The following is a 115,343-nucleotide window of genomic DNA, read 5'->3' as shown; positions in this document are numbered from 1 at the left end:
TAAGTTCTTTTAAAAGATCTGGCACATTTCCATTTACATATTCTACCTTAAAATTAAGTTTTTTAGCTAAATTTTCAGTTATATCCTTATAATATCCACAAACATTTGCTTTATTATTAATATAAAAATGAGGATAGTCATCATAAAATCCAATTTTTAATAAGGTTTTTCTTTTTTCTTTATTTATAATTGATCCATAGCATAAACATAACATTATAAATACAAGAAAAAAGAGGATAATCATTATAAACCTCTTACTTTTTTTCATAAATTAACTCTCCACTATATTATTTAAATTTATCCATTATTCTACAGATTATAACATATTTAATAATTTTTTTAAAACAACTTTTAACATTTTTAATACTTTATTTTAGAGTATAAAATCCAAAAATATCATAAGATAACATTTTCATCGTTAAAACAAACGATTACACTTAAAAATAAGAATAAATTTAAAATTAAATATAATTAAAATTTATTTTGAAAATTTTTAGTTCATATTTGAGTATAACTTTAAATATATAAACTTTAATAATACTATTGGATTAAAAATTTAACATTTATTGTAAGCTATTTATTTTTATTCTCCTTAATAATACCAAGAATTATATAATTTTATATTAAAATCAGGAGTTGAATTAAAGCGATTTCCTTCATAAATCATTCTTAGATTATCATTTAAATCTATACCTACCAAAAACATCCCTGATTTTGTTGAGAGTCTTTCATTACAATAATAATAAACAGGTATTTCATTTGGCATATAAGGTCCAAGTACACAACTTCTCCCTAAACACACATTATAAATACTTAGATATATAAAAATTCATTTATATACTATCAATCTAAAACTTTTATTACAATTTAAAATTGTACTGTTTTATAATTTAAGTAAGGAATTGAAAAATAATTAGTCTTATTAAATACATATAAGGAGTTAATTTAATTATGAATAGACATTTTACTGTTTCAGTATTTATTGTATGTAAAGATAAGGTATTATTACATTTACATAAGAAAGCTAAAAAAATGCTCCCTTTAGGTGGACATATTGAAGTAAATGAATTGCCTGAAGAAGCATGTATTCGTGAAGCAAAAGAAGAAGCTGGATTAAATGTAACTTTATATAATCCCATAGACATAAATCTAAAAAAATCATGTGATTTATCTGGTGAAAAACTACTCATAAATCCTATACACACAATTTTGGGCGATGTAAGTCCTAATCATTCACATATAGACTTTGTTTATTATGCAACAACTACTTCCTTTGAGACCTCACCTGAAATTGGTGAATCTAAAATTCTTAAGTGGTATAGTAAAGAAGATTTAAAAAACGCACATAATATTCAAGAAAATATTTTAGTTATGGCTACTGAAGCATTAGACTTATTATGAAAAATTTGATTTACCATTGTTTATATCTTTAATTTAATTAATAGGCATAATATAAATCTGACAAGGATTCCATTGATCCCAAAGTGTAGGGAAGCATTCAAACTCTTTAAATCCAAGCTTTTTATAAAATGAATTTGTTATATCGTAAATATCATAACATCTTTCTTTTACTGTTTTGACTTGCATATATAAATATCCCTGTTCTTTGGCATAATCATAATAAGCTTTAAATAACTTAGTACCTATTTTATATCTATGAAATTCTTTTAATACTCCCATAACATAAATCTCTAAAGTATATGGACTTGTTTCTTTTAGTGCAATAAAGCCTCTTACTTGTCTATTTTCTATATCAGCCCAAAAAGACATTTCCTTACTACAATTAATATATTCAGCTGTACTCTCTGGCAACCCAAACCACTCCGGAAGTCCACATAGTATTTCTCGTGCTATTTTTTCTTTTCTATCTCTATCCTCAATTTTAAATATCATAGTTATTCCCCTTCGTAATCATTAAGTTTATATTTAAATACTAAAAATTTTAATTTCTTTTTATATTGTTTAACCAAATATCTTTTTAATAATATCAAAAGACCTTATTGAAAATAATTAACATAAAGTAAAACTTATCTAAGAACATACCTTTAATAAATTTTACATTCAGTTTAATTTTTTAAACTTACTTTATGATAAAATCTTATTATATTTCCAATTTTAGTATGAATTTATTTTGAAATAAAACTTTTTAAATTTCAATATAGACATGCATAATAATTTAGAAAAATACATAATTATTGGAGGTGAACTATGAAGTTTCAAAAGATTTTTGTGGTAATTTATGCTTTACTCTTAGCCTTTCTCATATTTTCACCAATTAAATTAATAGGAAGATCTACTATTGAAAATGGTGATATAAAGCTAAAGGTTTATTATCAAGCAGTTACTGGAGCAACTCACTATCTTAAAGAAGATTCAAAAAAGTTAAAAAAACTTTTAAAAGATACTTATCCAGAAGCAAATACTTCTCTTATAAAACTTGTAGGCAATACACCCTATGACCTCGTTTCTGATCCAGCTGAAATTGGTTCCCTTACTGTTTATGGGAAAGTAACAGATATAACTTATGAATTCTCTGGTGATGGTGCAGTACCTATCTTTGAAGTATCCTATTGGGATGTGCCTTTTAAAAGACTATTTTTAATACAGTATCACTGGTTTTTCATAGGAATGTTTGTACTATTCCCTATTTTCATAATAAATGCTTTACTATTACTTAAATCTTATAGAAAAAATAAATAATTATTTAAGCTCTAAAAAATATTTATATTAACATTAATTTAAAATCATACTAAGCTAATAAAATATTAAAAAGAAAATTCTATTTTCTAACTTTAAATTATATAAAATGGAGGCTTTCTATGGGAATTGAGAATAATAATATTATTAAAAGTATAAATTTGAAAGATAGTAAAAACTTAATATTGAGAAAACCACTAGAATATGATGCCGAAAACATAATTAAGTACCTTAATACTGTAGGTAGTGAAAGTAATAATTTACTTTTTGGTAAAGGAGAATTTCCACTTACAGTAGAACAGGAAAAAGCTTATATTAGTAGAATAAATCAAAGTTCCAATTCATTTATGGTTCTAGGAACTATTAATAATGAAATTGTAAGTGTTGCGCAACTAAGTTCACCTAATATGAAAAGAATATCCCACAATAGCGAAATGGCAATCTCTGTAAAAAAAGATTATTGGAACATTGGAATTGGAAGTGCTGTCATGGAGGCACTTATAAAATTTGCTAAAGATAAAGGATCAATCAAAACTATCAGTCTTGGAGTTAGAGAATATAATATTAATGCTATTAAACTGTATGAAAAATATGGATTTAAGAAAATAGGAACTCATAAAAATTACTTTAACATTGAAGAGACTTATTATGATGAAATCTTAATGGATTTATATATATAATATAAAGACTATTCTTAAGCTAAATAAATCCTGAATAATAAAAGTTTTGAAAAATATCATTAGTATTAAAAGTTTGAAAATACTTATTGGCTTTCAAAATATAAACTTAAAATAAAAAAGGTGCTATTAAAATTCATTATAAAACTCATAAATATTTTTAACTCTCTTAAACTATATTTATAAGTCTTATTAATTAAGTATTTTAATAAGCACCCTTTTTCTTATAATTTTTGAATAAGCAGATAAAAACTTTATCTCCTGATTATAATAATAAAGTTCTAAAATATTTATCCCTATTTTATTATATGGTCAACAATTTCATGAACATAGTCTACATGATTATTGGCATGTGCCTTTACACCCTCTTCTGCTCTGTTGAAGGTATAGCTATTATCTGTTATTTCAAACATAGATATATCATTAAAAGAATCACCTATGGTGTATATATCATTAAGATTTTTGTTTTCTAGTTTTAAAACTTCCTTTAGGCCCTCCCCTTTTGATGAACCTTTTGAGGATATGTCCACAAAAAACTGATTTCTGAATATGGAAAGTTCATCACCAAAGATTTCTATTAATCTTTTCTTTATTTCTTCTCCTCTTTCTACAGAGGCATCTGAGGTGCATATACTTAAGATTACCGCTCCACTTTTTAAATCTAATATCTCTTCTTTTTTTACTAAATCAAAGTCAATTTCTTCAGAAAAATATAGATTTTTCATATCAACGCTTTTATTTTCTATTAGTTTCATTCCATTTCCATCATCAAAATAAATCATTATTTTATCTTGATCTGCAAACTCTTCTACAATCTTTTTAACTGCCTCAAAATCAACAAGGTTATTTTTTATTACATTTTTATTCTTATCAAGTATTACAGCTCCATTGCAAAGAACCAAATAATCAAACTCTAAGTCATACTTTTCAATTACTCCCTCCATAGTTAAAAGTGTTCTACCTGTAGATATAATGAATTTATGACCTTTCTTACGTAAAGCTTTAATTCCTTCAATATCTCTCTTATTAATTTTTTTATCTACTAATAATGTTCCATCAAAATCACTTGCTAATAACTTCATATTCTCTCCTTAAATTTCATTATATAATATATGCTAATTTTATTATTAATTTTTACAATCACAACCATGGTGTAGCTATCCCCTATAAAGACACCATTTTCATTCTATTAAATCCAATTTAGAACTATATTTGCTACTTAATATTTTGTGGTAAGTAAACAGTTATTCTTGTTCCTATTCCTTTTCTACTTAAAACACTAAAGTACCCTTTGTGGTTATCAATTATCCACTTTGCTATAGAAAGCCCAAGCCCTGTTCCACCATTTTTTCTAACTCTTGCTGTATCAGCCCTAAAAAAACGTTCAAATATATGAGGCACATCATTCTCATCCATGCCAATTCCATTGTCTTGAATTGAAAAATAAGCTTCTCCTTTAGAATTCTCACCTACTTTAAGCGTTATTATTTCTCCCTCTTCTGTATATTTAGTTGCATTTTCAACTAGTATTCTAGCTGTTTGTTTAAGCAAAGCCATATCACCCTGAACAGTTATATGTTCTGATTCAATGTAGTTATATACATGATTCTTATCTATCATCTTAGACTCTTCAAAAACTTCATCTATCATATTATTTAAAGAAAATTCCTTTATTGTAAGCTTAGTCTTTCCATTAATACCTCTAGCTAAGAATAATAGCTGCTCAACTAGATTTTTCATATTTTCAGATTCACTCTTTATTGCTATAATAGACTCTTCTAATACGCTCTCATCATTTTTCCCCCATCGATCTAGCATATTAGCATATCCTTGAATTACAGAAATAGGAGTTCTAAGTTCATGAGATGCATCTGATACAAACCTTGCTTGTTGCCTATAAGAATCCCTCATCCTGTCTAAAAGCTTGTTTATTGCATCCTCTAATCCTTTAAGTTCGCTATCACCTATATGTATTCTTTCGTCAGATGTTACAGGACTTATTTTGGAAATAGCATCTTCAAGACTTTGAAATTTTTCCTCATCAAAGTCCATATTACTAAGCCTACTTGCTGTTTCTGCTATTTCATTAAGTGGTTTTAAGGTCTTTCTAATTTTAGCTGTACCAAATATTATTTCTTCTAATAAAAATACTCCTTCTACTATTCCTAAAATTATAACTATTTTTCTAACATAATATAAAAAAGCACCAGCTTCTTTAACCATGGTCTTTCCATTACTCCAAACAACTGTATAGGTTGAATTTTCTATAGGGAAAAAGTTAAATGACCTTTGTGCATTTTTTACTAATTCTCCATAGAAATCTTTTTCAGCTTGAATACACCAAAGAATAATTAAAATAATTATTAAACATATGTCAATTGCTAAAAATCTAAAAAATAAATCTCTAACAGAAATAGCATTAATCTTTATTGCAATAGAGGTAACATTTTTAGGTTTATTCTTTTTACTCATCTTTTATTACGTATCCTACACCACGTACTGTACTTATTATTTTAACCTTAAAAACATCGTCAATCTTTGTTCTTAAATATCTTACGTAAACATCTATTACATTTGTTTCTCCAACATAGTTATAACCACATACCTTTTCTATAAGTACATCTCTAGTTAATACTATATTTTTGTTTTCCATTAATATTTGCAACAAAGTAAATTCTCTATTAGTTAATTCTATTTCTGTATCACCATACATTACTTTATGTCTCATCTTGTCTAAGGTTAATAATCCACATCTTATTACATCTTCATCTTTTTTCACTGTAAATACTCTCTTTTTAAGAGCTGTTCTTATTCTTGCAAGCAATTCCTCTATAGCAAAAGGCTTTGTTATATAATCATCAGCTCCAGCATCTAGACCTGAAACCTTATCCATTACAGCATCTCTTGCTGTAAGCATTATAATAGGAACTTCTGATACCTTTCTGATTCTTCTTAATACTTCAAGACCATTAATTTCTGGAAGCATAACATCTAGAATAATTAAGTCAACTTCTCCTCTCTCTGCAATTTCAAGACCTGTTCTCCCATTATCTGCTTTTATTACTTTATATCCTTCATGAATTAACTCTAATTCTATGAATCTTGCTATTTTTTCTTCATCTTCAACAATCAAAATCTTAACCATTCATTAACCCCCTTAAGTAAGAATTCTTTTTAGTGCATATGGTTAGTAAACTTATCTTTTACGTCTTTAACTACTTTTGATGTTTCCTTAAATACTTTGTTTATTTTATCTACATCAATCTTTTTAGAAGATACTAAAAATTCCATATTAAAAAATAGTCCAATTATCATTAAAGGTATAACTATCCAAAATGCAAAAAACAAAAGTACAATTAGTACAGTAAAAGGAATTTTTAAAATCACTCTACTATTTCTTATTATTTCAATAAATATATTATTGCAAGTATCTATAGCTTTGCATATAGCTTCAAAAACTCCTTCAAAACTATTTTTATTTTCAAAATTATTTTCATTTGTATCTTTTTTAAGATTAACTTCTTCTCCATTTTCATTGTAACTTTCTTTGGATTCATTTGTATAAAATATACTAAGGGAAGGCTTTTGCACCTTTCCATGTGCTTCTAAATATAGCATAGCCTCTAGCATATCCCAGTTGCTCTTTTCCAAAGCATCTTTAGCTTCTTCATAGCTTATATTAGCTTTATTCTTTAACTTATCTACAAGTTTAAGCTTTTCCATAAATAATCCTCCATATTTACTGAAGCTCACTACTCCTACATTAGTATTAAAATTTTTAATCCCCCACTTTAATTCTCTTTATAATAATTAAATTATACCATCCCCCTGATATTTCCACACCACAAAAATAAAGGAGCTATATCAAAATAACTTGTTAATAAAACTTTATAAATAATATAAAGAAAATATCTGAATGAACTTTAGAATTTAAGCTATTACGTAGAATAATTTGCGTTAATAAGCTAAGCATCGTATTAATAGGAATACAATGTCACTTATGTTCCATTGCATAAGTTCAAATTGCCAAATTAAAATTTAGATTTTCACTTAAGTTCTGAGCTTTAGCAAATTATTTAGAAGTAATTGCTATAATTAATGACTACAATATAACTAAAGTTCCATTGTATAAGTTCAAGAATCTAAATTAAAATTTAGACTTTCACTTAAAATTCAGTAATTCTCGGAATATATTTATAAAATTTTATATAAGAGTTTTGATGTAGCTCCTTTAATAGTACTATCTAAAAACTATTTTTCATATCCTTCTTTAAAATCTTTTTTAATATGATTTGCTGACTTTGATACTTCTTCAAAAATATTGTTTACTCCATCATAATTAAAGTCAGGTCCTGAAATTGAATATTTATATCCACAGAATAATCCTACGATTAATAAAACTATAGTTGGTACTGATAAAAATATTAAGAAGAGAATTGATATTGTTAAAGATATTCTTATTGGTTTTTCCTTATCTTTTCTAATCTCAAGGAAATTTTTAGTTCCTTTTCTTATAATCTTACCTATAAATTTAAATATTCTTCCAACAATTTCTCCAATACCACCATATTTCTCATCCTGCTTTTTCTTATCTTCTTTTTCTTCCTTTACTTCAACTACAGTAAGTGCTGTAACTTCTTTGTTTTCTACTTTTCCTCTTCTCTCTAAGTAAACAATAGCATCTAAAAGGTCCCAATTACATTTTTCTAGCACTTCTTGTGCCTCTTCCGTACTTATATTAGCCTTTCTAACTAAAGTATTAATCATTTCATTTCTTTCCATTTATATTACCTCCACGAATTAATTTTCTTATTCATCTTGGTTATATAATACTTTTAGAAAATTAATCTAAAATATAAGAAAGATTAAAATTAGATTAAAATTTAACCTATTTTATTAATTTCATCTGTTATTAATGATTTTTGGTTTAATATATGGCAATTCTTTAATTTCCCTTAAATAATAATTTTTATATCTAAAGTTTTATTATATAGATGTATTTAATAAATTATTAAATTCCTCATTATCCTTTAAAAAATCTAATTCACCATCGCTATCATTTTTTAGAATGTTTACAAAGTTAGAAAGAAGTTGCTCATTAAATCCCTCTTCGTCTCCTTTACTTTTTATATGCTTATATAATTTAGATTTTGATGGCTCCCACTTTTTGCCCATTACATCTAATATTTTCTTTAATACAAGTAAAAAGTTTTCTACATCTTTTTCTGCTTTGTACACTTCGAAATACCCACTATATGAATTATACTCACATAAATCATATAATTTTGTTGTCTTATCTATAAATTCTGCAAAATACTTAGCATCCTCATTGCGCCCTTCTTTTAAGGCTATTTCAATCATAGAAATTAAACTTATATATATATCAGTTGTGGCTGAAAGTAACTTCTGTTCAAAAATTTCAGCAGCCTTTTGAAATTCACCAGATTTATTATAAATATTTCCTTGTAATACTTTTTTATCGTAAGTAATATTAGGTAATTTATTCACACACCCTTGTGCTTTCTCATACTCTTTTCTTCCTAAATATATGTTTATAAGCATAGAAAGTGCCTGATTTCTAATCTCTATATCATCACTTCTTATTAATTTAATATAAAACTCTTCTATCTGCTTTTCATACTTCTCCTTATCATCAGCTCCAAACATATAAATGCTTCCTTGCATCACTGTAGAAACTGTTAAAATTAATTTATCACAGGTAGGATACTCATAGATTTTGTCCATGGCTTTTTCAAAAGCTACATGAAATCCATCATTATTAGCTATCTTTACTAAATCATTAACAAAAACTCCTATTTCTTGTTCTGATAAATCTTCCTTAAATGAAAGTAAGGTATTTAAATCAACTTTTAAAAGCCTTGCTAAAGCTGGTAGTAATGTAATATCTGGATAGCAAGTTCCCTTTTCCCATTTATTCACTGCTGGTGTTGATACTCCAAGATACATGGCAACTTGTTCCTGAGTTAACCCTTGTGAATTTCTTTTCTCTTTTATAATCTCATTTATTCTCATATAATCTCTACTCCTTGCTAAAATAATAATAACAAAAGCTTTTGATAGTATTATTTTATCAAGTGATATACTAAGCTACAATTGAATAGTAGTTAATTTAAAATTAAATAATTTAACTATAGGTTAAACTGTTAAAAGTTAGAATTAATTCTTTCTTAAATTCAATTAATTTTTAATAACAAAAATATCCTTAGGCAACTTATCTAAATGCCTAAGGATATAAAATTTATTAAAACGAACTTTTTTACATAAATATTTAAAGTTATCTTTTTAAATAAACTATACTTTATACACCTTTAAAAATTTATGCTACTTTTTTCTTTCTAAAACATAATGAATAAATAAGAACAACTGCAAAACAAACTACAGGTATAAAGAATGCTGAACGAACTGCAGCTTCTGCACCTTGATATGAAGTAACTAAACTTGATAATTTTCCACTATCAATAAATAATCCCATTATAGGTGTTATAACTGCACCACCTAATATTGCCATTATAAGACCTGCTGCACCAACCTTTACTTCTTTTCCTAACCCTTCAAGTGCTATACCATAAATTGTTGGGAACATTAATGACATACATGATGAAATTAAAACTAAAGACCAAACTGATAAATTTGTAGGTAAATAAATTGCTCCTAAGCTACATAATATTCCAAGTACTGCAAACACTGCCATCATAATACCTGGTTCTATATATTTCATAAGTGCTGTACAAATCCAACGACATGCTATAAATCCAAACATAGCTATAAGATAATATTTAGCAGCAGATGCTTCATCTATCCCCACAGTAACCATTACATATTTTATAGTCCAAGTCCAAACAGCTATTTGAACTCCAACATAGAAAAACTGTGTGATTACTCCAAAGGCATAACGTGGAATTTTTACTAACTTCTTTATTGATTCAATTATATTAAGTTCTCCTGAATTATCTTTTTCTGAACCTTTACTTCTCTTAAAGAAGCACCAAATTATTATAGCTATAACTACTAAACTAACATATGGTACACATACCCATATTAATTCATTGTTTTGTATTTTACTTAAAGCCTCTGATCCCATAGCAACTCTCTCTTCATAAGTTGCTGGATGTAAATTCCCTAATATTATATATTTAGCCATTATAATACCAGCTAATGAGCCAATAGGGTTAAAGGCTTGTGCTAAATTTAAACGACGAACACTAGTCTCTTCACTCCCTAAAGAAATTACATATGGATTACAAGTAGTTTCTAGTATTGAAAGTCCCCCTGCTAAAACAAAAACTGATACTAAGAATAAATTAAAATTTTGTAGCATGGCAGCTGGGATATATCCCATTGCTCCAATTATATATAATCCAAGACCTACTAATACTCCATTTCTATAGGAATATTTTTTAATAAGTATTGCTGCCGGTAAGGCAAGTACTGCATACGATCCATAGAAAGCTACTTGTACTAAAGACGAGTCAGCAGCTTCTAACATAAATATCTTTCCAAAGGCAGGAACAAGATTATCAGTCATATTATTTAAAAGACCCCAAAGTACAAAACATGATATAAGCATTATAAAATGCATTCTATACTTTTTAGGTACAATAGCTGTTTCTTCCTTAGTTTTTGTTTTTTCAATAGCACCAATTTTCTCCATAATAAATACTCCCCCTAATATTTAAAATTAATACTTATTCCTCTGTTCTATAACGCTTAAACCCTGGATGTTTTCCACTTACTCCATAATCTTTTCTCATATTTATTAATCTATCAATATTTTTTCTTTCTATTTCCTTTTCTCCACCTAAAAGATGAGCTGTTAAACTTATTTTTGCATATAATTCTAATGTTTCCATTCTATAGTAAGCAGTTATTAAATCTGCTCCAACTGTTAATGCTCCATGATTTTCTAATAATATAACATCATGTTCTTGAAGATATGGCGCTATTGAATCTGGAACTTCATAAGTTGAAGGAGTTCCATAAGGAGCTATTGGAATTGATCCAATTGCAATTACAGTTTCTATCATTGTATATCTATCTAAAGCAAGATGAGCAACTGCAAATCCTGTAGCAGTTGGTGGATGTGCATGAACAACTGCTCCAACATCTTCTCTTTCCTTATAGCATCTTAAATGCATTTTTATTTCTGATGAAGGCTTTGCTCCTTCTGGTCCATCAAGTACTTCTCCATTTTCATCAATATGAACTAATTTTTCTGGTGTTATAAAGCTTTTACTAATTCCAGTTGGTGTAGCTAAAAATGTACCATCCTCTAATTTCACTGATACATTTCCATCATTTGCTGCCACCCATCCTAATTGCCACATTTTATGGCACACATCACATATCTGTTCTCTTATTTCCATGTATTTTAATTTATTTGTATTCTCCATAATAATTCCCTCCATTCTATATCTTTTACTAAATTACTACACCTTTTTGTAATATAACGTTTGCATATAATGCTTTTTCTCCTGTTGCAATTATTGCATAAGCCTTTTTTGCTTCTTCATAAAACTTAAATCTTTCTATAGTTGAAATAACATTACTTCCACGATCATCATGCTTTCCTATAATATTTTTATACTCATCCCAAATAGGTGTCTTAACATTATCACCTTTCATAACTTCCATTAAATTCACTGGATTTTCAACGTAAGTATCAAGTGGAAATACTTCTAGTATTGCATCTAATAACTCTGGTATTCCATGGCCATCACACCTAACCACTATACATTCCTTTCCCATACTTTCTGTAGGAAAATTACCGTCTGCAATTACTATTTTGTCACTATGTCCCATCTCACATAATACTTTAAGTAATTCTGGTGATAATATTTGTGGTACTCCTTTTAACATTTAATTACCTCCTTAGATTTAATTACATTTTTAAATCTTTCATATTCCTTATCCCATAATTCATAATTTTGAGGCTCATAATAACTCATATCATTAGAGTTCCTTATGATTTCACGTGCTTTATATAAATTCTCTATTTTATTTGTTGCCATAAGCTGTATTGCTATATTCCCATAAACTGTAGCTTCAATAGGTCCTGCTGAAACTTTAATATTACATGCGTTTGCAGTCATCTGGCATAATAATTTACTTTGAGTTCCTCCACCAACCATGTAGATAACATCATAATTTTTATTAGTACAATCCTTTATTTCTTCTAAAGAATATCTATACTTCATAGCTAAGCTTTCATTTATACATCTAACAATTTCTCCACAATTTTCTGGCACTTCTTGATTAGTTTTTAAACAATACTCTCTTATTCTACTAGGAATATCTCCAGCTTGTACAAATATAGGATCATCTGGATCTATAAAGCATTTAAAAGGCTTCGCCTCTCTTGCCAATTCTTCTAAAGTTGAAAAATCATACTCTTTTCCTTCTCTTTCCCATTGCCTTTTACTTTCTTGAATTAACCATAACCCAATAATATTTTTAAGGAATGATGCTTTATTTTCATATCCACCTTCATTTGTAATATTATACTTACTTGATTTTTCGTTAATAATTGGTTCATCAATCTCTGTCCCAAGTAAAGACCATGTTCCACAACTTAAAAATACAAAATCTTTTTCTGTAGTTGGAACAGATACTAATGCACTTTGAGTATCATGTCCTGCAACTGCAATCACTTTACACTTTTCTATTTTAAGTTCATCACATATTTTTTCTGATATATCTCCTATTATTGTTCCACTTGGAACTATTTTAGTAAATATCTTTCTTGGAAGACCTAAAGCATTTATTACTCTATCTGACCAAGTTCTCTCTTTGGCGTCAAATAGCTGTGTTGTTGATGCTATAGAATTTTCGGTAACCATTTTTCCTGTTAGTAAATAATTAAATAAATCTGGCATTAGGAGCATCACATCTGCTCTTTCAAGCAGATGTGATCTCTTTTCTTTTAATGCTAATAGTTGAAATACAGTATTTATTTCCATAAATTGATTACCGGTTATACTATAAAATTCATTCTTTGATATTTTTTCAAAACTCTTTTCTACCATTCCAAGAGTTCTTTCATCCCTATAATGAACTGGATTTTCAATTAACTGTCCATCCTTATCTAAAAGGGCAAAATCAACTCCCCAGGTATCTATTCCAATACTATCTATTTCACCAAATTGTTTTGCTTTTATAAGACTTTGCTTTATTTCAAAAAACAATCTTAAAACATCCCAATACATGGTTCCATTTATAAATACAGGATCATTAGAAAACCTATGAATTTCTTTTATATTAATTTTTTCTCCATCAAAACTCCCAAGAATGGCTCTACCACTTGATCCACCAAAATCAAAAGCTAATACTTTACTTTTTAAATTTATATCTTTCATAGTATCACCTACTAAGTTTTTTATTTATACATTGGTCCATAAGCCTTACAAGCTCTATAATCTTGTCCCTCTTTATCCATTCCAAAGGCATTCCAAGCTGCTGGTCTAAATATTTTTTCCTCTGGAACATTATGCATACTTACAGGTATTCTTAAGATAGAACATAAAGTAATTATATCTGCCCCTATATGTCCATGACTTATAGCTCCATGGTTAGCACCCCAATTATTCATTACATCATAAGCAGATTTAAATGCTCCTTTTCCTGTAAGTCTTGGTGCAAACCAAGTACAAGGCCAAGTATAATCTGTTCTTTTCCATAATTTATCTGATACTTCATCTGGAAGTTTTACTGAATATCCTTCAACTAATTGAACAACTGGACCAAGGCCTTTCACAAGATTTAAACGTATCATTGTTACTGGCATTTCAGCTTCTGTTAAGAATCTTGATGAATATCCACCACCTCTAAAGTATCCATTATCGGCAGCATTCCATGTAGTTGCAGCAAGGATTGCTTCTTGGTCTTCTTCTGTAACATCATACCAAGCCTTCATTGTTCCATTTCCATTTTCATCTTTAGCTTGTCCACATGCATCAAGACAAGCTGCGCCTGAATTTATTAAATGTATAAATCCATCTGATTCCTTTGCAACCCCTTCTAATTCATATCCTGTAGCTTTCTTAACGGCATCAGGACTCCAATAAGTTCTAACATCTGCAAATATTTGTGCTTTATTTGTAAGTAGCTTTCCAAAAAGCATACCTAATCCATTTAAAACATCATTTTCAGTAGCTAATATATAAGGCTCCCTAGCTCCATTCCAGTCAAATGAAGTATTAAGTAGTGCTTCTGGGAAATCACAATTTGGATAAAAATCAGTCCATTGTCTTTGTCCTTGGAAACCTGCCGCTATTGCATTATGTCCTAATTTTTCTTCTTCAAATCCATCTGGTAAATTTTCATTTCCATTCATTAAATCCTTTATAATGCACATCATTTTAACTACAAATTCCCAATCCTTATCCTTTTCTTCTCTTGTTTTTTGAACATTCTCAGGATTTTTATCAAAACCTTCCTTACATTTTTCCTTAGTCCATTTTAAAGCTCTTTCAAATTCATCTTTATCATATATTTCTTCTGTCATTCTTCTTATAATTTCTACTTCATCAACAGATTCTACTCTCATACCTAAATATTCTTCTATAAAGTTTGGATCTATAATAGATCCACCTATTCCCATACATATTGAACCAATTTGAAGATAAGATTTTCCCCTCATAGATGCTGCTGCAATTGCACTTCTTCCAAATCTTAATATCTTTTCTTTTACGTCTTCTGGTATTTCAGTATCATCTGCATTTTGAACATCATGTCCATATATTCCAAAGGCAGGAAGTCCCTTTTGAGCATGAGTTGCTAAAACTGATGCTAAATAAACAGCTCCTGGTCTTTCAGTTCCATTAAATCCCCATACCCCTTTTATAGTCATTGGATCCATATCCATTGTTTCTGCACCATAGCACCAACATGGAGTAACTGTAAGTGTTATATCTACACCTTCTCTTCTAAATTTATCTGCACAAGCTGCAGCTTCTGGAACTCTTCCAATTGTAGTGTCAGCTATTATAACCTTTACTTTTTCTCCATTTGAATATTTTAAATTTTCCTCTAAAAGCTTTGCTGCTGACTTTGCCATATTCATTGTTTGTTCTTCAAGAGAACCTCTTACATCTATTATTCCTCTTCTTCCATCAATAGTTGGTCTTATTCCTATTACAGGATACTTTCCTACTAATCTACTTTTTGCCATAATGATTACCTCCCAAACCAAATTCAAATTTATAACTTTTTTGTTTGATTGTTACTATATTTTGATTATATATATTTATATAAACGTTTTCTTGTGTTATAATAGTCAAAAAATATAATAATATTCACTTTTTTATATAGGAGGGAGTTTATGAAATATTTTGATTATAAAGAGAATAAACAACATGGAACTTTCGATTTTCCAATAGAGTTTTATCACGTTACTCCTAATCATTCTAGATACAACATGCCTTATCATTGGCATACTGAATGTGAAATAATTAGAATTTTAGAAGGAGAATTTATACTATTTATAGATAAAGAAAAGATACTAGCCAAAAAGAATGATATTATTTTTGTTCATAGTGGAATATTTCATGGTGGGTTACCTAATGATTGTATTTATGAATGTATAGTTTTTGATATGAAATTACTTTTAAAGGACAATAATGCTTGTACAAAGCAAATATATGATATTGTAAATCATAATAAAGTTATAGCCCATAAACTTCCTTCTAATGTACAAGCTTTAAATAATTGTTGTACATCATTGTTCGAAGCAATGAGAGTTAAAAGTACAGGCTATGAGTTTATAGCTCAAGGGGCTTTATATTATTTAATAGGAACTATATTAGAGAATCAATTATATGTAAAAAATAATAAATATACTAAAAAGACTAAAGAAAGGTTTCTTCAATTAAAAAATGTTATAACCTTAATAGAAAATGAATATCAAAACCCTTTAACTCTTGAGGATTTATCCAAAGCTTCTGGTATGTCTCCAAAATATTTTTGTAGATTTTTTCATGAAATGATTAATAAAACTCCCATAGAATATTTAAATTACTACCGTATTGAAATTTCTTGTGAAAAACTTCTTGCAACAGAGCTTTCCATTACTGAGATTGCTTTAAATTGTGGATTTAACGATGTAAGTTACTTTATTAAAACCTTTAAAAAGCATAAAGGAGTAACACCAAAACAATATTTAAAATCCTTAAAAGCTTAGTAAATAAAAAATACCCTCTTAAGTGAAATTGATTCACTAAGAGGGTATTTTTATTTTTACATTAAAGATTCATATAAAGTTATTATATCTTCAACAGATGTTTCCTTTGGATTACCTGGTCTACAAGCATCATTATAAGCAGACTCAGCTAGAAATCTTATATCTTCTTTTTTAACTATGTCTTTAAGATTAGCTGGTATTCCCACATCTTCTGAAAGCTTTTTAACTGCATCTACTGCTGCTTTTCTATATTCTTCAACTGTCATATTTTCTGTGTTTTCAACGCCCATGGCAGCTGCAATATATTTATATTTATCTCCAGTTTCCTCTGCATTATATTCCATAACAGTTGGAAGAATAATTGCATTTGCAACCCCATGAGGTGTGTCATAAACAGCCCCTAAAGAATGTGCCATAGAGTGAACTATACCAAGTCCTACATTTGAGAATCCCATTCCTGCAATGTATTGTCCTAATGCCATTCCTTCTCTTCCTTCTGGTGTATTTTCTACTGCTCCTCTTAAATGTTTTGAAATTAATTCAATAGCTTTTAAGTGGAACATATCTGTCATTTCCCATGCAGCCCCTGTTATATAACCTTCTATGGCATGAGTTAATGCATCCATACCAGTTGCGGCAGTAAGTCCCTTTGGCATACTTTGCATCATTTCAGGATCTATAATTGCTACTACTGGAATGTCATGAGTATCTACACATACAAATTTTCTATTCTTTTCAACATCAGTGATAACATAATTTATAGTTACCTCTGCTGCCGTACCAGCTGTTGTTGGAACAGCAATAATAGGAACAGATTTGTTCTTAGTTGGTGCAACCCCTTCTAAGCTTACTACATCTTCAAATTCTTTATTATTTATTATAATTCCTATGGCTTTTGCAGTATCCATTGATGATCCACCACCAACTGCAATGATATAATCTGCACCTGATTTTTTATAAGCCTCTACACCACTTTTTACATTCTCTATAGTTGGATTTGCTTTAATATTTGTATATAATTCATAACTAAGATTAGCCTCATCTAATATAGAAGTAACCTTTCCTGTAACTCCAAACTTAACTAAATCTGGATCAGAGCATAAGAAGGCTTTCTTAAAACCTCTTCCTTTTACTTCTGTAACAATTTCTTTAATAGCGCCTGCTCCATGATAAGAAGTTTCATTTAATACAATCCTATTGACCATGCTTGTACTCCCCCTTTTATTAATAAATAAATATATTTATCTATATATTTATTTTAAGTTTATAAAACATACTATTCTATAAATATAATGTCTTAAAATATAATAATATTCACATTTATAAGGATTGTATTTAATAAATATTTTTAATATCACACAAATAAAATAATTAACTATTCAATCTTCATTGTTTCCATCTGTGATTTTGTAATACCATTTCTTTTTCCATAGTTAATCCAATAATTTGTAGAGGCCTTAAGATACATGTTTTTTGATATAGGCATGGTAACCCTTAAGTTTTCAGGAGTGTTATTATAAATAGACTTTGCTAACTTTTTTATTTTCCATTTTACAAAGATTTTAAAAGGTGTTCCTAAAATAGCTTCACCACCACCAATTGATAGTACTGAATTAAATTCATATGTATTTTGCTTGCAAAATAATTTAACCATATCAATACAAACATTGTTTTGCTCTGGCTCTATGAATCCACAATTTACTATTACATTTACTTTAGGTTTATTTTTTGGTGGATTTTCTTCAAGCACCTTTAAAAAGTTAAGCATTGTAACAGGAAGTCCATCTGCATAAAGTGGAAAAACAAGAAGTATATCTGTATAGTCCTCAATCTTACTACAAATCTCTTTATGATTATTCTTTGTAATATTAAAAGTATCAGCTTTTCCTTTGTAATAACTTCTAAAGATTTCTCCATACTTTTTAGAGTTAGATCTTGGTGCCCTTGGACTCCCATTTATAATAATTACTTTTCCCATTTTCTAACCTCCTTAGCTACTACCTCTTCTAAATTCTCTTCATCTACAAAAATAACATTAAAACTTTTGAAATTCATATTGTGAGAGTTACGCTCTACTAACCTTTTAAATATTTCTTTTTCCTCATCTTCTATATTTCCATATGCAATAATAATAGCATCCTTCATAGCAACATCACGCTGAACATGATGAGCCTCCCCATTTAAAAGACGAATAAAGGCTTGTTGAATTGGAATAGCTCTCTCAAGCATAGTTTTCATCACTGTATCATAAGAACCATATTTAACTTTGCTTACATAAATAACCTTATCACTCTTTGCAATAATAGGATAAACCTTTACTGCATCATCACGGATAACACACTTTCCAGGAGTTTTAGTCCAACAACCAAAACATCCTATACAATTTGAAATTCTAAGCTTAGATAAATCAATATATTTATTTTCATCACTCTCTAAAAAATTAATATTTAACTCTTTATCACTTAGTAATAATCTCATTTTCTATTCCTCCTATAACACCTAAATAAACTGCTTCAAAGATTTAATTAACTTCTGCTTAATCTTTTTCTACAGTTTCTATAGCAATCATAGTTAAAATACTATGAAAATAATCTCTATTAAATTAATTACTCTTGTAACTTCACAGTTATCTTATAAACTTTGGTACAAGTATTTATATTTTTATTATATATCCTTCATGGATTATAAATTGAATAAAATGTAAAAAATACTAGAAATATTTTTTTATAAGGAATAAAATTAATCTTAAAGTATAATTTTGAGAGGTTTAATATTATGGAATATGATTGTGGTTTTGTAAAGGAAAGTAACTGGTTTCGTTATCGTGCTGGTGCAATTATTATTGAAGATGGAGCTGTTCTTTTCGCTAGTAATGAAAGGGAAGATTACTACTATTCTATTGGTGGTGGAGTACATATGGGAGAATCAGCTGAAGAAGCTGTAAAGCGTGAAGTCTTTGAAGAAACAGGAGTTGAATATGAAGTTGATAGATTGGTATTTATACATGAAAACTTCTTTAAAGGTGATGGAAGTTTGGAAGGTAAAAACTGTCATGAAATATGTTTTTATTTTTTAATGAAACCTAGAGGAACACGTAATTTAAATAGTAATAGCTATACTAGTGAAGTTAAGGAAATAATGTATTGGATTCCAATAGAAGAACTAAGTAATTATCGCGCTTATCCTACATTCTTTAGAGAAAAGTTAACTAATCTTAAGAATGAGATTGAACACATAGTAACTTATGAATATTAAGATAAAAAATAAAACTGATAAAATACTATTTTTATATTTTATCAGTTTATTTTTATATTATAAACTTTTGATTTTAAGATTATATTTTTTAAATTATATTGGTTTACTTTTGATTATATTACTAGCTTTTAACTCTATCATAATTCTTCAGTATATAAACAACTAATATAATAATAGAGAAAAATACTGAAATATTTTGAAATATGTAAAATGTACTTCCTTTTACCTTGTCCTTTTCATCAAATAAATATGAAACTGGCCAAAAAGACATGAAGCATAGAACTCCATAAATACTTATAAATAATCTTAATATAATATTCCAATTTTCTCCATACATCCATACTAAAAGACAAAAACTTAAAAATAAAGCCATTCCAAGATTCATAAGCCTTATAAAAATATTAGACTTTTCTATATCTTGCCAATACCAGAATTTCAAAATATTTTTTATAATAAAAGCTAGTTTTTTCATATTATACCCCTACTTAATTATAAAACTTTATATAGAAAGACATTAAGTAATTATATTATACTGAAAAATAATATAAATTAGATACTTAATTTTTAGTGAATTCAGTATTAATATTTAAATACATATCATGTTAAGTTTTAATGCTTGTAAAATAGCTATTTCTTCATAATTAATGAAAATTAATCTAAAATATAAAAAAGATTTAAATTTAACCTTTTTTATTAATTTCATCTGTTATTAATTATTTTGGATTAATATATGGAAATTTTTTAAATTCCCTTGAATAATAGTTAATTTAAAATTAAATAAATTAACTATTAGTTGAATTATATACTATATAAATAGTATATAAAAAAAATTCTCAATTATCAGCTTAATGTAATTGAGAAATTTTTAATTTTATATATTATTTTTTATTTAATTATATATATTAGTTAATACTATTTTAGTAATATATTGCTTCTAAAAATGAATAATAAAATTAAGTTTATGTTAAAAGTTATCTAGTTTTAAATATTTATTATTAGCTATAAATAAATTCTTTAATGCACTTATATTACTACAAAATAAGTATCAACATATGCCGTCATTTGGTCTCCTAAAGTAATATAATGATATATAGGTATTAAATAACTTGAATAAACCAGTTTTTTTGCATCTACTTTTTTTTCTTGTAATGCAATTATTAAGTTTTGTTGTTGTCTTAAACTAACAATATAACTTTCAGCTATAAATAAAACTTGCTCAGAAAAAAATTTATCTGAAAATGAATTTGTATATGTCTTTATATTATTATCTAAATTTTTTTTAATCTCAATGAACTCTTGAATATAAAAGTCTAAACGATTATATACATCTTTTAACTCATTAGGTGTAGAACTTTCACTTATATTAACAGCAGTTAAATTTCCTCTTATTCTCTTTATTTCCTGTAAGTTATTTATAATAACATCCTTACTTTTTAAATCTTCTATTTTAGGGCCATAAGGTTCTACAATATTTGTTTTTTCTTGTTCATATCTCATATTAGTTTTTGCATATGCTATATTGGGAATAGTTATAGTTATAAGCATACAAAAAATTATTAAGCGTTCTATTCTCTTTTTCATTATTCCAACTCCTCTATAATAACTTTTAACACTATATCTATTCTTAGTAATTCTTAATATTTTATTCTTGTAAAAATTAATATAACCTTTTATATTTGAAATTTTTCATATAGGGTTTTTAATTGTAATTGAAATATGTATAATAATTCAGTTAATTTGATTTAGCCCTTATACTATGCTAAAATTAACTTATAATTTTGAATTTGTTAATTAAAGTTTAATAATATAAAGTTTTCTAGGGTTCCGTAGCTTTTTAGTTAGTCTGGTCCAAGAGAAAACGCACAGAAAAACTGTGAACACGGAAGGATAAAAGCCTGGGAGATATTTTTATAATATTTCTCTGGCTTTTTTATTTTAAAGGAGGTATATTGTTATGAAAAAGTTTATTATTGAGGATGATTTTTGGGAGCTATTCCCTAATGCAAAGATAGGTATTATCACTTGCAATGGCATAGATAATACTATAAAAGATGAGAACCAATACAAGGACATGATTTCTCAAGGAGAAAAGGAAGCTTTAACTCACTTGCCTAATGAAGAATTTAGCAGCAATGAAGTTATTAAGGTATGGAGAGATGCATTTAAGAAGTTTAAGACTAAAAAAGGAGCAAGGTCATCAATTGAAGCTTTATTAAAGAGAGTTTCTACTGGTAAAGGATTAGGAACAATTAACCCACTAGTTGATATTTATAACTCTATATCATTAAAGTATGCCATGCCTTGTGGTGGAGAGAATATGGATAAGTTTATTGGAGATATAAGATTAACTAAGGCAACAGGAGATGAAAGTTTTATTACCTTAGGATCAGATAAAAGTGAGCCACCCTATGAGGGAGAATTAGTTTATAAAGATGATGAAGGAGCTATTTGCAGATGCTGGAATTGGCGTGAATCAGTAAGAACTATGTTAACAGAAGATACAAAAAATGCTTTCTTATGCATTGAGTTAGTTGATGAAAATAGAGAAAAAGATTTTGAAAATGCCTTAAAAGAGTTATCTCAATTAGTAGAGGAAAACTTAGGTGGAAAATCTGAGATTTCAATACTTCATATTAATAATAAGGAAGCTATAATTTAAGTATTTACGGAGGATAAGTTTATGAATAATTTTACCTATAAAGAGGTTTATATTGAGGATGGAAAGAGAGTTTTAGAGATTAATGTGCTTCCAGAAAAGTACTGTAATTTTGATTGTATATTTTGTCCTATAGGAAGATCAAAGAATAAAATAGATACTCAAAAATCCTTTCATAATGTGGATGAGGCATTAATTGAACTAGAAAATATGATTAATGATACAAAACCTGATCTAATCTTTATTAATTCAAAGGGAGAAGCCTTAATAAATGATAAAATTGAGAATATTATAGATTTTATAAAATCAAAGGGAGTTCCTGTAAGACTACTTTCTAATGGGTATATTCTAGGAAAGGATGATTATATAAAGATTGCTAATAAATGTGATGAAGTTATTGGAGAAATAAAGGTAATAACAGAGGAAGATTTTAAGAAGGTTCAAAGACCAATTGAAGGCTATACCCTTCATGAATACATATCAAATATGGCCTCCTTTAATAAACAATATAATGGAAAATTCATATTTGAAATAACCATAGTTAAGGGATATAATGATGACTCTGAATCAGTTAATAAACTTAAGGAAGTTATAAAAGCAATCTCACCTAATGAGGTTATTGTTGCTAGAATTGATGATGATATATTTAAGAAAAAACTTGGTATATCTGATGAAAGATTTGAGGAAATTTCAAGGGAGCTATTAGATGTAAACTGCTAAATGCATAGATTATTAAATTTAAAGTTCTAAATTTAATTTAATAAGTATCTATTAATAATTAAGTAAAAATGGACAGATATCATGTCCATTTTAATTTTTAATTTTTATTATACATAATTAACAAAGCTATCCTCCTTTTATTTACTATTTGTTTAAATTTCAGTAAAATATACATATAAATTACGGTAATAAAAGGTGGGATATTTATGATAATAATACATAGAGATAACTTACTTGATGTGATGAGATCTTATAAAATAATTATAGATGATACCTATTATGGAAAGATAAAATGTGGGGAAACAAAACAAATAAATTTAGAGAAAGGGAATCACACAATTTATCTAAAAATAGATTGGTGTAGAAGCCCTAAATTGAATTTTTCTAATTCAGATAATGAAACCATATTTTTTGATTGTGGTAATTATATGAATGGTTGGAAACAACTTTTATTCCCACTTTATATAACTTTCCTTAAGAATAAATATTTATTTTTAGAGGAAACTAATAAAAAATTCTCCTAGTGTGAAGTTAATTTATAAAATAAAAAAATGATACCTATGTTGGTATCATTTTTATTATCTTTGTGCATTGATATTTTTAGAACTCTTATAACTTTATATTTAATTATTACCCTTAAATCTACTTTAGCTTTAATAAGTTTACTATTTATAAGTGTATCCTTATATTATTTACCTTAATCCACATCTAAAATTTTAGAAAAATACTTCTTGCTTCTCTTTGCTGCAATGGTTATTTTAAAGGGGATTTTATCGTAGCCTTCTACAATGATGTTTCCTGATTTATCTTTGTAAGCTACTTGTATATTTTTAAAGTAAAAAATATAGTAGCCAAGTATAATTCCATCCTTAAAGGAGCCTGTTGCTCTATTTAGTGCTTCATTTCCAAGGGCTACATTGTTTTCACTAAGGTCAAAGAATTTTCTTCCTTTGTTAGTGGATTCTGTTACAATTGCTCCTGATAAATTGGTTATAAATGCCCAAAGACAAATTATTAAAAGTATTATAGATATGAGTGTATTGTTAGCTTGTCCACCCTCTCTAATGGTTTTAGATATATCTATGATTCCAATGGAATCTAAAAATAGGCTTGTATATGTAACTATTGAAAATAAAATCCCTAAGAGAACCATTGAGATATCCTTAAATTTTGGAAAATCCACATCTTCTAGTTTCCTTAGTTTTCTTAAAAGGTCTAAGGAATATTTTGCTCTATTTAAAAGGGCAATATTTAAAGCTCCTATTAAAATTAAATTCAAGAAAAATATTATACTAATTCTATGCATTAAGATGCTGATTACTAAAATAATTCCTGTGATTATTAGATTTACCACAATATATGAATTTAACTTCTTTGAACTATGCATTTAAGCACTCTCCCTCACATACTGAACTATTTCCTTAGCCAGATCATCATTTAAACCATTGCTACAGTTTAGTCCTACTTTGTGTTTTTTCTTGGCCATTGTAATGTGGTAAACATCCTTATTTTTTGTTTTATTAATGCTAAAATCATCTAAATCCTCAAAGCCTATTTCACTTAAGGTTTCAATGTGTTCACCCTTCTCAAAATCATTTATCTTTGCTTTTAAGTAAATCTTTCTATTTTCTATTTCAAAAATAACCTTGCCAGCAGGTATCCCACAGACAGGTAAAGTGTAATATGTAAATGGAGCAATGTTTGTATAGAAAAATTGCTTTACTAACTCCTTGTTGTCTAAATACACTATAAACTTAAATTTTTTATTGTTATTCATAATAGTTACCTCTTTAATGTAATTAATTTTATTATTTATTAGTATTATTACTAAGCTTTGGGAACTGTTTAGTTGGTACAAAACTCTTCTTTGACTCTTCAATTATCTTATTAAACACATCTTTATATTTAACTGGATATTTATAAATAAATGTATTTACATCATCCCCCTTAACACTAATATACCCATAATGATATTCCATAAAACCATCTTTCTCTACAGTAAATGAAAATGTATTTCCCTCTTGATTCTTATTTATAACTTTACCTTCTTTTTTAAAAGTCTCAATTAAGTTTTCAAATTCTTCTTTAGCATCATTCTCCATATTATTCATATATGAACCTAGTGAAAACTCCATTTGCTTGTCTTTACTTTTAAGTGTTATTCCAAATTCCAATTCAGGCATTTCTTTATCTTGAACTTCAAAAAAATTAGGATATTTTATTGTATCGAATTTTGTAACTAAAGTGTTATATTCCCACTGTCCATTAATACTTCCAAGTTTTAAAGGATTGTCTCCTATAATAACTCCATAAAGCATTTCATTATTCTCAACTTCTCTATAATCCTTTATTTCATTAACTTCTAATGGGTCTCCATCATTATAATTAAGCATGATTTTAGCCATTTTAAGATTTTTAGGTATAATTATAATTCCATTATTTACAATAACGCTCTCATCTAATTTAGGATCTCTTTCTTCTTTCATATTTTCCTTATTTAAATCTTCTTTATCTCTTTGTTCATTTTTATCCTTATTATCCTTTGTATCATTTTCTGAATCCTTTGATTCCTTTTTATCATTATTATCATTTTTAACTTCTTTATTATTCTTTTCCTCATTAGAAATATTAGAGCTATTTTCATTGTCACTTACTTCTTTTTGATTATTTCTGCCACAACCAATAAATGCACCACTTAATATTCCTATTGAAAGTAACAGACTTACTAATTTTCTCATAATATCCTCCTATATTTAACAACTTATTAACATTATATAACAGTTTTGTTAATAAGTTAAGTTTATTACTCTTTGTAACTAAATAAATATCCCCTTAAACCTTATAATATTAATTTGTTTTTTAATTATATTATGAGAATCATAAAGTCCATTATCTGTTAAAACTTATACTGTTAATTTATTCTTAAGGTTAAGTAATCCTAAGAATTTTGATCTTGGCTATTAAAATTTACTCTTTAAATGTCTTTTTAGATGCCTTTTTAGATGCCTTATTTAAATCCTTTCCTTAAAAGCAAAAAAATGTCATATGAAAATAGTTATAAAACCTTTCATATGACCTAAAATTTTTTTAAACTCAATATATATTTAATGAATTTATATTATTGTAATAAAAAAACAAGAATAACCAATAAATTAGCTCTTCTTGCTTTTACTTAATAAATCTAATTGATATTCTAGCCTCTACTTATTTTTTCATTGATGTCTTCTAGGGAATCTTCCTCATATTCTCCAAACCAGTCTTTTAGTTTCTTTTTGGCTTGTTCTTTTACTTCATCATCTATGTAAAAGGCTACTGCTCCAAGGGCAGGTATTAGAAGTCCTAAGTCATCTGTGTATCCAACAATTGGTGCAATATCTGGAAGGAAATCTATAGGAAAGATAAAGTATCCTAAGGCACCTATGATTATGCTTTTAGCCCACTTAGGGGTTGTATCCTTTTTTAAAGTGTAATATAGCAATAGGCATGTATAAACTACCTTAATACCAGCCTTTTTAGCAAATTTTCTTAATTTCTCAAAGAAGTCCTTATCAGAAAAGAATTTTGCGTATTTTTCTAAATTTATTTTACGCTTTTTACCCTTTATCTCAACTTCTTCAATGATTAGTTCCTTGTTCTCTTCACTCATACAAAACCCCTCCTTTGCAATATATAATACTCCTAATGTTATGTTTATTTCAATATATAATAGATAATATTTTCTTAGCTACTATTTCTTATATTTTTTCAAGAAACTTAGTAAATATAAGATTAAAATTTACGTATTAGTCAACTGCTATTTCTTATATTTTTGCAAGCAGCCTAGCAAATAGGAGGCTAAATTTAAAATGCTATTTCTTCTTAAAGTAAAGCTATTTTACAATATAATATTGAGATCTAAAATTATAATCCTTGTTTATTTATCCTAACTTTATTCTTCTATATAATATATTTCTAGTTCTTATAATATAATTCTACTTCTTCCTCCTAGACTCCTGTAACTTTCTTTAAAACCTTATTCCTTTATATAATATAATTCCCAAGTTAAATAAATCTTATTAGACTTACTTTAGTTAGCAAGCTTCTAAATTTACACTACTTTCTTTATCTTTGATTTTGAAATAGCATAACATAATAGTCCAAATAGAGTTCCACCAATTGTCCAAGCAATTACTTGTCTTAATCCTACATTAATTGGATCCCCTAAAATCCATGGCCAAAGATATGTCATTACAAAAAACATAAATATTCCCCACTGTATTGCTGATATTATACATTGTTTTTTTAATTTTTTAATTTCTATATTGTAAGTATAATCATCATAAACCTCTGTTTCATAAGCTCCACTTTTTTTCAGCTTATTTAAAATATAACATGAGTTCCCAAATTGAAGGGCAGCTAAGGCAAATGTTCCAAAGGTTAGACTATGATTAATTCCATCAAAAATAAGACTAATTACCATACAAATTATAAGTAAGTATGATAAGTATAAATTAGCCGTTGCAAGGGTTTCATAAATTACTCCTTGCTGATATTCATCTCTCTCATCTAAGTAACCTATATTGTGTTTTAGAAGTGTTTTTTCAAACTTATTCATCCTCTCGTTCCTCCTCATTAACCCAAAATAATGTGTTTAAATCAGTTCCTAAGGCCTTGGCAATCCTAATACATAAATCTAGGGATGGATTATATTTTTGATTTTCAATTAAATTTATGGTTTGTCTTGCAACTCCAACCTTTTTTGAAAGCTCTAACTGTGACATATTAGCTAGAGATCTATATTCCTTTATTTTATTCATCCCTTCACCTCAATTCTGTGTCATATATATATGACTTTAGTAAAATAATACCATTAAAAATTTTATATGTCAAATATATGTGACACTTTAAGTTTAATGATATAATAAGATTGTATAAAAAATATTATGGTATAAATTTAATTTTTAAGAGGTGTATTATGGACAAGCGTTTTACCTTTAATGAGGATGCTATGAATTATGAGAAATGGAGGCCTAACTATTGTGATGAATTGTTTCATGTGATAATGGTGTCATAGATAATCTAATATTACATTTCTTATCTAAATATAACCAGTAATTATTTATAAGTTAATCTAAAGTTTGATCTCAATTGTAATTATGATAAAATAATCTTCGAGGTGAGAAAAACATTATGAAAAAAACAGTAAAAGTAGTTGGTGCTATAATTGAAAATGAAAAGAAAGAAATTCTTTGTGCCTTAAGATCAAAAGATATGACTCTTCCTAAGCAATGGGAATTCCCAGGTGGAAAGATTGAGGAAGGGGAAACTGTAGGACAAGCAATAGTTAGGGAAATTAAAGAAGAATTAGATTGTGATATAGAATACATATCTACATTTAATGATAATACTCATGAATATGAGAAAGTTATAGTTAACTTAATAACATTAAGATGTAAACTTGTTAATGGAACTCCAAAGGCTAGTGAACATGCAAAACTTATATGGCTTCCAGTAGATTACCTTGAAACTCTTTCATGGGCTCCTGCTGATGTTCCAGCTGTAAAGCAATTAGTAAGTGAAAAGTAAAAAAACAGGAGAAATCTCCTGTTTTTTTATATCTATAATATGGACTCATCTATTATTCCTCCAAAATAACTAAACTGCTCGTCTAATTTTAAGTTTCTATTAAGTCTTTCATTAATTCTTATATATTTTAAAACGTTATGATTGAAATCGTACCATTTTTCTTCATTTAATATGTATTTCTTTTCGCTGTCTATTGCTATTTTTGCAAACTTATTATGAAAATCCTTAAATAAAAGGAAAGTTAAATGTATATTAGGATATTTATAAAATTCTCTTGCAATTTCTAAAACATCATCTTCAATTTCTAAGGTATCCATAAAAGTTACATTTGGTGCTGTAATTACTAATAAATCAATATCGCTTCTATCTTTAATCCATGCTTCTGTTCTAAAACTTCCAAATTCAACTACACAAATTATACTTTTTAACTTTTTTAGTTTTTCTAAGAAATCAGCTTCTGTCATATTAATCACCTCATTTTATTCCTAATCTTATTATATCCTAATACTTTCACTTTTAAAACTTATTAAAAGTCTGCTAAATTTAAATCCTGTAGTATAAAATTTAATGAAAGTTAAATGTATATTAAGATATTTAAGAAATTTCAAAAGAATTTCTTAAGTGTTCCATAAAACCCTTAAGTGTTTCATTAAATTCCTGAGCTTATCCTTTGGTATTGTTGAAAGAGAAACAAAAGTTTAATATAATGTTCTTAATGAACCAAGGGATGGGAGGAAGGACCATGAACAAAGAGGAACAGGTTATAAGTGGTTTTAGAGACTTGTTTAACAAGCTGGCTTGGCTTAATAAGTCTAAGATGGAAAAGTGTCTTAAGGGGTATAAGCCTTCTGAAATACATTTTATTGAATATATTGCTAAGAATGTAGATTGTAATGTAACAAAACTTGCAGAGTCCTTTTATATGACTAGGGGTGCAATAAGCAAGTTAAGTAAGAAACTTATGGAAAAGGGCCTTATTGAAAGTTACCAAAAGCAAGACAACAAAAAGGAAATCTATTTTAAACTTACTGAAAAAGGAAAGGCAATTAATAAGATTCATGATGATCTCCATAAAGAGTTTCAAGAGCGTGATAAAGCTGTCTTTGATAAGATAACTGAGGAACAATTTGATTATATGATTAACTTTGCAAAAAAATATAGTGATCATTTAGATGAAGAAATAAAGAAGATTGAGGTAAATATTAAGTCAGAATAATTTAAAATGGTTCATATCTAACGTATAATTCTGTGATAACATGGGTAAATATTAAGTCAGAATAATTTAAAATGAGTTTTACCTAAGGCAAATAAAAAATATATAATAAATTTAAACACTAAAAATACAAGCAGTCCAACTCTATGGAGAAGGAACTGCTTTTTTGTTTTTCGAAATTTTGTTGACAAAGAAACAAAATTAATTTATTATTGTTGACAAGGAAACAATAATAAATTTTGAAAGGAGATTTTAAATGACTAAATTTAAATCATATAATAAAGAAAAAAATGAAGAAACATTGGATAAGAAGGCTTTCATCTTTGGTCTTATGTCTGTATTTCTTTGTGGAATGGGCTTTAGTATTATATCCCCTGTTGTTCCATTTTTAGTGGAGCCTTATGTAAGCAATACTAGTGAACAAGCTTTCTTCGTTACTCTACTAACCTCAGTTTATGCAGTTTGTGTATTTTTTGTAGCTCCTGGACTTGGTGCTTTAAGTGATAGATATGGACGTCGCCCCATACTTTTAATATGCCTTTTAGGTTCCTCAATTGGATACTTAATCTTTGGTATAGGTGGCTCTATATGGGTACTATTTCTTGGACGTATAATAGATGGTGTAACAGGTGGGAGCATAAGCACAATTTTTGCATATTTTGCAGATATAACTCCTAAGGAAGAAAGGACTAAATACTTTGGATGGATAAGTGCAAGTGCAGGTATAGGTGCTGCCATTGGCCCTACTCTAGGTGGAGCGCTTGCCAAATTTGGCTATGCTGTGCCAATGTATTTTGGAGCAATAATAACCTTATTAAACTTTATTTATGGAATCTTATATATGCCTGAAAGTCTTCATGAAAATAATAAGCTTAAGAAAATCACCCTTGTAAGACTTAATCCATTTACACAGCTTATGAGTGTACTTTCTATGAAAAACTTAAAAAGACTACTTATTTCAGCCTTCTTAATTTGGATACCTAATGGATCTTTACAATCAATTTTTTCACTATTTACAATGGATACTTTCAATTGGACACCTACATTAATAGGACTTATGTTTTCAATTATGGGTATTCAAGATATTATTTCACAGGGCTTAATAATGCCAAAGCTTTTAATGAAACTTAGTGATGTAAAGATAGCAATCCTTGGAATGGTCTCTGAGATTATAGGATATGCTCTTATTGCAGCATCAGCTATTTTCACATTCTATCCTTTTTTCATAGTTGGCATGTTTATATTTGGTTTTGGAGATTCAATTTTTGGTCCCTCATTTAATGGAATGCTCTCTAAGTCTGCTAATTCTAGTGAACAAGGAAGGATTCAAGGAGGTAGCCAAGCTCTTCAATCTCTAGCAAGAATAATTGGCCCTATTTTAGGAGGACAAATCTATGTATCTCTAGGTCATTCCTCCCCTGCTTTTACGGGTATGATTCTAATAATATTGGCCATACCAATTTTGTATAAGAGTATTAGATAGATATTGTAGCATATTAATACTGGTTCAGAACTAAAGGACAAGTTCTGAACCACTATTTTTATAGCCTAAGCCAATTCTATCTTTTTTTATGCAAAAGACTTTAATATTTTCTAAATTTTTGATTATTATTCTTCAACTTTATGCCAAAAGTTTTTTTAATATTACTCATAACAAAAATATCTTTTATGGGAATTCTAATAACCTTAATTATATTTAAGTTATCTCCCTTATAATCTGTTCTCTCAGTTTCTCCACTCTCTATCTTTAACATGTTAAACTGTGTAGAATCATCATAATAAACAGAATATTGTCTTTTTACTGTGGTTGATTTAGGAAATATTCTAGTAAAATTATCTGGCTCATTAAGCTCCCCATTTATTAGTATAGCCTTGTCTGTCATTATAATCTCACCATTAGAATTTATATTAGTGAAGTAGAAAAACATTGTTTTTATAAAGTTGTAAATCAATACTACTATAGTTACTAAAAAACCTACTGCTATAAGCTTAATTATAACTGGCTTGGCAGTGTCAATAACTATATTTCCTTCTATAGCATCTAGTATTATTGGCTCTAAAATAATTAGAGAGTACACTATATACATTATATAAACATACTTCAATCCATTACCTAAGCATTTTAATCTTTCCTTTGTTTCATTATTTATATATCTTCTCCACTCTTCATTAGAAAAAGACCATCTTATTATTTTTTCATTTTTCAGATTCTTTCTCACTCTAATAAACTTTAAAATATTTATACATATAATAATAAAGGTAAAGATAATTATGCCTGAAAATAGCATTGTAACAAATATATTTCCTAACGCCCCATCTATTTGGGATATACTTTTCATTACTCCCATTGCTACAGCGAAAATTGCAATTGAAGTTATAATATATCTATAATATTTCATTTTACTTCTCCTTAATAAAATACCAGTAAATTACTTTTTAATATTATAGCATGGAAAGTAAATGAAATATGTAAATCTTCTATTACTAAATCTTAGTTTAAATACAAATTAAGTTATAAAAATAGAAATGGTAACCGTCTTTCTAATAACGCCAATGCCAAGTTTAGATGTAAATCAATTTATAAAAATATAGAGCTAAATTTATATAGTATTGGAAAATAATTGAAAAATAATGTTTCATTCGTTACAATAAAGATATATAGAACATTTTGATAAGTATAATTTTTTAAGAAGGTGATTTTATGTTTGAGTTTATTATTATAGGAGCTGTAGGAATACTTTTCTCTGTTTTTGGGTATTTAATAATGGTTAAGAAAAAAACAAGCTTAATACACGATTATCACCTAAAGGGAGTAAAGGACATTAAAAATTATTGTAGCTTTATGGGAGGATGTTTATTCTTTTTAGGCATAATATTTGTAGGCTTTTCTATTTTAGGATTTACTGAAATTTTAACTTTTGCACAAATGCAACTTAGTATATTTATTCTTTGTATTTTAGATGTTGTAGCACTTTTTGTTATACAGAAAAAATTTGCAGGGCATATACTTTAGGAAGTATAAAATTACTTTCTCTAAAGTTATTGAAATTCTCACATTGTTATATGAGATAATAACCCCTTATTATATAATGTAGGAAAATCAAAAATAAAAATATTCATGAAAAGTATAATAAAGCTTCTTATGCTTGTTTAAGATAAAAGAACCTTATGATTTTAGCATAAATGATAAAGTTCTTTACTAAATGAATATATTAAAATAATAAAAAACCTTATCATTTGTAAGTAAATGATAAGGTTTTTTATTATTTTCTATTAATATTATTTTATGATTATATTAAAATTTCTTTGCTCTATCTAAGAACTCTTGTTAAATTATTTTGAAAACTTGTAAAAAAGTTATAAATTATGTAGATTTCCTATAAGAACTCCTGTGAGGCTATTTTTTGATATAATAAACTATTTATTAGCTCTTTTCATAATAAGCTTAGTGAAATGGTTATTCACTATTTAAATGTTTATTATCTCTTCCTAATTTATTACACACAATCTAAATTGTCTATGTATAATGGAAGTGGTAGCCAGCTATTTAAAAAACTTGGAGTATCTTTATTGAAATTAAAGTAGGATTTTATTGGTGAAAATAAAAATTCCATTGCTTCTAGCTCATTTAATTCAATATGAAATTCCTCTTCACTGCTATTTAAAGCTTCCTTATCTTTATAGATTTCTTCTCCACTACTATGGAAATATTCCTTTTCTTCATAAATTACATCTTCACTATTGTTGAAATTTCCTTTAGCTTTATAGGTTTTCTCTTCAACTTTTTTCACTTCCACATTGTTTTTATGAACTTTAATCTTTAAAACTCCATAGTTTATTATTTTTATGTTATACTCCCCATCTTCTAGATTTGAGTAAGTGGATTTTAGTTTTAGCATTATTCTCACTATCTTTTCATAGTTAAATATTCTAAAATTATTATTTTTAGTAATTGAGTAATTTTCACATATCTTTAAAAACTCTGATATTTTCTCTCTTTCATAGATTGGAACTCTTACATTTACTTCCCTATGATTAAATGTTTTTATGTATGAAGCTATGACAAAATTTAAATCATTGTTATTCTCTATAACTATTTCTTCAATAAACCCATTATTTGAGGAAATATATCCAATAAATTCGCCATTTTTAAACACAGAGTAAATTCTGCAATTCCATGATTTTAATATATCTAAGAATTCTTCTTTTTTTCTTTCTATCTTTACATTTTTCTTACAATGAAGTTTGTATGCCTTTTCTACTATATTAGGATCATTTTCATCTAATAAATGAATGCTTATTCCCTTATTAATTAATTCATCACGCTTATAGTTTATATTTACATGTAGAATATTAAAGTTTATATGTTGTCCACAAGGCTCATATCCAAAGTGTTCATACCTCTGTCTATACCCATTAAGAACACTCATATCCACATTCTCATTTTTCATCTCACAAATAGCTTTATTCATAAGTTCTTTCATATAGCCTTGTCCCTTTGAATAGGGATGAGCTGATACGCTTCCAATTCCTACAACATTTACTTTTTCATCTAATAAGCTTAAGGTTAATGGAAAAGCCCCTACTACGCCCTTTATCCTGTTATCTACTTTTATTATATGATGGTACTTAATTTTATCCTTATTCTTATATAGTTTAGGCAATAAGACTGGAAAATCAGTGCTTTCACCTGAATGACTAAATACATAATTTATAAAGTCAACTAACTCCTCATAATCCTTTTCATCTGCTTTTAAATACTCTTTCCCCATAATTCTCTCTCCCTTATTATTAAAAATCTAAGTACTTCTCTTAATCCTATGTTTAATTATAAAAATAGTCTATACCATGGTTATTATAAAAATCAATGCTCCTATGAATTAAATTATAAAAAAATAGATAGACCTTAAAATGTGATCTACCTATTTTTATTATATTTTTAATTTATAATGTACTAAAACTATGAAGATAAATTTTAGCAACTTTTTAATATAACTTTTTATTTGGAAATTTTTTAATATGCCTCTTTATTTTAATATGCTTCATACAAAAACTCTGTTTAATATGCATTTTTTATCTTAAGATAAATTAATCTTAGTCTATTTCTCTACAGCTTAAAACCCAACAATTAAGCAGTCTAACAGTCTGATATTTCTTTTGGATTTCATATTTAGTTCCATCAATCATTGCAATTACAGGTGAAGTTCTTTTAATAAACTCAAAGGCCAAGCCATCTTTTCCACAGTATTTTGCAACCTCTAAACAAATATCCTCATCTGTTTTAGGTTCAACATCCAAATCAATTAAAAAGCCTTTTTTAAACATAAAGTCTAATCCCCCTTAATAAAGTTAATTTTTAAGTTTATTATATTGGATAAATTGATTTTAAAATTAACTATTTTACACCATTTGAAAGTAGCTAGTACATGTGCTATTTTAAATTAGCTATTTTATTGTAAATGCAATTTCAAATTAGCTGTTTTACACTATTTAAAAGTAGCTATTTTCTATGCTATATAGTTATTATAAGTAGTTCACTACTCTTTTCATGAAGCATTTATGAATTCTGTTATATATACTATATAATTATTATCCATATTTTTCAATATATTGAGAATTTTAAATAAAGTTAATGCTTTAATTTATTCTTTTGCCACTTAAAAAGGTAGAATCATTTTAAAACCCACTACACTTTAAACTTTAAGTTAATAATTTTCAACTTAAAACAGTAAAATATTTTTCAAAAATACCCCACGCTTTATGCCTTAATTTACTGCCTTACAGCTTAAAATCCAACGATTAAGGAATCTTCCATTTTCATATTTCTTTGTGATTTCATACTTATTATCCTTAATTTTAGCAATTACAGGTGAGGTTTTTTTAATAAAATCAAAAGGCAAATTATTCTTACCACAATACCTTTCAACTTCTAAACAAATATCTTCATCAGTTTTTGGCATATCATCTAAATCAATAAAAAAACACTTTCTAGCCATAGTCTCTACTCCCTAAAAATTTATTTTTCTCTTTTTTCCTAAAAAGATTTTTCTTATAAAGAAATTTACTTCATTTATTCAAATATATATAAATACCAATAGATTTTATTCCTTCATAGCCTATAATTTTCTGTAAAAGTATTTTTACTTAAATGTATTTTTTAACTTTAAAATATATTTGCTTAAAGAAATTTTTACTTGAAAGCATTTTTTCACTTGAAGATACTTTTTTACCTTAGATATTTTAGGGCTTTCATAGTTTTTTACACTTTATATTTTTTCTTAGGGTGATTTTTCTTTGAAGGCATTATCAACTTAATAAAAGTTTTTACTTAGGGAGATTTTTAACTTGGATATACTTTTTGATTTATAGATTTTTCTTAGATGGATATTTTTTCACTTTATATTAAAAAGATTTGCAATAAGGTTTTTACTGCAAATCTTTTATGGATGTCAATTTAATTTATATTTACTTCTTTTGTCAACTTAATTTATCTTTACTTCTTTTATGGATTTAAGTTTAATTTATTCTTACTTCTTCATTGGTTTCCTTGTTTATTAGATATATTTTTACATTTTCCTTATTTACTTCATTTGGATTATAGAAGATTTTTCCCATGTAGAACTGGTCATACTGGGAGTTTGCATTGTAGCTTGGGTCGATATTACTATATCTTTTTATTACCTGCTCATAAAACCCAACCCATTTTTCTAAGTCATAAATTGCATTTATATTTTCCCCTTCAATTCTAAGGGCATATTTATTTTCTATTTCTTTGCCTTTTTCCTCACTTATATTTCCTACAAATATGGGTATACAGCTTCCAAAGTCAAAATCTCCTATGCTTAAAACTTCAAAATCAATATCATCTAGTTTAAAAGTCTTTTTAATCTCTTTGTAGTTTTCCTTATCTGGATAAACTACTCCATCAACTTTTATAGTTGTATCTACCCTTTTTTCCTCAAAGAGATTTTTACTACTTCCCTTTTCTCTAGCACTTACTAAAAAATCAAAATTATTAACATATTTATCATAGTCTTTTCTAGCTACAATTATTCCAACATTAACAATTCTCATCTTATTATTCTCTACTTTTCTTAAAATATCGTGGGCTGATACAAAATATGCTGTGTCTGGAAAGCTTGGACTACCTGTAATGTGAAAATCATCCTCTTCTATAGGAGAATTATCCTTTGTGGAAATAGTGTAATCAAAGAGAATGTAGTGATTTACTACCTTAGGCTTCTTTATTTCTATATTATAATTATCAAATTCTGTATTGTAAGGAAATTGTGCCTCCACCACTTTTGGCTCTTCATTAATTTTTATCTCTAACCTCTTTACCAATACTTTAAGCCCTAAAAATATAAGAATTAAATTTAAAATTGTACCGAAAAAAATGATACTTAGAAAAAGTCTTTTTCTTTTTTTCATTCTCTATTCCTTTCAAATATATTGTATTTTTTAATTTAAGATATTTTAATAATTATAGCATAAAATACCTTTTTAAACCTTTATTCTTATATTACACTTGACACAATTTAAGTATCTTCTCTAAATCTTTTTCTCAGTTAAAAATTTTATTTTAGGCTCTGTTTTAAACAATGGTTTTTATATGATAATTTTACAAAAATAAATAACAATAGAAACTTTTTAGTTCTTAATATATCTTTATAAATCAATACTAGTTTAAAAAATCAAAACTTTAAAACAAAAGGAGGAATTTAACTTATGTTTATTGGTTATAGGCTACAAAAATTGCGAAAGAAAAGAAAATTAACTCAAAAGGCTTTAGCTGAAATGACAGGTATATCTCGTTCTTATCTCTCAGATATAGAACATAACAGGTATAACCCTAGCTTTGATACTATTGAGGCATTAGCCACATCTCTAAAGCTTGATTTAAAATCATTTTTTGATGATACTCTCTTAGAAGAAGATTATTATTTAAAACCTCTAAATGAAGAGCTAGAAGATGAAAGATTTGAAGAAATTGAGGAGCTTTCTGAAAATGAAATTATTGAAAAGCAAATAATTAACAATGATTTGAATACTTCTTATAAAACTAGCTCCCTTTCAAAAAAGGAAACCTTAAATATTAAAGCAGATTTAGAGAAAACTCTAAATAACTTAGATAATTTTGAAAAGAATATAGCCTTTGAGGGGTTCCTCTTAGATGGTGAAACAAGAAAAGCTTTTAAGGAAAGCTTAGAACATTCAATGAAAATGGCAAAACTAATTGCCAAAAACAAATTTTCTTCTAAAGCAAATTAGCCAATTAAAATCAATTAAACCTGCTTAAAACACCAATATCCTTTCATTATAAAATATTTGAAAGGTAGGTGAAGGACTTGCATCAAAACTCATAAATTTAATCAGGAGTTTCATTGGTGCAATCCAAAATATATATGAATATAAAAAATTTAGCAAACCAATTAGTAAAAAAATATGGATTAAGGGATCCATTAGAAATAACATTAGCAAAGGGAATCATACTCTTAGAAGAAGACTTAGGAGAAGTATATGGCTATTCCCATACCTATAAAAGACAAAGCTTCATCCACTTAAATAAGAATTGTTTATTAAAAACAAAAAGGCTTGTATGTGCCCATGAATTAGGATACCTTCTAATTCACCCAAAAGAAGAAATACATGTTGTAACTGATTCCTCACTAGAACCAAAGGATGACTTTGAAAGGTATGCCAAAATCTTTGCTGCACACTTACTTATATCAGATGAGATGGTAAAAGAGTATGAAGGAAAAAGTGCTGAAGATATTGCTAACTCCTTAAATCTGCCTTTGGATTTAGTTTTGATTAGGTTAAACCCTTAAATTTCTATATACTATTAATCTATTAAAGAGTATTCAAGAGCAATGTAACTAAATATATATCTTTTCTTATATAGAATACAGACCTTTCTAATCTTTTTAATAGTTACATTGTCTCTATAATTACTAATAAGTCAATGTAAATTTTCTTTACTACCTTAACATATTATTAACAACTTTCTTCCATCCACAAAATCTCCTAATATAAATATTTTTAATAAAATAATGGATTTTATGCTAATTTATTCATAAATTGTGAATAAATTAGTATATTAAAGATAATTCTTTATAATCTTTAATTATAACATCTCTTAATTCTGTTAATAAAAAATATTTTTGTTAAAATATTCTTAAATATTTATAAGAAAGAAGGTTTTTCTATGGATCTTTTCAATGAGAGTAATTCAGCTAAATCTAAAAATGGGAGTGACTTAAACTCATTAGTAAAACAATTACTAAGTAAATCTTTATCAGAAGGTTCTATCAAAAAATTTGTGTACGAGCCTAGATATAATCATCCTGATACAACTTATCAACAATTTAGTCCTGATTTTGAAATCGAATTAAATAATGGTGAAATTATAATTATTGATAATACTACAACTGCTAGACATGATAGATTTAAGCAAAAACAGTGGGATGCTTATGGTGTGAAAGAACATTTTAAAGCTAAAAATAAAAAAATTAATTATTTTGTAGTATTGCCAAATAATGATTCTATAGGTAATGATACATCAAGAGATAAGGAAATAAGAAATGTTGAATTGGAACAATCTAAAGTAAGAGGGAAAGAATATTTCTCTATGATAGATGATATTATCCAATTAAATGATTTAATAAGTCTTATCGAAAAAACAAAATAATAAAATAAAAATAGGAAGGACAAGCCTTCCTATTTTTATTTATATATTTCTACTTATTAATACTAGTTCGTTCACTAACAATATTTAATGCAATTTTTAATTGTTCTGCTAAAGCTTTTACTAATAATACTGGAATCGCATCACCACATTGCTCATACTTATCTTGTTGTGGATCCGAATGAAATTTTACATACTCACCTTCAAACACATACCAATCTGGAAATGATTGCAACCTTGCTGCCTCTCTTGGAGTCAAACCTCTATTATTATAAGGATGAACCATTTCATCAAGACAATGACTTGTTACTGTAAATGATGGTTCATTTGCTTTTAATCTTCTATTTCTAGCAGCATATAATTTATTGGGAAAATAAGCTCTAACAATATCTTCTTTTCCCTCATTTATTAATCTTTCAGCAGCCTTTTTCATACCTTCGCCCTGTTTAATATAACTCATTCTATTAATCATTTTTTCTCTATGCTTAACAGCTTTATGTATCTCTATTAAGCCATCATCAATAGATTCCTTTATATGTGGTGGTATATACCCTTCCTTTCCTGCAATAAATTTTAAATAATTATATACCGCTTCTGAAATCTTTCCTTTTCTAAAATCTTCCTCAAAGTTATATGTTATTTGTTGAATATCAGCACCTTCTCCACTATTCAACTCAGGTAAATATCTTAGAGCATCACTCACACTAATATATTCAAATTTTCTTCCTTCTCCGTGAGTTTTTTCTGGATAAATATATGGATTCTCTCCATACATTTTATTTATTCCTATAAGGAAAACTCTCTCTCTATTTTGAGGAACACCATAATCAGCAGCTAAACATTTAATTATATTCTTATCAGTACTAGCAAGATTATATCCATAATTATCAAATTCTTCTACAATAACATCAAATACTTTTATATTATTACTTTTCTTAGTTAATAATCCTGGTACATTTTCAAAAAATATAAATTTACTATTTGAAATACTAGCTATTCTTAGCATATTCTTAAATAGATCATCTCTTTCATCACCATCAATTCTCTTCCCAGCAAGTGAGAAAGATTCACAAGGAGGTCCTCCCGCAACAACATCTACACTATTAGTTTTAAATTTCTTTTGAAGTATTTCAACTATAATATCATTATCTACTAAACGTATATCTCCATGTATTAAGCAAGTATTATCAGTATTAATATTTAATATTTCTTCTAGTCTCCCCTTGTTTTCTAAAAGTTCTTGTAAAGAATAAACTTCCGCTTCATGGTTTCTTGCATAAGTTTTTACAGTATTATCACTCATCTCAACTGCAATTAAAGGCTTAAATCCAGCATTTTTAAATCCAGTACATAATCCTCCTGGTCCAGCAAATAAATCTATATATGTGTACATAAATTTTACTCCTATTATTTTATATTTTTTATGTGATATTAAATAATATAATAAATAAATTACTCTTCTAATTCAAATATTCTATCTAATTTTCTACCCATTCTTTCAATTAATCCAACAACCAATGCATTTCCCATACAAAAATATCTAAACTTCTGAGTCATTCCTGTATTAGTCCATTCATCATCAAAGCCATTTAATCTTTCACACTCTACTGGTGTTAATACTCTTAATCTATTAGTTTGTGGATCCTTTACTACATGAGTACTTCTATTTACACTAGCTTCACTTGTAAGCATTGTTCTTGCAGGTAACTCTAAACTATCTGGAAATCCAACAGCTCCCTCTCTATAGATATACTCAAAGCCTTCTTTAGTTGTTCTAGGCTCTGCCTTAGCACCCTTCATATAAGTCCATCTATCTAATTCTTCACCTAAATAAAACTCTTCACTTACATCCTTTTGAAGTATTTCACCAAGTGTAACTGGTTCTTGACTTTGTGGTGTATATCTAGTTGTATAAATTCTATCATTTATTAATGCTCCTGATTCTTGGAAACCAAATGAAAAATGATCTGATACCTCAAGTATATCTTGATTTAATACTTTTTCATCTTCACCATATATAGTTTCTATAGGAAATGGTTCTGCAAAGAATCCATTTTCTTTTATATAAGCTTCCATGAATCCCTCATTTTCTAATCCTTGAGTTACTCTTTCACAATAATTAGTATCATGTTTATAAGCAAATATAAATACTCTTCTTCTTCTTTGAGAGAATCCATAATCTGCCGCATTTATAACTCTCCACTCAACATTGTATCCTAAATCTCTAAAACAAGTTAACATTACTCCAAAATCTCTTCCCCTTTGCTTTGCAGGAGATTTTAGTAATCTATCAACATTCTCTAAAAGTACAAATGGTGGCATGTCTCTTTCTAGAAACTTTCTTATCTCCCACCATAAAACTCCTTTTTTCCCTTCTATTCCTTTTGACTTCGTAGCAGCTACTGAATAATCTTGGCATGGAAAACCACCTACAAGTAAATTATACTTTGGAAGTCCAAAAGCCTCTGGATTTTCATTTACTAAAGCTATATCTTCATTAACAGCATTTGTCTTTGGAAAATGCTTTGCATAACACTCAAATGCATGCTGTACCTTTCTTGAAGGTTCCCATTGATTCGCCCAAAGAACCTCCCAGTCTGCTGATGCTTTACTTAATCCAAGGTGGAATCCACCAACACCTGCAAACAGTTCACATACAGTTTTTTCTATCGCCATTATATGCACCTCAATCTAATTCGTCTCTTTGTTACTAATTAATTATACATAACATTTTGATAAATTCAAAGTGAAACTTACTCTTCTTTAATTATGTTAATATTGGTAAAAACTTATTCAAAGTATCTCTTAAGATAATATTTATACATTATTTTCTTTTAAAACAATTTAATCATTATATTTACCTATAATTAATTTAATTTCAAAATAATTCTATAGTATAATATGGTTAGAATTACTATTTAAATATGAATTACCAAAAGATTATTATATCTTTTTAACATATTAACAAGGAGATTATTATGTCAACAAAATTATATGATGAAACCAATCCTATAAGTATAGAAAATTATGCTCAAAAACTTATAGGCAAAACATTTAATGATGTTTTAAACGATTATACAAAATATGAATCTGAACTTTTAATCAGTGAAGAAAAAGAAGAATATGCAGAAAATCATGAAAACAAAAAAAGAAAAGGTGGATTAGGTGACCTTATAGAAGAATGTTACTTCCATTATAAATGTAATAATGATTCTAGACCTGATTTTCCTGATGCAGGGGTAGAACTTAAAGTAACACCATATAAAATAAACAAAAATAAAACTCTTTCAGCTAAGGAACGTTTAATAATAACTATGATTGATTACTTCAAAGTTATTGAAGAAAGCTTTGAAGATAGTCACCTTTGGAATAAGTCTCAACTTATATTACTTATTTACTACCTATATTCTAAGGATATAGGAAATAGATTAGATTATAAAATAAACTATGCTAAGCTATTTACTCCACCTGAAGAAGATTTAGAAATAATAAAAAATGACTTCAAAATAATTGTAGATAAAATAAAAGATGGTAAAGCTCATGAACTTTCAGAAGGAGATACAATGTATCTTGGTGCTGCTACTAAAGCATCCTCTTCTTCTGATAGACGTGAACAACCTTTTTCAAATATTCTTGCTAAACCTAGAGCCTTTTCATTTAAAGCCTCTTATATGACTTATGTTCTTAATAACTTCATAGTTCCAAATAAGACAACCTATGAACCAATTATTAAAGATGCTAATGAACTTAAATTTAATACTTTTGAAGAAATAATAATAGATAAAATCAACTCCTATGCAGGAAAAACTGATGGGGAGCTTTGCAAAATATTTGATAAAGAATATAAAAACAATAAGGCTCAATGGATTGACCTAGCCTACCGTATGCTAGGAATAAAATCTAACAAAGCAGAAGAATTTGAAAAAGCTAATATAACCGTAAAAGCACTGCGCATTGAGTCTAAAGATAAAATAGTTGAAAGCAGTCCCCTACCTACATTTAAATTTAAAAAACTTGTAGAAGAAACTTGGGAAGAATCAAAATTATTTAACTATCTTGATCAGCAAAAATTCTTATTTGTAGTTTATAAAAAAGATGGTGATAAATATGTTCTAAAAGGAGCTCAGCTTTGGAACATACCTTATGATGATTTAAACACTACTGTACGCGAAGGTTGGGAAAACATAAGAAACGTAATAATAGATGGAGTAAAATTCACTCCTAAAACTGATAAAAATGGCAAAGTAATTTATAGCAATAACTTACCTAATAAAGAATCAAATAGAGTTATTCATATAAGACCTCACGCGCAAAAAAGTGCTTATAGATTTGAAGATGGTACTGAAATTGGAAATGTTTCAAGGGATGCTAATGAGTTACCAGATGGAAGATATATGACAAACCAAAGCTTTTGGCTAAATAATACTTATGTTTTAAGTCAGTTGAATAAAAATTTACTGGATTAAAAGGAGCAAACTAATGAAAATAAAAACTTACTCTTATAGGTATGCTGAAGAAATACTTCAACATCCAAAATATAAACAAGCTTATGATGAATTAATCTACGTTTGTCAAAATACTCCCCTTCCTGTTTATGAAGGAAAATCAAAAAAACAGAAAGGAAAAGATGTTATTCAACAAATAATGAATACATACTTTAGACTTATGTTTTTAAATCTTGGATGGGAAGATGAACCTTTGGCAACTCCAGATAGTAACGAAGATAGTTTAAGAAGTGATTTCAAAAAAACATTTATTAATGAAAATGGTGAAAAAATAACTATACAAATAGAAGTTGAATTTGGAAATGTAGCAAGTTCATATAGAAACTACTTCAAATTTCAATTATCATACTCATATAATCTAACTGATATATGTGTATTAATAGTACCATCATATAGCTTAAGTAAAAGAATAGATAGTGGAGTTTCTAATTTTGAAAAAGTTCTAAGAGAAATACCTTCAGCTAAATTATCAATAACAGTTCCAACTTTAGTAATTGGACTTTATGATGATGAATCTGAATGGAACTTAAAAACTATTGAAGAAGATTTAAATGTTTTAAAGAATCCTAAAAATAAATATGAAGAAAGACACAAGCAAATAGTCAAAAATTACATAAAAGAATTTATTGATGTAGAATAGTTTTTAAGTTAGAGAAGCTATAACTCTTCTTATATAATAAATAACCTAATATTAAAATATTAGGTTATTTATTTAAACGCTTATTTATATTATTCCAATGCCGTTTAATCTGATTATGTATTTTATTTTCCAATATATTACTCTCATTAAATACTTCTTCTGCCCTTCTAGCATATGTAATAAAATTACCATACTTTTTACCATACTTATAGTCACCTAAATGAGTATATTGTTGATATAATTTTTTCTTTATTACATTCTGTCTTATATCACCACTATATCTTTTAACTGTTGCAACTTTCTTATATGCCCTATAGTAATATTTAAATACACTTTTTTCTCTAATTTTTACAGTATTTCCATCGAAGCTAAAACCCAAATAATTAATAATATCCTTGTTTTCTTTTAAATTTGTAAGCTTTTTATCTTTACAATCACTATATATAAATTTTTCTGTTTTTTCGGGGCTCAACTCTAATCTTGGTGTATCTTGAACTATTGACTCTATTTTATTGCCATATTCAATACATTCATTATTAAATTCTTCATCATCTCTTATTGGAATAATAATAATTAAATCATCACAATATCTTCTATATAAACCTTTATTGCTTGTTACATAGTCATTTACTTTCTTGTCAAAATCAATCATATAAATATTAGAATAAACAGAACTAATAGATGCCCCTTGAGGTATTCCATATTCTTCTTTATTTTTTTTCAAATTATTTTTCTTAAAACTTCTAAATTCCTGTGTATTAAAATACTTAGCTTTTGCATTAACCTTATTATCATTTTTATCTTTTACACTTTTAATATCAGATAATTCTATATACGTATATTTCGTTATATTCTTATAAATTACATACTGATCTATTGGTAACTTAGAAACATTTAATACATATTCTAACTTTTCTTTTAAATAATTATGATCTAAATTATCAAAAAATCCTTTAAAGTCACTAACATAAATGAATGCATTATTACACTTACATATAAATTCAAATACTTCTTTCGCAAAATGTATATTACACTTTCCTCTTAAATTATTCCTATATGCTGTAGCTACTTTATTAATTCCTAATTCAATAGATTTTTTATCATAATACTCATTAACTAATTGACCATAATATTGATATATATATCCATCAACATGTGAAGAATAAAATATGTTTCTTCCTTTTGGATCCTTTTTTTTATTATTAATATCTTCATCGTAAATATATTTATTAAATTTAATTTTATAATGTATAAAAGGATAAAAGCCATGACTTGCTATCCATTTTGGTTTTTTTATTAGATTTTCATACTTTAAATAATTCTTCTTTACATCTAAATGAGTATATCTCTTATTTTTAAACTTGACTTTTATATTCATATTTAAACTCCAAAAAACTTATTAACTAAACGACCGGTAGATATCAAAGCTAACAAGTATATGAAAAAACTGAACAAACTGCACATTAATTAATATACATTTCATCCTCTACCATACCTCCATAACACAAATCAGTATACAATATAACTATTAATAGCTTTATAAGTCTATCAACGGGAGGTAGCAACATGCACAACATAAATATTATACAAATGTTACTTATAATCTTAATCAAATTCATAATTGACTTTGAATACATAACTCCCTTATAACAATAATCTAATTACTTTATAAGGCATTTTTATTATATATTACCATAACACTTTTTTCAACATTTATCCATCTAATATTTCATTTTTCACTAAAATTCACCTTTAACAGTTTAACAACTTCTTTGTTAAACTCAAAACGTTATGTAAAACTTATTTAACTCATTATTACCTTATGAATAAATTTATCCATAACTTTTCAATAGTATTAAATCAAAGACTAATCTATCTTCTTCTCACCAAATCCATCAACATATTCCTTAGCTTCCTTTAGGCCAAGACCTGTAATCTCTCTGCATCTTCTTACAGCTTCAACATTCTTTCCTTCTGAAACTAGCCTCATTAATTCATCCTTTTCTTCCTTTGTTAGTATCTCAGTTACTCCTACCCTTTCAGCAATCCTATTTAAAGTCCCTCTCATAAGTTTAACTTCATTTCTTAGCTGACCTACCGAACTAATTAAAAATATAAATGCACCAAAGCCTAAAATCATCCATCCCATATCAATATTCATCTTTCACCCCTACTAAATTTTAAACCTTCTTCATATTACTAGAGCCATAGGCATTTTCAGCCTCTCTATATAACTTCTTATAGCCTGAACCCACCTCATTTTTCTGCAATATATTTGAAAGTAGCCATGTATTCTCAATATACACAAACTTCCAATACTCAAAGTCACTTCTGCTATAATTATCATTTCCCTCTATTACTCTTCTTTTCCCTTTTGTATTAACTATGTAATCCCTCATGGAAAAATTAACCTCAACCCAAATAAATCCCCATTGCTTTTCATCCCCCTCAAAGAGACTTATTATTCTACACCCCTTAAACTGAATATCCTCTAAAACATTTTTCTTATTTTCACTTTTAAGCTCCTCTAAAACCTTAAGGTGCTTATTATATAATGAAGTTGTAAGTAAACTCTCCACCCTTTCATATTCATCATCATTCCAAGCATACTGAATACTATAAAAGGTATCTTCCACAACAGATTTTATATAATTAATATTCCAGTAAGTATCCTTTAAAGCTAACTCCTTTAGCTTATCACTTTTACGCTTAACCACTTTACTATACCTATCCATCTCCACAAACATTAAAACTCCCCCTCCAGACAGCAAGAAAAAAGCTACTGATCCAAAAAGAAGTTTATATTTCATAATAAATTTAAAATCAAAGGCACTGGCCCCATCTTTTCCACCACCACTTTCACTTGATGAGATAAAGCCACCACCTCCAGCTCCACCTCCTCCACCGCCTCCTCCTGCTCTTGCATAAATAGGCTGTGACGGTACTATTAGTAATAATATAAATAAAATCTCTATAATTCTTCTACACTTTTTATTCCTCATTAAACTCTTCCCACCTTAATATTATCCTTTGCTATGGCCATAAACCTTTGAACATCTCCAGAAATTATATTACATATCTTAACCTCTTCTCCATTTACATTCATAACTATAGATTTCCTCAGTATTCCTTCCCTTTCTTCAATAGAAGAAATATCCTCATATAAAAAGCTTTCTGTATGCCAAAAGCCTAAATTTAACTCATAAAAAAACACTCTTTTATTTGTTGCAATGAGTATCCCTGGTCTATATCCTCTTCTGCATACAAAAGTTAAAAGAGAACACTTCAAATAACATAATGGTCTTTCATCATAATCAAGTTTCTTAATTGCTTCATTATAAAATTTACTCATTAAAAATCACCCCATAAAACCCCAGAATGTTACTAATATTATATAACAAAACTGTTAATAATTTAAATTTATTACTCTTTATTCTTCTAACCCTTCCCTATAAAATTTTCATAACTTTTTTCAATTATATACTCATTTAAGGGAAGAAAATAACTCATATATGTAAGATAAAGCTTTATAAATCTTTTTCAATTATACACTTACTTTAAAAAATCTAACTAAATCCCCTTAAGCTTAAAGCATAGTCTATTAACTCCTTATTAATCCACATATACAACCCATATCAATCATCCCTAAAGTTTCAATCACACTAAATTATTATTCATCATAGTTTATTATATATGGACAGTACTGTTAATTAATAAAAGCCCTAAACTTCTTTCATTAAAAATAATCTTAGATTAAGCCTTAGGAGGGAATAAAGGTGAAATTACATGAAGCTAAAATATTGTCAACTGTTAAGGTAATTGACATAAAGGCACAGGGAGAACTAAGGAGAAGATTTTTTGACTTAGGAATAATAGAAGGAACAGATATAAAAGTTTTATATGGTGGCCCCTTTGGTGACCCTAGAGCCTATTTAATAAGAGGAACTGTAATAGCCATAAGGGAAGAAGAATGTGAAGAGATAGAAGTAATTTAATAGTAGGAGAAAAAGATATGAGTTTAAACAAAAATTCTACTGGAATTAGCTTATTATCTAAAGACAAATCAAGAGGAAACACCAAGGAAGACTATGTTGTAGCATTAGCAGGAAACCCAAATGTAGGTAAGAGTACAGTTTTTAATGCTCTAACTGGTTTAAATCAACATACTGGAAACTGGCCTGGAAAAACAGTAGCTAAGGCAGAAGGATACTATGAATTTAAGGATTCAACCATAAAGATAGTAGATTTACCTGGAACATACTCATTGCTATCAAATTCAGAAGAAGAAGAAATAGCAAGGGACTATATATGCTTTAATGATCCAGATATAGTGGTTGTTGTGGCTGATGCAACCTCCCTAGAAAGGAATCTAAACCTTTTTATACAAATATCTGAAATAACAGAAAAGGCAATCCTCTGCGTAAACTTAACTGATGAAGCAGAAAAAAATAACATAAAAATAGATTTAGATTTGTTATCAAAAGAACTAAACGCAAACCTTGTTTCCTCCTCTGCCAGAAATGGAGTTGGCATAGAAGAATTAAAAGAGGCCATCTTTAAAGAAATAACCCTAAAAGACTCCAAAAAAAATGCAATAAATTATGATTCCCCTATAGAAAAAGCAGTAGAAGAAATAGAAATCATACTAGATGAAATCCTTGAAGTTCCTAAAAGAAAGAAAAGATGGATAGCCCTTAGAATTCTAGAAGGAAATACAAGCATCTTAAAATCCTTATACAATAAATATAATATTCAAGAAAAGTATATAAATATGATAAGTAAAATAAAAGATGAGCTTAATAAAGATTATAAGGATGAATTAGTAGAAGATATAATCATAAAATCCATAATAAAAGAAGCTGAAAGAATAGGAAATAAGGTTGTTAAAGGTGGAGAAGAATATACTGACTTCCAGAGAAAAATAGATAAAATACTTGTGTCAAAATCAACAGGAATACCTATTATGATAATGACCCTATTAGTTGTTTTGTGGATAACCATAACCCTAGCAAATTACCCATCTGAAATGCTTGCTAATATGTTCGCCCATGGAGAAATTTACATTAGAGACTTCTTCTCTGGACTAAACTTACCTTCTTGGATATCAGGAATATTAATAGACGGCATTTATGTTACCTTAGCTTGGGTAATTTCAGTAATGCTACCTCCTATGGCAATTTTCTTCCCTATGTTCACTCTATTAGAGGACTTAGGATATTTGCCAAGAATAGCATTTAACCTAGACAAATGTTTTAAGAAATGCTGTGCCTGTGGTAAACAAGCCCTTACCATGTGTATGGGACTTGGATGCAATGCAGCAGGAATCATAGGATGTAGAATAATTAACTCTCCTAGAGAAAGGATTATAGCTATATTAACTAATGCCTTTATGCCTTGTAATGGAAGATTTCCTATGCTAATTTCCATAGCAGCCATATTCATAGGTGGAATATCTGTGGGAATAAAAGAAAGTTTTATATCAGCCCTTACAGTAACTGTAGTTATAATTTTAGGAGTCTTAATGACATTACTAGTATCAAAAATCCTATCAAAGACAATACTAAAAGGAATGCCTTCAAACTTTATATTAGAACTACCTCCATATAGAAAACCTCAAGTAGGAAAGGTCATAGTAAGATCAATATTTGATAGAACTCTATATGTCTTAGGTAGAGCCATTGCAATTGCAGCTCCAGCAGGGGCAGTTATATGGATATTCTCTAATATAATAATTGGTGATGCCTCAATCCTAACAATATGTGCTGACTATTTAAGTCCACTTGCCAATGCCATAGGGGTAGATGGATATATATTAATGGCCTTTATCTTAGGCTTACCAGCAAATGAAATAGTAATGCCTATAATAATAATGAGCTATTTAAGAGCCACCACAATGTTAGAATTAGATAATCTATATGAGCTTAAAGAATTATTAGTTGCTAATGGATGGACAATCCTAACTGCAATTAATGTTATGATACTGTGCCTAATGCACTACCCTTGTGGTACAACCCTCTGGACAATCAAAAAGGAAACTAAGAGCTTTAAATGGACAGCCCTAAGCTTCCTAATCCCAACAGTAGCAGGCATAGTTATTTGCTTCATCACCACTCAGCTTTGGAGGCTCTTTGCCTAAAAACCTACAAAACCAAATTTAATAAAGAAAGCTTAAAACTCAAGAATTAAAAAGCTATAAAAAATTAAAATCATAAAACCTCAAAGGTTAAAATACTAAAAACTTACTTTTAAATTAGAGCTTTGCTTGAAAAGGAAACCCATATCTTCTTTCAAGTAAATGCTCTATTTTAAATTAAAGCTTTACTTTCCAATTTAAGACTTTGCTTGAAAACCTAAAATTCATTTTCAACTTAAAGCTCTGTTTTTTACTCTGTTTAAAAACCTTAAACTCACTTTCAGACTTAAAACTTTACTTGAATCCCTAAAAACTTACTTTCAAGTTTAAGACTTTGCTTAAAAATCTAAAAACTCTTTTTCAACTTAAACCTCTGTTTTTTACTCTGTTTAAAAATCTTAAACTCACTTTCAGACTTAAAACTCTACTTGAAAACTAAACTTAAAAACTTTGCTTTCAAGTTTAAGACTCTACTTAAAACTCTAAAGCTTACTTTTAAATTAAAAACCTTACTTTAAATCCTAAAACTTGCTTTTAAATTAAGACCATTCTTAAAAAATAAATTAACTTTTATAAAACCACAAGTTAACTTTATTTAGGTTGGTTTTATTGCTGCTACTCAAAATATGGTCAAATATATCCATATTGAGAAATTTCCTTCTTCATAGAGCCTCGCCTTGCCTAAGCTACTACGATTTTGTATGGCTCTCCAAAGGCGTAAATTCCGAAGTTAGCCCTCCGTACATATATAAGTGCTTTTGATTTTAAGCTATCTTATATTCTTTAGCATTTTTAAGATTAATACTTGCGTTTAAATCTCTATCAATAGTAAGTCCACAATCACATTTATAAATTCTGTCTGACAGTTTTAAATCTTTCTTAATCTTTCCACATTGACTACAAGTCTTTGATGATGGATAAAATCTATCCACTATTCTAAGTTCTATATTATTTTCTTTACATTTAACTGTTAACTTAGTTTTAAATTCAAAAAACTTCTGACTTGCAATAGCTTTAGATAAATGCTTATTTTTCATCATTCCTTTAATATTTAAATCTTCAATAGTTATATAGCTTGGTTTTTGCTTTATAATTGAAAATACTGTTTTATTTATATAATCAGTTCGTATATTTATTAATCTCTGATGAAGTTTTTGTACTTTGATTACTTGTTTTTGAATATTTTGACCAGTAGCTCTCCCTTCTTTTATATTTTTATTTCTTATTTTTAAACTTTCATATTTCCTTGAAAGTTTTCTCTGTTCTCTTTTTAACTTCTTTTCTACTTTTTTAACAGTAGATGTTTTATTTATATTTTTAAACTTAATTCCATCACTACATACAGCAAATTCTTTTACTCCTAAATCTATACCTAAACCTTCATTAGTAGATTTATATACTTTCTTATCATCTTCTTCAACTAATATAGATACATAATATCTATCTGATTTTTGACTTATAGTACCACTTTTAACTATTGAATTTACAGGAATATAACCAAATTCTTTTAATCTTACCCATCCTAAAGTTGGTATTTTGACTCTATGTCTTTCTAAAGTCCAATCAGTCTTATTATTTTTAGGAAAATAAGCTTTTACATCTTGATTCTTCTTTTTCTTAAATCTTGGAAAACCTTTAGATTTTTTAAAGAAATCTCTAAAAGCTTTATCTGCATTCATAATAGCTTGTTTAGTAGCTTTTGAAGATACTTCTTTAATCCATTTCATCTCTTGATTATTAGGAATGTATTCATTATTTAACCATTTTGAAAAATCCATGCCACTTACAAACTTTCCTTCTTTCTCATAAACTTCTTTATTACGAGCAATATAAAAGTTATACACAAATCTTGATACACCAATAGTTCGATGTATTTTACACTTTTGTTCATCAGTAGGATTAATCTCTATCTTGTATGCTCTTTTCACCTTCTTCACCCTCTCTAATATTTTTCTTAAATCTTAATAACTTCATCTAATATTATTCCTTTATTATTAGCATATTATCTAAGAAATTCAACTTAATTTTTCAAATCACATTTTAGGTCAGAAGTTGAAACTTGTTTATAAACAACTAATTTTCTACTATCTGTTTCTTTCTGTATTCTTACATACTAAAGATACTATTCATAAGTTTAGTATCTTCTATTTGTGGTGTTCTGAATGCTTTGAATTTCCCACAATTATCTCATCTTTGCAGTGTGATAACTAATATATTTAATCCTCATCAGATAACCTTTAATAAAAATTTATTAAACTGATTCTTTAAATTTCTTACCCATAATAAATTTATTCTACATTCAAATATTATTAAATTAATTTAATCCCAAAATACATCACTTTACAATGTATTTTTAAGGTTATTTATCTTAAATTTTCCTTATGATTAAATAAATTTTATTCAATTTATATATTATTGAAATTATAAGCCATAAATTCTGTATAATAAAAACATAAACTATTGGACAAGTTTATTTAATTTTACAAAAAATACAATCTTTACAAAGGAGGAGTTTTAATGTCTAAAAATCAAATTGAACTTATAACAGCATTAATTTTATTGTCATTATATTTAATAGCTCTTATAGTATTAAGGTTTGGATTTAAAATCAAAAGAAATCTAAAACTAGAAGGTAAGATAAGAAAAACCTTACCAAAGGCCTATAGCTATATCTACATATTTTTATTAATTGTAGGCTTTGTAGAATATGTATTTTTAAAAGGGAAAATAAACTTACTCTTAATAGTACTTTTAGGGGATCAATTAATCTTATCAAGTAGACTTTTAAAAGAAACTAAAAATTCAAAGGAAAAATACTATGACTATTTTTCCATAGGCTTTAGCTCCATAGCTATAGTTTTATTAATAATAAACATGATATTTTTTTAGGAAATAAAAGACCTTTATAAGATTTATAAATATTTATAAATCTTATGCTTTCCTAAGCTTAATTGGGTTAATTTTATTTTTGGAGGTAAAATTTATGAAGGAAAAAACAGCAGAATATATTAATGTGCTAGGAAGGTTTTGTGGAAAAAGAGATATTCCTTCTTTAAGAAAAGAAGAACTCGAAAAGAAATATGGTATAGAGCAAGCTGATGTAATGGTACTCTTTGGAGGGAGTATAATCTGTGGGGGTGACCTTTTAGCAGAAGGAATTAAAAATAATATTGCCAAAAAGTATGTAATTGTTGGAGGTGCTGGTCATACAACAGAAGTATTGCGTAATAAAATGCATTCTCAATTGCCAAATGTAGACACATCAAAATTAACAGAGGCTGAAATTTTTGATGAATACTTAAAATACAAATATAACTTAAAAGCAGATTTCTTAGAGTGCAATTCCACAAATTGTGGTAATAATATTACATATCTTTTAGAACTATTAAAGGAAAATAACATCCAGTTTAATAGCATAATAATCATGCAAGATGCAACTATGCAACACCGTATGGAAGCTGGACTTCGTAAATATGTTTCTAATGATATTAAAATTATAAATTTTGCTACCTACAATGCAAAAGTAATCCTTAAAAATGGTGAACTTGCTTATGAAAATGATATTTTAGGAATGTGGGACATTAACCATTATATAACTCTTCTAATGGGTGAAATCCCAAGGCTTTCTGATAATCCAGATGGATATGGACCTAAAGGAAAAGATTTTATTGCTCATGTTTCTATACCTGATGAGGTTAATCTAGCATTTTCAGAATTAAAAAAAGAATTTAATGGAATGGTTCGTATTGCAAACCCATTATACGCTTCTAAAAATTAAACAAGCTCTAACAAGTATGTTACTAGTTTATAGTTTCCTTGAATAATTAAAAGATTTTAGGATTAGGGAGGCAATTTACATAATATATGTTAAATACTTGAAATTGAACCCTTATATATTATATACTCAAATAAATGAATAACTGTAAAATATTGTGTAAATAATAAATAACTATGAAATATATTTTTAGGTATAAAAGAGAGGTAGCAATAATGAAAATAGTTTTTATGGGGACTCCTGATTTTGCAGTTCCCTCATTGAAGAAAATGATAGAGAAATTTAATGTAAGTGCCATTATAACACAACCTGATAAGCCAAGTGGAAGAGGTAAAAAGCTAACAATTTCACCAATCAAAGAAGTAGGATTATCTAATGAAATTCCAATTTTTCAGCCCGAAAAAATAAGAACAGACTCTGTAATCATTAATAAATTAAAAGAACTAAAACCTGATTTTATTATTGTTGTAGCATATGGTCAAATATTAACTAAGGAGATACTTGATATACCAAGGCTAGGATGTATTTGTCTACATGCCTCTCTCCTTCCAATGTATAGGGGATCAGCACCAATAAATTGGTGTTTAATAAATGGAGAAATAAAAACTGGAAATACAACCATACTAATGGATACTAGTATAGATACAGGTGATATGCTCATGAGAAGTGAGGTTGAAATATCTGAATCTATGACAGCAGGAGAATTATACAATTTATTAAAAATAAACGGTGCTGAACTATTAGAAGAAACAATAAATGGAATTATAGCAGGTAAAATTTGTGGAATAAAACAACCCAATGATGGAAGTTCTTATGTAAAGATGTTAAACAAACAAATGGCAAATATTAATTGGAATGACAGTAGTACTAACATACATAATTTAATAAGAGGATTAAGTTCTTGGCCATATAAAAATATAAACTCATGGCCAACTGCTTACACTTACTATAAAGATATTCCAGTTAAAATATTCAAATCTAAGTCATTAGAGGCAAATATTATTGACCCGCCTGGTTATATTATAGATGCAAATGATGAAGGAATTAAAGTGGCTACCAAGAACGGCATTCTAATTATAGAAATATTACAGTTTCCAGGTGGAAAACCTCTTGAGGTAAAAGAATTTTTAAAAGGAAATAAAATAGAAAAAGGCATTATATTATCATAAGCATAATTAATAGGCTATATAAGAGTAAAATAATATTATTGCTTCGTAATATTCTTAATAAGACTACAATATTATGATTGTTGCTTAGTAATATTCTTAAAATGTACATTAAGGGAACTTTTAACAAGTTCCCTTAAAAAATTACATACTATCAACACTATTCTTAAACATAGCTAGAAATAAAACTCCAAAGTATAATCTAATTCCTTAACTAAACCAACTTCATTGTATAAAAATAACCTAAAAATTAAACTTATAAATATATTATGAGAGTTACTGAATTTTAAGCTCAAGTCTAAATTTTAACTTTGGTTCTTGAACTTTACTTAGTTCTTCAACTTTCCTCGGTTCTTAAACTTTACTTTGATATTGAACTCCCTAATAGAACTTTAGTCTCATTATAATCATTAGAAATTACTTGCTTCGAATAATTTGCTAAAAATAAGAACTACTTTTGGTTAAACAGCTTCTCTTCTTATCACAAATTACTCTACTTAATAACTTAAATTCTAAAGCTTATTTTTATCCTCTCTTCTACTATTTATAAGTTTTATATTAAAGTTTTGATACATCACCTTTTATTAAATCTTAATTCTAAAATGTTATTTTAAAAGAGCATTTCTTAAGCCAAGTAGGATTAACCCCTATCTTCTTTCCTATTTTTTCACTAATTCCAAAGGAATTATCTATTTCCAATATATAAGAAGCTTCTCCTTTACCTAAAGAATTTCCCTCTAAACTTTCCTTCTCTCCTCTTTTATTAGAAGCCTTAAGTTCCTGAACCTTATTAATTAAGCCTTCAAAATCCTCTATCCACAGAAATTCATTTTTACCATTTAAAATTCCACTTTCTAAAATATTTCTTGCTTTATCTTCCTTAAAAGATTTCTCTCCAGATTCCTCCAAAGGGTTACTGTCCCTTTCTTTGTTTAAACCATTAGCATCTTTCATCCCCTGCTTAGCTTCATAATCCATTGTATCATTTCCACTCCACTTAATCTCTAAAGTCTTATCTTCCTTTAGTTCTACTTTCCCATCATCATTAAGATTCATTTCCTCAAGAACTATATTAGTATAGGATGAAAAGTCATTTCCCTCTTCAACCTCTATCTTTAAAGAATTTATATTAAGCTCATGATGCAAGTAATTTGCTATCTCTTCTAGTTGCTCCCTAACTATATACTCATGAAACTTACTAGCCTCTAAAAGATAATTTTCTCTCTCTTTCTTAGGATGACTTATGTAATATTTCTTCTTTGCCACCCATCTATCCCCTAAAGGATTATAAAACTTCTCAAGTTCTTCTTCCTTATCTATAAAATAAAGATTTCCCTCCAAATAAAAGTCCTCTATTCCTCTCATTAAGTTACCAATTGAATAAAAAGAATTAGTTTTTCCTCCTATAGGAAAATTGCTCCTCTTATCACTACTAAAATTTCTTCCTGTATTAATTTTGTATATTCTAACATTCATTCTCTAATCCTCACCTTAATGTTTTATCTTTTAAGTTTAAAATAATTACCTTTTCATGTAATTAAAACGCTTTCTTTAAATATATCATGTGAATTAATTACTTTCCACCTTCATAAATTGATTTATAATAATTATCTAAAAAAATTCTTAACACTATTTAATTTCTCATTGTTTAAAACTTCCTTATAGAAATCTTGTTTTTTAACATCTTATCTTTAGTAATAATTAAAATTTTAAAAAAGCCATTATTAACCTATAATTTTTAATATAGTTTTGAATAATGGTTTTATTCTTAATTAATTGGAGATAATAAGTCTATTTACTCAAATTTTTAAAAATGATTTAAATTTATGAATGTGATAAAATAATAATATTACCCCAAAAAAGAACTTTGAAAGGAGAACATAAATGAAACCAGAAGAATTACTAAAAGAAGCTAATTTACTTCAAGAAACTATTGTTTCAAACAGAAGATATTTACACTCACATGCTGAGACAGGATTTGATTTAAAAAACACTCTTGCCTTTGTAAAAAAAGAGTTAATTGATATGGGCTATGAGCCAATAGAATGTGGAAAAGCAGGACTTATTGCTTTAGCAGGTGGAAAAAAGGAAGGAAAGGTTTTCTTAATAAGAGGTGACATGGATGCCTTACCAATTAAAGAGGAATCAGATGTTGAGTTTTCTTGCCAAAGTGGAAAAATGCATGCCTGTGGCCATGATATGCACACATCTATGATGCTTGGTGCTGCAAGATTATTAAAAAAACATGAGGATGAAATTGAAGGAACTGTTAAACTTATGTTCCAACCTGCTGAGGAAATTTTTGAAGGTTCTAAGGATATGATTAAAGCAGGAGTATTAGAAAATCCAAAGGTTGATCAGGCACTAATGATTCATGTAATGGCAGGAATGCCTTTTAATGCAGGTACTGTTATTGTTCCTGTACCTGGAATTGGAGCTCCAGCTGCTGATTATTTTGAAATAAAGGTTCAAGGAAAAGGATGTCATGGTTCTATGCCTAATACTGGAGTTGACCCACTTAATGTAGCTGCTCACATTTTAATTGCATTACAAGAAATTCATGCTAGAGAACTTGCCATAAGCGATCAAGCAATTTTAACAATTGGAACAATGAATGCTGGTATTGCTGCCAATGTAATCCCTGACACAGCTACTATGGGTGGAACTATTCGTACTTTTGATGAAGAAACACGCTCATTTATAAAGGAAAGAATTGAAGAAATTGCAGAATGTACAGCAAAATCCTTTAGAGCTTCAGCTGAAGTAATTTGGGGAAGTGGATGCCCAACCTTAGTTAACGATAAAGACTTAACTGTATGCTCTGAAAAATACATAAAAGAACTTTTAGGGGAAGATAAAACATTCTCTGTTGCCAAACTAAATGCCATGGCTGGAAATCAAAAATCTGCTAAAACTTCTGGTTCAGAAGACTTTGCTTACATAAGCCAAAAAATTCCTGCCATCATGTTAGTTTTAGCAGCTGGAAACCCAGATAAGGGCTATCCATACCCTCAACACCACCCAATGGTTAAATTTGATGAAGAAGTTTTATCTAGTGGTAGTGCAGTTTACGCCTACACAGCAATGCGTTGGCTTCAAGACCATAAATAAACTTAATTATAAATCTATTTTTGAAGAATTTGATAATATACTTGAATAAAAAAGTTAGCTTAAAAACTTTCTTTAAAAACTTCCCCAAAACATAAACAAAATAAAAAACATAAAAAGTTATAGACTATAAATTAAAAATTTATAGTCTATAACTTGCAATCTCTAACTTTATAATTTAATACTCTATGTTATTAAATATTATGTATCTAACTGAAATTTAAGTTCCAGTTATAGCCTTTGTTATTAAATGATAGATTTTAAAAAACCGCTAATTATAACAAGTTATCTCTAATTCATTATAGCCTTATCAATAAACTCACCTGCATTTTTTACTATGTCAAAAGGCTCATACTCTTTCCACATTTCTAAGTTAGATAATAAAACTACTTGCTTACTTTTACTATCTAATTTATAGTTTAATAAATCATCTATAATATCTATTTCCTTTGAATCTTCTGATGCATATACTACTGAACCAACAGAATTAAAATCTTTTACTAATATATAATACATTTATTAAATTCCTCCTTAAAATCTTCCTCTATCATAATTATATTTTTATCATATAATTCTCTTAACTTAATTCCTATACTATTATCTTTGTATTTATAAACATACTTATGAAGCCACATATTAAATATATAATCTCTTTCTGTAAAGAATTGAACTTCTATAGGGTTTATATCCATAAAGTCCTACTTTCCTTAATTATTTAATATATTTTATAAGTATATCATATTATTACTATTTCTTATAAATATATTCTTCTAATCACTTCTACTTCAATTCCAATTACACCATACTTATCTATATCTTCTTTTGAGTAATATTGTTCCATATCAGTATAATGTACAATCTCATCTTCCCTATAGCCAAGTTTTACTTTATTGAATTCTTTATATAATTCTTCAAAATTATTGTACTTATAAATATCTATTACCTTAACCTCTAATTACTTCTTATTATTCATAGTGCTTATAAAATTTATATAATCACCTTTTGAAATTTTCTTTCTCTTTTCATCATATAATCGCATTTCAATTGTTTTTGTACCAATTTCTATCATTTCAAATGAATCTGGACTTAAATTCATAACATGCCTCTTCACTTTACCATCCCCTTGATCTTAAATTATATTTAATCTTAATAATTTTATATATTCTCTTTTTCCACTTCATACTTAACTTTTTTAATATAATCTAGTATGTTCTATATTAAATATAATCCATCCAAAATTCTCTTACAATATTTAACTTAAGATCAATGAAGTTATAAAACTAAAATACACTTAAAATAATTTAAAACTAAATTCTATATTTTAATAATATTTGAATATAATGTTAAATAATGTTAAAATATTTCATATAAAAGAATTCAAAGGAGAGATTTTATGACTTTATCTGAAAATAAAACACTAGAACTTACGAAAAGTATTTTCTCATTAATATTTATTTATATAGGAATAGAATTTTTAGCTGCTATTATTCTTATTCCATTTGCCATAGTATTAGATCTAATATTTAAAGTAAATTTGTTGGGAAATCAGTATGATAGTATTTTAAATCTTATATTAAATTGCACCGATCAAGTTTTAGGAATATATTTCTTTACTAAAATCTATAGAAAAAAGGAATTCTATGTACCAAAGATTAATAATCATATGTCCTTAAAAACCCTTGGAAAATATGCTTTAATTTCTCTCGGTGTTAGTGGAATATCAAATTTATGGATTTTTCTTATGCAATTTCTAGCAACCTACTCCCCTACTATTAAAAGCAGCTTAGAAAGTTTTATTGAGCATGATGAAATATTTAACGCTAATCCTATTCTTGCTTTTATATCAGTGGCAATACTTGCTCCAATTGTTGAGGAAATTATTTTTAGGGGAATAATCTTTAACGAAGCTGCTAAATATAAAGGTGGTGCCTTTCCAATAATTATATCTGCATTATTATTTGGATTAGCTCATATGCAACCAATACAAATTGTATATGCTTTTATAGTTGGACTTATTTTTGGGTTTGTATATAGTAAAACTCATTCACTTCCTATTGTAATGTTTTTACATATGCTAAATAATTTACTTACCCTTTTCCCTGAACCATTTTCAACATTTATTTCTATAATACAAATACTTTGCATAATTCCAATGATATATTTATTGAAGAAACTCTACAAAGAAAGTACAGTCTAAATCCCTAAAAGACACTATTAATAGCTAAATTTTAAAGGATTATAAGTCAAAACTACATTCTAAATTCTCTTCAAAACAAAATATTCATAAAGATTAAGTTTTTATAGGTTAGATTTTTGTAATAATCTCTTACCTATAAAAACCCTTAACTTCCTCTATCCTTACATCTTCTTACTATCTACATAAAAATATTTTATTCACTACTATATTTTAAAACCATTAATTAAAAGAAACCCACTCTACCTCAACTTCCATTGACTCATATTTATAAAAAAAGTGATTTAATATAAAATTAAACCACTTCTTTTCTTTATAAACTATATTATAAAATTCCTATTAAATTAATAACTTTCTTCTAAAGAAATTATATGTAATATATCTCTACTTCATATAATTATCTATTAAATAATAGCATCTTTCCTTACTTTCCTTTGCCACCTCTGAATTTACCATAAGAGGAGTAACTGAACCGCCTTCATATTGTTTCTTTATTTCAGCTATATTACTTTCTTTTTCTTTAATCCAAGCCATTTCACTCTTCTCAAGTTCCTTAGATTTTTCCTTGCTTAAATTTTGTTTTAAGTAATCATAAATTTGATTTAACTCAGCATCATATAATTTAGCTTGCTTTCCGCTAATAATATTCATCCCCATTTGTGTTGAGCCTTCCTCAGTTTCATACTCTTTATCTAACTTCTCAGACTCACTATCTATATTTTTCATCTTTTGAAGATACTCTGATTTTGATTTTGCTAAGCTACTTTCATCCTTTGAATTCTCCTTTTTAGAAGCACTCTTACTCTCTTCCTTCTTAGAAGAATTACTTGCTCCTTTACTTTCATTTTTATTAGAATTATCTACTTTAGCAGTCTCCTTAGTGCTGCTATCATTCTTAATATCCTCTTCTTTCTTTTCACTCTCATCTTTATTTGTAGCTTCTTTATCCTTAGAATCAGCATCCTTAGCCTGTGCTTTATCTGATTCCCCCTTATCCTTTACCACATCAGCAGAATCTTTTGAACTAGCAGCATCACTATTTTCTGAGCTATTTACAGAAGCCCCCTCATTAGAAGTGTTTGTCTTATCTCCACAGCCAACTAAAACTCCTAAACTAAGTACCACAGCCAATAAACTAATTAAATAATTTCTCTTCTTCATATCATAACTCCTTTTAAAATGTATTTATTCCTTTTACTTTTTCAATTATATACCAATGACAAAGATTAATTTCTTCCTTTAATTTTCTATTTAACCTTAAATCCCATGTATTTTTTTCTAATTTATAACAATAATTAACATTTACTTAAAAATAGTTATTTTTTATTTATATTTTTTACAATATATTAAAATCCAACTTTACAATAACTGTAATATTAAATATAAAAAGGAATCTTCATAGTTTCTTAGAATTATAATAGCTATAAAGCAGAAATATTCTAGTTTATGAAAAGAGGGAATCCATGGATGATCTAATACTTAAGAGATGTAAATACTGTGATAAAACATATGAAGGAACAAATGAAAGCTGTTGCTGCTCTGAGCCTTGCAATATTAAATATCAAAAATATATGAAACAAAGAGAAAAAACTGAAACTCCAGTAAAGATTTTTTCTATAATACTATTATTAATTTTCTTTATTAATATAATGTTTTTACCTAATAATCCTATATCAAAATATTTATTCATAGCTATTTCATTAATAGCACCTGCTTTACATGTAATATTTCCCTTTGGAGAAGATAAGGGTTTGCAAAAAAGAGGTGTAAAAAAAACTAAAATACTTTTCAGAACTATTGGTATAGCTATTCTAATTTATATATTAACTTACTACTTTTTAGAACAATTGTAAGTTAATATATTTATATGGAATAAAAAGGTTAGGAGAGTGATAAAATGTCAAAAGTTAAATTTAATAAACTTCCTTTAGTTTATCCTATACCATCAGTATTAATAGGCACAGTTATAAATGATAAACCTAATTTTGCAACCATAGGAAACTGTGGAATAATAAGCCTTAACCCTGCTGTTATCTATATATCAATGGAAAAGAATCATTATACAAATAAAGGCATAAGGGAAAATCAAGTGTTTAGTATCAATATACCTTCAGCAGATTTAGTTGAAAAAGTTGATTATTGCGGACTTGTTTCAGGAAATAACATTGATAAATCACAGATTTTTAAGTGTTTTTATGAAAGTAATAATAAAATCCCACTGATTAAGGAATGTCCAATAAATATGGAATGTAAAGTAACAAAGATAATTGAAATTTATGATATGGAAGTATTTATTGGTGAAATAATAGAAACTTATGTTAACCAAGACTTACTTACAAATGGTTTTCCAGATACAAAGAAGATAAATCCACTTATTTACTCTATGGACAATAATTATTGGGAAATAGGTAACTTTATTGGAAATGCTTTTAACATAGGAAAAAATATTAAATAGTAATTCACAAATTTTTTATATAAAAAATTATAGGTGGACAATCCACCTATAATTTCTTTAATGAATAATGACTAATCAATAAATAAAAAACTACACATTTTTTCTATTGCCATACTTGTCAAAATTCTTCCTTAAAGCTCTCTCTGTAGGAAATATTGAGGCAACTAAAACTACACACTGAATCATACAAAGTGCTCCTCCTAAGGTTCCTATAGCCTGCTCACCTTTTCCAAGGACAAATAACATAATAATAAAAGATATAGCAAACATAATATATCCTATTTTAAGCCATAGCCTTCCACAATATTTATGTGCAAACTCCCAAGTGTCCTTATTTTTCATTGACATTGAAGTTCTGTAACCATAAAAATAATTAATTTCCTTTGGTGCCTTTTTGCTAAATTGCTTACCCAAAATAATCATTATAAGTGGTATTAATAATTCCATAACCATCATAAAAATCCAAAATCCCATTTTCTATCTCCCCTTTTAATCTAATTTATTCTTCAAGATACTTTCTAACTATTTTATCTAAGGATTTTAAAGTTTCTTTCTCGTTTTCAAGGTTTACTTCATAAACTCTAACTCTTTTATGCTCTTCCTCATCTAAGTACCAAGACTCTAAATATTCTCCCTCTTCACCCTCTATTCTTTCATTGTAAGGATAAAGAAGTATAACTGTACTTACATTCTTATATCTAGTAAGATAAGCATACATTTGATAAAGGTCTTCTCTCTTAACCCCATGCCTATTAAACTTACTCTCTACACTCTTCCACTTTGTATCAATTATTATCCTCTCTATTCCATTCTTTTCAATTACTATATCAGGAATAAGTTTAAACACTCCTCTATTGCTTTCTTCCTTTATTAAAAGCTTGTATTTTGAATGCTGCATATGAACAGTTTCTTTATAAAGAAGTTGCTTTAAAAGCTTTCCTATATAAATTTCAAAGATTTCATTCATCTTAAAAAGTATAGAATAAGCCTTATTTCCTCCTAAATTTCCAATGGCTGACTCTCCTAAAACAATCATCTTTCCTAAGGTAAAAGCATCCTCAAAGGGTTTATTTAACCTATTAAAACTAAAATTATTCACCTCATTTAAGGTGATACTTCTTTCATCTACATCTCCTAAAATCATCTCTGAAATTCTTAAAAGCTTTAAGGTTTCTCTGTTTTTTATATTCTTCATGACTTCTTTTACAAAGAAGCTTAATATCTTATTTAATTTATTATCCCTAGAAAACTCCTCAAATCTACAAAAAGCCTTTGAACTATGGGAAGACATGTTCTTAATCTGCTCCTGAACTCTTAAGCTTCCCTTTAAGGAATTTATATTCTCCTCAATATAAACATACTCCCCATATACTCCTTTTCTAAGCTCTTTTTGAAGTTTTTTACTAAATAAATATGCCAGTATCTCATTTAGACTTTGCTTATATAACTTTAATGAACTGATTTCTGAATAATTAACTTTCAAAATTCCACACTTAGAAAGCATATTTAACAGGGCTTTTCTTTCAAGCTCTGCACTATCATTTAAGCTTATTTTAGGAAGTATTTCTATAGAAACTGTTGAAAGCCTTATGTATCCAACATAGTTTATGAATCTTAAGGTATCTCTTTCCCAAAGGATATTATCCATATCTAACTTTTTAGACATAGCATAGTTATAAAGTTCATGAGCCTCTCTTCTGCTTATTATCTTTTCACAGCTATAGTTCCCATAAAAATATTCTCCTTCATAATCATAAAAATCATCTACAATCCTAAGGGATTCATAGCTTTCCTTAATAATTATATGCCTCATGGTCTATTCCTCATCTTCATAGATATTAAGAAAGGCCTCTTTTTCTGGATTCTCCACTATGGAATACTTATACTCTTCTCCATAAGAATCCACCATCATTCCCTTAAAAAGTTTTCTTGTATCAATTCTACTCTTTTCTATGAATCTATTAGATTTTCCCTTTTTACAAGAACCTCCAAGGACTAGCTCTACCTTTTCCCAATCTCCATAGAAATACTCCTGCACCAAAGGAATAACTTTATTTTTCATTATGGAAACAAGCTCCTCAAAAGTAAGATCTTCTTTTAAAAAGTAAGAGTGTCCAATTGTATGTTCCCTATCAAATAAATACTCTATCCTCTCATTAATCACCCTTAAAAACTCTCTTAAATTAATCCCACAAGCATCTTCAGGTAAAAGTTCTTCCTTAGGCATGTATTCAAAAAACTCAAATCTTCTTCTTAAGGCTGTGTCTAGTAAGGCTATGGATCTATCTGCTGTATTCATAGTTCCTAATATGTACAAGTTTTTTGGCACTCCAAATCTTTCATTGGAATATGGAAGAGTAACTTTAAGCTCATTTTTCTCCCCAAGCCTCTTATCATCCTCTATTAAGGTTATAAGTTCTCCAAAGATTTTAGAAATATTTCCTCTGTTGATTTCATCTATAATAAGCACATAGTTTTTAGGACTTTTTGAAGCTTTTCTACAAAGTTTTTTAAAAATCCCATCCTTAGGAACAAATCCTGCACCACTTTCATTGCTTCTTAAGCCTTCCACAAAATCCTCATATCCATAACTTTGATGAAATGTACAAAAGGCTATTTGTCCTTCCTCTAAAAGTTCATTAAAAACTTTAATTACTTTTTCTCTTTCCCCTTCATTCCCTATTAACTCTTTATACTTTTTAAAATCAATAATCTCTAAAGCTCTATTTATGGCATTATAAGTTTTTCCTGTTCCTGGAGGACCATATAGAATTTGATTTTTCACCTTAAGAATCTTTGGTTCTTCTAAATACTCTTCTCCCTCCTCACTAATTCCTAGCTCTTCCTCCCCTAATAAGGAATACTCTCCTTCAACAGCTAAGTCATAATAAGGCTTAAGCTCCTTAACTGCATCTTCAAAAAACTCTCTTATTTCCTCTTTGCTAATTCTCTTAACATCTTCATAATATAATGTTCTTCCTATTTGAAGTTTTAACTCTTTTCTTTCCTTAACATCCTGTATTAAAGCCCTTATATCACTTGTTTTTCCTCTCTCCAAATAGCTATAATCACTATAATTGTCCCAATACTCAAACTTATCCTCTTCAGGATCTAACTCCTCTAAAAATCTAAAATGTCTAACATAGTCCCCTTCATCACTTTTTAAATCTTTAGTTTCTAAAACCACTCTAAATCTAAGCTTATTTCCTTCCTCAATCTTATCTGCAAATATGGATATGCTAGTTGAAAATCCCATCTTCTCTGGCTCCTTAAGCTCAATCCAAAGATAGTTTCTAACCCTTGTAACCCTTGCAGCAACTAGCCACTTTGAAGCTCCCTTTTTTTCATAAACTAAGCCCTCTTCTTTAAATAAATCTCCAATAGCTCTAAATTTACTTAAAGTCTCCTGTGCCTCTTCTCTCAAAGCTATGTATTTATTCTTTTCCTCAATATTTTCCTCATTTTCAGGATTACTATATTCTTCCCCTGCATGATTCTTTAAAAATTCCAATATGCTTAAATAATCCTCTTTTGTAAGGTCCTTAACTTCCTTAGTAACTTCATTCTTTATCTTATCCATATAAAAACACCTTCTATGTAATTTTCAATTATATTTTCTTTTTAGATACTTCAAATTCCCTCTTTATCTTATAAATAATTTACCCTAAATAAAAATTCTTATCTTATAAATAAATATAAAAAAAGAGAATGAAAAATTCAATTCTCTTTTAAAATTATTTTCTGTTTTTAGTACATTCCTTTACCTTGCATTATTAAAATAATAACTAGTATTAAGCTATACATTGATTTATCTGAAAAGGAAAAGAATATTAAACTTATTATGGTATATCTTAAAGCCAATTTCTTATTATACTTAAAATAAATTATACTAAGTATAAATATAATTACATTTAAAATCATTAAACAATCTATTATTAAGTTCAAATTCTCATAAAGTGTTGTAAAGTTAAAAAATATAAATGCTGTACAAATAAATTCTATTATTAAGCCTATAAATATTACTCTATCAATATTTATTTCAACGCTACCTTTTCCCATTACTAATTTCTCCATAATAAATATAATTATTTTTCTTTATTTTCAATAAATACAGCTATAATTGCACAAAAAATAGCACCGACTATTGAAATCCAAAGAGCAGTATTCATTTGAAATTCCCCCCATCTATATATTTAATCATATTCTTAAGACAATTTAACCTTTCTTTTTAATAACCTTCATTCTGTGCGAAACCTCCCCCTCTAACTCTATGCTTCCTATTTGCTCTAGAGTATTTTCATCATATATAAATAACTTTGAATCCCTAGTTAATATAAATAAGTAACCATCCAAACTCTCTATATAACTTATATCCTTTACATCATCAACTAATTTTTCAAACTCAAGTGTCTCCTTATTAAAAATAAGAAAACCATTATTCTTATTATGAATTTTTCCATTTAATACATACTCATATTTCTCATTGCCATAAAAGCTACCATTCATATCATAAGGAACCTCTTTTCTCTCCTTGATCTCCCCATGACTGTCCATGACAATAATTTCATTTTTATTTAAATCTCCACTTTCTTTTAAAGTTATATTAGTAAATATTACGTTATTCCCTTTAGAATCTCCACATAGGGCATTAACAACATTGCATATTGGTTCTTTACTAATTTCTCTTCCTTCTAAAGTTTCTCTATTTATGGCATATAAACTTCTGTCCTGTGCATCTAAAAAACATAACTTCTTAGCCCCTTCTAGGCTTAGAACTATTTCTTTTTCTCCCACATAATAATCTCTAATATATCCCTTTAAATAAAGTTCCTTAATTACTTCCTTGCTAGTTGTATCAATCACCTTTAGCTTTAATCCTTGAGAATCTTCAGGTTGAACAGTAATATTCTGCTCAAGTAAAATTCTATTATTTTCCCTATCACTTATTACAGTCTGTGGATTTCTTATATCATCAAACTCTATTTCATCCTCTAACTTTCCCTCATTAAAAATTAAGAGTCTATTTGCATTCTTGGGATTTTCTATATCAGAGGAATAAGGAACATATATCTCTCCCCCTAAATCCTTCTCAATAAATAAAAAGTTAGCTGAATCATACTTTACATTGATATTATCTATCTTTGAGTAATTTATATTTCCCTTCTGAATATTACTAATTTGAATTAATCCTAATCCCTCACCATTAGTTATATAAATATCATATAATGAATCTTTAAAATAACTCTTCTCAATATTTTTACCTTTTGTATAAATCCCCACTTGCTTCTTAATACTTGGTCCTATAGCTATTAAAAACACTATTATAAGCGCAGCTATAAACACTTCTTTTTTATGTTTCATAATTCTCCCTTACTTAAAACATTTTTTAATAATCCCAAACTCTTCTTCCTACAAATATTCCATTAAGTCTATATAAAAGTTTTAAGAAAGTATTTTAAAAATAATTAAGCTTTCTTAATTTCATTTAGCACACCTTCTTATGTATATTCTACCATTTTTTTATAAATTCACCACTCACTTTATCAATACAAATTTTTTATACTAAATAAAAAAGCTTCTATCAAAATTTAAATTATAAAACCTCTAAAAACATATTAATAAAGTCTTATACTTACTAAATTCTGATACAAGCTCTTTGATATATTAATCAAATATTCTATTTAATTATGCTAAAAAATACTTCTTCCTTCTTTACCTGCTAGTAGTGTTCCTTGATGAAAAGACATCTTCCACTTTCCATTTTCTTCTGTCCACAAAGAACTACGAAGGGAATATCTCTTTCTCTCATCTAACTCATCATGTTTTATTACCCTGTAAGTGGCTAAAATACAATTCTCTGCAACCTTCTTCACCTTAAAATTTAATATTTCCCAATCTAATGTTCTCTCATCCTCTTCATCTTGAAAAACATCTCCACATTTATAATGATATTCACTTCCTGAACTACTAAATTCAACAAAATCATTTGATAATATTTCATTTATTTTCTTTGCTGACTTTCTCACTTCAGATTTTATTAAATCATTCTCTAGCTGAAATATTTGTTCCTTAATAGAATCCATACTACCACCTCATCTTAAGATCTAATTACTCATAATTATTTTTAAAGCCAATCCCTTTTTATTACTGTTATTAATAAAAAAAACAATTTCTCCCTCTAAATATATCTCTATTAATATTTTAGATAGAAAATATTACAAAATTAAGACAACGAAAAAATATAAGCAGTTATAAGACAAACTTTTAATTCATCCTAATAACTGCTTAATTCTCTTTCTGAAAATATTAACTTTTAGTTAGCTCATAAAATTATTATGTCGAGTAATAATTTTGTATGTATTAGGCAGATAATATTAAGCTACCTAAAAATTAAATCTCTCAATAAAATTTACTACTCTTACATTATATACCATAAAATTTTATTTTAAAATAGTAATTATCAATAAATATAGATTATTACAAGTTTTTTCTTCTGAAACAACCATTTTCTTATAACATATTATCAATAAATATATTATAAACAGTAATTATCTTTTCTCTCTAAGCCTCCTTGTAAAATCCATTTTATTCCTAACACCATAAAAATTTTAGCTTTTATAAATAATATGTAACCCTCTTGGTACTATCAGTTATTTCCTAATTAATTCTATAAATAGCTAAGCTATTTTTCCCTAAACATTATGCATATAATTAGTTTATATTCCATATATTATCTCATCTAGGTTCTTTCCCAAGCTAAAAATTATGGAACTTATAGCACTAATCAAAATTTAAATTGAGTATTTATTATAAGAACTTATTAAACTTATTTTCCTACACTTAATATATTAGCATCATTTAAAAGAAAATTTATCATAATATCTTCTTAACATTACTAAATTGATTAGGTATAAGCTTGATTCTCACAAGTAAATTTATCATAATATCTTTTTAACCCTTGCTATGTAAGTTTCTTTAATAAGAAAATTTAAGGAAAGATTTATCACAAAAGCTCATTAGACTATTTTTTATAAATTGAGGTGAATCATGAAAAAAATCATTAAACTATTTCAAGCCATACTAAACATATTTATTTTTCTAGCCCTATATTACATTTTATCCTTTATAGGCTCCCTTTTATTTTTATTATTCTGCTGCTTTATAACAAAGACCCCCTTAAGACTATTACCACCTAATTTTATTGATTCAAATTTCTTTATGATTGATGGATTTGCTTGCTTCTTAACCATGTTAGTTTATCTTCTTATATATAAATGTAAGAAATACAACAAGAACAAAATTATTAATAAACTTCCAAGAAAAGATATTCCTAAATATGCCTTAATTTCAATGGGTATGGGAGGCCTCTCTGCTCTATGGCTCATATTTGCAGATACAATATTATCCTCTATTACCCTTGTAAAAAATAGCTTACAAAATTTTTCTCAAATATCTGAAAGCTTAAATAATGAAGCCTATATATTTATATTTTTATCTGTAATTTTATTTGGCCCAATTGTTGAAGAGTTACTTTTTAGAGGATTAATTTTTAATGAAATAGATAAGATAAAAGGAGGAGCAGCACCTATAATTCTCTCTGGTCTTTTATTTGGATTATTCCATAGAGAGCCTGTCCAAGTTGTTTATGCCTCTATATTAGGAATTATTTTAGGATTTGTATATAGTAAAACTCGTTCTCTTCCTTTAGTTATATTCATGCATATGCTAAATAACCTAGTTGCAACCCTTCCCCCTCCGCTAGCTAAGCATGAAATACTCCAGTTTGTTAATGGCTTTCAAATAATCAGCATAGTTCCAATGGCCTATCTATTGTCCAAGCTATACAAAAAAGGATCTTTAACAAACTAAGCTTAATCTTAATTTAAGGTTATTTATAATTATAAATTTAAGGATATTTATGATTATTACTTTTAAGATGTTTTTATGTACACTTGAAAAATATCTTAATTTAATGCTCAATTAAAATTCCTCGATTAATAATAAAAACTTTTTAAATAACCTTAATTCCTAAAAGTACAACTCTTTTAAAAAATTTTAAGCACTAGCAATAAAATAATAAGACTTATATATGGCTTCTTAAATTAACACAATAATATATTTACAATCATTTTTAAGTCTAAACATATTTAAAAGAACTTCCACCTCTCCCTCCAAAGTTTACTTTAGTAAATATTATTAACTACTATTAATTATTAGTTTATAATATATTTATAGTACTTAATTTTGGAGGAATAAGAAATGAAATATTTTATTGTTGAAGGTATATTAAAAGATTCAGATAAGATTAATGAAGATATAATGAAAAAACATATGGCCTATACTCAAAAGGCAATGGATGAAGGAATGATATTGGTCTCTGGACTTAAATCAGACATGAGTGGAGGCATATTTGTTATTAAATCAGAATCTGTAGAAAAATTAGAATCCTACTTATCAAAGGAACCATTTAAACTTTATGGAATTCAAGATTATAAATTTGTAGAGTTTAATGCTCACTATTTTAATCCATCTCCAAGTGAATGGTTTAAATAACCTTTTAAACAAAACTTTTAAAAAAAGAGTGTTTTAAATTACATAAATATATAACTTAAAATACTCTTTTTTATTATTTAACTTTATATATAGCCTCTATTTTAATTTCTCTTTAATTTTTTAATCCCAAAACCTTATACAAGATTACAACTTATTAAATAAGTTAAAACTTAAGCAAATTATATTATATGAAATCATTAATAAATTTAAAAAGCCTAAGTTTTTAAAATCTTAAGCTTTTTTATAACTAAAAGTAACTCATTAAACCTTTATCACTTTTTCAATTAATCATTTTATTAAATATCCTCTTTAATAGAAAAATCATTAAGATTTAAATTGTAACTATTTATAGGTAAGTCAAAAAACTATCTTAATTACCTATAGTATTCTTTCCATAAATAATCTAATTGTTATTATCTAAACTTAGAAGTCATTCATTAACATAGGTAGTATTTCATCAACTTCAAATATTTCTTCTGTCTCAAATATCTCTTGTAGATTTTCTATATTTTCATCTGAATGTTCAATATCTTTAGAGTAAATACGGCTAACCTCTACCATATCTTCCTCTGTAAATTCATTATTATTCTCTATAAACCTTACTACAGCCAGTTCCTTAATCATTAATGTACTTATTATGGCTAGCTTTATCTTAGCAGAGACATCATAGTCAAAAATAGCTTTCATGAAATATCTAAATATAAAATATACAAGTATATTTTTAAACTTATATAAATTTTCTTTGTAATACTCATTAAATTCCTTATGCTTTCTTAAATAAAACTCTTCATTTCCTTCAAAATACTTTAATGCTTTCTCTAGTCCTAAAGGATCATTTGAATTTATATGCTTTATGCTCTTATAAACATTTAAATATTCACATAGATTTTTATGTTTTATGCTTTCTTTTCCTTTAAAACATTCTAGTTCCTTTAAAAGTGTATTTATGAAATTTTCATCCCTATACTCTTCCATAAGCTCTGGGATTTCATCCATATCACCTAAATCTATCTTGTTTTGAACCTCTTTAACAAATTCAAGAGCTAAGGCTGCCTTTGTCCCTAAATCTAAATCATTGCGTTCTATAATATTAAAGACAATATTCCTACACTCTAAAAACTCTGAAAGAACCTCTGCATCAATGCCCTCATCAAAGCAATCTTCATCATCAGTAAAGCTCTCCACTTCACTATTATTACATTCACTGTCTTCGCTATTTTTCAAGTCAAAACACTCTCTATTTTCACTTTCGCTTAAGTTGGAAGACTTTCTATTTTCATTATCTTTTGAATTAGAACACTTACCTAAAGTGCAATTTGAGGGATTTATATTTTCACATGATAAGCTTAAATCATCTTCTAACTCTTCTTGCATCTCATTTTCACAATTAACCTCTTCACTTAAATTAAAAGTAGTGTTTTCAGCCTTTCTTAAAATAATTCTTGCAGCCTCTGGACATGATAAAGATAGTCCTACTTCTTTTAAATCTAAAAATTCTTCAGTATATCTAGGAAATTGCTGACAAGTATAACAAAGATGATCCTCTCCAAGATTAATATAAATCTCACACATCTTTTTTTCATTTAAGAAGGAACAGTTCCCATTATTTAAAAGGAAAATATTTTCCCCATCACTTTTAACTATCTTACTTCTTAGGATTTCTCCAAATTCACCGTCCACATTTTCATAACGCTTATGGGTTTCATCATCAATAACAATTTCCCATCCAGCACAACAAGTATCTTCGCACTCTGATGCTATACATTTAAACTCATTAAAATAATTTGGTACTCTTACTTTCATCTTTTTCCTCACAGTTTATAATAATTCTAAGTCTCACCTTTTAATTATATCAAAAAATATAAGTCCTTTGTTTAATACCTTGTATTTTAAAACTTTTAGAGTTCACTTATGCTATATCATCTTGACTATATATAACTTTTAATTCCACTATTCACTTTTCCCTTTTATATCTTCTTTTTAATCTTCATATTAACTCTTTTGCCTCTTTAAATTTTATTTTTAATCTTCTTATCTCCTCTCTAAAAAATATTAAGAGAAGGACCATAATCGTACAAAGCTAATTTTCTAGTCCACTTCTTATTTTATTATTTTCCACTTCTTAAATGTGAATAGCTATAATACAAGGCTAATAAAAGATTTTGATTTTTATTAGTTTAGAGCTAAACAAAAGGAGGATAACTATAGTACAAGAAGGCTAATTAGCTTTAATAACTTCTCTAGAAATTATTACTTTATTAAAGATTCTCTGAAATATAAAATTTTTTCACTCCTATTTCCTTTCTTTAAAAACTATTGTTTTATTAAAATCTCCTTAAATTAAAGCTATTAAACTTAAACCTTCTTAAAGTTATAAAAACTAAAATTTTATAGAAAACTCCAAAAACAATTATATTTACATTATTCCATAGTAAAGAATTTCAAATACTGTTATAATTTATTTGAAAAACTTCTATATTTTTCAAGATAGGAGTTTTTAATAATTAGGTTTCTACACCTATCTATATAAAAAATAACTTTTAAATGAATGGGTAAATATGAATTTATGGAGGAGATTATATTTATGTATAACAAAAACAACACCTTTGAAAAGAATCTAGATATAAGCCATAAACCAGAACCACTAATACTATTTAACAAGGATAATAACATATGGAATTCAAAGTATTTTAGAATTCCCAATATACAATTATTAAATGATGGTACAATTTTAACCTTTTCAGATATTCGTTATAATGGTCCTGATGACCATGCTTATATAGACATAGCTTCTGCACGTAGTACTGATTTTGGAAAGACATGGAGCTATGATATAGCAATGAAAAACAATCGTATTGACTCTACTTATTCTCGTGTAATGGACTCCACAACAGTTATTACAAATACAGGTAGAATAATATTAATTGCAGGCTCATGGAATACAAATGGAAACTGGGCAATGACTACCTCCACAAGAAGAAGTGATTGGTCTGTCCAAATGATTTATTCTGATGATAATGGATTAACTTGGTCTAACAAAATAGATTTAACTAAGGACTCATCAAAAGTAAAAAATCAACCAAGTAATACAATTGGATGGTTAGGTGGAGTTGGCTCAGGTATTGTAATGGATGATGGAACAATAGTTATGCCAGCACAAATTTCCTTAAGAGAAAATAATGAAAATAACTATTATTCATTAATTATCTATTCAAAGGATAATGGTGAAACATGGACAATGGGAAACAAGGTTCCTAATTCAAACACTTCTGAAAATATGGTCATAGAATTAGATGGCGCTTTAATTATGAGTACAAGATATGATTACTCTGGTTATAGGGCAGCATACATCTCTCATGATTTAGGAACTACTTGGGAAATATATGAACCTTTAAACGGTAAAGTTTTAACTGGTAAAGGCTCTGGATGTCAAGGTTCATTTATTAAAGCTACTACTTCAAACGGACATAGAATAGGATTAATTTCAGCACCTAAAAATACTAAAGGTGAATATATAAGAGACAACATTGCTGTTTATATGATTGACTTTGATGATTTATCTAAAGGAGTTCAAGAAATATGTATTCCTTATCCTGAAGATGGTAACAAATTAGGCGGTGGATATTCTTGTCTATCCTTTAAAAATGGCCATTTAGGCATTGTTTATGAAGCCAACGGAAATATAGAATATCAAGACTTAACACCTTATTACTCACTAATTAATAAACAATAATAAAATTCTACATTATACTAAAACAAATCAAAGTAATTAATAGAATGCCACAAAATTTGAGACTAGAAGAAAATTTATATAAAAATAAAATTTCTCTAGTCTCATCTCATACTAAAATATTTCTGATTTCTCTAGAACTAATTAAAATAAAAATCTCATATTTGAGTAGGCTATGATTAGGTTTCATATTTGAAATTTTATTATATAACTTAACATTTTAGTCCTTAAAATATTCAGTTACATCAAAATAAATTTTATCAACTACTAACATATTACTTTCAAATTTATACTCTATTTTTATATTAACAAGATAATTCCAAAAGAAAATATCTCCACCTACAATTGCCTTAAGCTTTTCATTGTAAACTTCATATATTAAAAAATCTCTAAAAAATAACGTATCACCAAAGTTCTTTTTATTGTTTTGATCATTATATAATTCATTTAATTTTTTACTGCTAATGACAGACTCTTTTCCATTTATATTAATATAGACCTTAACACTATTTTCATCTTTATATACTTTTGTTTTAACATTTTTAGATATAATATCAAACGGATTCTGTACCTTAATTTCTTCCAAAGTCTCTTCCTTGAATATATGTACTTCTTGAGTATTTATTCCTGTGCCATGTCCTGTGGTTATTATTATAACTAATTCTTTTTTTCCATCATTATTAATATCAGTTAGTATCAACTCAGGTCTAAAAGATAATCCTGAATCAACAATCCAATTAAATCTTTTCTTTTTACCTTTAACATTAAGAAGTATATCTTCATATACACTCTTTCCCTCATCAGAATCTAAAGCATATAAATATATCTCTTCATTAGGTATTTCTGAAAGTAATACTTGATTTTTTGAATTAGCTATATCTAAGGCATAACTAACTTTACTATGCATAATATTATTTATTAAAAGTAAAATAATAATGCTAATTATTACCATTTTATACCTTCTCATAATAATCACCTCAAAATATTTTTTGTAATACTTAACTAAATTATTCTAAATTTTCTTTAATACAAACACTCTAAAAAAACTTAAACAATTTAATAAAATTAAGCTTTTAATATCTTCCTAAAATTTAAATGTATTTTATTAATTTATAAAAGTCCACCGAGGAAAATATTGTAATTTATGTTATAATATTATTATTAAGCAAATGTAAATTGTGAATTATTAAAAGAGGATGGAATAAATTATAGAATCTCTATATTTTATGCTAAAAAGAACTTTTTTACAAAATATAGATGAAGTTTTAAGAATAAGCGTACCTATATATTTATGTATACTAAAACTTACTTTAAATGATTGGAGAGATTACTTATGCCACAGTTAGGTTGTTTAGCACGATTTTTCAATAGATATAAGGATGAATTTAAATTTGCAAAAGAAAATAATTTTGACTTTATGCAATTATGGTATGACAATAGGGGATTATGCTTACATGAAGATGATAAAGATTTTATTAACACTATAAATAAATATAACTTTCCTACTATTATTCATGCCGTTTTAAACATAAATGAATTTGAAGAGCACATACCCAAACTATTAGATATCCTAAATAAATTAAATCACAAAGAACTAATAATCCATCCAATATGTGAAAATGAAGATATAGACGAAGAAACCTTAAACAAATTAAACCTAAATATTAAATACGCTTTAAATATACTTAAACCACATGGAATTAATCTTTTTCTAGAAAACAATAGTAAACTTGATCCAATTTTTACAACTACTGATGAAATTCAAAAGATATTTAGCCAAAATGCTGATTTAGAATTCTTATTAGATATTGCTCATATAGATAATATTAATCACTTACAAGATCTAATTAATATTAAATATCCTAAAATTCTTCATATTGCAGATAGACATTTTGATGTTATTCATGAGCATTTACCTATAGGACATGGAGAAATAGACTTCCAGCATATATTTAGTAAGCTGTTGCCTCAATATAATGGAAAAATAATATTAGAAATAGTAAATAAAGATTCAGATATAATAAACTCTAAGAATTTAATCCAAAACTTTCTTAATACACCAAATAAATAATAAACCATATTTATCTTATTTAAAACAAGAACATAGTGTACATAATATACACTAAGTTCTTGTTTTAAGTTAAACTTAATTTAATATAACATTAATTCACATTGAAAATATCAACATAAATTCCAGTAAAATCCAATCAAAAATGGAGCAAAAGTTTTTTGCTCCATTTTAATTTATATTACTATATAATTTCAATTTTTTCTTTCAAAATGATTTCCTGTATTTGCATATATTATTGTAAATATTATTGAAACTATTAATATAACAGTTCCGATATTAAATAGTATCTTCATCATAAAAATATCACTTAAGGTAAATAATGTTATACAAAAAGCAATTATAAACATAAGTTTACCCATAAATTTACATAAAGACATAACATCATATTTTGCCTTTTTTTCCTTGGTCATAGTATTAAATCCTGCTATTAAAAATGACCATTTACCTAAGGAGAACATTATTCCTAATAAAATAAATAAAGCAATCATCAATATCTTCATACTCATAAAATCACCTCATAAATTAGATTTCTATCTTCATTCCATCATAAGCAAACTCTATTCCATCTAATCCTTTCTCAAGCTCAACATAGTCATCATAGGATTTTCCCCAATCCTCTTCTAAGTGAGTTATTATCACCCTCTTAATATTATATTTATTTTTCAATTCTTCAATGTCACCTATAGTAAATAATTCATCTCTTAAAGGGTTATCTTCTTTCAAAATAAAACCATCCTTTAATACTTCCCCTACAATGGTATTTCCTATAATTAAACAATCTGCATTCAGAAAGAGTTTGCTTTCTGGAAATGGCTTAACATCGCAAGGTGCATATATTAATTTCTTTCCTTCCTTTTCAAAAACAAATACTGTTGCATGATTTACTTTAATAAAACTCACTTTTATATTTTTAATAAATATATAGTCCTCTACACTTTTTCTCTTAATAAGATTTCTCACATTTTCGTAATAATCTAAATAAGAGCCAAACTTAAATCCTATTGAATTTATATCTTTCATAACATCTTCTAATGCAAATACTTCTATTGGGTTTTCACAATTCTTACCACAAGATAATTCTAACCAATTTAGCCTAAGATGTTCAAAAACTCTCATTCCTAAAGTATGATCTGGATCAACATGACTAAATAAAACTCTATCAATCTCTTTGATATCACAATAATTTATTCCATAAGTAATATCTTCAGGAGTATCAACTAAAAGATTTATATCATCTAAAAACAAGCTACAACCACATCTTGAATAAGATCTTCCCTTACTCCTTGCCTCTTTACATACCTCACAATTACATAATGGCTTAGGTAATGAAACACAGCCTCCGCTTCCAACTATTCTAAATTTCATATTTCTCACTCCATATACTCAAAATAATTAATAAATTTATAACATTAACTTTTTCCATTTTCTTATCTTTGTTCTGAATGTACCAAAAGGAGCTACTGTATTGACATGAATAAACTTATATACTTCCCAGACTGCTGTTTTTGTGGCTTCATCTGCCCATATTCTTTGATGTGGTTTAAATAATTCATCATTTGACATAGAATCTATCATTTTATATATATTTTCTATATTTTCAGCTAAAAGAAGCTTTAATTGTGATAATGAAAGAAATGCATATTCTTCATTAAACCAATTGTATAAATCCCCTAATTGATTCCACTTAAATTTATCCGATGGAGTTTTTACTTTTAAACCAGCTTTTTCATCCTTTTCCCAATTCAAAATTAAAGTTGTCCATCCAATTTGATATGCAAGATTTTCAGCAGGTGTTCTATCAACCTCTTCACACCTTGAATCTTTTAAATCATTTGGTATATTATCAAATTCAGCAATGTATTTTTTATAATACTTATCAATTTCTTTTTTTAATTCTTCTTTACTCTCATATGTTCTCAATGCCAACTCCCCCTTACAAATTTTATTTAATTGATTGGTTGTTTAATACACAAATAACTTTAGTCTTAATAAGATTACTCTAATTTTAATTGATATTATATCCCCCTAAAATTTCATTTAGAAACGATTACTTATATTTGCATAGATTATTACAAACATTATTGAAACTATTAAGTTATTTTCTATAAATCAAAATTTATCTAAAAGGCTCACTTAATATATTATAAATTTCAGTATCAAAATCACCCTTTACTCTTTTTAAAAATTCATCAGTATTTTTAGGAGTTGTTTCATAGGCTAACCTTAATAACTTATTTATTGTATCTAACCCATACCTTTTGTAAATTTTATCAAATAACAAAACTCCTCCAAAGTGTGCTGTTCTAGGTCTTGACCCATCCTCGGGTTTCATTATAGGATATTCTTCAAAGGCTTTTATTGCATATTGAATTTGTTTGTTATATAAATCATTCTTACCAATACTTAATATATATGATAAACTACTCCATTCAGCTCCAGTTTCATTAAGCCAATCATCATATGTTGTAACAGAATATCCCATATGCCATGCATGAGCCAATTCATGTCCTAAAAATGAATATATAAACTTATCATTATCCTCTAAGCAGGGTAATACAATAAATCCCTCTCTAAAATATCCACCACTATTTTCTATACCAGTAGAAATTAATTGTAGCTTATTATTTTCCTTTTCTCCTAATATTCTGCTATAATATTCATTTATCTTATGTAACTCTCCAACTATTTTATTTATATATCCTAATTCGCTTTCCTTTCCAGAATATATTTTTATGAAATCACATTCTGAGGAAAATACTTTATCCTTATTAAAGGCTCTTATATTGCAATCAAAGGGTATTTTATTATTAAATATCCAGAAATCCTTTTCTTTTACTGCATCTAATACTATAAAATTCTCTAAACCTTTTATAATTACTTTAATATCATCAAATAAAAAATCATCTAAAATTGGATACCAAGCACAATAAAATGATAATAAAACTTTTTCATCACTGCATTCAGTACAAAATCCATAGGGTTTTCCCCTGTATCTTAAAGTAAAATTATCAGTTTCTTCCTTTAAAATATATTTATTGCACTTGCCAATAAAATTAGGTTCCATAAGTTCTGTGTCATATTCAGCAGAAGAATATAACATATTAAAAGAGTCTTTTAATGCAAAACTAAGCTTCATTTCTTTTTCTAATGTCACTTTTGCTTCTACTTCAATTGTGTCCCCATCTACAATTAATAACAATTCACATCTATTCATTGTATTTCCCCCTATCTTACACCATAAATTTTCTTACTTTATCCTATAAAACATAACTTATTCTAACATTAATAAAAGTATAAATAAAACTCTTCTCATAATTTTCTTTAAAATAAACTACGGTATAAAACAAGTTATGCCTTACAAACTTTTATTCACCATTAATTAATCAAAATTAAATAATTCTTTAACCTTAATGAAAATATTTGAAATTAAGTAATTAAAAACTATTATATACAACCTACAAAATACTGTAAATAATTAATTTAAATGTTAATTATCTTTTTCACTAATATAAGCAATCATCCCAATTTATGATAAGATAATATTATAGAAATATATATTAGGAGGGTAATATGTATAATTTTCTAATAGCTGGACATACAAAGTATGGTTTAAAGAAAGATACGCTTTGTAAATCTGTATTGAAATGTGACGATGAAGCAATTAAAGAAAATGTTATTATAGCTCCTTGGTGGGAGCCAACTATATTTAAAGACATTGAATCTGAATTAATTGTGGATACTTCTATTAAGATATGGAATTGTAAGTTATTTGATAAAAATATTACATATATAAAAACTGGAATTGGGGCAAGTGTCTGTACTGATGTAATATTAGCCTTAGGAAACTCTAATTGTAAGAAGATTATATTTATTGGTTCTGTTGGTGCTTTAGATGAGAAAATAAATATTGGTGATATTATTATACCTACCTTATCAGTATGTGGTGATGGGGTATGCAGATACCTAGAAAAAGACTTAACAAAAGATTGTTTTGGTGAAAAATACTATCCAGATACTAAGCTTAATAAAATTCTAATTAAGAATACAGAAAAAATATGCAAAGATAATAATATTAGCTATCATATAGTACCCAATTTTAGTGTAGATACTATATTTGCTCAATTTGCACATTTAGATTATATAATGAAATTAGGTTGTAAAAGTATTGAAATGGAGACTGCTGCTGCTTTTAAAGCTTGTTCAATTTGCAATATACCAATAGCAGCTATTTTTAATGTCTCTGATAATTCAATAAAAAATAAATCAATATATAATGGGAAAACTGAAAGTGAACTAAAATATAGAAAAAAAGTCAGAAATGAAATTATTCCCAAAATCATATACAGCCTACTTTAAGATTAATTATTCCCTAGTTAAAATCAAAACTCACTTAAAATGAATTCTTATAAACTAAACAAAGATTTAAGCAAAAAAAGATTTAAAGCTTACTCTGCTCTAAATCTTTTTCATTCTAACATATACATAATAATTCTCTTTTCTAATCCTATTTATATTGTCTATTTGTCTTTATTATTTTAAATCCTCTTTTTCATCATATCCTAAAAATGTTACCTTAACTAATACTCTCACTAAATCCATGGCCTTTTTCATAATGTTATCTCTCCTTTTAATTCTTTATTTTTAAGTTTCTATTTTTTTCTTAAGTTTCAACTATTTTACTAGCTTGTACACTTTTTCTATTATCTTAAATCTTCCTTTTCGTTATATCCTAAAAATGTTACCTTAACTAATATTCTTACTAAATCCATTGCTTTTTTCATAATCTATTCTCTCCTTTTGTATATCTTAATTTATTTTCTTGTTTGTTTCTCTCAACCCTTGACTTAATTATATATTCTTAAGTAAAAATCTCATATTTAATTAGATTACACTTATATTACATATTTGTAAGTTTTCTATATTAGAATAAAACAGAGATTAATATAAAAATCCCATGAATACTAGCTTTCAATACTATTATAAGTTTAAACCACTATAAATATATCGAAAGAAAAAGAATTTAATTTTTGACGTTTTTTTGACGAAATAAAAGACTAGAAATTTTCCTAGTCTTTTATTTTAATTATATTTGTTGTATTATATTATAGAAAAGGCCAAATAAAACTTAGTCTTTATTTACTATCAAAAAGCTCCTGGTACACTTTTATTATTTACTCATAGATTATATTTTCAAACCAGTTAAAACAATAGATGTACCTTTTATATAGTCTTAAAATAACTCATCGAGTATTTTTAAATCTCCAATATCTACCTTTAAAGCATTTATAGATATCGCTATTTTTTTACATTTTTATTTATCCATCTATCAATTATTCCAGCTATATAGGTTTATATGAGCATATTAATCGAAAGTTATGTACTATGATCTTATAAACTTTTTATTATAAGAGAAAGTTATTTTTCAGCTGGATGTCTTTTTATTAAAGCTTTAAAATCAACATGATGTTTCAAAGCATCATATTTTTCCTTTATTAAAGAAACTATATTTCCTTTATTATCTAACATTTCCTTAATATCTTTTAACTCTATATTTAAAATAGCTCTTTTCTCTGACAAAAATATTTTTTTTGCTAATCCTTTAGCAGATTGCCATTCCCCTGGTCCTGAAAAACTATCGAATGAAAAAATTATTCCTAATTCACCATCATGAGTAGTTAATAAGGAAAAGAATTTACCCACCCAATCAACTTTTATAGTTTTATTATAATTTTTACATTCAATTAATATATCGTTCTGTAAATACTCTGGTAAAATAGTTTTATGAAGTTTATTATAGTCATCGGCAATTAATAATAGATCTATTTCATTAGTATGATCCCTTAAATTATTTCTTTCAGAATATAGTCCAGCTGAATTAAACATAACTCCAGCCAACTCTTCTAATTTCTTACCCTTTTCTCTATTAATTGCATTTCTCTCTTTTGGAGTTTTAGCCTTTTTAATATCTTTAGCTAAATTTTCAATCTCATTTATTAAACTTTTTCCTTTTTCTATATCTTCATCTGAAACAGAAAATGTTTTATCTAAAATAAATTTTGGATTAATTTTAGACATTTTTCTTAAATAACTATTATATCTAATAAATTCTTCATCAGTCATACACATTTCATAATTACTCATTAAATTTTATACCACCTTAAAAACAACTACAATATTTTCTAAATACATACATCCTTTTTCACATTTATCGCAATACTTTTTAGGAACCTTTCGTATATCATCATAAATTTCTTCTCTAATACTTTCAAATTTGTCAGGACAAAGGACTTTAAATGCACTTTTTAAAATTCCTTTAGTTTCTAAAAAAATCATTAATTCTTCTACTTCATCGTTGTCTAATTCCAAAATTCTTTTTACTGTATTAATAGGCAACACTCCACCACTAAAATATTCTAGTAATTCATACAAATCTTTAACTTGATTTTGCGATACTTTCTTCCATTGGTTTATTAATCTTTCTAGTTCCAATAAGCTCAATGACATAATTCATCCTCTCCAAATCATTTACTTCACTTTCAATAACATCTATTAAATCGGCTGAAGTTCCTGAGTAATTATATGTTATTTTTAATTCTATATATTTTTCTAAAGTCTTTAAAATATTATTTTCTTTATATTTTACAAACCTTAAAGTTCTTAACTTATCATTAGCAAATTTTTTTGTTTTATTTAAATAATCCTCAATATCTTTTAAGCAATCCAGTGCATCTTCTTTATGTGCGTATTTTTCCTTCCAACTTATTATTTCTTTCTCTAATTGTTGAAAAAATGGCATTGACATATCTTCTCCAGCTTTTAATGTTATCCCTTGAGATTTAGCAAGCTCACCGGTCCAAACTATTTCTTTAACTATTCCATTAGGATCTTCTAGTAAATTTCTAATATATTTATCTAGGTTAAGATAACTGCATTTACACTTTAAATTTTCTTCTAACCACTTAAAACATTTACTAATAGCAATTTTATAATATTTTCTTTCCTTGTCTGTACTTATTTTGTCAAATTTAACTTCTAAAATATTAAACTTTTTATGAAAAACAAATAAAATTGGATATCTAACTTTAAACCACTTTGGTAAATCAACTTTCTCTAATATATCAATTTCATTATGAAACTTAATAAAAAATTCATTCTCTGTTTCATAACAAAGAGTTTCTAATTCACTTAAAGTAATTCCTACATTTTTATAATATTCTGTCTCAATATCTATACATTTCTTTTTTGCTAAATTTGTATCTAAATTTTTATAATCATAAAGTATTGAATGCTTATATCCTTTTTTCATTTCTATTAAATCTATTATTTTTATTGTTGACTGATCTTTTTCAAGACATTCACTAATTTTTTCTTCTATAGTTTTTTTATATAATTGTATTAAATCAGGCTCTGTTTTATATTTATATGTTGCTATTCCTTTTTTAACAACCTCATTTATTACCTTTTGTTTTAAACTATTAGGTGAGTCTCTAAGTATTTTATTTTCTATTAACTTTAGTTTCATAAGTCCTCCATCTCATTTATTATTTTCTTTAATAGAGTATTATGATATAATAAAATAACTAATTTTTATAAATACTCTATTAAAAGCAAGTATATTCCTATTATACTTGCTTTTAATTTTACCTTAAATTATAAAATCACTCAACTTTTTCCTTTATACAAAACATATTTTTGCATACAAATATAAAAATAGTATGTTTACTAACATACTATTTAAAAATTATCTATTTTAGTTTTAAAAAATTTAGATTAAAATCCATATTTATTTCCTTTGAATCATTTATTTTTTTCTTTGTTTCCTCAAACTCAAGTTCTGACAATATTTCAAGTACAATATTATAATATAGATCTTTATTAACAGTGTCTTTTTCTGATATTTCTAAGAAAAAATCTATAAAAATTATTGAAAGCATAACTATTATAATTGATAAAATAACTATAATTAAAAGCAAAAAACCGGATATTTTTATTAAGCTTTCATTGATTTCAATACTTAAAAATGCAGCTAAAAAACTTCCTAATATAGCTGAGCAAAATATATTATTTAAAAATTCGGAATTGGATTTCTTTTTTCTATCACCTAAAAAATATTGATTTATTCTAGCTTTCTCTATAGGTATATTACACCCATAATATTTATCTTTTGTTAACTTAAAAAATGTATCTATATTATTAGCTACAACTTTATTTTTAACTTCTTTATCTTTTTTAGATAATAACTTATCATTTTCTTTAATTATATTTAATTGTTCAATTTGATTTAAATTATTAAATTCTACAATTTTTTTAACTTTCTTAAATCCTTTACTGATATTAAATATATTGTACACTTTTTTTGAAAAAGATTTTATTAAATAAATTAAATTAACATTTTCTTTTTTGTTCACTTTAAATACTCCTTTTTAATTGTGTTTTTATTAACATTATATAACATTATTGTAAATAAAAAAAGTTTTTTGTTAATATGTATATAATTGAAAATAATGTCTATAATTAAGATAGATTTTTATTTTAAATGATACAGAGATAATATATCACACTCCTTTTTTAGCTACACATTTAAGTGTAGCTTTTTTATTTTAAGAATATAAAAAAGACTAAATAGGAATTAATCTACCTAGCCTTAACTATTGTTAATTTTAAAAGTTTATATAAATTATACTAAAAGTAATATTATAGAAATAATAGCTAATAAAATTATTAAATCAATTCTAATATTATCTTTTTTGTTCATAATCACCTCATTATGATTATGAACAAAAAAATAAAAGGTTAGTCAGATATTACTCTAACTAACCTTAAAATTATAATTTCTTAACAAATTCAGCATTAACAAATCCAACTTTTCCATTTTTAGTTGTTACTCTATACCAACCTATAAAATCGGAATCCACCCAATCTATTCTAAAAATATCACCTGTATTTATCTTATCTACTATTCTAGAATTTAATGATCCTTCTTCTCTTACATTTAAAAAAGTACTTACATTATGAGTAGTAGCCATTTGTAGCTTTTCTACATAATCTGCATTTACATAGCCAACTATTCCATTATACTCAACGTAATACCAACCAAGATAATCTTCATCAACCCATTTTATTTTAAACTTCTCATTGGCTGGTATTGAACCAATTACTTTAGAATTAGTAGTTCCTTTAGCTCTTATATTTAATTTAATACTTACATTTTTAGTAGTAGCATTGTCTAAAGTAAAATTATTTGAATCAATGAATATTCCATTAGTGAACTCATTCATATCACATCCACCACTTACACCAGCTACACTTCCATTCTCTGAATATTGGAACCCAACCCATTCACTCCATATATTGTTAGCTCCAGGAGTGTTTACACCATAATGAGCTATCCAAACTGGATAACTGGATAATCTACTATCTAAATTATTATTTGCAAAGCTTGTATATGTATATACAACAACTTCTTTTCCAGTAATTCTTTTTACCTCTTCTAAGAATTCTATACACATAGAAGTTAAATCTCTTGCTCCTACCCCTTCAGTAGTTTCTATATCTAAAGCTAATTTACAATCATAATTAACTGCTCCTATTTCATTCAAATAATTTACGAAAAAATTTGCTTGATCCTTGGCTCCTTTATTAGCTCTAAAGAAATGATAAAATCCTACTCTTAATCCTTGTTCTTTCGCTCTCTCATAATTTTGTTTAGCATATTTATCCTTAAAGTAATTACCTTCTGTAGCTTTAATATAAACTACTTCTACACCATCATTTTTTACACTTTGAAAATTTATATTTCCTTTCCAGTTTGATACATCAATTCCTTTTAAATTATTATTGTTTCTACTTTGCATTATTAATTCCTTCTTTCTTTTAAATTTATATAATTAAATCCAATAAAAAAAGACTATCTCTAGTCCTATGTATTACATTAATAAACTATTTGTTTTCCACTGGCACATAGTTTGATATTGCAGCTAGTTTACTTTCTAAATCAGTGTTCTTAGACTTAAGCTCTTGGTTTTCTTCTTGTAACTTCTTTAATATCTCTGAATTTTCTAAAACAGCTTCTTTCCCTTTATTAACTTCTCCAGCAATACTTTGTCTTAATTCTTTTACATCTGTTGGTGATAACTCTGGAAACTTATCCATCATCATTTTGTCAAATTCATAAGCTTTAGAACTTAATTTCTTTTCTACTGATTCTGTGATACGGAAGTTTTCTTCAACTACATTCCACACTTGCTTTGCTATATCTATATACTGTTTATTTTTTATTATCTTTTCTTCTAACCCACTTTTTTGTAATTTACTTTCTAATACTTTAATTACTAATTTTAAAATTGTTTTTAACATTTTAATTCCTTCTTTCTTAATTTTATTTATAAAAAAAGAATCATAATTTCTTATGATCCTCTTTATCTTCTTTAAGTTGTATTAACGCATTTTTTAATTTAGATGGTACTGGTACACCTAGTTTACTTGCATTTTCTATAATACTTATACCTTCATTAGCTATGTAAAAATAGCATACCAAAGTTCTAAATATCCAATTTCCTGTATTTAAAAGTCTGTCTAACATTACAGCTACTATAAGAATAGTGAAAATAATTCCCTTTCTTGCTATTCCTTTAAGTCCTATATTGCTGCTTAAATCTTTATTAACATAACCTTTAGTAATACCAGTAATATAATCTAAAGACATTAAAACTATAAGTATAACTAAAGGGGTATCCCATGCTCCTAATAGCCATGTAAATAAAGTTCCTATTGCTACAATCCCCATCTTTAAATAATCAAATATATTTTCCATAGTCTATTCCTTCCTACATGTATTTAGCTAATATACTATTACTTTTTAATTTTAACTTTCCATTTTCAACCTTAAAATTTTCTAAATTATTAAGTAAATAATAATCTTTATCTACAACTATAAATTTATAATTATAGTCATCTCTTTCAGGACCAAAATAACTCATATCTTGTATTCCACCAGCATGAAGTTTTATATCTCCAGTTGATTGAGAATAAAATAAAGTAACTTTATTTTCAAAGTTTTTTATAGAATTATCCATAATAACCCTCCTTTCTATTTAAGCTATAGCTATTAACATAGCTGTAAGTGGTCTAAACTGTACATCACCAGCATTTTGGGCATTTTGTATTTTACAGTAACCTTGAACTTCACATACAACAAGTCCATTTTCTATATAATCCCTCCCACCAGTACAATGTATATGGAATGGGAAGAAATCGCCACTTGTTGAGTAATAATATCCTCTTAATGCGACTGTCCATTTAAGAGAGTTTCTTCTTTTAGTAAATTCAGCTGGTAGTTTTATATATGCTTTACCTGGATTACCAATTGGAATGTCGAATGAGGTTACGTATGTTAATGCATGATATGCATGTCCAGTACCAGCGTTAAACCATTCAAGTCCATCTTTACCTAAAGATGCATAAGTACCATCTTCAAAAGTCCCTTTGAATCCTAGACCATCCATTTGATAGTTAGCTGAATAAACTTCTCCACCTTTTGGTGTCCACTTAACAGCTCCGACATCACCTTCATAGATTCCAATTTCACTAACATAAACCCAACAAAATTCATCCCAATTAACGCCACTTTTCATTCCATTATGGTCAAATCTAATCCATACCCACTCATGGTTACCTGTATTAAATTTATATGTAAATGGTTTTTCTTCAGTTGCATTACTTTGAGAACCACCTTGAGCTGTTAATACATAAATTGGTTGTGCATAATCACCATGTTCAGTATCACTTAAAACAACAAAAGCATCCATTGATTGAACATTCTTTTCACAAATATAATGGAAGTTTATTGTATAAGTAGTGTTCTTTTTAACTTTATAAGCTTTATGAGTTTGTAAGTATCTTTCTGGATTGTTATATGCTGCTCTATTTTTTATTGCACCAGTAATTCTTCCCTTAAATCCATACCCACTATAAGGACCAGACCAAAATTCATTTCCACCATGAAGCCACCCACGATCTCCACCATGAAAAGAACTGTTTGGAAGTATATTTGATACACTACTTCTTTGTTCTACAGTAAATTTAAATTTATCATTGCTTTGTTTGAATTCTGTAAATTGTTGTAATGTTACAGCTCCAGCTACTTTTCCATCTAAAGCATTTATTCTACTTTCCGTGTTTCCTACTCTTTGAGTGATTCCATTCAAACTAGCTGTAACTTCTGTAACTTTGTTATTAACTACTGTTAATTCTTGCTTACTAGCTTTACCATTTATATTTGTTTCTAAGCTATTTGTTTTACTTTCTGTATTAGAAACTCTTTGTGTAATAGAATCTAAGTTAGCTTTAATAGTAGCAATTCTATTATTAACTTCTGCAACTTCTTGTTTAGATGCTTTTCCACCTAATGTAGTTTCTATAGAATGTGTTTTACTTTCAGTAGAACTTATTCTTTGAGTTATACTGTCTAAATTAGTTTCTATTATTGCCACCTTATTCTTAGCTGTTGACATTTCAGTTTTTAATACATTAACTGATTCATCATTTTCAGTTATATCAAAAACAGTTGCATAAGCTATATGCCAAATTATTGGATTGCTAGATGTTGGAGTTCCCCCTCCATCTAATGCAAAGAAACTGGTACTAGAAAAACTTCCTGTATCACCACATTTTAATAAATGTATATACTCTTCCCACTTACCTGTTCCATTTACTGATGTTAACCATTTAGAACTCCCATTATTCCCTGTTGAATTTGAATACCACCCTATTCTTAATCCAACTGGAATTTTAGCAATAATTTTCGTTACAAATATTGCATTTGCTCTAGTCATATTTCCAAAATAAAATCCACCATGGTTAGGACTTGCACTTCCAACAGTTTTTACTTCTATACAATATTGTGAATCAGTTGGACATCCATTTATTTTAGAAATTCTTGAAGTTGTTACTGTTCCATTTCCATTGTTATTGTAAGTTTTAATATTGTTAGAACTATTTTTAAATGTAGGATCACTAAATAACATTTTACCTAAGCTCATGGCACTAGCTAAATCTTTAGCGTTATTAGCTAAATTATCTACAACATTTATCTTATTAATTAACTCTGTTTTTGTTTTATCTATGTCTGATTGTTCAACTTTAAGAGCAATTTTATTTTTTAATATATCAATATTACTTTCTACGTTATGCACTTTATTATTAACTGTTGTTATTTCTGCATTAACAAACGCCTTAGCACTATTTAAAGCATTATTTGCTTTGTTAGTTGCATCTGTACTTGCTGCATTAATTGCATCTTGTTTAGCTTTATCTGCTCTTGCTATAGCCGTATCAAGATTTTCCTGTGCTTGTTGTATTCTCTTTCTTTCTTCTTCTGTAATCTTGCCATCAGCTGAAGCTATAGCTTGTTCTCTTGCAAGATTAGCTTTTGCTATAGCTATATCTGTAGCAAAATTTTTAGCTACAGCTAAATTAGAATTTATTTTACTTATTAAATCTCTATTTATATTACTTACATTAGTTGTAATACTTTGAGTTGTAGAATTTAAATCTTGAACACTAGCTTTTATACTATTATTTTCTTGTGTAAGTTTACTTTCTACTGTAGATATTTTATCTGTTACTGTTTTTATATTGTCTATAATTAGCTTGTCAGTATCTTCTGGAGCCTCTGTATAATCACTAGCCAATTCTCCTAATTCTATTTTTACATTTCTAACTTCAGTAAATAGTCCACTTCCATAAGTACCATAAAAACTTAAATCACACCACTTTTGTTTTTCATCATTAAGTGTAAACTTTCCAGTAGCTTTTATTCTTGTCCATTCTGTAGTTACATCTCTCTCAACCCAAAATCCTACAGAATATCCACCAAGAGAATAAAATCTAATTTTCCCAACTTTATTAGCTTTTACATCTGCTGATATTGTAATTTTTTTATTTAAATATTTTTCTACAACAGAAGTTATTGAAATCCCTACATATTCATTAGAGCTTTTAAATGGACCTTTACTTTTTAAAAATAGATTTCTTCCACCAAACTCAATATTTTGAATAGATTTATCTATATCTGATTGAGAAACTTTACTTTCTATCTGACCTTTTAAAATATTTATCTCGCTAGTGTTTTTATTCAAATGAGTATTAACATTAGTAATTTCTGAATTAACAAAAGCTTTAGCATTATTAAGAGCTTCATTAACTTTACTATCAGCGTGAGAATTAGAACTGTTTATAGCTTCTTCCTTGGCTCTATTAATATTATTATTTATAGTAGTTGTACTCTGATTAAAAGTTTGTGAATCTACTTTAAACTTTAATGCATTATCTAAAGCGGTTAAGGAAGCTTTTTGACTAGATAGTTCTTTGCTATGCTCTGTAATAGTATTATTTTGTGTAGATAATTCTACATCTAAAGTTCTATCACCTACAGTAACCTTAGTACCCTTAATAGTTTCAGTACCATTATTGTTTACTTCTCTAATAACACTATTTATATCTAGCTTATTACCACTTATATTAGCGTTGTCAGCTACTTTATTATTATCTATAGCTCCATTAGTTATCCCTGCATTATGAACTCCGTCTGAATCAAGCATTATGGTTTTACCATCTTTACCTCTGATAAGTAGTCCATAATCTGTAGTACCATCTGTTTTCCTATACTCTCCTAATATAACTCTATTAACATTATTTCTATTAATAAGAATTTGATTTCCTACAATTTCTATGGTTCCATCTGCACTAACAATTCTATGTTTGCTAGTTGTTATATCTCCAGCTTTTAACTTATTTACAGATAAAGAACTTATTTCTGCATCTCCTATAGCTCCTTCTGCTATTATTCCAGAACTAGCTGTTATTGCTCCTGTCGCTATATTTTCTGCTGTAAGATTTTTATTAAGTGCATTTTCTATACTAGCTGTTTTAGATTCTAATACATTTAATTTTCCAACTGCTGCGTTTAAATCTGTTATATTAGCTTTACCAATTATAGCCTGTTGTAAATCTGCTCTTACAGAATTTAATTCGATAATATTAGCTTTTTGAGAATTTAAAGTAACTATATCTGCTCTTATAGCTGTTAAATCCTCTGTATATAACCTCTGTATTTTAGCATCAACAGCTGTTAAATCATTTATACTAGCCTTATCTATTAAAGCCTTTTTTATATTTGCTTGTTCAATAGAATATCTCTCCATTGATTGAGCAACTGATCCTTTACTATCAAAGCTAGAATCTTGTCTAGTTTTTCCTTTAGCCTTTACTTCTGATGAAATACCATTCTTATAGGTAAACTTTTGCTCCATTATTAAAGCATTATATTTATTCCCATTTAAATCAGTTAAATTTAATATATCTCCAGCCATTATAGCTGGGTTACCTTTCCACTTAGCTGTATATGATATATATTTAAATCCATTATATTTAGTATATATATCACTTAAAATTTCTTTAGTTATTATTGGATTATTGAATACAATTTTATTTCCATCATCTGTACCAGTACTTAATTCTTCTTCACCTTTTTTGGCTATTACTTTTTTTATAATGCACTCATTAGCTTCAATATCTAATTTAAATAAATTATGAGGTGTCATTTCCTGCTTTACTACCTCATAATCTCTAACTTCTAAGTCACCTATCCTATTAAATCTAGCAAATGAACCACAAAGGGAAGCTATAAATCCTATAGCTTCCCTTAATGAATATCCCTCTATTTTATTAACTCTATAATTAGGTAATTTACTGGCTAAATTAACGCCTGCCTTTTTACATATTTCTTTAGCAATATCGTTTATATCTGCTGGATAAGATAAATCTGAAAAATATACTTTTTCTAACCCTAGCATATTATCTACACACTCAAGATTTATAAATTTTCCTTTTACACTAGTCTTAATTACAGTAAATACACCTAAAGGTATATATTCTATATCATCTCCTATATACAATCCTACATATGGTTTTACAATAGCATTATCAAATATATCTCCTGTATTAATTAGTTTTATATCGAAACTGTTAGAACAAATTGATCCTATAGAAAAACTATCACTAGGATTAACTGATTCCTCTAAATTCATTTCATATATTTGATTTCCACTATATTCTTTATCTCTTATAATAACCTTAGCATTAAATTTTCTTCCTTGTAACTTATTTATTTCTTTATTAAATGCTTCTGATACTTTAAACAAATACTAACCCCCTTTCCTAAAGATTAATATTTATATTATTCCTCTATCATAAAGTCAATACACATTAAATCTCCTGGACTCATTTCATAACCATTTAATAATTCAATATTAAATTTATGTATATTCATTTCAACTTCAATTTCTTGTAATTCATTAATTTCTTTATTAAAATACTCTAATCTTTCTGGATCAATATCATAATTTCCATCTGTTATTTTTAGAGTTCCATCATCTTCTTTTAAACAATATTCTTCTATTAATTTTTGCCTTTCTTTATTATAGTGTTTTAATTCTCTTTCAACTTTAGATATATTCTTGCCTATAGCATAAGAAACTTTAACTGGTAACTTTCTTAAACTTATTTCTCCTAATACATTAACTTTTTCTAATATTTCTTTATTTGTCATTTTAACCATTTTGAACACCTCTTTCTTTTAAAAATTTCATTAAAAAAGAACCTACATTTTGTAAGCTCTTATAAACTAAAGTATAAAACAATTTAAGCTTTTGCCAACTTCCGTAGCCTTTGTTCTAAATTTTTGAACCTCAGCTTGAACTAATTGAGAATTTGCTAAGAACAACTCCATATTAGTAGGATATGTTTGAATATTTGCGATAGTATTTTGAGTTAAACTACAACTCATTGTTAATACTGTTTGCTTCATTCCATCCTTTTCTATATTTACTGTTCCATTTAAGTTAGTAGATTCTGTTATTGTGCTTGTTACTTTTATATTTTCTTCTGACATTTCAATTCCTTCTTTCTTTTATTTATATTTCTATTAAATTCATAGACAGACCTTGCCATACATTCTTATTAAAATCAACAGCTGGTGTACTTCTATCTCCTACATAAAAATTTTTAGTTGTAACTCCTTCCATTGGATCAGGATAAGTAACTGGAAACTCTGTTCCACTTACTGATTGTAATATTGTTTTAATCTCATTAGATGTTAAAGGACCCCATTCACACTCAAGTTTTCTAGTAACTCTTATCCTATCTCTAAGCATTACACCTAATAAATTTCTTCCTGTATTTTCTCCATCTAAATCCATTATGTTAACCTTAAAACTCTTTGGAGAAGCAACTGCTACTCCATTTATACTAATTCCTATAGTTGCCACCTCCTAAAGATTTAATAATTGCTCTCCAGCTTGTCTATTCACTTTATTTATAGCTTCTATTGCAATTCTACCTAAATCAGTATCTCTTATTCTTAATATTAAATCACCACTCTCTTGAGGCCCTGAATTATTATAGCTATTATCTTTTTTATTCTTCATCGCTTCTAAAATAGCTTCTATTATAACTTCTTTTATTTTTTCTATGAACTCTGGATCATTAATACTCTTCTTTTCATTACTATTAATATTTTGACCTAACATTGTTAAATCAGGTTGTTTTAATGCATTATTAGAAAGTAATAACATATTATTAATTCTTTCTGAAAGTTTAATAGCAAGTAAATTTAATCCACCAGTATTATTTTCTAGTGGTACTACTGCCTCTGTTCCAGCCTCTCCTATTACGGCTTGTGTTGGTTTATCTACTATACCGCCTTTAGCCAAATAAGGCATTTTAGCTATGTTAACTCCAAAGTGCTTACCACCAATACCAGGAATCCAATCTGGAGTAGTAAAACTAATTTTGTTTAAACCATCTATAGCCATATTAATTAGCCCAATAACGGAGTTTAGAGGCGCTTTAATTACAGAACCTAATCCACTCATTATACCTTTGAAAATATCTACAACGCCATGCCAAGCTCTGCTCCAGTTTCCAGTAAATACTCCGGTTACAAAGTCTATTATTCCACCAAATATTTTTTTGATAGATTGAAAAACATTATCTACATTTTTTAAGAAAAGATTTAATAGATTCCCTAATACTCCAAAACAATTTGACCAATCTGTTTGGAAAACATTCCTTAACCATTCTTTAAAGCTATTAAATATGTCTTTTATTTTTCCCCATATTTCTATAGCTTTAGCTTTTACAAAGTCCCAATTTTTATATAAAGCTACTCCACTAGCTATTATTGCTGTTATAGCAACTATTGCAATTCCTATTGGACTTGTTAAAAATGCTATTGCTCCACCTAGTAATGTTGTTGCTATAGTACTTGTTTTTGCTACAGTTGTCCAAATTGTTTGAGCTATTGTCCATAAAGTTAATGCTCCTTTAACTATTAGTATAGAAGCACCAAGACTTCCTAAAACAATAATAATTGTATCTAATACTGGCTTTCCACTACCCATTAACCAATTTATTAAGTTGCTAAACGCATCTAAAACAATTCCTAATATATCTGCTAATTTAGCTAGAACTGGAGCTATCATGTTTACAAACCAATTAACCATAGGAGCAACAAAATTAGTATAAATATACCCAGCTAATTCAAATATTTTTGCACCTAGCCTTATAAATCCCTGGAATAAATGACTACCTCCATTATCCCAAACATAAATTAATTTTTGAGTTAAATTTTCTAATACTCCTGATGTTGCATTTAATATTTGCATGAATGTAGTTGCTAATCCAGGACCAATTTCTCCCCAAACTTGCCTTAAAGAATCTCCCATATGCTTAATTAATGTAAGTGCATTTAAAAGAGCATTTGCTAAAGATTGAACTATAGCTGTTCCTATTCCTCCAGCATTCCAAGCATCTGCAAATGTAATTGCTATATCTCCAACTATATTAAATATGTTTTGTAAAATTTGTAGAATAACTACAAGTATTTTTTCTCCCGTTCCATTAGTCCATACTTCTAAAAAACTAATACCTATAGCTTTTATAAGCTCCCAAACTCCATGTAATGCATATTTAATACTTGCAATTGTTGCAGCTCCTTCTCTTGCCCATGCATTTTTAAAAGGTTGAAATATTTTAGATATAATATCTTTTAGCTTTTCTACCATAGCATTTATTTTTTGCATTGCTACACTTGTTGGACTTAAATCTATATCTGGAGCAACCATTGGTATCGGATCTATTCCTCCACCACCGCCTCCTCCTTTTGGAGCCTTTGGAGCTTTATCAGAATCATCTGGAATACTTAATTTATTTATTTCATCAAATCCAGCTAAGGACCTTTGTATTTTCTTTTTTGTCTTTTCTGCCGAATCTCCTATTTTATCTACTGCTCCAGATGTTTTTTTACCTTGCTTTTCCATATTCTTCATTGAAGCTATAGAAGCATTCATACTTTTAGCAGCACCAAAACTAGCTTGATATGTTTTACCAAATATAGCACTTATAAAAGCTGCAATATATGCGGTTACTGTTGCTAATGCACTCATAAGAGCATTAAGTGCTGGTAGAACTGCTTGATAGATTGGCATAAATGCAACCATAAGATTAGTTCTAATTTGTGCTAAACTGTTTGCAAACTGAGCATTAGTCATTAAAGCACTTCCTATATAACTAGCAACAGTGTTTATCCCCTTCATTACTAAAGGGAATACTATTCCCCACCTAAACATACTATCAATAAACATCCCTGTTGCACTTCTAGCACCATTCATATTTTCTCTATATCGTCTAGTAGAGTTATTAGCATTTCTTAAATTTCTATTTGTTCTACTTGTAGTATTTTCAAGCCTCTTCATACTATTACTTGCTTCATTTAATCCTAAAGTAGAATTCTTAGCTGAATTACCTAATTTCTCAAACTGCCTATCTAAATCAGCTAATTTAAACCCTGTTGCATCAGATTTAGCTATAAGTTTATTTATAACAGCTTCTGTTTTTAATATTTGCTCCTGTAATTTGTTTTTTCTAGCTTGATTAAATGTAGAATTATAAGCAGCCTTCAATCCTGATAATTTTTCTTGTTGCTGCTCTATTGATCTATTAGTTATCTCTAAACTATTAGAAAGATTTTCAATCTTAGATTTTATAGATTCTAAATCTCCAACATTACTTTTTGGTGGTCCTCTTCTACTTATTGGTTGCGTTGCTACCTTGCTACTAGGCATTGCAATATTACTAACTGGAGAAAACTGAATAGGAATTTTTATTTCTTTAGATTTAGCTATTATACTTCTTATAGCATCTAAAGCTTTTGATTTTATTTCTTCTATTGTCTTAAGAATATTAGCTTTACTTTTCTCAACACTAGATTTTATAGTTTCATCAATATTATTCATTCCTTTATTTAAAGATTCAGAAATTCCTTTTGTTATTGAATTAAAATCAAATTTTTCTGTTATTCCTTCTAGCGACTTACTTATTTGACTACCTATAGCACTAGCCATCTTTTCTATTTGTTTTCCTATATCACCATCTTGTATCTCTAAATCAAGACCAATTTTCCCTACCGAATCTGCATCTGCCATTACCTCACCACCTTTCTTAAAATAAAAAAGACATTTAGTTTTAACTAAACGCCTTTTTAAGAATTTCTTGTATTTCTTTTATTTGTTCCTCTTTTTCTTCATCTGTCATTTGCTCTACTTGTCTACTTCTCCATTCATTACGAATCCTATGTTGTTCTTCTGTAAAGTTCTTAAGCATATTTTCATCTTCTTCACTTCTTATTGAAACAATTTGACCTAGTGGTGTTTTAGGCATTATTCCACTAAGCAATGTACAGAATTCATCCCAAGTCATATTAGTTTCATTTCTTAATCTAATTCCGTATTGAGCTGTAAAAGAAGCTTCTATAAGCTCCCAATCTTCAAATAAATCATACCATTGATTATTCTTTACTTTCTTGAAATCGCTTTGCCTCTTTCTCACTCATTTCTTCAATTTCTTCTAATTCAACATTAGATATAGCAGCCATTATTACATTTATTATTGCATTATATGCTGACATGCTCCATTCATCACCTTTACTATCTATATATTCAAAAGCTTCTTTACCTAGGGAAGCTTTTATTATTTTATTAATAAGCTCCATCTCATCCTGTTTTTTATCATCTTTTTTCTTATTTTCTTTAACTAATGATTGAATATATATAGCATTATTCTTCGTATTATTAATTTTATATTCGTGATCTTCATCTATCTTTACTGTTGGTTTTACATTAACTAACTTATTCATTATGTCATATACTTTTGCCATTGTTTATACCTCCTAATGTCCTAAGCTTGATGGTGCTTCTGTATATTCTGGTTTTCCGTCACCTTTTAAGTCAAATTCTAATGGAGCAACCTTTGTACTATCATCTCCACCTACATTTTTAATATCAATTACACAATTAAATGTAAGTTTAGACCCATCTGGGAACTCCATTTCTCCTTTTGTACTACAATCTAATCCATCCTTCCATGCAGTTGCTGCAACATAATCATTTCCTGGATCACCTACATTTCTTTTGCCTTTTAAAGATATTGAGAAACTTTTTCCTGTCATTAAACTTCTTGCCCAACCTGCTGTATCCATTGGTGTCCAATCTTCTACCTTACCATCAATCTTTATACCAAAGTTCTCCATATCAGCTATAGTCTGCATATCTTGAGATTGACTTGCTTTCCCTTTTGTTCCTATCTTAAATTTAAGATTATATACTGGAAAAACTCCTGTAAATGCCATAATTATTCACTACCTTTCATGTATTATATTTACTTCTATTACATATTCATATATGTTATTTTTATCTGTTCCAACTCCTATAGGTTCAGTAGTTATCATTTTAAAATCTATAACTCTTTTCCCACCTATAACAGCATCTTGTCCAAATAAAACATTAAATACTTCTTGAGCTTTTTGCTCTGCTATATTAGCATTCTTTCCCCAATGAACTAATATAGAAATAGCCTTAGTGGAATAGCTTGTATTTTCTAAACCACCTAAGGCTATATGATTTCTTGGTCCTCTTATGCTATAGATACCTATACATTGCTCTTTAGTTGCATCTATCTTTCCTATATACCATTGAGGGCATTCTATTTTAGTTTTTAAATATTCTCTTACTTCACTTAGCAACATTATTTAATCAATCCTTTGCTAAATATTTTTAAGAATTTAAAATAAGTCTCTGTTACAAATTCTTTATTATCTCCATCAATATAAGATTGCATCCATTTACCTTGTGCATTTATATTTTTATCTTGTCTAAAATTATATTCTGGATGCCAATATAATCTTCTAGCATATGGTGTATCAAAAATTATAGATGCTATTCCATCATCTAACTTAGATAAATCAACAAAACCACTTCTTTCAAGTTCTCCAGTATCCTTAGGAACTATAGCACTTGTCTTAATATCACTTAACATGGCCTCTGTAGTTTCCTCTAAAGCTTTATTTCTAGCATTTATTAAAGTGTTTATCTTAGTTCTATCTAATTTTATTGTTACTTTAGCCTTCATTAGATAAGCTCCAATTCAGTAGAAAATACACTTCCATCTGGATTACGTGGCCTTGATGACTTATAAATATCTTTTTTAACATCTCCAACCTTTATATATCCTTCAATTAATTTATTAGGATAAATATCACCTTCAATTGTTACGGTCCCACTTAAAGTTACAAGTCTACGCTCTGCATCGAGAGTATTCTTTCCCTTTTCATTATATATACTTAATCCTTTATAAATTAACTCTTCTACTGGTTCACCATCCTCATTCATATAAGTATGGTAAACCTCTACTGGTGTTTTTAAAAGCCATTTAGGAAATGGTAATTTAATTCCCATAGTTTAGATCCTCCTACTATTTAAACCAGTTTGATATATATAATTAATAACTTCCTGTGTGGTTGTTATGCCATTTACAATACTTCCATTAAAAGATACCGAAGTACTACCAGCTGAAAATCCACTTAAAGGCATATTAATAAACTCACCATATTGCTCTATAAATTCAGCCTGTAAACAAACTGCTTTTTTAATTTTATCTTGTTGAAATGGAGATAAATTTTTAAATTCTACTCCTATTATTCTGTTATATGTCAATTTATCAATTTGATCTGATGCTCTTTCTAATCTATTTTCTAAAGTATCATCATTAAGGATATCACCTTTGAAATTATCTTTATAATATGAAATATCTACATAAGACATATACTCACATCCTTATAAAGAAAAAGAAGCCTTAACTAAGACTTCTTTAACTCTTTATTTTCAGCTTTAAGCTTTTTATTTTCTTCTTTTAATTTCTCATTTTCTTGCTTTAAAGTATAGTTTTCATCTTTTAATGGATCTAATTCATCTTTTAACTTTATATATTCCTCATAAGAAATAGATTTCCCTGCTCCACGTTCTATAACTTCCCCTTCATCATTAACTATGTCATATCCTTGTTGTTTATAAAAGTTCTGTTCAGATTCAGTTATTGTATAAACTTTATTTTCTTTAATAGCCTTCATATGTATTCTCCTTTCTAACCTTCTGATTCTGCATTAATAGCAATACCACAAGCTTTATTTTTAATTAAGAATGTATCTCCATAACTTCTATTTTGGAATACATACTTATCTGCTGTTCTACTATCTGTTCCAGGAGTGAACACTTTAATATAAGAATACTTACTTCTTGTTACTTGGCATGATGGATGAATAAGTATAATATTTATTTGCTTTGCATCACCTGCTGGAACACATCCATTTGTAAAATCATATTTTGTTTTCATTCTCGCACTTGGAACTTTAGTAATAGTCACATCATCTAATGAATAAACTCTTCTATCAACTTTTCCAGTATTCTTATCAGAATTAATAGTTCTTGTTAATCCTTCCGCATTTTTAAGAAGTTTATTAATAGCTGGTGTAACATAAAGTATTCTACCTTCACTTGGTACTCCTAAGTCATCCATTTTCTCCATTTGAGTATCAAACCAATCTAATATATTTGCTGTTGTTAAAACTGTATTATCTATAACAGCACCATTTGCTTTATATGTTTTAGCTTCTGCATAAAGCTTAGAATATCTATAACTATCCTTTTCTGGTATCGCCTGTTCTGTTTCAAAAACATTTTGAATATTAGCCATCTCTAATGTTAAGTTTGTTTCATCAACATCCATGGGATCTATTGCAAACTCAATATCTCTATCATGAGATAGCTTCTTTGGTTCCCAATCATTTGACATTGAACCTGTATTAAATCCCATAGCACTTCTATTATGATCCTTATATCCACTTACTGTTATATTAGGTAATTTAATAGTTTGTGCATTAATGAATTTAACTTGTGGATTAGATTGCTCTAATGCATATGAAGTTAATTCTCTTGCATATTTTTGTTGTAATTGTCTTTCAAATTGTTCAGCATAACTGTATACTGCCATTTTATATCACTCCTAATCTTTTTATTATTTATTTCCAAAGGCTCTTGCTAATGCATCATCAACATTTCCTTTTTGTTTTCCACCATCAGCACCTATTTTAAAGCCTTTGTTTTCATCTTGTTGCTGCACTCCTTTAAAGCTTGGATATTTTTCTAAAACTTTATCTACTGCTTGATCCATAGTAACATCATCACTTACCATAGCTTTAGCTAATATAACAACATCGTCAACACTATCAGCTAAAACACCTTTAGATAAACAAGTTACTTTTGCCTCTAATGTATTAGCTCTCTCCTCTGCATCTTGTTTAGCTTTTTCTGCATTAGTTAAAGCTTCACTTTGCTTTTCTGCTTCTGTTTTTTGGCTTTCTTTCCAATCTTGATAAGCTTTAAGTTCTTCTTTAGATAGTTGGCCTTTCTTTTCTCTTGCCACCCTATCCTTAATCATCCTATTTACTTCTTCTTGAGTAAAAGTCTTTTCTTCTGTTGGATTAGTTTCTGTTCCTTCACCTTCTCCACCTGCACCATCAGTTGGATTAGTTTCTAAACCTACTCCCCCATTACCTGCTCCATCATCTTGTGCTAGTTTCATACCTAATCTTTTTCTTAAATTTAAATTTGATATAGACATAAATACCTCCATTTATAGCCTGTCGGCTGTTAATTCCATGCACAGTTTAAGGTCTTAAGCAAGTTTTGGACAAAATAAAAAAGCCTTAGTTTCCTAAGACTTTCTTACTACTAGAATTTCATCAACTTCACAATATAAACCATCTAAAAACTCATAGATATAATTAATAGTATTTTTTAAATTCGGATAATCTATAAATTTCCACTTATTAAAATATAAATCTCCATTTTTATTGATAAGATATCTCCAAACATCTCCATTAGAATCAATACCTTGTAATTCTTTTATCAAGTTTTTAATCTCATTTAATAACTTTTTATCAATATTTAATCTATAAATTTTAGTATTATATTTTTCTTCAAGCTTTTTTAATTTAATATCATTATTTAAAAGGTTTAAAACATCCTTGTCAACTCTATCCCATAATGTCATAAGATTATGTCCAGTTGGTATCTTTCCATTAACTCTTCTATATATAAGTTTTAAGCTTATTTCTATACTATGTCTATATAAGAACATTATTGGAAATATATATTTATCTAATATATCAATTCTATTTTTATGGCCTTCTAATATTGCTTTGTCAAGAAGATCATCAGCTGAACTTTTATATCCATCCTTTACTCCAATTAGGTATAATTCTTCTGACTCCCAACCTATATAAGCTTGTTCACTTTTATTTTTACCTTCTATAAATACTTTTCTTTCCATTTTATCCCCCAAAACAAAATTAACTTACTACACTTCTATTGAAGCTATTTCATTTTCATATAGCTCTATGTTATATTCATCTTTTTTTATTTCTATACTTGCTATCTCTGGTTCATTATCTAAAGCTTGTGTAAATCCTTCATATGGTCCAATAATGATATTCCCATCAACAGTTTTTATTTTTAACTTAAGATTATTATCTAGCTTATGAGTTTTCATTATATCTCTTAATGTCTCTACTAAGTTAAACATGGAATCACCTCTTTAATTAGGAACTATATGAGTTCCTTTTTTAGAATAATGTATTTTAAAGTTATTTGTTTTGTTTTCTGAACCATCTAACATACTTACATTAACACCTATTTTCTTATCTGTTTTTATTATTTCTTTTTTTCTCCAGTTACCTTTAGAATCCATATCTAAAGCACCAGTACCAGCATACTTATTAATAAGTTCTTGTGCCTCTTCTAAAGATATGGTTAAATAACTTCTACCTTCAATGTAGTTGTTATGTCCTAAAATATGTTTACCTTGTTTCCCAACCTCTATTTTTAAAGGTTGATTATTCTTAATGAAATCTCTTATTTCTTTAATTTTAGCATTTTGAAACTTTTGCTTCAATACTTCTGCCTCTATATTAGCATCCTTAATATTTAAGCCTTCTCTAGCTTTTTCTCTATAATTATTTCTTCTAAGCTCTTTATTACTTTCTAAATGATCCTTTAAAGCTTTTTCTAATTCTTTAACCTTTTTACTTGCTATTTCTTTATTCTCTTCATCACAAGTACCAGCCTTGAATCTCTTCCACTTTCTTAATTGTCTTTCATAATATCTCTGTTTCTGTTCAACCTCATAAAGTTTAATAGCATCTTCACCATTAGGAACTACTGGAAGTCTTGTTACACCAGGGAAATAAGTTGCTAATGTATGCCTACAGTTAGGATGTAAGAATCCTTTTCCTACAGCCTCACTTAATAATGGATAATCTCCATCCTCTTTAGTACCATGAGAAAATATATCATCAATCAATACTTTTCCTTGCCATGGTTCACACATTTTACAAGTGTTAGCATGAGCCGTAACAACTACTAAATGTATTCCATATTCATCTCTTTTCTTTCCTTCACCTAAAAATGTAGCTCTTTGACTTGCTGTTCTTAAACACATCTCTGCATAACTAGTAATATTAACTTGTTTACCATTCTTATAAGTTATACTATTTATACCTTTCTCAAGAAAATCCTTAGTAGCCATATCTATAGCTTGATTAATAGTCTTAGTACCACTTTGCAAATATACATGAGTTTTAAATATTATTTGCCTATATACATCATCCATCTTTCTTAAAACTGACATTTGAGCCTTTTTTAAATCATTTGTAACAGTTTCTTGTAATGCATTAAGTTTCTTTTCGTTAATACCAAAGAAGTTTTCTTCAACTTGTGGATTAGTCTTTTTCCCTAGTTCTTTAGCAATATACTCTCTAACTGTTTGAGGTTCTTTTATATTCTCTGGAAACTTTATCTTTACTTCATCTATTAACTTTTCTGCATTTTCTTGACCTTTAGTAAAATCCCCTTGAATCTCTCTGTTTATAGCTTCTTGGATAGGCTTGTTATATTCCTCAACTAGTTTCTTATTTCTCTTTCTATACTTTTCAATTTCTCTAAGCTTAGTCCTTTGCCATTGTTCCCATTGAAATCCTTCTTTACTCTGCTCGGCTTGGTGAAAATAAAAAGCCCTATGCATACTAGAAATTAAATCAAGCTCCATTTGCTCGAATATATTTCTAATATCATAAGACTTATCTCTTTCCTTTTTAGCATTTTCTTTTATTTTATTTTCAGTAATTCCTCTAAGTATATCAGCTAATAATTGTATATCCTTATCCCTCTTGTCCATCTGTTTCAACCTCATTATCATCAGTATATGAAATATCAGAATCATCTACTGTCTTAGGTTCTTCAGCTACAAGATAGCCATTCTGTTCCTTTATTCTTTTTATCTCTTCTTCCTTTTCTTCATCTGTCCATGTATCTCCATACATTTCCTCAATACATTGCTCTATAGACATTACTCCATAGGTTTTAGCTTTCCCTACAGTTTCTACTACTGTATCAAAGCTAGGACTTGCATATTCTCCAAATACAATACTTACTTCATATTCTCCAGTATTCTTTTTATTTAATACATCATTGGTCTTTAAGATTATATTAACTAACTCTGGTATAACCTCTGTTAATATATCAACCATTTTTCCTCTAGTATATAAAGTAGTTTTTTCTTTCTCTCTTTGAGCTTCTGCATTATCTGTTTTTTTAAGGTCTATTCCTAAAGTGCTAGGACTTATTATACCTTGTAGACACATATCAATAGCATTAGAATAACTTTCAACATAAGCCTCATAATTTATATTAGCTTGCTTCATATCTATCTCATTCTTTGCATCTTCTGCAAGGCTAGAACCTACTTTTAAGAATCTATTATCAAAAGGATTAGGTTTCATTAAATTACCATTAATATCTTTTGGAACTAAATCCTCTGGTATATACTTTTGGACTCTCCCATCCCTTATGGCATCTATCCATTGAGATATAACTTCATCTAATGCATCAAAGGCATCTGATTTATTATCAAATATACTCTTCCCTCTTCCTTCAAACTTAGGAGATTTAAAGAACATTAATGGTACTCCCATTATAAAATCATCTTTATATGTTACATCTGCAAGTTCTCTAGTTTCATCAAGTGTATTTAAAGAAACTTCATTTCCATTACTATCATATAAATTATAGTTTATATATCCTTTTCCATAAGTTTCACTTAATTTATATTGTCTATTATTTTTAGTATAAAAAGTATAGAACTTTATTTCTTTTAATCTTCCTCTTTGAGTTATATATTCAACCTTATCACCATCGAAAAACTCTATTATTGGATATTTGCTTATCTCTGTATCTATAGATAGTTTAAAAGCTCCATCACCACTAACTAATGTAGTAGCAATTATATCACCTAGCATATCATCAAACTTATTATCTTTTCTTATTTCTTCCCATAATGTGTTATAATTCTCTCCTGTAACTTCTATACTATCTAAGTCAGCTACAACTATATCACTTAACTTATCAGCTATCATTGCAGGTAATCCACTATGTATTTTTCTTATACTTAAATCTTCACTTGGAACAGCACTCCAAAACCTAGCTTTATTTACTGGATCACTTGATATATTCTTAAAGAATTGGTCCAATTCGTATGGTTCTCCCCTATACCAAAGCTTATTTCTAATCACATTAGTTTCATAGGTATAAGCTTCTTGTATAGTAATAGGATTAATTAATGCTGGTTGAACATTTAAATATTTAATTGCTGCTTTAGTTAACATACTCTTAAACCACCCCACTTCTACTCCTCCTTACAAAAAATAAACCGATAAATTTTTATCGGTTTATTTTTTCCTTTTGCTTAATTCTAATAATCTATACATGATTTTTTTATAATCTTCATTTAAACACTCAAAGTTATTATTATGTAGACCTACTAGTACCTTAACCCATTCATATCCCCTAGTTTCAACAAGATTACATGAGTTTGTTAATTCATCTTTTAAAATATATATTATTGAATTACTTCTTCTCATATCCTCATATAGACCTAATAGTTTATTTATACTTCTATCATCATTTAACTCACATAAAATTTTATAAATATTATTTTCTAAAGTATCAACATTAACTTGAGCAATATTTTCATAAATTATTGAATCACTTTCTTCTAATCCATTTTGAGTTCGATATTGATCATTACTTATCCTATTCCTATTTCTTCGTAACTCTTCAATTAAATGATGTATAAGATAATATTTTATCTTAAAATAAACTAAATTAGCAGGAGCTACTAATTCTTTATTATACTTAACTGCATTTTGTTGTTTATTTAACTTATATAATAATAAACTAACTGATAAAGAAGTAAATATACTAACCAATGTAAAGATTGATTGGAAAACTGTTGAGTAATTTGGCATCATAGTAGATGTAGCAACATAATTGCCATTTATAAATTCAATTCCTATAGGTAGTAAATATATTATAGCAAAACATAAATAAACAATACTTGCTATTAATACTATAGACGAAAATACTATAGCAATAATAATGAGTATTAATTTTAAAAAATTTATTATTTTTTTCAAACATTTTATTATTTTATTCAAATTATCACCTCCGTTCATTGTAATTTTACAATAAATATACAATTAAGGAAAGTGCTTATGTTATATAATCTCCTACTATCTTTCTAAAAGGTATCCATGCATACTGACTAGAGTTAATTGTATGATCATTTGCATCCTCTGGCTCATACTTATCCTCTTTCCATGAATAACATTCAAGTTCTCTTATATGCTCTTTACAAGTATCTAAAACATAATAAAATACTTTACCATTGGTATTAATCCAACCTAAAGCTAAATGTATTCTATCCAATATAGTTACTTTCTTATAAGAGTTAATAAAGTTATACATACATGGATTAGTTCTCTTAAACTTCTTAAGCTCCGTTATAGTTGCTTGGTCTGCTGAATCTACAAATACATCTCTAGCAAATCCCCATTCATTTCTATTCTTCTCTAAGAACTTAAAGTATTTAGGAGCTATATCACTAGGAGCTAATGGAGTTTCTAGGTCTTTATTGTTATACACCTCTTCATCTAGCATTACTAATTCTTTCTTATCTGTAATACCTAAGAAAGTAAATGCAAAGGTATCAGGACTATTTTGAGAATATGAGGTATCTAATCCTGCTGTAAATTGAACAAACTTTAATTTCTTATCTTTTATTTGTTTAATAACCTGTTCTTTAGATAATACATTATTCTTTCTTTCAAAATTAGAGAATATTAATCCTGTTGCTCTTCCTCTTAACCCTAGTATCTTATTCTTATATAGCTTAGTACCTTTAGGAGCACTCGTCTTTTTCTTTTCAATAGCTTCCTCACTTAATGATGCATTATCATAAAAAGAAAAGAACCAATAAGTCCAGTTAGGCTTTGGTTCCGAATTTAACTGCTCCATTATCTCTTTTGGAACATCTTTCTTATATTTTTCTAATGGTCTACAACAATTAATAAATTCTGAATATATAGGTAAGTTAGGATCATCTGGATTAAGTGTCATCATAAGATAATCATTTCTAGTACATATTTCTCTTACAAATTCAATACTAGCTGTGTTAACCTCATCTATAAGTACACAACCGAATTGAGAACCTAAGGCCATCTTCCATTTATCTACGTTATCATAACCTAGTATATATATTATTTTCTCACCATTAGGAGTTATATATCTTATATGAGGTATTTTATTATCTTTATCACCATTACCGTTATACTTGACTAAATCACCAAATACATCAGTAATTCCATATTCTTTTTGTATTAAGTTTTTCTCAGCAACGCCAGTTGTTTTAGCAGCAATAACATGCATTTTCTTAGGAGATTCTGCAACCATCAGCATAAACTTTAATATTCCTACTGTAGTTTTTCCTGCTGCTGTTGTTCCCTCCAATGCTTCTACTGGTGCTCTATGTTTTAAAAAAGCTAAATACTTATCTGATAACTTGTATTCATCACTCATCGTCATCATCCTTTAACTGGTTAAGTATAGAATCTAGTTTAGTTGTAGAATTAACATTTACGTTACTATCCTTTTCAACTTTATCAACAAACAATCTATATCTTTTACCTAATAATTCTGCTGCTTTGATTTTATCTTTAGCCGAAATTTCCTTATCAACAACTTTAGCCTCACTCATAAAATCACCTATATTTTCAGTAACTACTACTTGTTCTGTTTCTTCTCCTCTTAGAACTCTAGTTAGATACTCTAGCACTTCCTCTGCTTTAGCTATCCTTTTGCTTTCTAATTCTTTCATCTTTTCATCTATATAAGATTTCAAGGCAGGTTTTAGCAAGTTCTCTTGTCCTATTACCCTAGCTGTCTTTTTACTATATCCTGCCTTAATAGCTGATTCTGTGGCGTTGCCTGTTTCAATATAATATTCAGCAAACGCCTTCTGTTTTGGTGTAAGCTTCATAACAACACCACCTTTCTTTAGTAGAATAAAAATAGAGCTTTTATTAAAAAAACTCTATCTACTTAAATTTATACAGTTACTTTATTTTTTATTATAAAATTCTTATACAACTCATAATAATATTTATTTTTAGATAATGAAATCGTTGGTTCCAACACTAATAAATTATCTACGAACTCCAAAAATTTTAAATCATCTATAAATAAATGAAAATCTGCTCCACCTTCTTGACAATCTTTAATGATTTCCATATATTTATTGAATTTTTCTTGATTAATCATTATCAAACAATTAGGTTCTACACCCAATCCTACAAATTTATCAAATATTTTTTTGCTCATTATACTAATTTTTTTACTATCAAAATCATTTAAAATAGTATCTAAGTCTTTTATTTCATCCATTACATCTTTTCCTATGTTATTCTCCGTATTAATATATTTATTGAATGCTTCTAAAAAACTATAGGTATTATATATGTATATAATATTTCCATCAGTTGAACGATAAAACTCATTTAATAATTCTTTTCTTGGACCAATTTTTTTACCCTCTATTATCTCAATCCAATCTTCTTTTCTATCATCTGTTATATAAATAATATTTTTTTTATTATTTTTACTGTATTTTATTATTTCTAACCAATTTATAGCATCACCATATTTTTTATCATCATTTTTCTTATTATCCTTGTATCCAGGTGGTATCTTTTTAGAATATCTTATATCAATATCTTTTTTATAGCTTTCTAAATCTTTATCAGTTAAAGACGAACCCACTTTACCATCAAATATATTAACTATTTTTTTTAAAATGTAATCATCTTCAATTATATTTTCAGATTTCTTCTTATCCTCATTTATAATTTCTTTTATTTTATTTTCACACTTTTGTAAAAGTTCTATAATTTCCGGCTTTTTATCTTCTAAAGTTGAATGTCTTAAAGCTTTTATATAATCTATACTTTTAGAAAAACTTAATTCTTCTAAAACCTCATCATAAATCTTACTTTGCTCTAAAATTATTGAGACTCTATTATTAAAATATTCTATACCAGTTTGATTTGGTATCCATATCCTCTCAGATATTTTGTCTAAACTATTTAACACTTTTTCTTTTGTATTATTCGAATATCTATATAGATTTAATAGTATATTAGCATCTAAAACAAAATCTGCAGTTTCCCACAATTTTTCAAAAGTCTTATCATCATATGGAATATACCCCCAAAAAGCTTTTCTCATAGTTCCCCTCCCAACACTTAATATATAATAAAATTTCACATAATTATTATAAGGTAAAGTTTTACAAAAATCAAAATAAAAAAGAACCTAGTCTAAACTAAATTCTTTTCCGTAATCCAGAGGTTATTTAATTTTTAATGGCGGGGTGACAAGGATTTGAACCTCATACTTTGGTTTTGGAGACCAATGTTTTACCAATTAAACTATCTCCCCATATTAGCAGGAACTTAATCCAGCTTAGACTTTGTATGAAAAAATAAACTTAAAAGGAAGTATTATTTAGGAAGGTAAAGGAGTTGCACCTTTATTAATACTCTTCCTTCCACGTGCAAGGCTTTTACACCTTGCTCTTTCCGTTAGTTAAGTTTTAATTTACATCCAGGAGGATCATCAATGAACGCTTTACCCTATCCACAATTACATAATAACATATAAAAGTAGGTATATGGTGGGTATTAAACGGGTATAGATATGGGGTATATTTATATAATAAACCTTTCTTGAACTCCTGGATTATAGAATATAAAATCTGCAATCTGCCTTATTATCTTATTCCTTAGTTCTTTCCTGCAGTAATCCTTATTATATCTTAAAATGTAAGCCACATTCCCCCAACTAACATTGGGCTGATTAATATACTTTAATTTAACTAAATCTTTCTCTTCTTTAGTTCTAAGTGTTTGTATAGCTAAGTCTATTCTTCTTTTCAACTTAACCTTATACTCTAAATCTCTCTTAAGATAGAATAGATCTTTCTCTTTTCTTATAATTTCATCCTCAACCATACTGCTAAATTTATTTGTTGATCCACTTTTCTCACTATATCCAATGGCCACACAACCAGTATAAGATTCTTTAATATCTTCAATTTCTGCTTTTATTAATTTAATTTCAGTTTCTAATCTATTGTAATTCTTAAGTAAATTTTCTGTTTTTCTGAATAGCTCTTTATTCATATATACCTCCTAAATTTTATTATATTTGTATTTTTGTTGACATTTTTGTTCATTTGATCTAAAATATAAATGAATTAGAAATAATTCATTTTCTACATGTGGCGGAATAGGCAGACGCAACAAGTTGCCAACTTGTCGGTCATATGGCCGTGGGGGTTCGAATCCCCTCGTGTGATAGTTTACGGATACTTTAAGTATCCGTTTTTTTATTATATAAAATAAATTTTAATACATGGCTAAAATCTAACACCGCTCTATATCCTTCTTATAAACGCCATAGAAAGTTTTATCTATCAAGATGATGCAATAGTTCTCCCTTTCAATAAAAACCTCATGAACGCTATTTTTAGTTAATAGAGGATGGAGCCTTGTCCAATCCTCCAACAACTTTATTTTAGGTTTATCAAAGAAACCTATTTGATTCTTTGTCATATATATCACTTCTCTTAATCTCTGAATTTAAATAAAAATACCGCATATTCATTTTGAATAATACGGTATTTTAATAATATATTTGATTTATTTTTTTATTTAAGTAATTAATTAACAAACTGTTATCTATAATAATTTTATTTGATTTTTAATTTTTTCTTCAACATTTTTCTTTTTTAATAAATCGTCTGCTTGTTTTAAATTTTGAAAAGACCTTTGCAGCTTAAGCCTATGCTTTGGTTCCCCAAATTTTTGTTGTATTTCCTCAAGACTTAATTTATGATCTTTATTAATTTCATACATATTATTTAAAAGTATTTGATACTGATACATTGAAAATAGCAATTCCTGATAACTAAAAACAAAGTCTCCTAATGCATCAGATGCATTATCAGGAAATAAAAATTTGATCTTAGTTCCAACTTCCTTTAATTTCTCCAATTTAATTAAAAACTCTTTATGACCTGGGTTTTTTAGTGGATTATCTATTGCAGTAGTGATTTCTTCCAAATAAGTGTTATTTGTCAACCATATAAAGTATGACTTTAAAGCAAAAATTGGTTCATCTTTTTCTTCATCGAAATCCTTATCGAAATCCTTACAGTTATTTCTATATAACTGTATCAATCCCATAGCAATTAGATAGTTTTCCATACGCTTATCAAATAAATGTTGTTTGTTGCTCAATTTCATTTGATGGTGGGTTTGTATTAGTGCATAACTAGCAACAATAATAGTTATTACTGAAAGTAAAAAATTCCAGTCTATTTTCATTATAGATTAACTCCTTCCTAATAAATTTGAAATTATCATATAGTTTATTGAATAATAAACTTACATAATAATAAAATTATACTAATTGTTGCTTGGCATGTATATGCCCTCAATACCGCATTATTAAATTTAAAAAGAACATTTTCTATTTATCTAAATTCAAATTCAACTCTCTCAAGTTCTTCCGTATATTCTTTTTTAATTCTAAGATCTATAATCTGGCTATCATCCTTATAAGCTACTCCATTTAAACTATCTAATATAACCTTTCCTATATTGTCCGCATCTGGTTTCTTTGTTGGCTTTTCTAATCCATCCCTTATGACTTGTACACGTTTTTTAGTATAAGACTTAGGTATTTTATAGTAAGCAATTATCAAAGCCTTTATAGCTCCTTCTAGGTATCTTCCATCTTGTTTCTTATAACACTCTCTTACTAACTTTTCATACTCAATTGTATCTTTAGGAGTAAAGGCATGGCCTCTACAAACTCTCGGCCTAGCCTTTCCTCTTATCTTTCCTGTAACTACTACCACCTATATCCTCCAAATCTAACATTCCATTTCTTTCTTCCACTTATTTCTCTAACTTTTAAATAAGCATCTACTTCTCTATTTCTTTCTATTTTTCTTTTAGCTAAATCTCTGTAGGTCTTTAATGCTAGCTCATGTACTGAATAAACTTCTAGTAAATTAACTTTCACTTAAATCACCTCTATTTTTTTATGAGTTTGAATTTCTAGTGTTGGAACATACTTCTCAATAGCTCCTCTAGAAAAATCATTCTCTGGTTTAATTTTTATAACTTCATTTTCTTCAACAATATCTGCATTGTTAAAGAAAGTTCTATAACATACATCTGTTAAGTAATTAGCTAATAATTTATGACTAGGAGAAGGATAGGAACGAGGTGAGGTTGATTTTACTACTTCTTCTCCTTCTTTCTCATTTTTTTCATTCTTCTCATTCTTTTCATTATTGTTTGTGTATACCTCATGGTTTTTTTGTGGTATAGCATATGGTTCTTCTATGGTTTCTTTGTGGTATACGCTATGGTTTTTTTGTGGTTTTTTTATGGTTTTTTCACCCTCTGAAAAATCTTGATAATCGTTGTAATTACTAACTTTCAAGGTGGTACCCTTTTTCGATTTTTTAAGTTCAATCATTTGTTCACTTTCAAGTAACTTTAAGAACTTTCTTACTGTTGTTTTTGATACACCCCATCTTTCGGCTAATTTTAACTCTGATGTGTGATGTTCCCCTCTCTCAACTTCCATTAATTCATTCCCTAGCAAAAATTTATTTTCCTTATGGTTAGCTAGAAGAAGAATGTCTAGCCACCATTTTAACTTTTGTGGATCTTGCCATATCCAATGTTCTTGAATATTTCTATAAAGCTTTATCCATCCTTCTGCCATAACTAACCCCTCCTATCTTATAATGATGCTCCTTCAAATATATCTTGTTGCCCTTCAAGCACTTCATTGTTACTATCAACTGTATAATCAGCTTCAATAACACCTTCATTCTCATTGTTTTCTTGAATACCTTCAATGTTAGCTTGTACATTTTCTATATCATCCATTAGACCTTTATTAATTAAGTTTTCATCTGCTGTATATGCTTTTTGCATTTCTATACTTAAAATTCCCCATTTAGATAGTAGGTTTCTTAGAACTGTTTTCTTGGCCATCGCATCAAAGTTGCTTTTCCAAACAGAATTTTTTGAATTAACTGTCTTTGAAAATTTATTAGCATGATTATTAACTTCTTCTTTGGTCCAGAATACTGTCTTTTCAAATCCATTTATTAATTTAAAATATCCTGCATATCCAATTACTGCATCGCTCTCACGTTTGCTAAAGTCAACCTCAATTTCTTCTGTTAATGGATTCCATGAAACTAATTCGCCTTCTCTTATTTCAACTACATTTATAGACTTATATTGACCTGTTCTTAATGCTAATTGAATATACCCTTTATAACCCATTTGAAATTGAGCTCTATTACCATATGGGACTACCCATGCATACCCTAAATTCTTATCCACTGGTAAATCCA

122 protein-coding genes, 2 tRNA genes and 1 riboswitch (2 of these 125 only partly in view) are annotated in these 115,343 nt (G+C 27.5%); of the genes, 32 read left to right on the top strand and 92 right to left on the bottom strand.

Features of this window, described 5'->3' with window-relative positions:
* Window positions 1–268, bottom strand: partial view of an EAL domain-containing protein gene (locus tag CPF_RS05240; protein WP_003460382.1) — the 5' end (the start) only. It extends 1,358 nt beyond the left edge of the window; 268 of the gene's 1,626 nt are visible here — the first part of the coding sequence; the start codon lies at window positions 266–268; its stop codon lies beyond the left edge, outside the window.
* Window positions 269–951: 683 nt separating this feature from the next.
* Between CPF_RS05240 and CPF_RS05235 the strand changes: the two genes are divergently transcribed.
* Window positions 952–1,401: an NUDIX hydrolase gene (locus CPF_RS05235; protein WP_003460384.1), complete on the top strand. Its 450-nt coding sequence runs from the start codon at window positions 952–954 to the stop codon at window positions 1,399–1,401.
* Window positions 1,402–1,434: 33 nt separating this feature from the next.
* On the opposite strand, the gene CPF_RS05230 is transcribed toward CPF_RS05235, so the two are convergent.
* Window positions 1,435–1,893 carry a GNAT family N-acetyltransferase gene (locus CPF_RS05230; RefSeq protein ID WP_003460381.1) on the bottom strand — a complete coding sequence of 153 codons (459 nt, stop codon included), beginning with the start codon at window positions 1,891–1,893 and terminating at the stop codon, window positions 1,435–1,437.
* A 315-nt stretch (window positions 1,894–2,208) separates the two neighbouring features.
* Between CPF_RS05230 and CPF_RS05225 the strand changes: the two genes are divergently transcribed.
* Window positions 2,209–2,700: a hypothetical protein gene (locus CPF_RS05225; protein WP_003460378.1), complete on the top strand. Its 492-nt coding sequence runs from the start codon at window positions 2,209–2,211 to the stop codon at window positions 2,698–2,700.
* 119 nt (window positions 2,701–2,819) lie between these two features.
* Window positions 2,820–3,377 (top strand): GNAT family N-acetyltransferase, encoded by a 558-nt coding sequence (locus CPF_RS05220; protein WP_011590545.1) that lies wholly within the window; start codon window positions 2,820–2,822, stop codon window positions 3,375–3,377.
* A 293-nt stretch (window positions 3,378–3,670) separates the two neighbouring features.
* Here CPF_RS05220 and CPF_RS05215 read toward each other — a convergent pair whose 3' ends face one another.
* The 11 genes from CPF_RS05215 to CPF_RS05165 all read right to left on the bottom strand — a co-directional run bounded on the left by CPF_RS05215 (window position 3,671) and on the right by CPF_RS05165 (window position 15,561).
* The gene (locus CPF_RS05215; RefSeq protein WP_011590544.1) at window positions 3,671–4,456 is read right to left on the bottom strand and encodes an HAD family hydrolase; all 786 of its coding nucleotides are present in this window, start codon (window positions 4,454–4,456) and stop codon (window positions 3,671–3,673) included.
* Window positions 4,457–4,589: 133 nt separating this feature from the next.
* Complete coding sequence (locus tag CPF_RS05210; protein ID WP_003459145.1) at window positions 4,590–5,846, bottom strand: sensor histidine kinase; 1,257 nt, start codon at window positions 5,844–5,846, stop codon at window positions 4,590–4,592.
* Window positions 5,839–6,519, bottom strand: coding sequence for a response regulator transcription factor (locus tag CPF_RS05205; RefSeq protein ID WP_003459138.1), 681 nt, complete (start codon window positions 6,517–6,519; stop codon window positions 5,839–5,841). Before CPF_RS05205 ends, CPF_RS05210 begins: the two co-directional genes overlap by 8 nt.
* A gap of 29 nt (window positions 6,520–6,548) precedes the next feature.
* Entirely contained in the window at window positions 6,549–7,097 is a 549-nt protein-coding gene (locus CPF_RS05200; protein WP_004456268.1) for a hypothetical protein, read from the bottom strand.
* A gap of 528 nt (window positions 7,098–7,625) precedes the next feature.
* Window positions 7,626–8,156 carry a UBA/TS-N domain-containing protein gene (locus CPF_RS05195; RefSeq protein ID WP_011590543.1) on the bottom strand — a complete coding sequence of 177 codons (531 nt, stop codon included), beginning with the start codon at window positions 8,154–8,156 and terminating at the stop codon, window positions 7,626–7,628.
* A gap of 204 nt (window positions 8,157–8,360) precedes the next feature.
* Window positions 8,361–9,407: a helix-turn-helix domain-containing protein gene (locus CPF_RS05190; protein WP_003459193.1), complete on the bottom strand. Its 1,047-nt coding sequence runs from the start codon at window positions 9,405–9,407 to the stop codon at window positions 8,361–8,363.
* Window positions 9,408–9,711: 304 nt separating this feature from the next.
* Window positions 9,712–11,046 carry an L-fucose:H+ symporter permease gene (fucP, locus tag CPF_RS05185; RefSeq protein ID WP_011590542.1) on the bottom strand — a complete coding sequence of 445 codons (1,335 nt, stop codon included), beginning with the start codon at window positions 11,044–11,046 and terminating at the stop codon, window positions 9,712–9,714.
* Between the two features lie 34 nt (window positions 11,047–11,080).
* Window positions 11,081–11,785, bottom strand: coding sequence for a class II aldolase/adducin family protein (locus CPF_RS05180; protein WP_003462064.1), 705 nt, complete (start codon window positions 11,783–11,785; stop codon window positions 11,081–11,083).
* 28 nt (window positions 11,786–11,813) lie between these two features.
* A complete protein-coding gene (locus CPF_RS05175) occupies window positions 11,814–12,251 on the bottom strand; it encodes an RbsD/FucU family protein (protein WP_004456284.1) in 438 nt (145 codons plus the stop codon).
* A complete protein-coding gene (locus CPF_RS05170; protein ID WP_011590541.1) occupies window positions 12,245–13,747 on the bottom strand; it encodes a rhamnulokinase in 1,503 nt (500 codons plus the stop codon). The genes CPF_RS05175 and CPF_RS05170 overlap by 7 nt, the downstream gene beginning before the upstream one ends.
* A 20-nt stretch (window positions 13,748–13,767) precedes the next feature.
* Window positions 13,768–15,561, bottom strand: coding sequence for an L-fucose isomerase (locus CPF_RS05165; RefSeq protein ID WP_003477484.1), 1,794 nt, complete (start codon window positions 15,559–15,561; stop codon window positions 13,768–13,770).
* Window positions 15,562–15,711: 150 nt separating this feature from the next.
* Here CPF_RS05165 and CPF_RS05160 point away from each other — a divergent pair, with 150 nt between their 5' ends.
* A complete protein-coding gene (locus CPF_RS05160) occupies window positions 15,712–16,569 on the top strand; it encodes an AraC family transcriptional regulator (RefSeq protein ID WP_003459136.1) in 858 nt (285 codons plus the stop codon).
* A gap of 56 nt (window positions 16,570–16,625) precedes the next feature.
* On the opposite strand, the gene fucO is transcribed toward CPF_RS05160, so the two are convergent.
* The 3 genes from fucO to CPF_RS05145 form a co-directional block, all read right to left on the bottom strand.
* Window positions 16,626–17,774 carry a lactaldehyde reductase gene (fucO, locus tag CPF_RS05155; RefSeq protein WP_004457104.1) on the bottom strand — a complete coding sequence of 383 codons (1,149 nt, stop codon included), beginning with the start codon at window positions 17,772–17,774 and terminating at the stop codon, window positions 16,626–16,628.
* 170 nt (window positions 17,775–17,944) lie between these two features.
* A complete protein-coding gene (locus CPF_RS05150) occupies window positions 17,945–18,547 on the bottom strand; it encodes a hypothetical protein (RefSeq protein ID WP_011590540.1) in 603 nt (200 codons plus the stop codon).
* A complete protein-coding gene (locus CPF_RS05145) occupies window positions 18,535–19,047 on the bottom strand; it encodes an NAD(P)H-dependent oxidoreductase (RefSeq protein WP_003453965.1) in 513 nt (170 codons plus the stop codon). The genes CPF_RS05150 and CPF_RS05145 overlap by 13 nt, the downstream gene beginning before the upstream one ends.
* Before the next feature lie 297 nt (window positions 19,048–19,344).
* Between CPF_RS05145 and CPF_RS05140 the strand changes: the two genes are divergently transcribed.
* Complete coding sequence (locus CPF_RS05140) at window positions 19,345–19,824, top strand: NUDIX hydrolase (protein WP_011590539.1); 480 nt, start codon at window positions 19,345–19,347, stop codon at window positions 19,822–19,824.
* A 121-nt stretch (window positions 19,825–19,945) separates the two neighbouring features.
* Here the strand turns inward: CPF_RS05140 and CPF_RS05135 are convergent, their stop codons facing one another.
* Together CPF_RS05135 and CPF_RS05130 are read right to left on the bottom strand one after the other, a co-directional pair.
* A complete protein-coding gene (locus CPF_RS05135) occupies window positions 19,946–20,296 on the bottom strand; it encodes a hypothetical protein (protein WP_011590538.1) in 351 nt (116 codons plus the stop codon).
* Between the two features lie 551 nt (window positions 20,297–20,847).
* Window positions 20,848–21,405 carry a hypothetical protein gene (locus CPF_RS05130; RefSeq protein WP_004456258.1) on the bottom strand — a complete coding sequence of 186 codons (558 nt, stop codon included), beginning with the start codon at window positions 21,403–21,405 and terminating at the stop codon, window positions 20,848–20,850.
* A gap of 224 nt (window positions 21,406–21,629) precedes the next feature.
* Window positions 21,630–21,728: riboswitch (guanidine-I (ykkC/yxkD leader) on the top strand.
* A 50-nt stretch (window positions 21,729–21,778) separates the two neighbouring features.
* Here CPF_RS05130 and CPF_RS05125 point away from each other — a divergent pair.
* The 3 genes from CPF_RS05125 to CPF_RS05115 all read left to right on the top strand — a co-directional run bounded on the left by CPF_RS05125 (window position 21,779) and on the right by CPF_RS05115 (window position 23,724).
* Entirely contained in the window at window positions 21,779–22,483 is a 705-nt protein-coding gene (locus tag CPF_RS05125) for a B3/B4 domain-containing protein (RefSeq protein WP_011590537.1), read from the top strand.
* A gap of 21 nt (window positions 22,484–22,504) precedes the next feature.
* Complete coding sequence (locus CPF_RS05120) at window positions 22,505–23,200, top strand: radical SAM protein (RefSeq protein ID WP_011590536.1); 696 nt, start codon at window positions 22,505–22,507, stop codon at window positions 23,198–23,200.
* Window positions 23,201–23,406: 206 nt separating this feature from the next.
* Window positions 23,407–23,724, top strand: coding sequence for a hypothetical protein (locus tag CPF_RS05115; protein WP_011590535.1), 318 nt, complete (start codon window positions 23,407–23,409; stop codon window positions 23,722–23,724).
* A 173-nt stretch (window positions 23,725–23,897) separates the two neighbouring features.
* Here CPF_RS05115 and CPF_RS05110 read toward each other — a convergent pair whose 3' ends face one another.
* The 6 genes from CPF_RS05110 to CPF_RS05085 form a co-directional block, all read right to left on the bottom strand.
* Window positions 23,898–24,587 carry a hypothetical protein gene (locus tag CPF_RS05110; RefSeq protein WP_011590534.1) on the bottom strand — a complete coding sequence of 230 codons (690 nt, stop codon included), beginning with the start codon at window positions 24,585–24,587 and terminating at the stop codon, window positions 23,898–23,900.
* Window positions 24,588–24,977 (bottom strand): hypothetical protein, encoded by a 390-nt coding sequence (locus tag CPF_RS05105; protein ID WP_011590533.1) that lies wholly within the window; start codon window positions 24,975–24,977, stop codon window positions 24,588–24,590. It abuts the gene before it with no gap.
* 31 nt (window positions 24,978–25,008) lie between these two features.
* On the bottom strand, window positions 25,009–25,938 hold the full coding sequence (locus CPF_RS05100) for a hypothetical protein (protein ID WP_011590532.1): 930 nt from the start codon (window positions 25,936–25,938) through the stop codon (window positions 25,009–25,011).
* A 455-nt stretch (window positions 25,939–26,393) separates the two neighbouring features.
* The gene (locus CPF_RS05095) at window positions 26,394–26,846 is read right to left on the bottom strand and encodes a YkvA family protein (protein ID WP_003480756.1); all 453 of its coding nucleotides are present in this window, start codon (window positions 26,844–26,846) and stop codon (window positions 26,394–26,396) included.
* A gap of 441 nt (window positions 26,847–27,287) precedes the next feature.
* Window positions 27,288–27,794 carry a hypothetical protein gene (locus CPF_RS05090; RefSeq protein WP_003459130.1) on the bottom strand — a complete coding sequence of 169 codons (507 nt, stop codon included), beginning with the start codon at window positions 27,792–27,794 and terminating at the stop codon, window positions 27,288–27,290.
* Window positions 27,787–27,996, bottom strand: a complete 210-nt coding sequence (locus CPF_RS05085) for a helix-turn-helix transcriptional regulator (protein WP_003453830.1) — start codon at window positions 27,994–27,996, stop codon at window positions 27,787–27,789. The genes CPF_RS05090 and CPF_RS05085 overlap by 8 nt, the downstream gene beginning before the upstream one ends.
* Before the next feature lie 373 nt (window positions 27,997–28,369).
* Here CPF_RS05085 and CPF_RS05080 point away from each other — a divergent pair, with 373 nt between their 5' ends.
* The gene (locus tag CPF_RS05080; RefSeq protein ID WP_003453973.1) at window positions 28,370–28,765 is read left to right on the top strand and encodes a (deoxy)nucleoside triphosphate pyrophosphohydrolase; all 396 of its coding nucleotides are present in this window, start codon (window positions 28,370–28,372) and stop codon (window positions 28,763–28,765) included.
* A 32-nt stretch (window positions 28,766–28,797) separates the two neighbouring features.
* On the opposite strand, the gene CPF_RS05075 is transcribed toward CPF_RS05080, so the two are convergent.
* On the bottom strand, window positions 28,798–29,229 hold the full coding sequence (locus CPF_RS05075; RefSeq protein WP_003475672.1) for a nucleotidyltransferase domain-containing protein: 432 nt from the start codon (window positions 29,227–29,229) through the stop codon (window positions 28,798–28,800).
* 278 nt (window positions 29,230–29,507) lie between these two features.
* On the opposite strand from CPF_RS05075, the gene CPF_RS05070 reads away from it, so the two are divergent.
* Complete coding sequence (locus tag CPF_RS05070) at window positions 29,508–29,981, top strand: MarR family transcriptional regulator (protein WP_011590531.1); 474 nt, start codon at window positions 29,508–29,510, stop codon at window positions 29,979–29,981.
* A 253-nt stretch (window positions 29,982–30,234) separates the two neighbouring features.
* The gene (locus tag CPF_RS05065; RefSeq protein ID WP_011590530.1) at window positions 30,235–31,461 is read left to right on the top strand and encodes an MFS transporter; all 1,227 of its coding nucleotides are present in this window, start codon (window positions 30,235–30,237) and stop codon (window positions 31,459–31,461) included.
* A 100-nt stretch (window positions 31,462–31,561) separates the two neighbouring features.
* On the opposite strand, the gene CPF_RS05060 is transcribed toward CPF_RS05065, so the two are convergent.
* Window positions 31,562–32,377 carry a hypothetical protein gene (locus tag CPF_RS05060; protein WP_011590529.1) on the bottom strand — a complete coding sequence of 272 codons (816 nt, stop codon included), beginning with the start codon at window positions 32,375–32,377 and terminating at the stop codon, window positions 31,562–31,564.
* 302 nt (window positions 32,378–32,679) lie between these two features.
* On the opposite strand from CPF_RS05060, the gene CPF_RS05055 reads away from it, so the two are divergent.
* Complete coding sequence (locus CPF_RS05055) at window positions 32,680–32,991, top strand: DUF3784 domain-containing protein (protein WP_011590528.1); 312 nt, start codon at window positions 32,680–32,682, stop codon at window positions 32,989–32,991.
* Window positions 32,992–33,475: 484 nt separating this feature from the next.
* On the opposite strand, the gene CPF_RS05050 is transcribed toward CPF_RS05055, so the two are convergent.
* The 4 genes from CPF_RS05050 to CPF_RS05035 all read right to left on the bottom strand — a co-directional run bounded on the left by CPF_RS05050 (window position 33,476) and on the right by CPF_RS05035 (window position 37,322).
* Window positions 33,476–34,750: a GNAT family N-acetyltransferase gene (locus CPF_RS05050; protein WP_011590527.1), complete on the bottom strand. Its 1,275-nt coding sequence runs from the start codon at window positions 34,748–34,750 to the stop codon at window positions 33,476–33,478.
* Window positions 34,751–35,072: 322 nt separating this feature from the next.
* Window positions 35,073–35,303: a DUF4318 domain-containing protein gene (locus tag CPF_RS05045; RefSeq protein ID WP_011590526.1), complete on the bottom strand. Its 231-nt coding sequence runs from the start codon at window positions 35,301–35,303 to the stop codon at window positions 35,073–35,075.
* A 440-nt stretch (window positions 35,304–35,743) separates the two neighbouring features.
* A complete protein-coding gene (locus CPF_RS05040) occupies window positions 35,744–35,974 on the bottom strand; it encodes a DUF4318 domain-containing protein (RefSeq protein WP_003475677.1) in 231 nt (76 codons plus the stop codon).
* A gap of 520 nt (window positions 35,975–36,494) precedes the next feature.
* Complete coding sequence (locus tag CPF_RS05035) at window positions 36,495–37,322, bottom strand: hypothetical protein (RefSeq protein ID WP_041702748.1); 828 nt, start codon at window positions 37,320–37,322, stop codon at window positions 36,495–36,497.
* Between the two features lie 384 nt (window positions 37,323–37,706).
* On the opposite strand from CPF_RS05035, the gene CPF_RS05030 reads away from it, so the two are divergent.
* The 3 genes from CPF_RS05030 to CPF_RS05020 all read left to right on the top strand — a co-directional run bounded on the left by CPF_RS05030 (window position 37,707) and on the right by CPF_RS05020 (window position 39,669).
* The gene (locus CPF_RS05030) at window positions 37,707–38,249 is read left to right on the top strand and encodes a helix-turn-helix domain-containing protein (protein ID WP_011590524.1); all 543 of its coding nucleotides are present in this window, start codon (window positions 37,707–37,709) and stop codon (window positions 38,247–38,249) included.
* A 116-nt stretch (window positions 38,250–38,365) separates the two neighbouring features.
* Window positions 38,366–38,809, top strand: a complete 444-nt coding sequence (locus tag CPF_RS05025; RefSeq protein ID WP_041702642.1) for an ImmA/IrrE family metallo-endopeptidase — start codon at window positions 38,366–38,368, stop codon at window positions 38,807–38,809.
* Window positions 38,810–39,186: 377 nt separating this feature from the next.
* Window positions 39,187–39,669 (top strand): hypothetical protein, encoded by a 483-nt coding sequence (locus CPF_RS05020; protein WP_011590522.1) that lies wholly within the window; start codon window positions 39,187–39,189, stop codon window positions 39,667–39,669.
* Window positions 39,670–39,718: 49 nt separating this feature from the next.
* Here the strand turns inward: CPF_RS05020 and CPF_RS05015 are convergent, their stop codons facing one another.
* Both CPF_RS05015 and dcm read right to left on the bottom strand, forming a co-directional pair.
* Entirely contained in the window at window positions 39,719–41,059 is a 1,341-nt protein-coding gene (locus tag CPF_RS05015) for a DNA cytosine methyltransferase (RefSeq protein ID WP_011590521.1), read from the bottom strand.
* 59 nt (window positions 41,060–41,118) lie between these two features.
* Window positions 41,119–42,342 (bottom strand): DNA (cytosine-5-)-methyltransferase, encoded by a 1,224-nt coding sequence (dcm, locus tag CPF_RS05010; protein WP_011590520.1) that lies wholly within the window; start codon window positions 42,340–42,342, stop codon window positions 41,119–41,121.
* A 302-nt stretch (window positions 42,343–42,644) separates the two neighbouring features.
* Here dcm and CPF_RS05005 point away from each other — a divergent pair, with 302 nt between their 5' ends.
* Window positions 42,645–44,132, top strand: coding sequence for a Sau3AI family type II restriction endonuclease (locus tag CPF_RS05005; RefSeq protein WP_011590519.1), 1,488 nt, complete (start codon window positions 42,645–42,647; stop codon window positions 44,130–44,132).
* A gap of 13 nt (window positions 44,133–44,145) precedes the next feature.
* Entirely contained in the window at window positions 44,146–44,811 is a 666-nt protein-coding gene (locus CPF_RS05000; protein ID WP_011590518.1) for a BglII/BstYI family type II restriction endonuclease, read from the top strand.
* 64 nt (window positions 44,812–44,875) lie between these two features.
* On the opposite strand, the gene CPF_RS04995 is transcribed toward CPF_RS05000, so the two are convergent.
* The 4 genes from CPF_RS04995 to CPF_RS04980 all read right to left on the bottom strand — a co-directional run bounded on the left by CPF_RS04995 (window position 44,876) and on the right by CPF_RS04980 (window position 48,163).
* Window positions 44,876–46,189, bottom strand: coding sequence for a reverse transcriptase/maturase family protein (locus CPF_RS04995; RefSeq protein WP_011590517.1), 1,314 nt, complete (start codon window positions 46,187–46,189; stop codon window positions 44,876–44,878).
* 489 nt (window positions 46,190–46,678) lie between these two features.
* Window positions 46,679–46,972 (bottom strand): ribosomal protein L7/L12, encoded by a 294-nt coding sequence (locus tag CPF_RS04990; RefSeq protein WP_011590516.1) that lies wholly within the window; start codon window positions 46,970–46,972, stop codon window positions 46,679–46,681.
* Between the two features lie 19 nt (window positions 46,973–46,991).
* The gene (locus CPF_RS04985) at window positions 46,992–47,813 is read right to left on the bottom strand and encodes a membrane protein (protein ID WP_011590515.1); all 822 of its coding nucleotides are present in this window, start codon (window positions 47,811–47,813) and stop codon (window positions 46,992–46,994) included.
* On the bottom strand, window positions 47,813–48,163 hold the full coding sequence (locus tag CPF_RS04980; RefSeq protein ID WP_011590514.1) for a PH domain-containing protein: 351 nt from the start codon (window positions 48,161–48,163) through the stop codon (window positions 47,813–47,815). The genes CPF_RS04985 and CPF_RS04980 overlap by 1 nt, the downstream gene beginning before the upstream one ends.
* A gap of 424 nt (window positions 48,164–48,587) precedes the next feature.
* Between CPF_RS04980 and CPF_RS04975 the strand changes: the two genes are divergently transcribed.
* Together CPF_RS04975 and feoB are read left to right on the top strand one after the other, a co-directional pair.
* Window positions 48,588–48,806: a FeoA family protein gene (locus CPF_RS04975; protein ID WP_011590513.1), complete on the top strand. Its 219-nt coding sequence runs from the start codon at window positions 48,588–48,590 to the stop codon at window positions 48,804–48,806.
* A gap of 17 nt (window positions 48,807–48,823) precedes the next feature.
* The gene (gene feoB, locus CPF_RS04970) at window positions 48,824–50,947 is read left to right on the top strand and encodes a ferrous iron transport protein B (protein ID WP_011590512.1); all 2,124 of its coding nucleotides are present in this window, start codon (window positions 48,824–48,826) and stop codon (window positions 50,945–50,947) included.
* 761 nt (window positions 50,948–51,708) lie between these two features.
* Here feoB and CPF_RS04965 read toward each other — a convergent pair.
* Window positions 51,709–52,872, bottom strand: a complete 1,164-nt coding sequence (locus CPF_RS04965) for an RNA-guided endonuclease InsQ/TnpB family protein (protein ID WP_011590511.1) — start codon at window positions 52,870–52,872, stop codon at window positions 51,709–51,711.
* A 589-nt stretch (window positions 52,873–53,461) separates the two neighbouring features.
* Between CPF_RS04965 and CPF_RS04960 the strand changes: the two genes are divergently transcribed.
* The 3 genes from CPF_RS04960 (at window position 53,462) to fmt (ending at window position 55,888) form a co-directional block, all read left to right on the top strand.
* Entirely contained in the window at window positions 53,462–53,833 is a 372-nt protein-coding gene (locus tag CPF_RS04960) for a hypothetical protein (RefSeq protein WP_003475668.1), read from the top strand.
* A 94-nt stretch (window positions 53,834–53,927) separates the two neighbouring features.
* Window positions 53,928–54,722: a hypothetical protein gene (locus CPF_RS04955; RefSeq protein WP_011590510.1), complete on the top strand. Its 795-nt coding sequence runs from the start codon at window positions 53,928–53,930 to the stop codon at window positions 54,720–54,722.
* 212 nt (window positions 54,723–54,934) lie between these two features.
* Window positions 54,935–55,888, top strand: a complete 954-nt coding sequence (fmt, locus tag CPF_RS04950; RefSeq protein WP_011590509.1) for a methionyl-tRNA formyltransferase — start codon at window positions 54,935–54,937, stop codon at window positions 55,886–55,888.
* A 594-nt stretch (window positions 55,889–56,482) separates the two neighbouring features.
* On the opposite strand, the gene CPF_RS04945 is transcribed toward fmt, so the two are convergent.
* Window positions 56,483–57,361, bottom strand: coding sequence for a hypothetical protein (locus CPF_RS04945; protein WP_011590507.1), 879 nt, complete (start codon window positions 57,359–57,361; stop codon window positions 56,483–56,485).
* Between the two features lie 408 nt (window positions 57,362–57,769).
* On the opposite strand from CPF_RS04945, the gene CPF_RS04940 reads away from it, so the two are divergent.
* The gene (locus CPF_RS04940) at window positions 57,770–58,996 is read left to right on the top strand and encodes a M20 metallopeptidase family protein (RefSeq protein ID WP_011590506.1); all 1,227 of its coding nucleotides are present in this window, start codon (window positions 57,770–57,772) and stop codon (window positions 58,994–58,996) included.
* 288 nt (window positions 58,997–59,284) lie between these two features.
* On the opposite strand, the gene CPF_RS04935 is transcribed toward CPF_RS04940, so the two are convergent.
* From CPF_RS04935 to CPF_RS15100, 3 genes are all read right to left on the bottom strand, one after another.
* On the bottom strand, window positions 59,285–59,509 hold the full coding sequence (locus CPF_RS04935; RefSeq protein ID WP_011590505.1) for a DUF6718 family protein: 225 nt from the start codon (window positions 59,507–59,509) through the stop codon (window positions 59,285–59,287).
* Window positions 59,494–59,685 (bottom strand): hypothetical protein, encoded by a 192-nt coding sequence (locus tag CPF_RS04930; RefSeq protein ID WP_004457183.1) that lies wholly within the window; start codon window positions 59,683–59,685, stop codon window positions 59,494–59,496. Before CPF_RS04930 ends, CPF_RS04935 begins: the two co-directional genes overlap by 16 nt.
* Window positions 59,686–59,948: 263 nt before the next feature.
* A complete protein-coding gene (locus tag CPF_RS15100; RefSeq protein WP_224385399.1) occupies window positions 59,949–60,104 on the bottom strand; it encodes a hypothetical protein in 156 nt (51 codons plus the stop codon).
* Window positions 60,105–60,386: 282 nt separating this feature from the next.
* Here CPF_RS15100 and CPF_RS04920 point away from each other — a divergent pair, with 282 nt between their 5' ends.
* A complete protein-coding gene (locus tag CPF_RS04920; RefSeq protein ID WP_011590504.1) occupies window positions 60,387–61,190 on the top strand; it encodes a CPBP family intramembrane glutamic endopeptidase in 804 nt (267 codons plus the stop codon).
* A gap of 381 nt (window positions 61,191–61,571) precedes the next feature.
* On the opposite strand, the gene CPF_RS04915 is transcribed toward CPF_RS04920, so the two are convergent.
* Window positions 61,572–62,348 carry a lysozyme inhibitor LprI family protein gene (locus CPF_RS04915; protein ID WP_011590503.1) on the bottom strand — a complete coding sequence of 259 codons (777 nt, stop codon included), beginning with the start codon at window positions 62,346–62,348 and terminating at the stop codon, window positions 61,572–61,574.
* Between the two features lie 302 nt (window positions 62,349–62,650).
* Between CPF_RS04915 and CPF_RS04910 the strand changes: the two genes are divergently transcribed.
* Entirely contained in the window at window positions 62,651–63,040 is a 390-nt protein-coding gene (locus CPF_RS04910; RefSeq protein ID WP_011590502.1) for a hypothetical protein, read from the top strand.
* 44 nt (window positions 63,041–63,084) lie between these two features.
* Complete coding sequence (locus tag CPF_RS04905; protein ID WP_011590501.1) at window positions 63,085–63,642, top strand: flavin reductase family protein; 558 nt, start codon at window positions 63,085–63,087, stop codon at window positions 63,640–63,642.
* Between the two features lie 90 nt (window positions 63,643–63,732).
* On the opposite strand, the gene CPF_RS04900 is transcribed toward CPF_RS04905, so the two are convergent.
* From CPF_RS04900 to CPF_RS04875, 6 genes are all read right to left on the bottom strand, one after another.
* Window positions 63,733–64,116: an SdpI family protein gene (locus CPF_RS04900; protein ID WP_003462042.1), complete on the bottom strand. Its 384-nt coding sequence runs from the start codon at window positions 64,114–64,116 to the stop codon at window positions 63,733–63,735.
* A gap of 25 nt (window positions 64,117–64,141) precedes the next feature.
* Entirely contained in the window at window positions 64,142–65,455 is a 1,314-nt protein-coding gene (locus CPF_RS04895) for an McrC family protein (protein WP_011590500.1), read from the bottom strand.
* 3 nt (window positions 65,456–65,458) lie between these two features.
* Window positions 65,459–67,222, bottom strand: a complete 1,764-nt coding sequence (locus tag CPF_RS04890; RefSeq protein ID WP_011590499.1) for an McrB family protein — start codon at window positions 67,220–67,222, stop codon at window positions 65,459–65,461.
* 167 nt (window positions 67,223–67,389) lie between these two features.
* Complete coding sequence (locus CPF_RS04885) at window positions 67,390–67,701, bottom strand: hypothetical protein (RefSeq protein WP_041702641.1); 312 nt, start codon at window positions 67,699–67,701, stop codon at window positions 67,390–67,392.
* Window positions 67,702–67,857: 156 nt separating this feature from the next.
* Window positions 67,858–69,003 (bottom strand): hypothetical protein, encoded by a 1,146-nt coding sequence (locus CPF_RS04880; RefSeq protein ID WP_011590497.1) that lies wholly within the window; start codon window positions 69,001–69,003, stop codon window positions 67,858–67,860.
* Between the two features lie 329 nt (window positions 69,004–69,332).
* Window positions 69,333–69,725 (bottom strand): DUF4440 domain-containing protein, encoded by a 393-nt coding sequence (locus CPF_RS04875; protein ID WP_011590496.1) that lies wholly within the window; start codon window positions 69,723–69,725, stop codon window positions 69,333–69,335.
* A 1,135-nt stretch (window positions 69,726–70,860) separates the two neighbouring features.
* On the opposite strand from CPF_RS04875, the gene CPF_RS04870 reads away from it, so the two are divergent.
* A complete protein-coding gene (locus tag CPF_RS04870) occupies window positions 70,861–71,511 on the top strand; it encodes a CPBP family intramembrane glutamic endopeptidase (RefSeq protein WP_233419467.1) in 651 nt (216 codons plus the stop codon).
* 390 nt (window positions 71,512–71,901) lie between these two features.
* Entirely contained in the window at window positions 71,902–72,195 is a 294-nt protein-coding gene (locus CPF_RS04865) for a YciI family protein (RefSeq protein WP_011590494.1), read from the top strand.
* A 423-nt stretch (window positions 72,196–72,618) separates the two neighbouring features.
* Here the strand turns inward: CPF_RS04865 and fliB are convergent, their stop codons facing one another.
* Window positions 72,619–73,998, bottom strand: a complete 1,380-nt coding sequence (fliB, locus tag CPF_RS04860; protein ID WP_011590493.1) for a flagellin lysine-N-methylase — start codon at window positions 73,996–73,998, stop codon at window positions 72,619–72,621.
* A gap of 781 nt (window positions 73,999–74,779) precedes the next feature.
* Between fliB and nanH the strand changes: the two genes are divergently transcribed.
* A complete protein-coding gene (gene nanH / locus CPF_RS04855) occupies window positions 74,780–75,928 on the top strand; it encodes an exo-alpha-sialidase NanH (protein WP_011590492.1) in 1,149 nt (382 codons plus the stop codon).
* A gap of 217 nt (window positions 75,929–76,145) precedes the next feature.
* Here the strand turns inward: nanH and CPF_RS04850 are convergent, their stop codons facing one another.
* Window positions 76,146–76,892 (bottom strand): hypothetical protein, encoded by a 747-nt coding sequence (locus CPF_RS04850; protein ID WP_004457310.1) that lies wholly within the window; start codon window positions 76,890–76,892, stop codon window positions 76,146–76,148.
* Between the two features lie 366 nt (window positions 76,893–77,258).
* On the opposite strand from CPF_RS04850, the gene CPF_RS04845 reads away from it, so the two are divergent.
* Complete coding sequence (locus CPF_RS04845) at window positions 77,259–77,996, top strand: TIM barrel protein (RefSeq protein WP_004457215.1); 738 nt, start codon at window positions 77,259–77,261, stop codon at window positions 77,994–77,996.
* A gap of 191 nt (window positions 77,997–78,187) precedes the next feature.
* Here the strand turns inward: CPF_RS04845 and CPF_RS04840 are convergent, their stop codons facing one another.
* From CPF_RS04840 to CPF_RS04825, 4 genes are all read right to left on the bottom strand, one after another.
* Window positions 78,188–78,496: a DUF3784 domain-containing protein gene (locus tag CPF_RS04840; RefSeq protein WP_003474355.1), complete on the bottom strand. Its 309-nt coding sequence runs from the start codon at window positions 78,494–78,496 to the stop codon at window positions 78,188–78,190.
* Window positions 78,497–78,518: 22 nt separating this feature from the next.
* A complete protein-coding gene (locus CPF_RS04835) occupies window positions 78,519–79,361 on the bottom strand; it encodes an MBL fold metallo-hydrolase (protein ID WP_004457245.1) in 843 nt (280 codons plus the stop codon).
* Between the two features lie 36 nt (window positions 79,362–79,397).
* Window positions 79,398–79,916 (bottom strand): ClbS/DfsB family four-helix bundle protein, encoded by a 519-nt coding sequence (locus tag CPF_RS04830; protein ID WP_011590490.1) that lies wholly within the window; start codon window positions 79,914–79,916, stop codon window positions 79,398–79,400.
* A 196-nt stretch (window positions 79,917–80,112) separates the two neighbouring features.
* On the bottom strand, window positions 80,113–81,210 hold the full coding sequence (locus CPF_RS04825; RefSeq protein WP_011590489.1) for a hypothetical protein: 1,098 nt from the start codon (window positions 81,208–81,210) through the stop codon (window positions 80,113–80,115).
* A 356-nt stretch (window positions 81,211–81,566) separates the two neighbouring features.
* Here CPF_RS04825 and CPF_RS04820 point away from each other — a divergent pair, with 356 nt between their 5' ends.
* Entirely contained in the window at window positions 81,567–82,352 is a 786-nt protein-coding gene (locus CPF_RS04820) for a phosphorylase (RefSeq protein ID WP_003477359.1), read from the top strand.
* A gap of 1,059 nt (window positions 82,353–83,411) precedes the next feature.
* On the opposite strand, the gene CPF_RS04815 is transcribed toward CPF_RS04820, so the two are convergent.
* The 33 genes from CPF_RS04815 to CPF_RS04655 form a co-directional block, all read right to left on the bottom strand.
* A complete protein-coding gene (locus CPF_RS04815) occupies window positions 83,412–84,137 on the bottom strand; it encodes a restriction endonuclease (RefSeq protein ID WP_011590488.1) in 726 nt (241 codons plus the stop codon).
* A gap of 6 nt (window positions 84,138–84,143) precedes the next feature.
* Complete coding sequence (locus CPF_RS04810) at window positions 84,144–84,494, bottom strand: hypothetical protein (RefSeq protein WP_148194390.1); 351 nt, start codon at window positions 84,492–84,494, stop codon at window positions 84,144–84,146.
* Window positions 84,430–85,518 (bottom strand): hypothetical protein, encoded by a 1,089-nt coding sequence (locus tag CPF_RS04805; RefSeq protein WP_011590486.1) that lies wholly within the window; start codon window positions 85,516–85,518, stop codon window positions 84,430–84,432. The genes CPF_RS04810 and CPF_RS04805 overlap by 65 nt, the downstream gene beginning before the upstream one ends.
* Before the next feature lie 223 nt (window positions 85,519–85,741).
* Window positions 85,742–86,404, bottom strand: coding sequence for a hypothetical protein (locus CPF_RS04800; protein ID WP_011590485.1), 663 nt, complete (start codon window positions 86,402–86,404; stop codon window positions 85,742–85,744).
* 417 nt (window positions 86,405–86,821) lie between these two features.
* The gene (locus CPF_RS04795; protein ID WP_011590484.1) at window positions 86,822–87,850 is read right to left on the bottom strand and encodes a GH25 family lysozyme; all 1,029 of its coding nucleotides are present in this window, start codon (window positions 87,848–87,850) and stop codon (window positions 86,822–86,824) included.
* Between the two features lie 85 nt (window positions 87,851–87,935).
* Entirely contained in the window at window positions 87,936–88,352 is a 417-nt protein-coding gene (locus tag CPF_RS04790; protein WP_011590483.1) for a hypothetical protein, read from the bottom strand.
* Between the two features lie 40 nt (window positions 88,353–88,392).
* Window positions 88,393–88,809, bottom strand: a complete 417-nt coding sequence (locus CPF_RS04785) for a phage holin family protein (protein ID WP_011590482.1) — start codon at window positions 88,807–88,809, stop codon at window positions 88,393–88,395.
* A 13-nt stretch (window positions 88,810–88,822) separates the two neighbouring features.
* Window positions 88,823–89,071 (bottom strand): hypothetical protein, encoded by a 249-nt coding sequence (locus tag CPF_RS04780; RefSeq protein WP_011590481.1) that lies wholly within the window; start codon window positions 89,069–89,071, stop codon window positions 88,823–88,825.
* Between the two features lie 18 nt (window positions 89,072–89,089).
* Window positions 89,090–94,198 (bottom strand): KID repeat-containing protein, encoded by a 5,109-nt coding sequence (locus CPF_RS04775; protein ID WP_011590480.1) that lies wholly within the window; start codon window positions 94,196–94,198, stop codon window positions 89,090–89,092.
* 35 nt (window positions 94,199–94,233) lie between these two features.
* A complete protein-coding gene (locus CPF_RS04770; RefSeq protein WP_011590479.1) occupies window positions 94,234–94,614 on the bottom strand; it encodes a DUF1617 family protein in 381 nt (126 codons plus the stop codon).
* Between the two features lie 66 nt (window positions 94,615–94,680).
* Window positions 94,681–94,947, bottom strand: a complete 267-nt coding sequence (locus CPF_RS04765; RefSeq protein ID WP_003460286.1) for a hypothetical protein — start codon at window positions 94,945–94,947, stop codon at window positions 94,681–94,683.
* A gap of 22 nt (window positions 94,948–94,969) precedes the next feature.
* On the bottom strand, window positions 94,970–95,323 hold the full coding sequence (locus tag CPF_RS04760) for a DUF6711 family protein (protein WP_003460303.1): 354 nt from the start codon (window positions 95,321–95,323) through the stop codon (window positions 94,970–94,972).
* A 3-nt stretch (window positions 95,324–95,326) separates the two neighbouring features.
* Window positions 95,327–98,539, bottom strand: coding sequence for a membrane protein (locus tag CPF_RS04755; RefSeq protein WP_011590478.1), 3,213 nt, complete (start codon window positions 98,537–98,539; stop codon window positions 95,327–95,329).
* A gap of 40 nt (window positions 98,540–98,579) precedes the next feature.
* Entirely contained in the window at window positions 98,580–98,942 is a 363-nt protein-coding gene (locus CPF_RS04750) for a Gp15 family bacteriophage protein (protein WP_041702638.1), read from the bottom strand.
* Window positions 98,902–99,270: a hypothetical protein gene (locus CPF_RS04745; protein ID WP_003460275.1), complete on the bottom strand. Its 369-nt coding sequence runs from the start codon at window positions 99,268–99,270 to the stop codon at window positions 98,902–98,904. Before CPF_RS04745 ends, CPF_RS04750 begins: the two co-directional genes overlap by 41 nt.
* A gap of 12 nt (window positions 99,271–99,282) precedes the next feature.
* Window positions 99,283–99,741 (bottom strand): phage tail tube protein, encoded by a 459-nt coding sequence (locus CPF_RS04740; RefSeq protein WP_003460307.1) that lies wholly within the window; start codon window positions 99,739–99,741, stop codon window positions 99,283–99,285.
* A 9-nt stretch (window positions 99,742–99,750) separates the two neighbouring features.
* Complete coding sequence (locus CPF_RS04735; protein ID WP_011590476.1) at window positions 99,751–100,137, bottom strand: phage tail terminator protein; 387 nt, start codon at window positions 100,135–100,137, stop codon at window positions 99,751–99,753.
* On the bottom strand, window positions 100,137–100,520 hold the full coding sequence (locus CPF_RS04730; RefSeq protein WP_011590475.1) for a hypothetical protein: 384 nt from the start codon (window positions 100,518–100,520) through the stop codon (window positions 100,137–100,139). The genes CPF_RS04735 and CPF_RS04730 overlap by 1 nt, the downstream gene beginning before the upstream one ends.
* Window positions 100,520–100,846 (bottom strand): hypothetical protein, encoded by a 327-nt coding sequence (locus tag CPF_RS04725; RefSeq protein ID WP_011590474.1) that lies wholly within the window; start codon window positions 100,844–100,846, stop codon window positions 100,520–100,522. The genes CPF_RS04730 and CPF_RS04725 overlap by 1 nt, the downstream gene beginning before the upstream one ends.
* Before the next feature lie 3 nt (window positions 100,847–100,849).
* Entirely contained in the window at window positions 100,850–101,212 is a 363-nt protein-coding gene (locus CPF_RS04720; protein WP_011590473.1) for a hypothetical protein, read from the bottom strand.
* Between the two features lie 35 nt (window positions 101,213–101,247).
* Window positions 101,248–101,517, bottom strand: a complete 270-nt coding sequence (locus CPF_RS04715; RefSeq protein ID WP_003460293.1) for a hypothetical protein — start codon at window positions 101,515–101,517, stop codon at window positions 101,248–101,250.
* A gap of 14 nt (window positions 101,518–101,531) precedes the next feature.
* Complete coding sequence (locus tag CPF_RS04710; protein ID WP_011590472.1) at window positions 101,532–102,437, bottom strand: hypothetical protein; 906 nt, start codon at window positions 102,435–102,437, stop codon at window positions 101,532–101,534.
* 24 nt (window positions 102,438–102,461) lie between these two features.
* Window positions 102,462–103,067, bottom strand: a complete 606-nt coding sequence (locus tag CPF_RS04705) for a hypothetical protein (protein WP_011590471.1) — start codon at window positions 103,065–103,067, stop codon at window positions 102,462–102,464.
* Between the two features lie 93 nt (window positions 103,068–103,160).
* On the bottom strand, window positions 103,161–103,778 hold the full coding sequence (locus CPF_RS04700; RefSeq protein ID WP_011590470.1) for a hypothetical protein: 618 nt from the start codon (window positions 103,776–103,778) through the stop codon (window positions 103,161–103,163).
* 27 nt (window positions 103,779–103,805) lie between these two features.
* Window positions 103,806–104,030, bottom strand: a complete 225-nt coding sequence (locus tag CPF_RS04695) for a hypothetical protein (RefSeq protein WP_011590469.1) — start codon at window positions 104,028–104,030, stop codon at window positions 103,806–103,808.
* Window positions 104,031–104,042: 12 nt separating this feature from the next.
* Entirely contained in the window at window positions 104,043–105,680 is a 1,638-nt protein-coding gene (locus CPF_RS15060) for a phage minor capsid protein (RefSeq protein ID WP_011590468.1), read from the bottom strand.
* Complete coding sequence (locus tag CPF_RS04685; protein ID WP_041702637.1) at window positions 105,664–107,184, bottom strand: phage capsid protein; 1,521 nt, start codon at window positions 107,182–107,184, stop codon at window positions 105,664–105,666. The genes CPF_RS15060 and CPF_RS04685 overlap by 17 nt, the downstream gene beginning before the upstream one ends.
* A gap of 45 nt (window positions 107,185–107,229) precedes the next feature.
* A complete protein-coding gene (locus CPF_RS04680; protein ID WP_041702636.1) occupies window positions 107,230–107,997 on the bottom strand; it encodes a hypothetical protein in 768 nt (255 codons plus the stop codon).
* 55 nt (window positions 107,998–108,052) lie between these two features.
* Window positions 108,053–109,417 (bottom strand): terminase large subunit domain-containing protein, encoded by a 1,365-nt coding sequence (locus CPF_RS04675; protein ID WP_011590465.1) that lies wholly within the window; start codon window positions 109,415–109,417, stop codon window positions 108,053–108,055.
* The gene (locus tag CPF_RS04670) at window positions 109,410–109,877 is read right to left on the bottom strand and encodes a terminase small subunit (RefSeq protein ID WP_011590464.1); all 468 of its coding nucleotides are present in this window, start codon (window positions 109,875–109,877) and stop codon (window positions 109,410–109,412) included. The genes CPF_RS04675 and CPF_RS04670 overlap by 8 nt, the downstream gene beginning before the upstream one ends.
* Window positions 109,878–109,945: 68 nt before the next feature.
* Entirely contained in the window at window positions 109,946–111,121 is a 1,176-nt protein-coding gene (locus CPF_RS04665) for a PIN-like domain-containing protein (RefSeq protein WP_011590463.1), read from the bottom strand.
* 138 nt (window positions 111,122–111,259) lie between these two features.
* Window positions 111,260–111,334: transfer RNA gene (locus CPF_RS04660), tRNA-Trp, on the bottom strand.
* 269 nt (window positions 111,335–111,603) lie between these two features.
* Complete coding sequence (locus CPF_RS04655) at window positions 111,604–112,077, bottom strand: hypothetical protein (protein WP_011590462.1); 474 nt, start codon at window positions 112,075–112,077, stop codon at window positions 111,604–111,606.
* A 92-nt stretch (window positions 112,078–112,169) separates the two neighbouring features.
* On the opposite strand from CPF_RS04655, the gene CPF_RS04650 reads away from it, so the two are divergent.
* Window positions 112,170–112,253, top strand: a tRNA-Gly gene (locus CPF_RS04650).
* 382 nt (window positions 112,254–112,635) lie between these two features.
* On the opposite strand, the gene CPF_RS04640 is transcribed toward CPF_RS04650, so the two are convergent.
* The 5 genes from CPF_RS04640 to CPF_RS04625 form a co-directional block, all read right to left on the bottom strand.
* Window positions 112,636–113,283 (bottom strand): hypothetical protein, encoded by a 648-nt coding sequence (locus CPF_RS04640; RefSeq protein WP_011590461.1) that lies wholly within the window; start codon window positions 113,281–113,283, stop codon window positions 112,636–112,638.
* 149 nt (window positions 113,284–113,432) lie between these two features.
* Window positions 113,433–113,819 (bottom strand): RusA family crossover junction endodeoxyribonuclease, encoded by a 387-nt coding sequence (locus tag CPF_RS04635; RefSeq protein ID WP_011590460.1) that lies wholly within the window; start codon window positions 113,817–113,819, stop codon window positions 113,433–113,435.
* Complete coding sequence (locus CPF_RS14955) at window positions 113,813–113,986, bottom strand: hypothetical protein (protein WP_011590459.1); 174 nt, start codon at window positions 113,984–113,986, stop codon at window positions 113,813–113,815. The genes CPF_RS04635 and CPF_RS14955 overlap by 7 nt, the downstream gene beginning before the upstream one ends.
* Complete coding sequence (locus CPF_RS04630; RefSeq protein WP_011590458.1) at window positions 113,987–114,700, bottom strand: GntR family transcriptional regulator; 714 nt, start codon at window positions 114,698–114,700, stop codon at window positions 113,987–113,989. It abuts the gene before it with no gap.
* Between the two features lie 17 nt (window positions 114,701–114,717).
* Window positions 114,718–115,343, bottom strand: partial view of a recombinase RecT gene (locus tag CPF_RS04625; RefSeq protein ID WP_011590457.1) — the 3' portion only. 244 nt of this gene lie beyond the right edge of the window; 626 of the gene's 870 nt are visible here — the last part of the coding sequence; its start codon lies off the right edge, out of view; it ends in the stop codon at window positions 114,718–114,720.

Origin of the sequence: Clostridium perfringens ATCC 13124, from assembly GCF_000013285.1 — a bacterium.
In the GTDB taxonomy this organism is placed as follows: domain Bacteria; phylum Bacillota; class Clostridia; order Clostridiales; family Clostridiaceae; genus Sarcina; species Sarcina perfringens.
The sequence above is the reverse complement of the archived record's forward strand: the minus strand, read 5'-3'. Positions and strand labels throughout refer to the sequence as shown.

Coding starts and splice junctions, on each gene's coding strand:
- CPF_RS05235 (WP_003460384.1), top strand. CDS start 952: ATGAATAGACATTTTACTGTTTCAGTATTTATTGTATGTAAAGATAAG.
- CPF_RS05230 (WP_003460381.1), bottom strand. CDS start 1,893: ATGATATTTAAAATTGAGGATAGAGATAGAAAAGAAAAAATAGCACGA.
- CPF_RS05225 (WP_003460378.1), top strand. CDS start 2,209: ATGAAGTTTCAAAAGATTTTTGTGGTAATTTATGCTTTACTCTTAGCC.
- CPF_RS05220 (WP_011590545.1), top strand. CDS start 2,820: ATGGGAATTGAGAATAATAATATTATTAAAAGTATAAATTTGAAAGAT.
- CPF_RS05215 (WP_011590544.1), bottom strand. CDS start 4,456: ATGAAGTTATTAGCAAGTGATTTTGATGGAACATTATTAGTAGATAAA.
- CPF_RS05210 (WP_003459145.1), bottom strand. CDS start 5,846: ATGAGTAAAAAGAATAAACCTAAAAATGTTACCTCTATTGCAATAAAG.
- CPF_RS05205 (WP_003459138.1), bottom strand. CDS start 6,519: ATGGTTAAGATTTTGATTGTTGAAGATGAAGAAAAAATAGCAAGATTC.
- CPF_RS05200 (WP_004456268.1), bottom strand. CDS start 7,097: ATGGAAAAGCTTAAACTTGTAGATAAGTTAAAGAATAAAGCTAATATA.
- CPF_RS05195 (WP_011590543.1), bottom strand. CDS start 8,156: ATGGAAAGAAATGAAATGATTAATACTTTAGTTAGAAAGGCTAATATA.
- CPF_RS05190 (WP_003459193.1), bottom strand. CDS start 9,407: ATGAGAATAAATGAGATTATAAAAGAGAAAAGAAATTCACAAGGGTTA.
- fucP (WP_011590542.1), bottom strand. CDS start 11,046: ATGGAGAAAATTGGTGCTATTGAAAAAACAAAAACTAAGGAAGAAACA.
- CPF_RS05180 (WP_003462064.1), bottom strand. CDS start 11,785: ATGGAGAATACAAATAAATTAAAATACATGGAAATAAGAGAACAGATA.
- CPF_RS05175 (WP_004456284.1), bottom strand. CDS start 12,251: ATGTTAAAAGGAGTACCACAAATATTATCACCAGAATTACTTAAAGTA.
- CPF_RS05170 (WP_011590541.1), bottom strand. CDS start 13,747: ATGAAAGATATAAATTTAAAAAGTAAAGTATTAGCTTTTGATTTTGGT.
- CPF_RS05165 (WP_003477484.1), bottom strand. CDS start 15,561: ATGGCAAAAAGTAGATTAGTAGGAAAGTATCCTGTAATAGGAATAAGA.
- CPF_RS05160 (WP_003459136.1), top strand. CDS start 15,712: ATGAAATATTTTGATTATAAAGAGAATAAACAACATGGAACTTTCGAT.
- fucO (WP_004457104.1), bottom strand. CDS start 17,774: ATGGTCAATAGGATTGTATTAAATGAAACTTCTTATCATGGAGCAGGC.
- CPF_RS05150 (WP_011590540.1), bottom strand. CDS start 18,547: ATGGGAAAAGTAATTATTATAAATGGGAGTCCAAGGGCACCAAGATCT.
- CPF_RS05145 (WP_003453965.1), bottom strand. CDS start 19,047: ATGAGATTATTACTAAGTGATAAAGAGTTAAATATTAATTTTTTAGAG.
- CPF_RS05140 (WP_011590539.1), top strand. CDS start 19,345: ATGGAATATGATTGTGGTTTTGTAAAGGAAAGTAACTGGTTTCGTTAT.
- CPF_RS05135 (WP_011590538.1), bottom strand. CDS start 20,296: ATGAAAAAACTAGCTTTTATTATAAAAAATATTTTGAAATTCTGGTAT.
- CPF_RS05130 (WP_004456258.1), bottom strand. CDS start 21,405: ATGAAAAAGAGAATAGAACGCTTAATAATTTTTTGTATGCTTATAACT.
- CPF_RS05125 (WP_011590537.1), top strand. CDS start 21,779: ATGAAAAAGTTTATTATTGAGGATGATTTTTGGGAGCTATTCCCTAAT.
- CPF_RS05120 (WP_011590536.1), top strand. CDS start 22,505: ATGAATAATTTTACCTATAAAGAGGTTTATATTGAGGATGGAAAGAGA.
- CPF_RS05115 (WP_011590535.1), top strand. CDS start 23,407: ATGATAATAATACATAGAGATAACTTACTTGATGTGATGAGATCTTAT.
- CPF_RS05110 (WP_011590534.1), bottom strand. CDS start 24,587: ATGCATAGTTCAAAGAAGTTAAATTCATATATTGTGGTAAATCTAATA.
- CPF_RS05105 (WP_011590533.1), bottom strand. CDS start 24,977: ATGAATAACAATAAAAAATTTAAGTTTATAGTGTATTTAGACAACAAG.
- CPF_RS05100 (WP_011590532.1), bottom strand. CDS start 25,938: ATGAGAAAATTAGTAAGTCTGTTACTTTCAATAGGAATATTAAGTGGT.
- CPF_RS05095 (WP_003480756.1), bottom strand. CDS start 26,846: ATGAGTGAAGAGAACAAGGAACTAATCATTGAAGAAGTTGAGATAAAG.
- CPF_RS05090 (WP_003459130.1), bottom strand. CDS start 27,794: ATGAATAAGTTTGAAAAAACACTTCTAAAACACAATATAGGTTACTTA.
- CPF_RS05085 (WP_003453830.1), bottom strand. CDS start 27,996: ATGAATAAAATAAAGGAATATAGATCTCTAGCTAATATGTCACAGTTA.
- CPF_RS05080 (WP_003453973.1), top strand. CDS start 28,370: ATGAAAAAAACAGTAAAAGTAGTTGGTGCTATAATTGAAAATGAAAAG.
- CPF_RS05075 (WP_003475672.1), bottom strand. CDS start 29,229: ATGACAGAAGCTGATTTCTTAGAAAAACTAAAAAAGTTAAAAAGTATA.
- CPF_RS05070 (WP_011590531.1), top strand. CDS start 29,508: ATGAACAAAGAGGAACAGGTTATAAGTGGTTTTAGAGACTTGTTTAAC.
- CPF_RS05065 (WP_011590530.1), top strand. CDS start 30,235: ATGACTAAATTTAAATCATATAATAAAGAAAAAAATGAAGAAACATTG.
- CPF_RS05060 (WP_011590529.1), bottom strand. CDS start 32,377: ATGAAATATTATAGATATATTATAACTTCAATTGCAATTTTCGCTGTA.
- CPF_RS05055 (WP_011590528.1), top strand. CDS start 32,680: ATGTTTGAGTTTATTATTATAGGAGCTGTAGGAATACTTTTCTCTGTT.
- CPF_RS05050 (WP_011590527.1), bottom strand. CDS start 34,750: ATGGGGAAAGAGTATTTAAAAGCAGATGAAAAGGATTATGAGGAGTTA.
- CPF_RS05045 (WP_011590526.1), bottom strand. CDS start 35,303: ATGTTTAAAAAAGGCTTTTTAATTGATTTGGATGTTGAACCTAAAACA.
- CPF_RS05040 (WP_003475677.1), bottom strand. CDS start 35,974: ATGGCTAGAAAGTGTTTTTTTATTGATTTAGATGATATGCCAAAAACT.
- CPF_RS05030 (WP_011590524.1), top strand. CDS start 37,707: ATGTTTATTGGTTATAGGCTACAAAAATTGCGAAAGAAAAGAAAATTA.
- CPF_RS05020 (WP_011590522.1), top strand. CDS start 39,187: ATGGATCTTTTCAATGAGAGTAATTCAGCTAAATCTAAAAATGGGAGT.
- CPF_RS05015 (WP_011590521.1), bottom strand. CDS start 41,059: ATGTACACATATATAGATTTATTTGCTGGACCAGGAGGATTATGTACT.
- dcm (WP_011590520.1), bottom strand. CDS start 42,342: ATGGCGATAGAAAAAACTGTATGTGAACTGTTTGCAGGTGTTGGTGGA.
- CPF_RS05005 (WP_011590519.1), top strand. CDS start 42,645: ATGTCAACAAAATTATATGATGAAACCAATCCTATAAGTATAGAAAAT.
- CPF_RS05000 (WP_011590518.1), top strand. CDS start 44,146: ATGAAAATAAAAACTTACTCTTATAGGTATGCTGAAGAAATACTTCAA.
- CPF_RS04995 (WP_011590517.1), bottom strand. CDS start 46,189: ATGAATATAAAAGTCAAGTTTAAAAATAAGAGATATACTCATTTAGAT.
- CPF_RS04990 (WP_011590516.1), bottom strand. CDS start 46,972: ATGAATATTGATATGGGATGGATGATTTTAGGCTTTGGTGCATTTATA.
- CPF_RS04985 (WP_011590515.1), bottom strand. CDS start 47,813: ATGAGGAATAAAAAGTGTAGAAGAATTATAGAGATTTTATTTATATTA.
- CPF_RS04980 (WP_011590514.1), bottom strand. CDS start 48,163: ATGAGTAAATTTTATAATGAAGCAATTAAGAAACTTGATTATGATGAA.
- feoB (WP_011590512.1), top strand. CDS start 48,824: ATGAGTTTAAACAAAAATTCTACTGGAATTAGCTTATTATCTAAAGAC.
- CPF_RS04960 (WP_003475668.1), top strand. CDS start 53,462: ATGTCTAAAAATCAAATTGAACTTATAACAGCATTAATTTTATTGTCA.
- CPF_RS04955 (WP_011590510.1), top strand. CDS start 53,928: ATGAAGGAAAAAACAGCAGAATATATTAATGTGCTAGGAAGGTTTTGT.
- fmt (WP_011590509.1), top strand. CDS start 54,935: ATGAAAATAGTTTTTATGGGGACTCCTGATTTTGCAGTTCCCTCATTG.
- CPF_RS04945 (WP_011590507.1), bottom strand. CDS start 57,361: ATGAATGTTAGAATATACAAAATTAATACAGGAAGAAATTTTAGTAGT.
- CPF_RS04940 (WP_011590506.1), top strand. CDS start 57,770: ATGAAACCAGAAGAATTACTAAAAGAAGCTAATTTACTTCAAGAAACT.
- CPF_RS04935 (WP_011590505.1), bottom strand. CDS start 59,509: ATGTATTATATATTAGTAAAAGATTTTAATTCTGTTGGTTCAGTAGTA.
- CPF_RS04930 (WP_004457183.1), bottom strand. CDS start 59,685: ATGGATATAAACCCTATAGAAGTTCAATTCTTTACAGAAAGAGATTAT.
- CPF_RS04920 (WP_011590504.1), top strand. CDS start 60,387: ATGACTTTATCTGAAAATAAAACACTAGAACTTACGAAAAGTATTTTC.
- CPF_RS04915 (WP_011590503.1), bottom strand. CDS start 62,348: ATGAAGAAGAGAAATTATTTAATTAGTTTATTGGCTGTGGTACTTAGT.
- CPF_RS04910 (WP_011590502.1), top strand. CDS start 62,651: ATGGATGATCTAATACTTAAGAGATGTAAATACTGTGATAAAACATAT.
- CPF_RS04905 (WP_011590501.1), top strand. CDS start 63,085: ATGTCAAAAGTTAAATTTAATAAACTTCCTTTAGTTTATCCTATACCA.
- CPF_RS04900 (WP_003462042.1), bottom strand. CDS start 64,116: ATGGGATTTTGGATTTTTATGATGGTTATGGAATTATTAATACCACTT.
- CPF_RS04895 (WP_011590500.1), bottom strand. CDS start 65,455: ATGAGGCATATAATTATTAAGGAAAGCTATGAATCCCTTAGGATTGTA.
- CPF_RS04890 (WP_011590499.1), bottom strand. CDS start 67,222: ATGGATAAGATAAAGAATGAAGTTACTAAGGAAGTTAAGGACCTTACA.
- CPF_RS04885 (WP_041702641.1), bottom strand. CDS start 67,701: ATGGGAAAAGGTAGCGTTGAAATAAATATTGATAGAGTAATATTTATA.
- CPF_RS04880 (WP_011590497.1), bottom strand. CDS start 69,003: ATGAAACATAAAAAAGAAGTGTTTATAGCTGCGCTTATAATAGTGTTT.
- CPF_RS04875 (WP_011590496.1), bottom strand. CDS start 69,725: ATGGATTCTATTAAGGAACAAATATTTCAGCTAGAGAATGATTTAATA.
- CPF_RS04870 (WP_233419467.1), top strand. CDS start 70,861: ATGATTGATGGATTTGCTTGCTTCTTAACCATGTTAGTTTATCTTCTT.
- CPF_RS04865 (WP_011590494.1), top strand. CDS start 71,902: ATGAAATATTTTATTGTTGAAGGTATATTAAAAGATTCAGATAAGATT.
- fliB (WP_011590493.1), bottom strand. CDS start 73,998: ATGAAAGTAAGAGTACCAAATTATTTTAATGAGTTTAAATGTATAGCA.
- nanH (WP_011590492.1), top strand. CDS start 74,780: ATGTATAACAAAAACAACACCTTTGAAAAGAATCTAGATATAAGCCAT.
- CPF_RS04850 (WP_004457310.1), bottom strand. CDS start 76,892: ATGAGAAGGTATAAAATGGTAATAATTAGCATTATTATTTTACTTTTA.
- CPF_RS04845 (WP_004457215.1), top strand. CDS start 77,259: ATGCCACAGTTAGGTTGTTTAGCACGATTTTTCAATAGATATAAGGAT.
- CPF_RS04840 (WP_003474355.1), bottom strand. CDS start 78,496: ATGAAGATATTGATGATTGCTTTATTTATTTTATTAGGAATAATGTTC.
- CPF_RS04835 (WP_004457245.1), bottom strand. CDS start 79,361: ATGAAATTTAGAATAGTTGGAAGCGGAGGCTGTGTTTCATTACCTAAG.
- CPF_RS04825 (WP_011590489.1), bottom strand. CDS start 81,210: ATGAATAGATGTGAATTGTTATTAATTGTAGATGGGGACACAATTGAA.
- CPF_RS04820 (WP_003477359.1), top strand. CDS start 81,567: ATGTATAATTTTCTAATAGCTGGACATACAAAGTATGGTTTAAAGAAA.
- CPF_RS04815 (WP_011590488.1), bottom strand. CDS start 84,137: ATGAGTAATTATGAAATGTGTATGACTGATGAAGAATTTATTAGATAT.
- CPF_RS04805 (WP_011590486.1), bottom strand. CDS start 85,518: ATGAAACTAAAGTTAATAGAAAATAAAATACTTAGAGACTCACCTAAT.
- CPF_RS04795 (WP_011590484.1), bottom strand. CDS start 87,850: ATGCAAAGTAGAAACAATAATAATTTAAAAGGAATTGATGTATCAAAC.
- CPF_RS04790 (WP_011590483.1), bottom strand. CDS start 88,352: ATGTTAAAAACAATTTTAAAATTAGTAATTAAAGTATTAGAAAGTAAA.
- CPF_RS04785 (WP_011590482.1), bottom strand. CDS start 88,809: ATGGAAAATATATTTGATTATTTAAAGATGGGGATTGTAGCAATAGGA.
- CPF_RS04780 (WP_011590481.1), bottom strand. CDS start 89,071: ATGGATAATTCTATAAAAAACTTTGAAAATAAAGTTACTTTATTTTAT.
- CPF_RS04770 (WP_011590479.1), bottom strand. CDS start 94,614: ATGGTTAAAATGACAAATAAAGAAATATTAGAAAAAGTTAATGTATTA.
- CPF_RS04765 (WP_003460286.1), bottom strand. CDS start 94,947: ATGTCAGAAGAAAATATAAAAGTAACAAGCACAATAACAGAATCTACT.
- CPF_RS04755 (WP_011590478.1), bottom strand. CDS start 98,539: ATGGCAGATGCAGATTCGGTAGGGAAAATTGGTCTTGATTTAGAGATA.
- CPF_RS04745 (WP_003460275.1), bottom strand. CDS start 99,270: ATGGCAAAAGTATATGACATAATGAATAAGTTAGTTAATGTAAAACCA.
- CPF_RS04740 (WP_003460307.1), bottom strand. CDS start 99,741: ATGGCATTTACAGGAGTTTTTCCAGTATATAATCTTAAATTTAAGATA.
- CPF_RS04735 (WP_011590476.1), bottom strand. CDS start 100,137: ATGTTGCTAAGTGAAGTAAGAGAATATTTAAAAACTAAAATAGAATGC.
- CPF_RS04730 (WP_011590475.1), bottom strand. CDS start 100,520: ATGAAGGCTAAAGTAACAATAAAATTAGATAGAACTAAGATAAACACT.
- CPF_RS04725 (WP_011590474.1), bottom strand. CDS start 100,846: ATGGGAATTAAATTACCATTTCCTAAATGGCTTTTAAAAACACCAGTA.
- CPF_RS04720 (WP_011590473.1), bottom strand. CDS start 101,212: ATGTCTTATGTAGATATTTCATATTATAAAGATAATTTCAAAGGTGAT.
- CPF_RS04715 (WP_003460293.1), bottom strand. CDS start 101,517: ATGAAGGCTATTAAAGAAAATAAAGTTTATACAATAACTGAATCTGAA.
- CPF_RS04710 (WP_011590472.1), bottom strand. CDS start 102,437: ATGGCAGTATACAGTTATGCTGAACAATTTGAAAGACAATTACAACAA.
- CPF_RS04705 (WP_011590471.1), bottom strand. CDS start 103,067: ATGTCTATATCAAATTTAAATTTAAGAAAAAGATTAGGTATGAAACTA.
- CPF_RS04700 (WP_011590470.1), bottom strand. CDS start 103,778: ATGGAAAGAAAAGTATTTATAGAAGGTAAAAATAAAAGTGAACAAGCT.
- CPF_RS04695 (WP_011590469.1), bottom strand. CDS start 104,030: ATGTTTAACTTAGTAGAGACATTAAGAGATATAATGAAAACTCATAAG.
- CPF_RS15060 (WP_011590468.1), bottom strand. CDS start 105,680: ATGGACAAGAGGGATAAGGATATACAATTATTAGCTGATATACTTAGA.
- CPF_RS04675 (WP_011590465.1), bottom strand. CDS start 109,417: ATGAGTGATGAATACAAGTTATCAGATAAGTATTTAGCTTTTTTAAAA.
- CPF_RS04670 (WP_011590464.1), bottom strand. CDS start 109,877: ATGAAGCTTACACCAAAACAGAAGGCGTTTGCTGAATATTATATTGAA.
- CPF_RS04665 (WP_011590463.1), bottom strand. CDS start 111,121: ATGAGAAAAGCTTTTTGGGGGTATATTCCATATGATGATAAGACTTTT.
- CPF_RS04655 (WP_011590462.1), bottom strand. CDS start 112,077: ATGAATAAAGAGCTATTCAGAAAAACAGAAAATTTACTTAAGAATTAC.
- CPF_RS04640 (WP_011590461.1), bottom strand. CDS start 113,283: ATGAAAATAGACTGGAATTTTTTACTTTCAGTAATAACTATTATTGTT.
- CPF_RS04630 (WP_011590458.1), bottom strand. CDS start 114,700: ATGGCAGAAGGATGGATAAAGCTTTATAGAAATATTCAAGAACATTGG.